We start from the raw sequence: 97,666 nt of genomic DNA on the forward strand, positions 1-97,666 counted from the left end.
AGGCAAAAAGCTCATGGAACGCATCATCCACACCCTGCGAAAGGGGTTACCGAAAGGCTTAGAAGAGCTCGCCCAACTGGGACGCACCCTGTGGCGAAGACGCAAAGATGTGCTCGCCTACTTCGATATCGGTGCCTCCAACGGCCCCGTCGAGGCAATCAACGGCAGACTCGAACACCTACGCGGCATCGCCCTAGGTTTCAAAAACCTCAACCACTACATCTTGCGGTGCCTGATCCACTCCGGACAACTACAGGACAAAATCAACGCACTCTAAAACCGGAAGGGCCCCTAAAACTCTTCAATGCACGGGTCTGATCGACCTTGGGCGGCTCGGAACAGCAGATCGCTATGCCGATTTGGCACTCATGATTGCTAACGCCGAAGAGAACTGGGCAGCGCCAGATGAAGCAGAGCGCGCCTTCGCTGTCCTATTCAATGTATTGGGGATCGAAGCCCCCGACCGCGAACGCCTTGCCTTCTATCTGCGATTGGACCCTCTGACTTGGGGTTGATGTTCATGCCGCCTGTTTTTCCTGCTCATTGGCACGTTTCGCAACCTGTTCTCATTGCGGACACCTTTTCCAGCCTCGTTTGGAAAGTTTCATTGCCAGACGGGACTCCTGCAATCGTCAAGGGATTGAAACCTATAGAAGACATTGCTGATGAACTGCGCGGGGCCGACTATCTGGTATGGCGCAATGGGAGGGGAGCAGTCCGGTTGCTCGGTCGTGAGAACAATCTGATGTTGCTCGAATATGCCGGGGAGCGAATGCTCTCTCACATCGTTGCCGAGCACGGCGACTACCAGGCGACCGAAATTGCAGCGGAACTAATGGCGAAGCTGTATGCCGCATCTGAGGAACCCCTGCCTTCTGCCCTTCTCCCGATCCGGGATCGCTTTGCAGCTTTGTTTCAGCGGGCGCGCGATGATCAAAACGCAGGTTGTCAAACTGACTACGTCCACGCGGCGATTATAGCCGATCAAATGATGAGCAATGCCTCGGAACTGCGTGGGCTACATGGCGATCTGCATCATGAAAACATCATGTTCTCCAGTCGCGGCTGGCTGGTGATAGATCCCGTCGGTCTGGTCGGTGAAGTGGGCTTTGGCGCCGCCAATATGTTCTACGATCCGGCTGACAGAGACGACCTTTGTCTCGATCCTAGACGCATTGCACAGATGGCGGACGCATTCTCTCGTGCGCTGGACGTCGATCCGCGTCGCCTGCTCGACCAGGCGTACGCTTATGGGTGCCTTTCCGCAGCTTGGAACGCGGATGGAGAAGAGGAGCAACGCGATCTAGCTATCGCGGCCGCGATCAAGCAGGTGCGACAGACGTCATACTAGATATCAAGCGACTTCTCCTATCCCCTGGGAACACATCAATCTTACCGGAGAATATCGTTGGCCAAAGCCTTAGCGTAGGATTTCGCCCTCTCCCGCAAACGACCCCATCTTTGCGGCGATCGTGGCCGGATAGCCGTCTTCGACAATCAGCCGAGCTAACCGGAGACGGGCACGAGGAGTGAGAAGAGCGTTCGGATGGGTCATCAATTGGACTCCGCCGCGGTCTTCGTAAGCGCGCGTCTGGTGAGAAGCATGATGACGAGAGCGATCGCTGTCAGCACCGAAGCGACCCAAACCGGCGCGAGCAGCCCCAGCCCGGTCGCGAGCCCGAGCGCACCAAGCACGGGCCCCGCTGCAGCTCCGATATTCAATGCTGCGGTTGCGTACGAACCGCCCATCGTTGGCGCACCCGATGCTGCATACAGCACACGCGTGATCAGAGTACTGCCGACGCCGAACGACAGGAATCCCTGAACGAGGACGAGGACGATAAGCGCAACGGGATGAGATGCGACCACTGCCAACACGATCCAGCCTGTCAGCAATAGCGGTCCGCCGACTGCGAGCACGAGGCCAGGTCGTTGATCTGATAGTCGTCCTGCGATCGTGACGCCAAGGAACGATCCGATGCCGAACATCACCAGCGCGACGGACACCCACGCTTCGGCCAAGCCCGCGGTCTCGGTCACGATGGGTGCCAGGAAGGTGAATGCCGCAAAGGTCCCTCCGTTGATCAGCGCTCCGAGTGCCATGGCCAGGATGAGCCGCGGCGTCGCCAACTGGCTGAGCTCGACACGGAGCCTTGGTGAGGTCGCGCTAGTCTCGCTCCGACCAACATTGTTCGTGACGCCACGAATGACTCCAACGGCCGCGGGAATACAGAGGATGGCGATCGCCCAGAACGTCGTTCGCCAGCCCAGCGCTGTGCCGAGCAGTGCCCCGGCGGGGACGCCCACGACGGTTGCGATCGTCGTGCCGGAGAGCAGGATCGACAGTGCACGCCCCTTCTGGTTCGCTGGCACGAGGGTAGTGGCCGTGCTCAGTGCTACGGCGAGGAATCCTGCGTTTGCGAGAGCGCTGAGCACCCGGGTGATGAGCAGGAGAGAGAACACTGGTGTCATCGCTCCGATGACGTGGCTTCCCGCGAACACGAGAAGGCAAACGATCAATGTGAGCCGCGGTGGCCAACGGCGAGCGAATGCCGCCATCACTGGCGCGCCGACGACCATACCGACTGCGAATGCGGAGGTCAGCAGGCCCGCAGTGCCGACCGAGACGTCAAGTTCGGTCGCGATCGCGGGGAGCAATCCCGCGAGCATGAATTCTGAAGTGCCCATGACGAAGACCGCCAGGGCAAGCATGTAGAGGGCAAAAGGCATCGAGTGCTCCGAGGTGTGAGATCAAGAAATGGTTCTTCTTGTCACCACGGCCAGCGCCCCGGGTACGCCAGACATACGCCCACACAGATCGTGGGCGTCGTAACTAGTGGTTCAAGGGGCTGGCGGTGTGACCGACAACCCCTGACCTGTCTGATTCGGGACTCGACATGCCCCAAACTCTAACATGCCTTCAATGGCAAGCGGTCTGGACAGATACTTCTTGAATCGGCACGGTGTCATTACGGGCGGGGGCCAGAACAACGTCCCTGGACATCACACCTAGGGCTTTGTACAACGTGAGGGCCAAGGCTGTGCGGTCTCTCGCATCGAGTTTCCGCAGGAGGGCCGAAACAAGGTTCTTGACGGTTCCTTTGTTGTTCGTCGGCATCAACCCGAGCCTGTGGACCGCCGCTACCGGCGCGCACTTCGCCCGCCCGGGTAACCGCTTCTATCCGGCCCTTTTCCGAGCTGGGTTGACTGCCCACCAGTTCGATGCCTCGGGCGGCTACGCGGACGCCGACTTTGACGAGCTGCAAGAACGTGGCATCGGCGTGTCCAACCTCGTTCCGCGCGCCACCGCCCGCGCCGATGAGCTAACCACCGACGAGCTGCGCCAGGCCCCGGCACGCCTGGACGATATCGTTAGCAAACACCACCCGAAGGTCGTGGCCGTGCTGGGAATTACCGCTTACCGCAAGGCCTTTAGCCTGCCCAAGGCGGCCATCGGGGAGCAGGACTCGCCGTGGGAGGGCACCCGCCTGTTTGTGCTCGACAACCCCAGCGGACTCAACGCCCACGCCAGCGTCGCGGACCATGCGGCCGGGTACCGGAAGGTGGCCAAGGCCGCGGGCATCGCGATTTAATCCCGCGCAGAGCCGGAGACTGTGACCTGGCGATCATTGATGCGCAAGGTGCTGTCAGCGGCAGCAATAACTGCGGCATCGTGCGTGGCGGCCAGAACGAGTGCGCCCCCGTCCGCAGCTCGCCGCAGGAGCGCGATAACTTGGTCGCGGTTAGTGGGGTCGAGGGAGGCGGTCGGCTCGTCAGCGAACACATAAGCCGCGCCGCGGAGCAGGGCTCGGGCGATCGCCAGCCGCTGCTGCTCGCCTCCGCTGAGAATAGCTGCCGGCCCGTCGAAGGGGACATCAAGACCGACTTCGCCGAGGGAGTGCAGCAATTCTTCTTTGGAGTATTGCTTCCTGGATAGCCCGAGGGTGAGGTTATCTTCGCAGCTTAGTTCGGGAATGATTCCGTGGTCTTGGTGGATTATCGCTGCGCGTTCTCGCCAGAACCTCCGCCTCCGCTTCATCCTCCACGCGGAGGCATTCTCACCGTCTATCCGGAGGAGGCCGTCCGCCGGCTGCAGGAGCCCGGCCAAGGTGTTGAGCAGCAAAGTCTTTCCGGAACCGCTGGCCCCACAGATGGCGACAAAGCCTGGCCCGGGTAGGGAAAACGTTGCATTTTCCACGAGGGACTTCTTCACCGTCCGCGTGCTGCGTCCCGCAGAATAGGTCGATTCCGCGGCGAGACAGAGATGAGAGGTGGAAATCTCCGGCGGCAGAGTGGGGGACTGATTGGGGCTAGCCAATGACATTGTGACTCCTAGGGGAGGCGGACATGTGCTGAGAAATACTGAGGCGGACAAAACCGAGGTAGACGATTAAGACAAGGCAGCTTAGCGCGGTGAAGGTGTAGAGGAACGGGTTGGGAAGCAGTAGCGGAGCCAGGACGGACAATATGACGACAACTGTCAGGCTGACCAGTTGGCTTTTGAATAGTCGCCACATCGTTTTGTCCGGTGATTGCCCAGCGCTGTGGAGGAGTACCAGGAGGCGACGGTGAACTCGGAGCTGGATGCGCGCCTGGACTATCAAGGCCGCAAGCGTGGCGAGCAAAGCTCCGAGGACGCTCAGGATACTCAGCCAGAACAGCGCCGTGCTGGCTACTAGTTCGGCCAGACCGCGATCGGCGGCGCGTACCGGGTACACGTAGCCTTCGAGGCCGGCAGCGGTAAGTTCTGGACCCAGTTCCGAGAAATCCGCGAAGAGCAAATTTTTACTCGAAGCTGTGGAGCTTAGGAAGTCTGCGTCGAAGCCGGATAGATCGTCCGTTTCAAGCACGTAAAAACAATCGCCGGGAACCAGTTCCCCCGACATTGTTCCACTAATGAATCCGACCGCATGATCGGCACTGACCGGACCAATTTGCGCAGATTTAAGGAGCAGGTCGCCGGATTCCTGAGCCCACAGATCCACGGAAGCTGCGAAATGCTCTTGGGCTGCGGAATAGTCGACCGAGTGGTTGTCGTCTCCGGGACGGAACTGATAATCCTGCAGATCGTGCCATTGGCGGTTGGCAAGTGCCACGGGGCAGGAGTCCGGCACACCGGTAGCTTCTTTCGGCAAAGTATGGCTGAGGACAGCCCCGTGCTCCCGTTCCCAGCTGAGCGCGAAGTCGCGGAAGTTCTGCTGCACACTGGGCGGCAAGAGCTCGCCTTCTTCCACGCGGCCAGCAGGGCCGTCGAAGTTGGCTGAAAAATGCAAGGCTCCAAACTCCGCGAGAGATTTCCAGGTCTGTTGGGCCTCGGATTCCTGCTGGTAGGAGCGGAGCGCAGCCGCTGAGCTAAGACCCGCTGCTACAAAGGTCACGCAGGTAAAGACCGAAATTACTTTCAGCGCTTTTCCCGCCGCCTTCTCTGCGGGGGCACGCTGCCCCAGCAGCGCTACTGCGCGGCGCAACAATGGGGCGGTGACGGCTACGGCCAAACCGGTGGTAGCCAGGGCCAAGCCTATCCCGGCGGCGTAGAACCTGAGGAACAGGAGGGCAAAAGAATAGCTCCCTTGGCGGGCGAGGAATGTACTCGCAAGACCAATGAGAACTAGGTGCGGGAGGATGACAAAGGTCCATTGCCGCCAATTGCCTTTTTGACTGCGGTGCCCGCCATTTATTGTGCGCAGCGCTGCCAATCTAAGACCGGAAACCCGAAGAACAAATACCAGGGCAAAAAGGGAAGCGACAAATAGAAACAGGATCGCCACCAACGCGGGCAGGCGGAATACGACCGATTGGATGAGGTGAAGGAACTGCGTCTTTTCGCTTAGCCTGAGCCCGTCATTCCTGGCCGATTCGTAGAAGTGGTTCGCATTGCCACCCGTTGCTTTGGGAACCAAGACGTAGTCACCGTGGTAATCCAGCGACCCAAGCTCACTGGCCGCTTGGCTCAAGGCATCCGGCCGGTTGAGCCGGGGAATGCGTTCCGGTGCTGGATAATTTTGCTCCAGCGGGATGAAAACCTCGTGGGAAGTCCCGCTTGCGTCATCGGTGCCAGTCAGCCGGTAGATGGAGTAGCCGTTCTGCTCGGCCAATGAAACCAGTGAGTTACGGATTACCGTCGGTGCGTAGTCTGACTCAAGTTCCTCCGCGAGTGAAGTCTTAGGCTCGACATAGTCAAGACTAAAGGTTGATTCGACCCCTAAGGACAAGGGCTTGGTGGAGTCAACCAGGGCTGTCAGCAGCCACCCAGTAGTCGCGATGACTGCAGCAAGAAGTAGGCTCAAAAGCCCAAGTACTAGGGGTCGAATGCGCATGAGTTCTAGCAGAAGTTGTAGTAGTAGCTGTCCTTAGTGCCCGGCAAATTCGTTGCCCAAAGCTCGGCGATCGACTTCTGGCCGCCGCGGGTGTTGATGCTTCGTTGCGTTCTGCCGTCGACGGTCACAGTCGAAGTATGGCACCGATTCACGGTGAAATAAGAACGCGCCTTAGCGTCCCAGAATCCGTACTCCCAGGTACCGCCACCTGCAGGGTAGCGAACTTTCCGGCCGACAGATGCCCAGTAGGTTGTGAAGGCTGGTGCTGCCTCGCCGAGTAGCTCGGCCATCACACCGGAAGCAAAGCCTCCCTTGGCGCCGTGGTCTTGGAATTCTTCTGCGGAAGCAACGGCTGAGTTAGATACGGAAACGCTCAGAGGAGAGGCAATCAGCAGCGCTGCAAACTGCCGAGTGCGCTTTTTGGGGGGCATAACAGTCTCCCTTGAGAGAGGAAATGAGGCGGGATTGCCTCAAAAGGGAGACTACCCTAAGTGAATATAAACGGGAATAGAACCAGTTTTCTAAATTTATTGGTACTTTTCACGGGCCTTAGGCTCGGGAGGGCGGTGGTTGTCCTTGGTCCGCTATGTCTTGGATTCACCCCACTCGGTCAAGCGGATGTGCAACGTATTAAAGCTCAATCGCTCCTCGTTCTACAAATGGGTTAACACCCGCGAAAATCGCAGGTTAAAGATATGCTCTGATGCTCTTATTGGTACAAGAATCAAGACCATCTTCGATGATGAGCACGGGCTTTATGGTGCTAAACGCATCGCTGCAAGCCTCAACGACGATATGGACTTCGGCCCGATAAATCACAAGAAGGTTGCACGCATCATGAAATCCATGGGGCTAAAAGGCTTTACCAAACGGCGTCGATGCATCACCACTAGGCGCAAGCCTGGTCACCGAGTCATGCCAGATCTAGTAGGCCGCAAATTCACCGCTGACAGGCCGAACCACGTCTATGTAGGCGACATCACCTACCTGCCCTGCAAGGGCGGCAAGAACATGTACCTTGCCACAGTCATCGATGTCTACTCGCGCAAGCTCGTTGGTCATGCGCTAGCCGATCACATGCGGGTATCTCTGGTTATCGAAGCTTTGTCTCATGCCAGCAAAGTCCGCGGAAACCTTACTGGGGCAATTTTCCATTCTGATCATGGCAGTGTGTACACCTCACAGGCATTTAGGGACCACTGCGCCCAACTTGGTGTGCGCCAATCCATGGGAGCGGTGGGAACGAGTGCCGATAATGCCCTGGCAGAATCGTTTAACGCCACCTTAAAACGTGAAGTCTTGCGTGATCGGAAAGTCTTTGACAATCCAATCAGCTGTCGCCAAGAAGTCTTCCGGTGGTGCATGCGCTACAACACGCGCAGACGGCACTCCTGGTGCAACCTTCTAGCCCCCGATACCTTTGAAGCACTCACATCAGCTACACTGACCCAAGCAGCATAGCTAACCCCCGACGTATCTACTTTCCGGGGGTCAGGCCCTTGTCCCTTAAGCCTAAGTCTCAAAGCAAAACGCCAACCCTCGGAGCAAAGGAATTCTCAGGCCGAAGCCCTACTCCCATCCGGGAACCCAGCTTTATCCTTGTCGGGTTGACGCAGTGCCCGCAAGAATAGTTGGGCGCGAGGCCTTCTACAACACAAATCTTCCCGGTGTGCTCAAAATGGCTTCAAAATACCAGGTAAACACGCGCAAGAATTTTGGGAAAATCCCCCGGTAATCTTGCGTCACTAGCCAGCGTCTGCGGACATATACAGGTTTCGCACTCGCTGCTTATTGCTGCTTGCGCCGGTAATACACCTGCCGGCGCACATGGGCGACGACATCGCCTTCCTCATCAAGGATGTCCACGTCGAACCAATGCAGGTATTTCTCGCCGTGGGCCGTCTTTTCTTCGATGAGCGCGTAGGTCTCCTCGGGAATGCGCATATCGGCGGTGACCGTGCCGCGGCCGGGCTTGAGGTACTTAATCTCACCAGCGGCATCCCAGATGCGGTACTCCTTGCCCAAGCGGTGCATGGAAGCGAGCATAAAGAACGGATCCGTCATGGCGGAGAGCGTGCCGCCGAAGGCCACGCCCATGGCATTCTTGGTCAGCATGTTTGGCGTATGGCTGACGACGACGCGGGTGCCATCATCAGCGAATTCCTTGATCTTTATGCCGGCGCCCAAGAAGGGTGGCCAGAATCCCATGAAGCGCTTGAGCTGGCGGGCAGAAAAGTGGGCCAAGAGGAAGTCTCCAGTTGATTGGTGGGGAAGGTGGGCTAAATGGCGTCTACTCTACTGGGGCGGAATGAGGCGTGTGCGCTCGTTGATTCTTATCCAGCGGCGCTGGTCGGGCGGTGAGATGTCGCGCGCTGTCTACAGGAAAAAGTAGTGCTAGCGCTAGTGCCTTTTACTCGCGCGAAGAACACAATGTTGTGCATGAAAAAGCTGGTAATTGGTGCCGTGTCTGTGGCGGCCGTGATGGTGGTGGCGTTTGTCGGGTTTGTGGGATTCATGCAGTGGGTAGACGCAGACAGCGTGACCGGTGATGACGGCGTGGCTGCCGGATACAGCGCTGAGACAGGTGGCCCGCTGGAAGCATCGTTTGCGGGCGAGGGTCCACACGAGGTCGACGTGCGGCGTGACGGCGACGTGACCGTTGCGGCGCCGACTGGTACGGGACCGTTTCCGGCGGTGGTCATGGCCAATGGCACGAATACGCCGTTGAGCAGCTACCTGCCCGTGGCGGAGCACTTGGCTAGTTGGGGCTTTGTGGTCGTCGGTGATGAGACTCCCCATACCGGAACAGGGGAGAATGTCGTTCACTTAATTGAGCGATTGCCAGAGCTGGATCCCCGAGTGGATCGATCACGGGTCGGCATTTTCGGGCACTCCCAGGGCGGTGCGGGCGCCATCAACGCTGCGGCCCACGTGGAGGTAGCAGCTGTGTATGCGGCGAGCCCGGCGTCCCACAAGGTGGCGCGGTCCAATGGATGGGACTACAACACCGCCGACGTAGAATCACCGCTTTTCCTGATGACGAGTGATGGCCGTTCGGACCGCTTGTTTGTTAGCCCGTGGAAAGACCTGCAGGAGAACTATGAATCAGCTGGTGGTCCGGCAGTCATTGCTCGTCGCCTGGGTGCGGACCACAAGGACGTTTTAGAGTTCGGGGACGGTTATGCCACCGCGTGGTTCCGCTTCATCCTCGCTGATGATCCTGACGCCCGAGACGTGTTCCGCGGCGCGGGGACGGCGGACGCTGGTGAGTTAGAGAGCAACGCGCGCTGGGACCGCGTGGGCTACAGCGGCTGGTAGCACTTAATACGCCACGCAGTTACAGCCAGCCGCGCTCGGTGGCGATGGTATAGGCCTCGAAGCGATTTTCCGCTCCAGTCTTTGTCATGGCGGAGGATATGTAATTGCGGGTTGTACCGGGGGCAAGATGCGCAGCTTCCGCGATGGCCTCGATGGAGCGGCCACGCCCGGCCAAGGCTAGGACCTCTGCTTCGCGCTCGGTGAGTGGTGAGTCCCCGGCAGCGATGGTTGCGGCCGCCAGGTCGTGGTCTACGTGGCGCTTTCCGGCGTGCGCTGCGCGGATGGCGGCGGCGAAGTCTTCTGCAGAGGCGGTCTTTGGCAGAATTCCCAGGACCCCGGCTGCGAGGGCGCGTTTGACCACAGCGGGGCGTGCGTGGCTGGTGACGACAACGACGCGGGCGGCGATGTGCTCTGCCACAGCAATACCGTCGAGTCCATCATCGTTGTTGCGTGTGTGGCCGAGCTGGAGGTCGGTTACGACGACGTCGGGAAGCGCGGCGGCATTATTCCACCACGCCAGAAAGTCCGCTGCGGAGTAGGCGACGTGGACGACATCAATGTCCTCTTCGAGGCCAATCAATGTGGCAAGGGAATTGGCAACGAGAGCTTCATCATCCAGCAAAGCAACCGTGATCATGCATCCACCTTAAGTGAGACCGTGAAGGTCTTTGAGGTCTGTTCCACAACGAGGTATCCGCCGTGTGCGGCTGCGCGGCGTCGCAGGCCTTCCAAGCCCGTGCCCGGCTGGGAGGAGGATTGTGGTTGGTTGTTGGACACAGTAACTCCCGTGGGGCCCAATGCGATGCTGACCCGTGTGGCCTGGGAGTGACGCAGAATGTTTGTGGCGGCCTCGCGGAGGAACCACGCGGCGGTATCACGCAGCCCAGGCGGGACGTCCTCGCTGGAGCCCTGGACGGTGACTTCCGCGCCTGCGGCAGTAAGGACAGTCTGTGCGCTGGTCAGCTCGGCACCCAGGTCCGGCGTGCGGTAGGTGTTGACCACCTGGCGCATATCGGAGGTAGCGGTCTGGGTGAGCTGGTACAGCTGCGCGAGTTCCTCATGCACGCGGGGATCGTCACGCGCGGCGAGTGCTTGGGCGAGCTGCGTCTTGATGGTTAGTGCTGCGAGATGCTGGCCCATGGTGTCGTGCAGGTCCTGGGAGAGCCGAAGCCTTTCCTCGGCGGCTGACAACTGTGATTCCAGGCGACGCGAACGCTCGGTTTCAATCATGGCGCGCGAAAACCACATGGTGAAGAATACCGCTCCGAAAAACAACACCCCGTACGTGAGCACGTACCCAGCGGTGCCTAAGGAGAGAAGGGCTGCGGTTGCCCCGGCGGTGACAACGAGGGAGACCACCGTGAGCAAGAAGCCGTGAGGGAGGAAAGGCAAGTAGGCGGTGAGCAGGGTGCAATAGAGTATTCCGGCAGCCAGCAGTGTGACTGTTTCCCAGGACCGCGGTCCGATGCTGAGTGCGAGGGCACATGCAGCCAGCGCGCAACCGTGGCCGATAAGCCCCCATCGCATCCACCACGAACCGCGGGGATGCGGCGTGAGGCGAAGCTGTCGGTTTGTGTGCAGGGCAGCGGAACCGGCGGCACAGGAGACCACAGTGACAGCTGCTGCCATCCACAGCTCGTCGACTCCAAGCCCTGCCCGAGTAAGAAACAGTGAGATGAGTGCGAGTGCTGCGAGCCAGGGCAGGCCGATGAGTGACCATCTGTTGACCGCCAGGAACTTGGAGGAAGGCTCCATTCTCCGCCAGCCAAGGCCAGTAGTTCGGTGGTGAGTGGGTTTCGCAGGTGCCATCGTGGTGTTCCAGTGTAATGAGCGCTCTTAGCGGTGAGTGTTCCAGCGCATGTACTTGTGCGCTGCCCACACTAAGGCCACCGTCCACGCGGCGAGTTTAATCAGATCAGTGGATGAGTCTGCGAAGACGGAGGCGAAGGAGCCGTCCCCAATCCAGCCAGCGCGCACAATGTCGACCGCTAGGGCAAAAGGTGTGGCGTCGAGGACCTGGCTAAGTGCGTCGGGCAGTGCGCTACGTAGAGAGGCCTGCGAAAACATAAGCAGCATCAGCACCGGCATCGAGGTGATCTGAGCATTCTCGGCATTGGCCGTAAAGCTGCTGGTTAGTATCGCTACCGCATGGGAACAGACTATTCCAAGCACCATCGCCAGCGCCATGAGCAGCGCGTTGACAGGCCACACGTGCGCAACGGGTGGGTCTAAAGGCAGGAACATGGACAAGGTGGACAGCCCTGCCACCATGAGAACGGACAGCAGTAGCATGGTCGCGGCAAGTGGAAGAGCAATGGAGGTGAGAATCTCCCAGTCGCGGGCTTCACCGGTGCGCAGACGTTTGAGCACCTCCTCGTCGCGTCGGGTCACCGTCATAGACAGCGCCGGATAGAAGATGCCGAAGCCCAGTGCCAGAAGAACGAAAATCTCCGATGCTGAATCAGTGGAGCCTACGGATTGATCACCGACGATCCACACGAAGAGAGGCAGGGCCACCGGGAAGAGCAACGCTGTGATGACGAGCAGTGGGTTCCGGGTGAACTGCCGCATTTCGGCGCGGCTTAAGGCGCGCAGTCGGCGTAGCGAGGCCGCTCTAGGAGCCGTAGTATTCGAGTGCGCTGTGGGGTGTGCAGCCTGTGAGGATGTCGCAGATGTCATTGAGTTCTTCCTTTTCGGTGGGAGTTAACTATTGGCAATGGAGTGGAATACCTGCTCGAGGCGGGCAGGCCGCGCGGTGAAGCCATTCAGCGTTACTCCGTGGTCGTTCGCCCACGTCAGCACTTCCTGCGTGTCCTTCTGCAGGTTCGAGGTGGTGATAGTGACCGTGTCATCAGCGCGGTGAATGGTGGTGCCGGAAAGCTGGGGAAGCGGTGCCGATGGAGGAGACGGTGAGAACGTAATCTCGGAGGCAGCAATCGACGCTAGCTCTGACATGGTGCCTTCCACGTTGATACGGCCCTGGTGCATAATCGCGATGCGATCGCAGAGTTCTTCCGCCTCTTCCAAGTAGTGCGTGGTCAGAACGATGGTCACGCCCGCAGCTTTGAGGCGGCGCAGCAGGTCCCATACGTGGCGTCGCGACTCCGGATCCAGGCCAGTAGTGGGCTCGTCAAGGAAGAGGATCTGCGGGTTGCCCACCAGTGCGCAGGCAAGATCCAGCCGCCTCTTTTCGCCACCGGATAAGGCCCCGACGGTGACGTCGCGGCGGTGGTCTAGGTGGACGTCGCCAAGCACAGCGTTACTCGGTGCAGGCGCTGAGCACGTCCCCGCCCACATCGTGAGCGTTTCCTGCACGGTGAGTGCCTGCGGCAGGCCGCCCGACTGCAGCATGATGCCGGTGTGGGGGCGCACCGTGGCGCGCTCGGTCACGGGGTTGTGTCCCAGCACGCGCACGGTACCGGCCGAAGGTGCGGCAAGACCCTCCATCACTTCCAGAGTGGAGGTCTTGCCCGCCCCATTCGTGCCCAACAGCCCGAAGGTTTCTCCGCGTGCAACGCCCAGGCTTATCCCGTTCACCGCGGTGAAGTCACCGTACTGCCGGTAGAGGTCATGTATGTCGATGGCTGATTCTGCTGTGTTCATAGCTTCAACCTTTCCGTTGGGCAACGCCCGCCGGTAGAGGCGTATGTCAGCGATTCACATGACAAAAGTCATCGCTGTTCACACGCGTCTCAGAAGGTCTCACAGTTCACAAGCGAGCCGCATCCTGATAGATTGCAACATAGTTATCAACCGAGCGGGTGACGTGTCTGCCCAGACGCAAAGAAGTGGATGAACTATGCAGCCAGAGGGAAGAGGGATTCAAGGTCACGTCGAGGGCCTCTACATCGATGGGAACTTCGAGCTGCGCGCCGGGCGCATCGCGTTCAGGGAGCGCATTGAGGAGGCCACGCTGGAGGACGTCGCCTCGGCTCACCAATTGTGGCGCGCCGGCGACCCAGAGGTGTTGCTGTGGGTACCCGGCTTCGTGGACCTGCACAACCACGGCGGCAACGGCGGGGGATTCCCCAACGGGGACTACGAGCAGTGCCTGGCCGCAGCGCGTTTCCACCGCGCGCACGGCACGACGACGCTGCTGGCCAGTTTGGTCTCCGGCACGCAAGCCGAGCTGTGCGCCCGGGCGGAGCTTTTGGCCCAGCTGGCCGATGAAGGCGAGATCGCGGGCATTCACATGGAGGGCCCGTTTATCGCTGCGGCCAAGTGCGGCGCGCAGGACCCTTCGCGCATCGTGCCTGGGGACCCGGACTTCTTCCGCGCGGTGATCGAGGCTGCCGGTGGCTACCTGCGCTCCATCACCTTTGCCCCGGAGACAGCGAACGCCGAGGAACTACTCGCGGTGTGCGCGGAGCACAACATCATCGCCAGCTTGGGGCATACCGAGGCCGACTATGACACCACGCTCGCGGTTGTTGCGAAAGCCAAGGAGCTGGGCGTGACCGTGACCGGCACGCACCTGTTTAACGCCATGCCGGCCATCCACCACCGCGCGCCGGGCGCGGTGGCGGCCCTGCTCACCGCGGCGAAGGCTGGCGACGCGTCCGTCGAGCTCATCGCTGATGGTGTGCACCTCGTCGACGGCACCGTCGACATGGCCCATAACCCCCGCGCCTTCGCCGTGACCGATGCCATGGCCGCGGCCGGCATGGCCGATGGCGTTTATGAACTAGGCTCCCTGCCGGTGACGGTGAGTGGGGGAGTCGCACGCGTCGACAGTGGTGCCATTGCTGGTGGCACCTCTACCTTGGCTGAGCAGTTCGCGCGTTTCGCCGCCCGCCACAGCCTGGGCGAGGCTGTGCGGTTTACCTCCACCACGGCCGCTGATGTGTTGGGGGACAAGGACCTGGGCCGACTAAGGGTGGGCGCGCGCGCCAACCTGGTGGGTCTTAACGCCGAGTTGGAACCTGTGCGCGTCATCGTTGGCGGCACTGATTTCGACGTTTAAGAAGGGACACTCATGGATCTACTCATTCGCTCCACACCAGCGGAGGTGGCCGCGGAAGCCGCCGATATTGTCCAGCACTATGCCAATGCCGGGGCAACCCTGGGACTGGCTACGGGCTCGACCCCGGTTGCTCTGTATCAGGAGCTCATCGCCCGCTATAAGCGCGGCGAGGTCAGCTTCGCCGGCAGCCGCGCCTTTCTTCTCGACGAATACCTAGGCCTTAACCCCGAGCACGAGCAGTCCTACTACGCCACCATCCGCCGCGAATTCACTAGCCATGTCGATTTTCGGGACGAGTTGGTAAAGAGCCCAACGGGTACTGCTGCTGACCCGGCTACCGCAGCAGCTACCTATGACAAGGCCATCCGCGATGCCGGCGGTGTGGATATGCAGCTGCTCGGCATCGGTGCCAACGGCCATATTGGCTTTAACGAGCCTTCAAGCTCCCTGCAGTCGCGTACCCGGGTCATTACGTTGCACCCGCAGACCGTGCACGATAACGCACGCTTCTTCGACACAAAGGAAGAGGTTCCGCGTTTCGCGCTGACCCAAGGTTTGGGCACGATTAGTGAGGCCCGCCATCTCCTCCTGCTCGCCACCGGCAGCAATAAAGCCAGCGCCGTCCAGGCTATGGCGGAGGGACCCCTCTCTGCGCATTGCCCGGCGTCGATTCTGCAGCTGCACCCGCACGCGACCGTCATCGTTGATGAAGCCGCCGCTGCCCGCTTGGAGGACCGCGAGTACTACCTCTATGCGGATCAGAACCGTCTGTAGCGAAACTTCATTTTCTAATTCCATAACTTCCTTGCTCGAAAGGACTCTCCTTTTATGAAATTCACTGTGATGGGGCCGTTGCAGCGGCTCGGAAAAGCCCTCATGGGTGCTGTGGCGGTATTGCCCGTTGCGGCGATTCTCAGTGGCGTTGGCTACTGGATTTCCAGCGCCGCTGGCGCCGACAACCTCGCTGCCCAGCTGCTGATCAGCTCCGGTGATGCGGTGCTGGCTAACCTGGGCTGGATCTTCGCTATCGCCATTTCCTTCGGCCTGGCAAAGGATTCCAACGGTGCCGCAGCGTTGTCGGGCTTTTTGGCTTTTGCCACCTTCATGAAACTGCTGGGCCCCGACGCCGTGGCCGGTTACCGCGGCATCGACGACCCCACCGCGCTGACCGGTGATGAGGCACTGGACTGGGCTGCACAGGGCTGGAACGCCGTGGGCGGCGGCAACGTCCTCTTCGGCATCCTCGCCGGCATCATGGCGGCGTGGGTCTATAACCGCTTCCACGCCACCAAGCTGCCGGACTTCCTAGCCTTCTTCTCCGGACGGCGCCTCGTGCCGATTCTCACCGCCATCTTCGCCATCGTGGTCTCCGGCATCCTCTACTTCGTGTGGCCGTTCATCTACCACGCACTGTTCAACTTTGGTGCCTCCATCCAAGGCCTGGGTGCTGCGGGCGCTGGTATCTACGGCGTGGCCAACCGCCTGCTCATCCCAACCGGCCTGCACCATGCTCTGAACTCCGTCTTCTGGTTCGACGTTATTGGAATCAATGACATTGGCAATTTCCAAAGTGGCCAGAAAACCATCGAAGCAGCAGCTGCTGCTACCTCCGCCGCTGACTGCCCGGGCATCTGGGCCAACGGTCAGTGCACAGTTGAGGGTGTTGTTGGGCGCTACCAGGCCGGCTTCTTCCCCATCATGATGTTCGGTCTTCCGGGCGCGGCTCTTGCCATGTACCTGCGCGCGGATAAGAGCAAGCGCAAGGTCGTCGGCTCGCTCATGGCCGCTGGTGCTCTGGCCTCCTTCTTCACTGGTGTGACCGAGCCGCTGGAGTTCTCCTTCATGTTCGTTGCCCCGCTGCTCTACGTGGTGCACGCGCTGCTCATGGGTCTCTCCGTCTTCATCGCCGCAGCTATGGAATGGACCGCCGGCTTCGGCTTCTCCGCGGGGTTCGTCGACATGCTGCTCTCCTCCCAGAACCCGCTGGCCAACAAGTGGTACATGCTGCTGGTGATGGGCGTAGGTTTCTTCTTCCTCTACTTCGTCATCTTCTACTTCCTCATCGGCTGGCTTAATCTCAAGACCCCGGGCCGCGGTGAGGACGATGCTGCCGCAGAGTCCGCCGAGGATTCCGCTAGCGGCGATGACAAGACCGCGCGCGATGCTGGCTACATCATCGAGGGGCTGGGTGGTAAGGACAACATTGACTCCCTGGACTACTGCACCACGCGCCTGCGTGTCGGTGTGAAGGAGCGCGCGCTTGTCGACGACTCCCTGATCAAACGCGCCGCCGTCTCCGGCGTTATTCACCCCTCGGAGAAGAATGTCCAGGTCATCGTGGGCCCAGCGGTGCAGTTCATGTATGACGAGGTCAGCCACCAGCTGCGCCACGGCTCCCCGGCCCTGGCTAGTGCAGGTGCCGTGGGTACTGGAGCCAGCGTGCCTGCCAGCGCCGAGGGCGCCAGCAACAGCAGCGTTTCTTCTAGCAATTCCCACGTCGAGGCCGAAGGTATTGACGTGCGTGCCCCGTTCGCCGGAGACGTCGTCGAGCTCTCCCAGGTGCCGGATGCTTCCTTTGCACAGGGCATGGTGGGCGAAGGTTTTGCGGTGATGCCTGATGCCGTCGATGCCTTCGACGTCTGCGCCCCGGTAGACGGAAACATCACCATGGTCTTCAAGACGCGCCATGCCTTCGGCATGCAGACCAAGGACGGCGTCGACCTGCTTATTCACATCGGCATCGACACCGTGGAGCTCAAGGGCGAAGGATTCACGGCCCTGGCCAAGAAGGGCGATACCGTAAGCGCCGGCACGCCGATCATCGCGGTGGATGCCAAGGTGCTGCGCGAGCGCGGCGTCAATCTCATCACCCCGGTGGTGTGCCCGACGGCCAAGCAGGTCGCCAGCATCGACATCGCCCGTGAGGGCCATGCCCTGCCAGGCGAGGTCGCAGCAACCATCATGCGCAGCAGCTAACCTGATTCGGCTCAGCCCAGACATAAAAGCCCAGACATAAAACTGCCCTAGTTGCCAAAACCAGCGGTGCTCCATGCGCTGAGGAGCGAAGGTTTTGGCAACTAGGGCAGTTATGTCCCCCGGTGGGTCCCATGTCATGAGAAAAATGAGTGTGGGCTAGTCGGTGTCGCGCAGCAGGCGCGGCACCACCTTGCCGGTGGCGTTGCGCGGCAGCTTGTCCAGGAAGTGAACATCACGCGGCACCGAGTGGTCGGCGAGGTTATCGCGGACCCAGGTGCGGATGGCGTCGGCAGTCACGGCCTTACCCACAGCATCGCGCGTGGTTACCGCCCACACGGCGATGCGCTGGAAGGTGGTTTCGTCCTTGACACCACCGGCATGGACCTCGGCGATGCCCGGCATGGTTTCGAGCACCTCGGTGACGGACTGTGGGTGCACGTTTTCACCGCCGACGATGATCATGTCATCGGCGCGGCCCACGACATGCAGGTAACCGTCGGCGTCGATATAGCCCAAGTCACCGATGGAAATGAGGCCATCGACCTTGTTGAGCGGAATCTTCGGGTTGGTATAGCCAATGAGCGCGGTGGAGTTAGTCAGGTAAATCTCGCCGACCTCGCCGTGGGGGACTTCATTGCCTTCCTCATCGAGGATGCGCAGCTTGGTACCGGAGGCGATCTTGCCGCCGATGGTGGGGTCCTTGGCCACCTCTTCCATGGTGGCGGTTGAGGCTAGGGCTAGCTCCGTGGAGCCATAGACATTGCAGAGAATCGGGCCGAAGCGCTCGTGAGTTTCCTTGACGATTTCCGGGGTCAGCGCATGGCCCGCGGAGGCGATGAACTTCAGGCTTGAGGTGTCATATGTCGAGTCTGGGTCGGCAGCCACCATCTGACGGAAGAAGACGGGGGAGGAGAGAAGGCCCTCGAGGCTGTAGCGCTGGATGTCATCGAGCGCTGCGGATGGGTCGAAGACGCGGCGGGTAACAATGGTGTTGCGCAGGCCCAGGGCAATGTTGAGGCAGGCCCAACCCCAAGTGTGGAACATCGATGCGGTCATCTGAACCTTCTGGTCCGCACGCCACGGTATGGAGTCCACGATGGATGCCAGCACCACCGGCAGCGTGGGCTCGGGGCGCATAATTCCCTTGGGGATTCCGGTGGTCCCGGAGGACATGAGCACGATATGCCCATGGTTGGGCCAGGTGGGGAGCATGTGCTTCTCGACGCCCCTCCGGTCCGCCACAATCTCGCGCAGCGAGGGCACAATGGCAACCGCGGCGGGACGCTCTGCACCAGACTCGTGTCCGATGACGACAGTGAGGTTGTCAGGTAGCTCGCCGTCGGCGGGGGCGAGGCGGTCGGCGAATTCATCATCGATGACGAGGACGTTGATGCGGTTCTCTTCGATGCAGCCAGCGAGCTGCTCAGGCGAAGAACCAATATTCAACAGGAAGATGTGCGCGCCGGCGTAGCCCTTGGCGGCTAGCGGGGTAATGATGCCGCGGCCGTTGCGGGCCATGACGCCAAGGCGAATGTCATCGAGGCCAAGCGAGAGCAGCCAGCGGGCAAAGGTCTGGGATTGCTCGCGGAGTTGGCGGTAGGTGAGGGCCCCGTCATCGTCGATAAGCGCAAGGCGTTCCGGGCAGGTCAGGTAGGCCTGCTCAACCTCGCGGGCGGTGGTGAAGCGGTAGCGTGCCAGAACTGGCACGGTTGCGGCCAATGCGCGTGGGCCGCCAGCCGAGCTAAGGAGCCCGGCTTTAAAGAGGGCGGGAACAAAACGTGCGAGAGCGGCGGCGTGGAAGGCGATATCAGAAGGGTTCATAGGTTTCTTATCGGCGCGAGGGGGATGGGGAGTTACAGGCTATAAAAAGAGCGAAATGTTAAAGCTGTTGCTATTGTTACATAAGCTTCGACCGTCAGTTTAGTCTATTATGGTTTTGGCCTAGAACATACCCTTTCCCGAAAGGACATCGTCACATGAAGTCTACCCAGCGCCTCGCGGCCGTCTGTGCATCCCTCCTCGTGGCGGTTGGCCTGTCCCAAGCGCCCCAAGCTGCAGCGGCGGAGCGCAACCTTGTCTCCTTTGGTGATTCCGTCTTGGCTGATCCACAGCTGGATGCTTATATGTCCTCGCGCCTGGGCTCCTCGGGTCGCAACCCCAGCTTGGATTGCCCGTCCGGCAACAACTTTGCCAAGCGCACCGCCGCCAAGCTGGGCATGCCAGTGGCGGATTTCTCTTGTTCCGGTGCGGTATCGATGTCTCAAGGTCCGCAGGTGAATGCGCAGGTGGATGATGCTATCCGCCGCGGCAAGCTCACCGCCGATACGCAGCGCGTGATCTATGCCAGTGGATTCAATGACACCTATAACAATGCCGGCCTGTCGGACCGTGACTTGCGCGCGCGGTGGGTCGGTGCCAATGCGCCGATTATTCACAAGATCCGTGCGGCCGCCCCGAATGCTCGCATCCAGATTGTGGGATACCCGACCATCGGCTCTGGCGACCGCTATTGCCTGCTGCACTTTGGTCCGCAACCTGCGGATGCCACCGCTCTGCCGATGGTTCAGCGCTATGAGAATGTTGCTCAGTGGATGCAGGTGGATCTCGCGCACGCGACCGGCGCGGAGTTTGTGGATCTTAAACCGGCGACGTGGGACCGCGGCATGTGTGCAAATTCCGACAAGCGTCTGTGGGCAGGACTCGTCGACTTTTCCGCTGGCCCAGGCAACCTTCCGTTGCATGTGAATTCCCGCGGCCACGAGTATGTAGCGAATATTCTTGCGCGCTCCTAAAGTGTGATCCTCGTTGGGGGTAGGTGCGGGCACTGTGGTGTTCGCGTAGCCTCGGGCGCATGACCGTTAATGAAAACGTAAATGAAAACAACTCTCAGCAAGGTGCGGAGACCGTCCGTGGTGTGATTGCCCGCTCCAAGGGCGCTCCCGTGGAAACCGTCAACATCGTCGTGCCGGCGCCCGGTGAGCACGATGTCGTGGTGAAGGTGCAGGCCTGCGGCGTGTGCCACACGGATCTGGCCTACCGCGATGGTGACATCGAGGACGCCTTCCCGTTCCTGCTGGGCCACGAGGCCGCCGGTGTGGTCGAGCGCGTCGGCTCCGCCGTGACCCACGTGGAAGAGGGTGACTTCGTCATCCTCAACTGGCGCGCCGTCTGCGGCGAGTGCCGTGCGTGCCGCAAGGGCGAGCCGAAGTACTGCTTCAACACCCACAACGCGTCCAAGAAGATGACCCTTGAGGATGGCACCGAGCTCACCCCGGCTTTGGGTATCGGTTCCTTCGCAGACAAGACGCTGGTCCACGAAGGTCAGTGCACCAAGGTAGAGGACACTGACCCGGCTGCTGCTGGCCTGCTCGGCTGCGGCATTATGGCGGGCCTCGGTGCAGCCGTGAACACCGGCGATATCCAGCTGGGCGAGTCCGTGGCTGTCTTCGGCTGCGGCGGCGTGGGCACCGCAGCCATTGCCGGCGCGCAGCTGGCCGGTGCCGCAAAGATCATCGCTGTGGACCTCAACGAGAAGAAGCTCGAGACCGCCCGCGAGTTCGGCGCCACCGACACCGTCTGCGCCAAGGACCTGTCGGAAGACCAGGTCATCGACGCCGTCCGCGAGCTCACCGATGGCTTCGGCACCGACGTCACCATCGACGCCGTTGGCATTCAGCCCACCTGGCGCCAGGCCTTCTACTCCCGTGACCACGCTGGCCGCATGGTCATGGTGGGCGTTCCGAACCTCACCGACCACGTCGACATCCCGGCTATTGACCTCTATGGCCGCGGCGGCTCCATCAAGCCGGCCTGGTACGGCGACTGCCTACCGGAGCGTGACTTCCCGGCCTACGTATCCCTGTCCAAGAACGGCCAGTTCCCGCTAGACAAGTTTGTTTCCGAGCGCATTGCGTTGGATGACGTCGAGGAGGCCTTCGAGACCATGAAGTCCGGCAAGGTTCTGCGCTCGGTCGTCGAGCTTTAAAGCAAAGCCTTTAAAGGAGAAAGGAGTCTGGAATGAAGATCGAACAATTTGAAACTTCCGGCAAGTTCCGTCTTGACGGCGGCGAGTGGGACGTGGACAACAACGTCTACATTGTGTCCGGCGGCCAGGAACTCTACATCGTGGACCCAGCGCACGATGCGGAGCGCATCTACAGCGAGGTGGGGGAGCGCTCTGTAACCGGCGTGCTCCTTACCCACGCCCACAATGACCACTGCGAGCTCGCACCGGAGATTGCTGAGCACTATGGCGTGCCGCTCTACCTCCACCCGGACGATGAACAGCTGTGGCGCGAAACCCATGCCGAGGCTGACTACACGGCCTTGGAAGATAACCAGGTCATCAAGGTCGGCGGCGAGGATCTCGTGGTCTTCCACACCCCGGGCCATTCCCCGGGCTGCGTTGTGCTGTACGACGCCACCGATAACACGCTGCTCTCCGGTGACACCCTCTTTAACGGTGGCCCGGGCGCAACGGGCCGCAAGTACTCGGACTTTGATGTCATCATCGAGTCCCTGCGCAACCGCGTGCTCAACCTCCCGCCGGAGACTCGCGTTCTTCCGGGGCACGGCGATGAGACCACCGTGGGTGCGGAGGCCGCGCGTATCGATGAATACGTCGCCCGCGGCTACTAAGCGCTCATAAGAGCGCTTGAGTTATTAGCCCGCATGCTCCTCGAGGGGCGTGCGGGCTGCTTTTATGCCCACTGCCACCGTGGCGGCTAGTGATAGGCCGAACCATACCCAGGCATCCGCAATGCCTGCGCTGAATTGACGTGCCCTCTCTTGAATGGCGAACTGCGCGTCAGTGCTCAGCGCGGCGGGCAAGGTGGCGCTGCCATAGCTGAGGATGAACAGCGCACCAATCAGGATGAAGAACACTCCTGAGACGATGGAGAGCGTGTTCGTGCGCACCGGGCCGAGCGTTATCTCCCGCCCGCGCAGCCAACGCCACGAGCCGACATCGAAGCGCTCCCAGAGCGCCGCCAGCACGAACAGGGGCGCGGCCATTCCGAGCGCATAGGCCACCATGATGAGCCCGCCATACAGTGCGGATCCGGATGCCGCCGCCGTGGTCAACACAGCTCCCAACAACGGTCCCGCGCAGAAACCGGCAAACCCATAAACCGCGCCCAGCAGGAACACTCGTCCGCGGGCTTTACCGGACAAGGCAGCCATGCCGGGAATTCGGAACCCGCCGCCCAGCGCCGTGTACAGTCCCAGGGCAATGATGATCCACCCCGCTACAGCGATGACGTGATTGCGGTACTGCGCCAAGAATGCTGCCAAGCCCATGCCGATGGGAACCAGCGTGGTGCACAGCCCCAGGAAGAACACCACCGTCTTGGCCAGCAGTTCACGCTGCGAGGTGAAAGCGTAGGCAAAAAAGGCGGGGACCAGCAGTGCTGAACAGGGGCTAATGAGTGTCAGAACACCGGCGATGACCGCGCCGACAAGTCCGATGCTCATAGGCTCACCCCCACGGCGTACCCGCCCAGCAGGGCGGTCAGAATAACGAGGGCGATGAAAAGCCAGACGATAGGTGGTGTCTTAGGCATTGGCCGCTTTACCTAGCTGTTCTTGGATGACTTGGTCAAAGGCCTCAGCCGGTTGGGCGCCACCGATGAACTGATCTCCCACCACGAAGGCTGGGGTGCCCGAGATACCAATCTGGGAGGCGTAGCTCGTGGCCGTTTCGATGACCTCTGAGTAGGTGTCATCCGTGGCCTCTTGGCGGAACTTCTTCAGGTCTTTCACGCCGGCCTTCTGCGCAAACTTCATGAAGTCCTCGATTCCAAACTCAGGGTGGCCGCTGATGTCCTTGCTGGCGGAGTAGAGCTCGTGCTTAAACTCCGCGAATTTGCCCTGTGCTGCAGCGGCGCGTCCGGCCTTGGCGGCCTCGACAGCGGCGGGGCCATTGACAGGGTAGTCGTTCCACTCGATGCGCACGAGCCCCTTGTCCACGTAGTGCTGCAGTGTCGGCTCTGTAACGTTGGCGTGACGAGAACAGAACGGGCACTCAAAATCGGAAAACTCCGAGATGACCACAGGAGCGTCCACCGCGCCCACTGCAAAGGGATCATTGTCCTTGCGGCGATGCACCACCGTGATATCCCCGGACATGGTGTCTCCGCCGGGACCGAACATCATGGGATCCCCGGTACCGTCGGAAAATTTCGTGCCGGGCGTGGCCTTGTCAGCATCTTTCGCAAGGTCCTGGCTGGCGGTGGGGGACTGGACTGCAGTGCTGGATGCCTCCCCAGCAGCTGCGTTCCCTTCAGTGTTGGAGGACGCGCGATCTGCCAGCAGGAAGCCAATGGTGACGGCCAGAATTACAACGAGCACCAACAATCCCCACGCTACGGGGCTGATGGTGGAGAGCACTGACTTCTTCGGCCCACTGGTGGGCCGGGAGGATTGATTAGGCATGCGATTACCTTAACGCGACGTGGTTAAGACTGTGAGGCTGAGTCCGGTGTTTTTTAAAAGTGCAACCCTAAAAACCGAACCACGCAGTTGGGCTTCATCGCGCGCTAACGCAGCGCTTGACGACGACCTGCATGAGTCGCCTTTCACCTCTGGACAGATAAAAGCACTGCTACACAGGCCGTGCCCCATCAGCTCTGTTGATACAGCACTGGTGGTGCGATAACCTCACACCTCGCCGCGTCAGACGGAGGAGCAGGTCCCACTACAGGGTTTTTAGCCCTCTTGGGCAGCGGCGAGAAGGTAGCTCCCGTAGCCGGATTTGAGCAGCGGCTGTGCTAGCTCAATAAGCGCGGGGGCATCGATGAAACCCTGTGTGAAAGCAGCCACTTCAGGGGAGCCGATGACTGCCCCGGTGCGTTTTTGCAGTACCTCCACGTAGGCTGAGGCCTCGCTCATGGAATCCACCGTGCCGGTATCCAACCACACATCACCGCGCTGCATGCGCTTGACACCCAGCTGTCCGCGGCGCAGGTATTCCGCGTTGACCGCGGTGATTTCCAGCTCGCCGCGCGCGCTCGGGGTAATGGACTTGGCAATCTCCACCACGGAATTGTCGTAGAAGTACAGGCCTACCACCGCATAGTTCGATTTCGGATTGTCTGGCTTTTCCTCGATGGAGAGCGCCTGGCCGCTTTCGTCGAATTCGACGACGCCATAGCGCTGCGGGTCAGACACTTCGTAGGCAAATATAATGCCGCCCTCCGGATTGCTGCATTCATTGAGCGCGGTGGAGAAGCCGTGGCCCTCAAAGATGTTGTCGCCCAAGACGAGCGCTACGTCATCCTCGCCGATGAAATCCTCTGCGATGAGGAAGGCCTGCGCCAATCCTTCTGGCCGCGGTTGCACCGCGTAGTGCAGCATGATGCCGAGCTGGGAGCCATCACCCAGCAGGCGCTGGAAGGCGTCTGAATCTTCCGGGGTGGTGATGATGAGAATTTCGCGGATGCCCGCTTGGATGAGCGTGCTTAGCGGGTAGTACACCATCGGCTTGTCATAAATGGGCATGAGCTGCTTCGAGATGCCCTTGGTAATGGGGTAGAGGCGCGTGCCGGAACCGCCAGCAAGAATAATGCCCTTCATGGTGTTTAAGCTTAACGGAGGTCACCGCACTGGCGTGCGGTGCCGGGATTGGAGAACATAACACTTAACTTCCCACTTAACATAACACGTGGGAAGTTAGGTGTTATGTTGAGTGTTATGCAGGGTAAAGGCCCAGGTAGAGGGCTAAAGCGGCCCTCCAATTCATAGGTTTAAAGCCGGTGGCTTCAATCTTGGACAGGTCGAAGGTGGACTCCTTCGGGCGCGGAGCCTCCGGGCCGGCAATCTCGCGGTACTGCTCGGTGCTCACTGGCGTGACGTCGGCAGGGTCCTTACCTACTCCGGTAAAGACAGCCATGGCTATTTCATCGCGGCCCACCACGTCACCGGAGTTGGAGATGTTGTACACGCCGTACTCGGCTTTGGTCTTGAGCAGATGGATAATGCCTTTAGCTAGGTCCTCGGCAAAGGTGGGGCGCCCGCGCTGATCGTGAATGACCGCGGGTTTGACGCCCTTATTCGCCAGGGAGCGCATCGTGGCCATGAAGTTGGCGCCGTCGCCAAAGACCCACGAGGTGCGGACCACATAGTGTCGCGGTGCAGTCTGCGCAGCAGTATCTCCCGCCGCCTTGGAAGCGCCATAAGCAGAGAGAGGGGAGGGCAGCTCCTCTTCGGCGTGAATTTCGTGGGAGCCATCGAAGATGTAGTCGCTGGAGACGTGCACCAGGGTGAGGTTATTCTCTGCCGCAATGAGCGCTAGCTTCGCCGGTGCTGAAGCGTTGACCGCCCATGCACCAGCGCGGTCCTCCTCGGCGCCATTGACGTCGTTATATGCCGCACAGTTGATGATGGCGGAATACTGCCGCCACGGACGCTCGGGTGGAGCGGTGATATCGAAGTCCTCGTGCCCACAGAACTCCACCGGGCCGAGGCCAGCCTGAGGGAGAAACTTCTGCAGTGCGCGGCCCAACTGTCCGTTGGCACCGGTGACGAGGATGCGGCGAGGGGGCATCGGGGAGACGTCGCCAAGCGCGGGGTGTTCCTTATCCTTGTCGGAGATTTCCGTCGGCTCCAACGGCCAGTCCACCATACCGAGGTTTACGCAGGTGTACTCCGCATCCGGGGACCAGTGGTCATTGACCAGATAGGAATAAGCACAGGCCTCCAAGGCCTGGAAGCCGTTAGCCACGCCGCGTGGTACGAAAACCGCGACGTCCGGGCGCAGCTCCTGGGTAACCAGCTCGCCATAGGTGTCCGAGCCCTCGCGCAGATCGCACCACGCGCCGAAGGCCCGGCCCGAGGCCACAGAAACAAACTTGTCCCACGGTTCTGCATGCAGGCCGCGGGTGACGCCCTTGTCCGCGTTGAAGGAAACGTTGTTCTGCACTGGGCAAAAATCTGGAAGTCCGGCTGCGCGCATCTTCTCGCGCTGCCAGTTTTCCTTGAACCAGCCGCGGTTGTCGCCATGGACATCGAGCTCCACGATGAGCAGGCCCTCAATGGCCGTTGTCTGAACCTTCATTTACTGTCCTTGCTTGGCATAGTTGGCTTCCACGGCGTCCTTGTCTGGGCGCCACCAGTCTTCGTGTGTGCGGTACCACTCGATGGTCGCGGCAAGACCCTCGCGCAGATCCGTGTAGCGCGGGGCCCACCCCAGCTCACGCCGCAGCTTGCTGGCATCCATGGCGTAGCGCTGGTCATGGCCGGGACGGTCCGCCACGTGCTCATAGCGCGGCTCGCCGTTGTCGGTGGCGCCCATCAGCTCACAAATCATCTCGATGACCTGGCGGTTATTGATGTCCTCTTGATCGGCGCCGATGTTATAGGTCTCACCGACCTGCCCACGGTCCAGGATGGCCAGCACAGCCTCGTTGTGGTCATCCACATGAATCCAGTCGCGCACCTGCTCGCCCGTGCCGTAGAGCTTGGCGGGGTGGCCGCTGAGAAGATTGGTGATTTGGCGCGGGATGAACTTCTCAATGTGCTGGTAGGGACCGTAATTATTGGAACAGTTTGAAATTGTTGCGCGCAGTCCAAAACTGCGCACCCATGCGCGCACCAAGTGATCCGAGCCGGCCTTCGTGGCGGAGTACGGCGAGGACGGATTGTACGGCGTGGTTTCGGTGAAGTAAGTGTCTGCGCCAATGTCCAAGTCACCGAAGACCTCATCGGTCGAGACATGGTGGAGGCGTACATCGTAGCGCCGACATGCTTCCAGCAGCACGAATGTGCCCATCACGTTCGTGTGAAGGAACGGCGACGGATCCCGCAGCGAGTTGTCATTGTGGGACTCTGCGGCAAAGTGCACCACGGTATCCGCTTGGGCCACGAGCTTATCGACGACCCCCTCATCCGCCACATCCCCCACCACCACAGTGGCCTCAACCCCATCCAGGTTCGCGCGGTTACCCGCGTAGGTGAGCTTGTCTAGGACAGTAATGTCCACCTCGGGCCGCTGCTGGGCCACCAGACGAACGAAATTTGCCCCAATAAAGCCGGCACCGCCGGTCACAAGCAATCTGCGCATGGTGCTCAAGTGTAGGGCATGGGGGCACATTATTAAGCGGGGAACTTGGGCAGCTTTGCGTGATTGAGCCACTCATCAAGAAGATCATCCACCGCGGAGGGATCCACAGCCACAGCACGGAGCCGGCTGATGAGGTCCTCCGGCACCACCGTGGAATGCTGCGCGGAGGCAAGGTACTCACGGATCGTGAGGAAGAAGAGCTCGTCCCCCAACAGACGGCGCAGCGCGTGGACGGTGAGCGCGCCGCGCTTGTATACGCGGTCATCAAACATGTCGCGCGTGCCTGGGTCGCTGAGGACCACGTCCTGACGCTTGCGAGCAAGCACCTGATAATGCGACCGTGCCGAGGCATGCGCCGGGTGGCCATGTGCATGTTCACGCCACAGCCATTCGCAGTAGCACGCAAAACCTTCGTTGAGCCAGATATCCTTCCACTCACGCAGGCCGACTGAGTTGCCGAACCACTGGTGGGAGAGCTCATGGGCAATGAGGCGCTCGAAGAGGTGATCGCCCTTGACGTGGTTGGAACCGAAAATGGACAGGCCTTGGGCCTCCAAGGGGATTTCCAGCTCATCATCGGTGATGACCACTTGGTAATTGGGGAAAGGATACTCCCCAAACAGTCCGGCGTAGAAGTCCAGCATCTCCTGCTGCTGGGCAAACTCATCGAGAACCAACTGCTTAAGGTGAGCTGGGGCCCATGCTCGAACGTTGCGGCCCAGAGTGATGTCGATGAACTCGCCCACCTGCACCGTGGCGAGGTAGGTCGCCATAGGGTTCTCAACGCGGTAGTGCCAGCGCGTCATCGAGCCGCCGGAGCGGCGCCGAGAGATGAGTGCGCCGTTAGAAATCACAATGAAGGGGTCGTCCGCGGTGATGCGGATATCGTAGGTTGCCTTTTCACCAGGTGCGTCATCACACGGGAACCAGCTCGGTGCACCGTTGGGCTGGCTGGCAACCAAAGAGCCAGACTCGGTTTCCTCCCAGCCGATTTCTCCCCACGGCGTGCGCAGCGGACGCGGTGAGCCACCATAACGGATGTGCAGCTCAAACTCCTGGCCTTCTGCGATGGTTTCAGCAAAGGTCAGCCGCAGCTTTCCGCCGGAGAGGCGGTGGCGTGCCACGCGTGGAGCATTCTTTGAGGTAACGCGGCGAGCCACCATGGCGCCGCCCAAATCGAGAGTGAGCTTGTCCAGCTCTTCGAGTGCGCGGATGCGAAGTACTGCAACGCCGTGGAGCATGTTCGGCTCCACACGATAAGTCAGGTCCAAGTCATAATGAGTGACTTCAAAGCCGACGTTGAAATCCACCCCCGTATAACTATCACGGGTCTGTGCGGGAGAACCCGTAGCGGCGGCGATATGCGAAAGGGCGGTGGAGAGCAGCTTCATAATGCCGCTATCCTACCGCCCTTATCCTGCAAGGCCGAAAAGCTAGGCGCTCTCCGTGAAGGCCGCCTCAAACGTGGGCCAGGACTTCTCCAGATCCTCGCTCCAGCCCGGCCAGGAGTGGGTTCCCACGTTGCGGAAGTTGTAGGTCGCCGGAATATTCTGCTTATCCAGCTTTGCCTTGAGCATGTGGGTGCAATGGTTGACGCCTGCCTCAATGACGCCGCCCTCAACCTGCAGCTGAGCGGAGCCAAGGAATGCTGCCGCCGGGTTGTAGCCCTTGTTGATGTAGTAGGACGGGGTGTCCTTCTCACCGGCCAGGCCGCTGGCAGAAGAGATATACAGGTCAGTTCCGCGCAGCTTCTCCGAGTTCATGAGGGCATCGTTGTAGCGGTTGTACGGCGATCCCATCGGGCCCCACATTTGCTCCGGCTGTGCACCGCCACGGTTGACGGTGACGCGCAGGAACTCATACTCCAGCGGGTAGGCAGTCGCGGCACAACCTGCAAAGGATCCCGCAGCGTCATAGAACCCCGGGTTGTGCTGTGCCAGCAGCAGGGAAGACGTGGCGGACATGGACATGCCAGCGATGGCGCGCTTGTTGTTCGCGTTGAGACGGGCCTCTAGTGGTCCCGGAAGCTCCTTGGTTAGGAAGGTCTCCCACTTCTGTGGGCCCTTGAGGTGCTTACCGTTCGGTTCCTCCTGCCAGTCGGTGTAGTAGGAGAACGCACCTGACTGCGGAATAACGACATTGACGTCCTTGTCCGCATAAAAGTCCACGACGTCAGAGTTGTAGAGCCAGTCTGTATCTTGCTCGGCGGAGCCAGCGCCGTTGAGCAGGTAGATGGTGGGGCGGTCCGGGTTTTTCGCCGGAATAACGGCCAGCGGAACGACACGGCCGTTCATAGACGGCGAGGTGGCTTGCAGTTTGAGCAGCCGTGGATCGTCCTTGTAGTAGCCATACCACTTTTGGCTCTCGACCTCGGGGGTGGGCTCCAAGTCTGACACGGTGGACAGTGCGGTGTTGCCCGCAACCTCCTGCGGTGTAAGAGTGGCGGCACCCGCTACGGGACTTACCAGCGCGGCTGCGGTGAGCGCGCCGGTGGCGAGAAGAGAGCTAAGACGCTTCATGGGGATCCTTATTCGACAAATGTTATGGCGAGTTGAGCTTACTGCTCAGTGATTTCGGGGTCGACCTTCGGGGCTGCTTCAGAGTCGACCGGCAAGGAGTCAGCGGGGGCAGCAGGGTCTGCCTCGGCTTTAGCCTTGTCCATGTCCTGCTTATCGGCATCGTCAGCCTTGGCGTTAGCGTCCGGCTCAACGCCAGTATCCTCGACGGACTCAACGTCAGCATTTTTGGCAGCATCTGCCTCGCTATCAGCGTTCTTGATGGCGTCCTTGTCCGCTGGCGCAGATGCCGCATTGTCTGACGTGCTGCCGCTTACCGGCTCCACCGGAAGGTCGAAGGCACGGGCAAAGGTTGGCCACGAGGAATTGATGTCATCGAGCCAAGCCGGCCACGAGTGGGTACCGGTCTGGCGGAAGTTGAAGTCCGCGTTGATGCCCTCGCGGTTGAACTTCGCCTCAAGGTCGTGCGTGCAGGCGTTCATCGCTGCCTCAATGACGCCGCCCTCAATGACGAGGGTGGAAGAAGACTTGAAGGCCCGAGCAGAACCTAAACGATCAATCTTGGACGACCCAAAGTCCGTTGCGCCAGCCAGCCCGGAGTTGGCCGACACATAGATTTCAGAGTTTCCCATGTTGTTCTTGGTGGCGTTAATCAGACCATCGTTGTAGCGGTTGTACTCGCCGCCCTGTGGTCCCCACATCTGCGTGGTGTTACCGCCACCGCGGTTTACCGTCAACTGCGCATAGAAATTTGGCAGCGGGGTTGAGGTGGCCGCACAGCCAGAGTAGGAACCAATGGCATCGTAGAAGTTCGGGTTGTGCTGCGCCAGCACGAGGGACGACGTAGCGGACATGGACATACCGGCGATGCCGCGCTTGCCGTTACCGTTGATGTGCTCTTCCAGCGGTCCGGGGAGCTCCTTGGTGAGGAAGGTTTCCCACTTCTGGGGGCCCTTAAGGTAGCTGCGCTCCGGGGAGGTAACCCAGTCGGTGTAGTAGGAGAATGCGCCTGCCTGCGGGATGACGACGTTGACGTTGCGGTCGCCGTAGTAATCGTCGAGGTCTTGGATTCCCTCCTTGTCTGGGTCAAGATCCTGGCCAGCGGTGGACACGATCCAGTCCATGCCCTGCTCTGCACCGCCGGCACCGTTCAGCAGGTAGACGGTAGGACGCGAGGAATCAAAGGTTCCATCCGGCGTGATTACAGCGAGTGGCACCTGACGGTCCATGGCCGGGGCGGACGCGTAGAGAGTCTTGATGGACTGACGGTAGTCCGGGTACTTCAGAATGTAGCCCAACCACTGCTTTTCGTCGGGGATTTTGGTTATATCGACGTCTTTGAAAGCAACATTCTTCCCAATCGAGTCTTCGAACTCTGCGCGGGAAGGAACGTGCTGGCCGGCATCATCCGTTGGGAGATACTGCTCGATCTCGCCGTACACATCGAGCTCAGAAATCGTCGAGGGCGTTGCCTCACCACGGATCTGCTCTGGGGTGATGGTGGAGGCGCTGGCGATAGGGGTGGCCACGGCGCCAAGGGCAAGGGCCGAAGCCGCTGCCAGCGTCGTGAGAGAGCGCGCAATCTTCATGGAATCTCGCTTTCTAGGTGATGAGCGGAATGTAGGGCAAGTTTAAAAGACGCTATGGACATCCCCCCGCGCACTACGTAACGGTGCAGGTGGGAAGGGGTATCTACACCCTCAAGGCAAGGGCAATGAGTCTAAACATACCAAGTTATTAGAGTTAATGGTGGTATTGAAGTGAAAACCGTGTCATAATCTTCAAGCGCATTGTCGCGCATGTAACGCAGCGGGCCTCTCGTTCGCTAGAGGACCTAGATACCGTGACTGTTATCGCGGCGTCGCCAAGCTGCGGAATCTCGCCGCGCCAGACGTTCCTACACGCCAACAGAAAGCAGAATAATGAACTTCTTTGACACCATCCTCGTTGCTATCAACCAGGTCCTAGGCCAGTTCGTCCACTCCGGTTCCTCCACGTCCTCGAAGGCCGGCCTTGAATGGGGTCTGTACTAAACCCCAAAGGCCTCGCTAGTTTTTAGCCCCCACTCACATCTCGCGCGGGTGGGGGCTGTGGCGATCTGAATACGGTCCGATCTGGGGTGAGAGAGCGTGCGCTTTCCGACGCCTCCCCACATACCATGGGGGTGGTGAGACATCAGGCACAAACTTCCGTATTCTGTAGGGCGTGACTAATGAACATTTTGACGTTGTAGTACTCGGCGCGGGCCCCGGCGGCTACGTGTCCGCCATCCGCGCTGCCCAACTGGGCAAGAAGGTTGCTGTTATTGAGAAGCAGTACTGGGGCGGTGTTTGCCTCAACGTGGGCTGCATCCCCTCCAAGGCTCTGCTCAAGAACGCAGAGGTTGCGCACACCTTTAACCACGAGGCTAAGGCCTTCGGTATCTCTGGCGATGTCTCCTTCGACTTCGGCGTAGCGCACAAGCGCTCCCGCAAGGTGTCTGAGGGCATCGTCAAGGGCGTGCACTACCTGATGAAGAAGAACAAGATTACGGAGATTAACGGCCTCGGTTCCTTCAAGGATGCCAAGACCATCGAAATCACCGAAGGTGATGATCAGGGTAAGACCGTTACCTTCGATAACTGCATCATCGCCACCGGCTCCGTCGTTCGCTCCCTGCCGGGGGTGGAGATCGGCGGTAATATCGTGTCGTACGAAGAGCAGATCCTCAAGGATGAGGCCCCGAACTCCATGGTTATCGTTGGCGCCGGTGCCATCGGTATGGAGTTCGCCTACGTTCTGGCTAACTACGGCGTGGACGTCACCATCGTGGAGTTCATGGATCGCGTCCTGCCGAACGAGGACAAGGATGTTTCCAAGGCCATCGCCAAGGAATACAAGAAGCTCGGCGTCAAGCTGCTGACCGGTTACAAGACCACCGCTATCAAGGACAACGGCTCTGACGTCACCGTTGAGGTCGAGTCCAAGGATGGCTCTAAGACTGACACCCTCACTGTGGATCGTTGCATGGTCTCCATCGGCTTTGCTCCGCGTACCGAGGGCTTTGGCCTAGAGAACACCGGCGTTGAGCTGACCGAGCGTGGCGCTATCGCTATCGATGACTACATGCGCACCAACGTGGACGGCATCTACGCTATCGGTGACGTTACCGCGAAGCTGCAGCTCGCTCACGTTGCTGAGGCACAAGGTGTTGTCGCTGCCGAGGTTATCGCCGGCGCTGAAACCCAGCTACTTGGTGACTACATGAACATGCCGCGCGCCACCTTCTGCAACCCGCAGGTTGCCTCCTTCGGCTATACCGAGGAGCAGGCCCGTGAGAAGTTTGCTGACCGCGACATCAAGGTCGCTACCTTCCCGTTCTCCGCGAACGGTAAGGCTGCCGGTCTCAACGAGACCGCTGGCTTTGTCAAGCTCATCGCTGACGGTGAGTTCGGTGAGCTCATTGGCGGCCACATGGTTGGTTCCAACGTTTCTGAACTGCTTCCGGAGCTGACCCTGGCTCAGCGCTTCGACCTCACTACGGAGGAAATCGGACGCAACGTCCACACGCACCCGACGCTGTCTGAGGCTATGAAGGAAGCTGCCGAGGGTATCGGTGGCCACATGATCAACCTCTAAACGGTGCTCAACTGTCCTCCCCTCTGGGGAGGCATGGTTGAGGAATGGAAGAAGCCCCCTCGTGCCCCGAGATAATTCGGCGGCACGAGGGGGCTTGTTCTGTCAGGTTTCAGCGCTTCTTCAAAGAGAGGCGTTGAAGTATCTCTGTCTTAGCCCAAGAGCTTGGAGGACAGTGCGAAGGGAAGGCTGACAATGGTGATTGCCAGGCCCCAAAGCTGTCCAAGGGTGTTCTCTGCGAAGCTGCTCATATTAATCGTCCTTTCTCGATGTGTTTATCGGTTCGTCCTTCATTGTAGAAGGTTTAGCGCCAAGGTGTTGTGGAAATTTGAACATGAAAATTGCTTCAATGAACTTTTCGAACGTGTTTGAGGATGTAAAATCTCGTCATTCGTGCTGGTTACAAAGCTATAGTGGGCGTAAAACCTGCGTGTTTGAGAGGGACATTGAGAATCGCGTCAGTGGAGACCTCTCCCCACGTTATTAAATTCATCCACGTTTATGGTGTAAAGATCTATTATTTAGATTGCGTATATACGGCCGGAAGGCTAACGGAGCGTGGTGATCAGTGCAGTGTTTCCGGCTAGTAGGGAGCAACGGCCGAACGGTGGGCGTCGATAACCAGCTCCTCATTGATTGCGGGGAACGCACGCTGGGCGCAATTCTGCCGCGGGCAGGTGCGGCAGCCGGCACCGATGGGCGTTGCCGCCGATAAATCCTCAAGGTTGAGCCCCTCTGCGTACACGGTGCGGTCAGCGTGACGAGCCTCGCAGCCTAGGCCGATGGCAAAAAGCTTGTTGGTATCTCCAAAACGACCTTGCGGGTAGCTCACCGTACGGGAGATCCATAGGTAGTTGCGGCCGTCCGGCATCTGTGCGAGCTGGCGCGAAATGGTGTTGGGGCGGGAGAAGGACTCATACACATTCCACAGTGGGCACGTGCCGCCAGAATTGGAAAAGTGTACGCCCGTGGCGGACTGCCGCTTGGACATATTGCCGGCGCGGTCCACCCGTAAAAAAGTAAATGGGATGCCACGCTCGTTGGGGCGCTGAAGCGTGGAGAGCCGCGACGCAACCGTTTCATAGCCGACGCCGAACACATTGCAGAGGTATTCCACGTCATAGCCAGACTTCTCGGATTCGCCATGGATAAGGCCATAGGGCAGAAGCGTTGCAGCGGCAAAATAGTTAGCGATGCCGCGTTTAGCCAAGTTGATGGACGCGTCTGATGTGAAAGGCTCTTCATCCACGAGTTCATCGATGAGCTTGCTCGCTTCCAGGAAACCCAATTCGGCGGCCATGCGGAAGGCGCGCTGTCCCACGCTCAGGCGGCTAGCAAGGCGGAATGTACCGTTGCTGTTGTCGAAACGGTGAAGGGTGCCGTCCATGCGGTCGGTGGTGATGAGCTCGACGCCGTGCTGGGAGACGAGCCTTTCTCCCAGTGCCTTTTCGATGTCGCGGATATGGAAGGGAGCTACGCCTAGTTCTGTGGCGAGGCCCTCTGCATGTTTGTCCAGCTCGTCGAGGTAATTCTGGCGAGCATAGAAAAAGTCTCGAACCTCATCGTGAGGCATGGAGAGGGCTTGGCTGCCGTCGGAGCGGCGGGAATCGGTGGCTAGGGAGAGCTTGTCGCGAATGTTGCGGTAGCGCCGATGAATGTCCACGAGAGTACGTGCCACAGTGGGGTGGTTGTAGACCAACTCAGAGAGTTCCTGAAGTTCAACGGGGGAGGGGCAGATCTCTTGATCCTGAACAACATCCTGGATTTCTGCGAGCAGACGTGAGTCATCGTCGCGGGAGAAGAATGTAGCGTCAACGCCAAAGACTTCAGTGATGCGAAGAAGGACCGGCACGGTAAGTGGGCGCACGTCGTGCTCGATCTGATTTACATAGCTAGCGGAAAGTCCCAGTGTGGCGGCAAGGGAGGCCTGGCTGAGATCGCGTTCGCGGCGCAGCTGGCGAAGGCGCGAACCTACGTATGTCTTGCTCATGTGAGCTAGGTTACCTATCACCTTTCGGTTGCAACAATAGTTTTGCAAATAATGTGTGAAGCATTTTAACTCCGCTGCGAAGTGGGGGTGACGCTGGGGTGTCGGGCGTCTATCTGTGGCACCCCTCTCATGCGAAAGTTTGACACCTAAAGGGGTGGAGTCGTCACTCGCGCCACATGCTGTGACTAAAGTCTCACCCTGCAAATGTTTACGCAAGGACAATATTGCGTAAAGGGAAGTGGTCAAGGTAGAGCGGTGTAACCACATCCGTAACTTAGGAGATCCTAACCTTATGGAGTTTCTACGGGTGTAGCCAGCGCGGGTAGGTGCGGGCATGAAGAGTGGATTTAAGTAGTGGCCAGCGCGAAGGCCTGCGTAAGGTAAGGACGACTATGGAGGTGTCATGTCTGTAAAAAATCCTGACCGTGGAGCCCTCGCTCACGGCCGTCTTACTAATGAATCGATTCGTCCTAAGCCAGGAATTCCGTCCTGGGCTTTGAAACTGACGATGGCAATCACTGGCCTGTTCTTCGCACTGTTTGTGGTGGGGCACATGGCCGGCAACCTGAAGCTGTACCTGCCGGATGAGAACGGTACGGTGCACCTTGACGAATACGGTGCGTTCCTGCGTGATCTCGGCGCTCCGCTGATTCCGCACGGTCACATGCTGTGGATTATCCGCATCGTGCTGCTTGCCTGCGTCATTGCTCACATTTACGGTGCTTTTGCGCTGACCGCTCGCTCCCAGGCAGCTCGCGGTAAGTTCAAGCGCACCAACCTGATGGGCGGACTGGATTCCTTTGCCACCAAGACCATGCTGGTCACCGGCATTGTGCTGCTTCTGTTCATCGTGTTCCACATCCTGGACCTGACCATGGGTGTGCAGCCGGTTGCCCCGGAGGCCTTCGTCCACGGTGCGGTCAAGGCCAACATGATCGCTACCTTCTCGCGCTGGCCGGTGACCATCATTTACGTCATCGCCATGCTCTGCCTCTTCCTGCACCTTACCCACGGCATTCGTCTCGCTGCGTCTGACCTGGGCATCACCGGTGCCAAGTGGCGTGAGGTCTTTGTCGTCCTGGCGTACATCGTCCCGGCCGTTGTGTGCCTGGCGAACATCGTTATGCCGTTGTCCGTCGCCCTGGGCTGGGTCAGCTAAAGGAGTTTTGAACCCATGACTAACGCGAATCCCGTGTCTGCCGCGAACGCTAACCAAAATGCGAACGCGAACACCGATCTGAAGCGCGAGCACCCTGACTTCTCGCACCCGCAGTCCATCGTCCCGGGCGTGAAGCCGGGCCGAATCCTGGAGTCCCACGAGCCGCATGGCGTCCCGATGAAGGACATGTGGACCTACCAGAAGGACCACATGGAGCTCGTCTCCCCACTGAACCGCCGTAAGTTCGAGATCATCGTCGTCGGTACCGGCCTTGCCGCTGGCGCCGCTGCCGCTGCACTCGGCGAGCTGGGCTACAAGGTGAAGGTATTCACCTACCACGATTCTCCGCGCCGTGCGCACTCCATTGCTGCGCAGGGTGGTGTGAACTCCTCCCGCCACAAGAAAGTGGATAACGACGGTGCATACCGCCACACCAAGGACACTGTGAAGGGCGGCGACTACCGCTGCCGCGAGTCCGATTGCTGGCGTCTGGCTACTGAGTCCATCCGCGTCATCGACCACATGAACGCTATTGGCGCTCCGTTCGCTCGTGAGTACGGCGGCACCCTGGCAACCCGTTCCTTCGGTGGTGTCCAGGTCTCCCGTACCTACTACACCCGTGGCCAAACGGGTCAGCAGCTGCAGCTGTCCACCACCTCGGCGCTCTACCGTCAGATTGGCCTGGGCAACGTTGAGCTCTTCGCTCACCACGACCTGCAGGACATCATCACCTTTAACGACGGTGGCAAGAAGCGTGCTGGCGGTATCGTGACCCGCAACCTCATCACCGGCGAGCTCAAGGCCTTCACCGGCCACGCAGTCATCCTCGGTACCGGTGGTTACGGCAACGTGTACCACATGTCCACGCTGGCTAAGAACTCTAACGCTGGCGCCATGATGCGCGCCTACGAGAACGGTGCTTACCTGGCCTCCCCGGCATTCATCCAGTTCCACCCGACGGGCCTGCCGGTCAACTCCGAGTGGCAGTCCAAGACCATCCTCATGTCCGAGTCGCTGCGTAACGACGGCCGCATCTGGTCTCCGATCAAGGAGAAGGATGACCGTCCTGCCAATGAGATTCCGGAAGAGGAGCGTGACTACTTCCTGGAGCGTCGCTACCCGGCCTTCGGTAACCTCGTCCCGCGTGACGTGGCATCCCGCGCCATCTCCCAGCAGATCAACAAGGGGCTGGGCGTTGGACCGCTGCATAACTCGGTGTACCTTGACTTCCGCGACGCTATCGAGCGTCTGGGCAAGGACAAGATCCGTGAGCGTTACTCCAACCTCATCGAAATGTACGAAGAGGCCATTGGTGAGTCCGCCTACGAGACCCCGATGCGTATTGCGCCGACCTGCCACTTCACTATGGGCGGCCTGTGGACAGACTTCAACGAGATGACCGCCATCGATGGCCTCTTCGCCGCCGGTGAGTGCTCCTGGACCTACCACGGCGCAAACCGCCTGGGTGCTAACTCGCTGCTGTCCGCTTCCGTCGACGGCTGGTTCACCCTCCCGTTCACCATCCCGAACTACCTGGCTGGTCACCTTGGTGAGGAGAAGCTGGCTGAGGATTCTGCTGAGGCAGCTGAGACCATCGCTCGTGCACAGGCACGCATCGACCGCCTCATGTCTGTTCGCGGCGAGAACCCCCACGGTCCGGCCCACTACCACCGCCAGCTCGGTGACATCCTCTACTGGGGCTGCGGTGTGGCTCGTAACGTTGAGGACCTCAAGGTTGCCATCGATAAGATCCGCTCTCTGCGCAAGGACTTCTGGGCTAACGTCCGCATCACTGGTGATGCTAACGATATGAACCAGGTTCTCGAGTACGGCCTGCGCGTTGCCGACTACATCGACCTGGGTGAGCTCATGTGTATCGACGCTCTCGACCGCGACGAGTCCTGTGGTGCTCACTTCCGTGAGGACCACCTCACTGAAGACGGCGAGGCCGAGCGTGACGACGACAACTGGTGCTTCGTGTCCGCATGGGAGCCAGGCGCAGCTGAGGGCGAATTCATTCGCCACGCTGAGCCGCTGTACTTTGATTCGATCCCGCTGATGACAAGGAACTACAAGTAATGAAACTGACACTTGAGATCTGGCGTCAAGCCGGACCGACGCAAGAAGGCAAGTTCGAGACCGTCGAGGTCTCCGATGCCGCAGAGCAGATGTCCATCCTGGAGCTGCTGGACCACGTCAATGAAGGCCTCGTCGAGGCCGGCGCTGAGCCGTTTGCATTCGCATCCGACTGCCGTGAGGGTATCTGCGGTACCTGTGGCCTCCTGGTTAACGGCCGCCCGCACGGCCCGGGTCAGAACACCCCGGCCTGCCAGCAGCGTCTCTTCCAGTTCAAGGACGGCGACAAGATCAAGCTGGAACCGTTCCGCTCCGCTGCCTACCCGGTGATCAAGGACATGATCGTCGACCGCGCCAAGCTGGATGACGTCATGGAGCAGGGTGGCTACGTCTCTATGGATGCCGGTACCGCTCCGGATGCCGATACCCTGCACGTCAACCATGAGACCTCCGAGTACGCACTGGATCACGCCGCCTGCATCGGCTGCGGTGCCTGCGTGGCATCCTGCCCGAACGGCGCTGCCCACCTGTTCACGGGTGCCAAGCTGGTTCACCTTTCCCTCATGCCGCTGGGCAAGGAAGAGCGTGGCCGCCGCGCCCGCAACATGGTGGACAATCTGGAGCAGAACTTCGGCCACTGCTCGCTCTACGGCGAGTGTGCCGACGTCTGCCCGGCTGGCGTCCCTCTGACCGCTGTGTCTGCAGTTACCCGCGAACGTGCACGGGCTGCTTTCCGCGGCAAGGACGACTAAGCTATAGTCATTCACAGGATTAACAGGAACGAGAGAAAGTTTCAGCCATGAGCGACCTTAACCCGGCAGTTGCTGACCACCACAGCGAGACCTACCCGGAGTTCTCCGGCAAGATTCAGGACTCCTACATCGAGGGTTACGACCCCGTGTCCTACAGTGCACCGCACTCCTCCCTGCTGCGCGCCTCCACCTGGATCGGCATGGGCCTGATTCTTTCCCTTCTTCCGGCCGCCGGCATCCTTATCTGGGGCCTCGGCACCTGGCAGTTCCCGCAGGGCGTCGCCGGTGCTGACTACCAGCCGAACATCATCGTGGGTGCTATCTCCCTCGTTGTTATCGCTGTCCTGGCTTTCGGCACCATCCACTTCGGCCGCCGCTACTACCGCCAGTACCGCAAGGAAACCGGCCGCATCAACTAGGCACCTCCTAGGACGTTGAACGCCTAAGTTTCTGTACTGCCGCAACAACCCCCACCTCCAAACACATGGGAGACCATGTGAGGAGGTGGGGGTTGTTGGTGTTTGGGGTGGGCGCGGGAGGGGATTTACAAAGAAGAAGGCAGGGAGCTGGGCGCTTGGCGACGTCAAAAGCTGCAATAAGCTTCGATCGATCACACTGTGCTGTTAACTGTACGCACTAACGAGAAGTATCTTCGTGCTGCTTCCTCTTATCATTTTTGGATCCTACTAATGCAACCATGAAAAGAATGGCAGATGCCGCCACCTGGGTTCCCGTTACCCATAGAAAATTCGTTAGGTTGATAACACCGAACGCGAGGAACGCTGCTGCAACCACTACGATTCCGAGGGGAATCAGGGATCGAGACATTGGGACATACATTTTATTTGCTCCTAAACTGCCCCCGGTAACCCGTGTTATTGATCGTGAACAATTCATAAAATGAGCGTTTTGAGGGGCCTTGAATTAAAGCTATTTGTCCTTTCCGCGCACGTCAAGGGATAAGGAGAAATGTGCAAAAGTCAGCTTCGCTTATTTCTAGAATGATTTCGCAAGTGTGTGCTAAGCAAGGCCATCGCGTACTTCGCGGCTTATTGTATGGAAGGCTATGTGGCTTAACCTCCCTAATTCAGGGCGCCCTTTGTACCAACTAGTGTTGTTCAGTGGGATTGAAGATGACATGTGCCCATTCTTTTTAGCTTCTAAGACCCCAAGGAGAACCACCCATGACGCACCGCGCAGACGCAGGGCTTGAGCCGACTCAGGAGACGTCGTTTGTGCCGCAGCCAGGAAACCAGGAGGCCCGTCGGGCGGACCTGCGTCGCTGGAAGGCGATTGCGCTGTCCTTCCTGATTGTGGCGGCGGTGATCTTTTTGGGGTGCTCGTGGTGGCAGGCGTCGGCAAGCGGGGCTCCCGTGTGGGTGGGGTACGTGCGCGCGGCCGCGGAGGCCGGCATGGTCGGTGGACTGGCGGACTGGTTTGCGGTGACCGCGCTGTTCCGTCGTCCCATGGGCCTGCCCATCCCGCACACCGCGCTGATTCCTAACAACAAGGACCGCGTGGGTGATGCGCTTAAGGACTTCGTGGAGGAGAACTTCCTCACCGCGGATGCGCTCAGCGCCAAGGTGCGCGAGGCCGAGATTCCGCTGTGGCTGGCGCGCCAGGGCGTGGAACCCGGCAAGGCAGAGGAGGTCTCCGCGTGGATTGGTGAGCGTGCCGCCAGCGTGGTGTCGGATTTGGACGCGGCGGAGGCGGAGCACTTTATCAAGACCCAAGTCATGGACCGTCTCGCTGAACCGGAGTGGGGACCGCCGCTGGGCAGGTTGCTGGAGGGCTACATTGCGGACGGCAAGGCCCGGCCGCTGGAGGATGACCTCATTGAGTGGGCACACGGAAAAATCCTGGGCATGGAGGCCACCGTGGTCACGGCTATCGATGAGCGCATGCCTGGCTGGGCGCCGCGCTTTGCCCGCGAGATGGTGGGGGAGAAGGTCTACACGGAGCTTGTCGAGTTCGCTAACGACGTCCGCCGCAACGGTAACCACGAGGCCCGCCTGGCCATCCGCCGTAACCTGTCCAAGCTGGCCGCGGACCTGCAGTGGGATGAGGACATGCGCGGGCGCATCGAAGGCATCAAGCAGGAGATGCTGGCCTCCGACCAAGCGCAGCAGGCGCCGGCGGCCATGTGGCGCACAGTCTCAACCACGCTCATTGACCAGCTCAATGACCCAGAGTCCTTCCTGCGCCAGAAGATTACATCCAAGGTCAAGGAACTGGCGCACCGCCTGCTGGAGGATTCCGAGTTCCTGGCCCAAGCCAACGAGCTCGTGGACAAGGCAGCGCGCTATGCCGTGGAGAAGTTCGCGCCAGAAATCATCGCAATTATCCCGGAGACCATCAAGCGCTGGGATGCGGAGGAGGCCTCCCAGAATATTGAGCTCATGGTGGGCAAGGACCTGCAGTTCATTCGTCTCAACGGCACCGTGGTGGGTGCACTGGCTGGCTTGGTTATCTACACTGTTAATCACCTACTTTTTGGCATCTAACAAGGAGTGACGACCATGTCCGTATTTGACTCAATCAAGAATGCCGGTACTTCTGCTTTTGATGTGGCCAAAGACTTCGGTGGCCGCTTCAAGGAGGAGCGCCAGAACCAAGCTCAGAGCGCTCAGGCAGACCGCATCGCCCGTGCCGCTGATGCGGCCGGCATGGGGGATGGCACCGCAAAGGAAGAGTCTTTCTTCGACCGCGTGACCTCCACCGCGAAGAACCTGGGTGAGTCCGTCTCCTCCGCGGCGCGTGAAACCCGTAACTCCGCGTCTTTCGAGAAGGCTCGGGAGGATTTCACCACCGCTTTCAACGAGACCCGCGATGGTGTTGAGGAAGCCATCAACAACGCCAAGGACAAGCGCGCTGAGAGTCAGACGCCGCAGAGCCCGCGTAATCCCTATTCACCGAAGCCGAAGGACAACGTCATTGACGGCGAAGTCATCGACGAGAATTAATTAATGCACACGTTTCTAGATATTATTGCTGCGATACCGCGCTACACCTTTATGGCGGTGTCTCTCTTCGCACTGTTGGGCGCTATCCTCGCCGCCACGACGCGCGAGGACGCCTTCCGCGCGGGAGACCGCCAGAACAAATGGGTCTGGGTGGGCCTTCTGGTGGGTTCCGCACTGTTTATGAACACACCACTCCCGTTTGTCAGCTGGATTGGTGCCATCATCACCGGCGTGTACTGGTTTGATGTACGCCCGCAGCTCAAGGCCATCATCAACGGCGATTACTCCTACTGATGCAGGTTCTTCTTCAGGCCTCCCTTGAGGAGGTACGTGCGCAGTCACCGGGCCAGCGAGTGGTTGTTTCACCGCACCACGTTCTTGCGGCTGACAGGGCCGAGTACATCATCGCCGTGGCCGGCTATCCCACTGGGCGCCACCACTCCCTGGTGAAAGCCGCGGAGGCACGTCTGGCTGTGCAGTGCGGTGCGGCGGAGGTGTGGGTTGCGGTGGACGCCGCGCTTGGCGACGTCACCTCGCTCCTCTCCGAGCTTGTCACCCTCCGCGAGGCTTGCCCCCTTCCCGTGCGCCTCGGCCTCATCCTCCCCGCAGACGCTTCCCTGTCCGTCGCCGAGCTTGCCCATACTGCTGAGCAGGCGGGCTATCAGTGCCTCGTCGTTTCAGACGACGGCGAGCTTCCTACTCTGGACTCCCAGCTACCCATGGAACGTTTCTGACACTGAACGCTTCTGAACCAGGCTAGTTGGCGGGGGCGGTTGCTGGCGCAGGAGCCGTAGCAGCATCAAGTTCGCTCATCGGTACATTCTGGCCGACCATGGTGAGGGTGACCTCGCCAGCACCGACATCGACAGATTCGAAGGTGAGTTGCTGACCCGCCAGCTGCTCCGCCATACCCTCCGCTAGGGCATCAGAGATCGCCGTGGTGGCCTGCTCTGGAAGGTCGAAGCCGAACAGGGAGGCCCTCTCGGCGTTGATGGCGAGCTTGCCATCGCGGGCTTCGGGCTTGAGCGCGAGCTCGGCCAGTCCGCCGGCGAACTCCACGGCGAGATTATCTTCGGCATCGTGGGCGGTAATCCCCGTGACGACGAGGTTGCCTAGGGCGTCATAGCCGGACTGGTCCGCAATGGCCTTCTGGAAGCTGGCGAGCAGGAACTGATCCGGAACCGTGGTTGAGGCGCGCAGGGAGCCCGCCACCGGTTCCTTGGACAACGTCATGTCCTCCACGTGGACGTCTGCCGCTGGCTGGCCGGTGATGTTGGTGCCCTCAATCTTCAGAGTGGACGGGGTTTTCATATCCATCTGCGGGATCTTGCCGTTGAGCATGCCAAAGATCATCGGGCTGGCGCCAAAACTCACCTCCGGTTCTTCCGACGCCTCCACGCCCTGGTCCTTGGCGGACTGGACAAACTGGTCCTTCATCTGGGTGCCCAGGAACCAGCGCAGTCCCAGTTCAGCTAGCAAAATGATGAGCAGGAGCGCTACCAGCACGCCGATGAAGATTTTCCAGGCCGTTGCGGCACGAGATGTAGAAGAAGCCATGACTACCAGTGTGGCGCATGGTCTTAAAGTCCGCCAACTACACCGTCCCAATCAACTGTGAGCACGTTATCTCGCAGGCGGCGATGCACTGGGTGGACCATGCTCAGGCTTTGCCGGGCCATGCGCCACCGCACTCGCGGGCCATAGGGCGCCCAACCGGCTGCGCGATCCCAGGCGTCGTCAGCCGCCTGCAAGAGCTCGTGGATGGGCTCGCCGGGAACATTCTTATGGATCAGGATTTTAGGAAGTCGCTCCGCTAGATCGCTCGGCCGCTCCACATCGAAGGGATCCCAGGCGAGGGTGAGCGTGCGGGGCCCGGAGGCGTCGAGAAGCACCCAGGCGGCCCTGCGACCCAACTCGTCGCAGGTTCCTTCCACGAAGAATCCGCCGGGCGCTAGGCGGGAGGTTACCGTGTCCCAGGCCTTCTCGACCTGGTCCACGTCGTACTGGCGCAGCACGTTAAACGCGCGCACGAGCTGCGGACGGTAGCCTGCCAGCTCGAAACCGCCGAGTTCAAAGGTGACGCCATCACGCGGTGGCAGGACGCGCTCGGGGGAAATCTCCAAACCCGTCACCCGGGTGCGCGGATTGATGCGGCGCAGCCAGCCTGCCCACTCCACCGTCGTGGTGTGGGAGGCGCCGTAGCCGACGTCGAGAGCCAGCGGCTCCTCTGTAGAGCGCAGCAGCGAGGAGATCTCCGGGTGCGCCACCATCCAGCGGTCACAGCGGCGCAGACGATTGGGGTTGGTGGTACCCCGGGTAACCACGCCAAAAGGCCGACCAGCGCTTTCCTGTGCTCGCAGGTTATGCGCGTGATCGGCCATGACAGTAACGGAGGGTGTTACACGGTTAGAGGTTGTTGGAGATCCACTCTTCGGTGAGCTTGCCCTCGTTGGTGTAGAGCTCCTGCAGTGCCTCGGCCACCTTCGGCTCAATGGCTGCGCCCATCATCGGGATGTTGACGGATACCTCGGTGACGTAATCCAGAGCAGTGGTCTCGCCCTGACCCTTGTAGGTGATGTCACCCTTGAAGTCGACCGGGGTGCCCTTGACGTCAGCGACGAAGGAGACGGACATCTGATCATCGACAACCTCGCCGATGGTCACGGTGCGCTTCTCCTTAAGGTCCTGGGAGACTATGGCGCGAACAGCCTCCGGCAGGAGGGACGTCGGCAGGATTTCAAAGAGCACGGCGGTGTTGCCGGTGAACTCGTGCACGGTGCCCGGTTCCGGGGACAGCTTAGCCACAATGAAGTCCCAGTATTCCTGGGTGGTCAGTGCCTTGTGCACCTTATCGATTGGCTGGTTGATGATAACGGTGTTTTCGCTACGGGTTGACATGAGTTACAGACTACCTTGGTAGACGTGCTAGATAAATTCATGACCCTCGCTGAACTGGACGGTGTCACTCTCGATTCCGAGACCACCTTTGCTGATCTCACCACCTTGCGCATTGGTGGCGCCCCGCTGGTGACGGTGCGTTGTGCCAGTGCGGAAGCGGCAATTGCAGCGTTGGCCGCGCTTGACGACGCCTCCCAGGACTACCTCGTCGTCGGTGGCGGATCCAACCTCGTCGTGGCCGAAGGCCAGCTCGACGTCGTCGTGGTCATCCTCGATTTCGATGCCATCGACGCCTCCGTGGCGGATGGACTCCTCCGTGCCGATGCCGGCGCGGTGTGGGATGACGTCGTGGCCTTGTCCGTGGAGTGTGGTTTGGGTGGCATTGAGTGCCTCTCCGGTATCCCGGGCAATGCCGGTGCGGTGCCGGTGCAGAACGTGGGCGCATACGGCGCCGAGACATCCGACGTCCTCACGCAGGTCTACCTCTATGAGCGCGCTACCCGCACTGCATCGTGGATGCCGGCTGAGGACTTGGAGCTGGCGTATCGCTATTCCAACCTGAAGTTCACCGGACGTGGAGTGGTGCTGGCCATCGAGCTGCAGCTCACCACCGACGGCTTGTCGAAGCCCCTGCGCTTTGGCCAACTCACCCAGAACCCCGGTGAGCGCCGCCCCGTCGCCGAAGTCCGCGAAGAGGTACTAAAGCTGCGCCGCGGCAAGGGCATGGTGCTCGACCCAGAGGACCATGACACCTGGTCAGCCGGTTCCTTCTTTACCAACCCCATTGTGGAACCGAAGCTCGCCGATTCCATCCAAGAAGCCGTCCGCGCCGCCCGCGGCGACGAAGATGCGGACCGCATGCCCCGACACGTGGTGGGTGGGACCACCGCGTCGGGAGGGGACGCCGCGTCAGGAGAAGGAAAGGAAAAACTCTCCGCCGCCTGGCTTATCGAGCGCGCCGGTTTTGCCAAGGGCTACCCGGGCGAAGAGTCCGGTGCACGCGCAACGCTGTCCACCAAACACACCCTGGCCCTGACCAACCGCGGTGCGGCCACTGCAGACGATATTGTCGCGCTGGCCCGCGAGATTCGCGCCGGGGTTCAGAAGGCCTTCGGAGTAACGCTGGAGCCAGAACCCATCTGGCTAGGGGTAGAAATATAAGTACGAAATATTTAAAATAGCGTTGAATTGCTAACTCGCCGCCGCAAACACTAGGTGCCCAGAAAGGATAAAACATGTACATCCCCAAAGACGTTCTCTTCGCCATCCTTCTCTTTGTCTCGGCCCTTCTCTGTGCGGTGGCGATCCTGTTAGTCCCAGGCCTGTTTGCGGATTTCAGTGCAGCGCGCTGCACTTTGATGGCGAGTGTCTTGGGGCTCGGCGTCGCAGGGCTGTTCTTCGCCCGTACCCAGATCCGACGCCTTGAGCACTAGCGCTTAGGCCATGACGTTGAGCCACTCATCCTTCGCCGCGAGGAAATCGCGCGCAGCCTCCTGCGCGCCCTCGAGGGAGTGGTGGGCGCCCCACCCGCACTGCACCTCGTTGGCGGCGGGAACCTCGGTTGCGTTGAGGATGTCGTTGAGCGCGCCCTCGACCGCGCGGAGCAGCTCATCCTGCTCCATGCCGTTGGTGATGGCGTAGAAGCCGGTGCGGCAACCCATCGGGGCAAAGCCAATGAGCTTATCGGTGTAGTTGCGCATGTAGTTGGCCATCATGTGCTCAACCGAGTGCAGCGCCTCCGTGCCGAGGTGCGCCTTGTTTGGCTGGCAGAAGCGCAGGTCATACTTGATAATCTCGACCCCGCCGCCCAGGTCGGTGCGGTCGGCAACGCGGATATAGGGGGCGTCGACAAGCCGGTGGTCGAGCTCGAAAGACTTCACGTTGATCTTATTCTCGGCGTTGTTCTCAGTCATGCCTCCCCAGTGTAACTGCTATCCAGGTCTTGGCCAGAGTGTCCTGACCCTGAACGGATGCTGTACCGCATACGCTGGACAGATATGAGCGACGAGGAAATCGGGGGCAATGCTGTCCCGGTCGAGAGACCAGAGACCATTGTGCCGTGGAAGAGCTCGAACATTCTTGAGGTCGAGGGGCACAGCGATGCCCGCGATCCTTTCGCCAAAGGTAACCGTCTGCGCCGCGAGAGCTGGAGCCTAGTCCTTCGCCGCACGTGGAATGACTTCTTCCATGATGCCTTCACAGACCGTGCGGCCGGGATGACGTATTTCACGCTCATGGCGTTTGCGCCCACGGTACTAGCAGCCTATTCCATCGCCACTCTTATCTTCTCCTCCCGCAAGGACGAAGTAGAGCAGCTGACCTCGGAATTTATTGAACAGTACATTCCTAGCTCCTTCTCGGAGGAAGCGAATGTCGTCGTCAGCGCGATTATCGGTTCAAGTGCTCAAGGTACCTTGGCCCTGATCGTGTCGTTGGCTATCTCCCTGTTTTCTGCTTCGGCATATGTGCGGGCCTTCGCGCGCACAGCCAATACCGTGTACGGGCGGGTAGAAGGTCGCGGCATCATCCGCACGTGGTCGCTGATGTGGGGGTTGACCGCCATCATTGTCATTGGTGCGGTCATCGTGCTCTTTGCCAATTTGCTGCGTGACACCGTCATTAGCGAGGCCATCTACCCCTTAGCCGGACAGGTCGGCCTTGAAGATGCCGCCACCTACCTGGTGCAGGCCTTCCTCCCCGTGTGGAATTGGCTGCGCTTCCCCGTCACGGTGGTCGTGGTCCTTACATTGATTGCGGTGCTCTACCACTTCAGCCCCAATGTGCGGCCGAGCCGCTTTCGCTGGATTACCTACGGTTCCGTGGTAGCGCTCGCGGGTACTGTTGGGGTCTGGGGTTTGTTCGGCCTCTACATCACCTATCTTGCTGGAGCCAGTGCTTATGGCGCGCTGAGCACCATCCTGGCTCTCTTCATGGCCATTTGGTTGATGAACACTGCCCTCATTGTCGGCATCAAGATTGATGCCGAGGTGCTGCGTGCAAAGGAGCTGCAGCTAGGGATGCACTCGGAACGCTTCATCCAAGCCCCGCCACGCTCAGATGCATCCTCCCGCGCCCAGGCCCGCGCGCAGAAGCGCCTTGAGTACAAGGCGCGGGAGATTTCCGATAGCGCGCGGCAGGAACAGCCCGAGTAGTCGAGTGCTACTTCAGTGAGTAGTAGATAGAGCTTTTCGTGGTGGGATCAGAGACCACGATGTTGCCGCTCTCGGCATTCTTGGAGGGGGCACTAAAAATGAGTGTCTTACTTCGGGTCTTTGCCTGCGATAGGGGGTTATACAGCTCGTTATCGGAGTTGACTGATGCCCCGTCCAATTTTCGGTTCTTCAAAGCCCAATGGTCGCTATAGCTAAGCAGTGGCACATTGAGGTAGTCGGGATTATCGCTTAGGTACGTGATGGTGACGTCGACCGAGATATACTCTCGCCCTTTTCTGGGCCGGGGAAGTAGGGGATGGGCGGCAACGAGAGAGTCGGAGTTATTGACCACAAGATTGCTGACTGTCAGCTGCCATTCTGGGCTAGATAACATGGTGTTCAACGGCAACGGGTCGCTTCTCGAGCCTTCGTCGCCATCGAGAATGTAGTGCTCGCCGTCAGTATTCGGAGTCAGTTGAAAGGTGCTCGTAGGGCTCGGTGCAGCGCGCACTTCCTGGGCAGTAACCGGAGTGGCGTCCATGGACTCTGGAAGCACGACAAGGGCGGCAGCAGCCACGACGCTTCCAATGACGCTGACGGCGATGGCGACAACACCAACCGGGGTGGATTGCCGGGCAGATAAGGTCGCGGCAAGCCCCGTGGCCCCAGCCGCAGCGAGCATGACCCAGCCAGCGATGTACACAACGGGAAGGCACGCCAGCAGCGTGCCCACCAGAGCGAGCACCACAGCAATTAGACCGAGGCGGTCCTTCTTGGGCTGTGATTCCTTTGCAGAGGCATCGGTCATGTGAGGAACTCTTTCAGATGTGGAGAAGGTTCGTGCGGGAAGAAAGGTGCCTAACTGACTATGTGTGCTCGACCTGTTCCGTCGAGTAGCTCGTCAACGTGTCTTCCCACGAGGCCCCCTCCTCAAACAGCACAAACAGGCCGACGGTTAGTGCGATCTGAATGATGAAGCCGAGGACTGCCCCGACTAGTGCGGTACATAGCGCAACGATGGGCCAGAGATTCCTCTGGTCTTTCATGAGCAAACCAGTAAATCCCACAATGACGGCAGTGCCGAGAAAAACCGTGTCAAACAGGAACATGAAGGGCAGGCAGGCAAGAACAAATCCGATCAGCGCCGCGATGAAGGCGATGATTCCCATAACGTTGGATTGCGGCTGCGGCGGTTGTGGCGGCTGCGCGGCACCGTAGAAGTTCTGTTGGCCATACGGCCCATTCTGGGGAGGCGGTGCAGATGAAGGCTGGAAACCGGAGGGGCCATAAGGAGGTTGCGTCATAGTGTCCTATTTCAAAGCGAGGTGGAAGGGAATCTCAGTGCCAGGTGCGACAACAACGAAGGTACCGTCTTCAGCGCCGTTCTCAGGCACACTGACAGCAAGTCTGCCGGTGCGCTTCTCGTGCGGCTGGAAAGGCGTGTCCGTGTCAAAAAAGCCGTCAACGTCCCGCAAGAGGGGATGTTTATCTCCATCGTCGCCTGGGTCGCGGTAGAGGAACGCCATCTCAGAGCTAGCGTCGGTCTTGTTACCGGTGTACGTCAGCGTCAAGTCAAAAACCAAGTACTTTCGACCTGCTTCTGGCTTCTTATAGGACGGATCTGCGGCCATGACCTCGTCAGTACCGTCGAAGTTGAGGTTGCTGACGTCCACCGCCCATTCAGGTCCATGCAACGTTGTCTTGAGAGGCAGCGGGGTGGAACGCGATCCAGGGGTTCCTTCCTCAAGGATCTGGTTGCCGTTTTCGTCGGGAACGCTGTTGAAATACTCCGTCGCGGTGGGGGTAGGGGAGCCTGTGCTTTCTGGCGTCTCCTCTTCGCCCCATGGCTGCACCGTCGTACCCACGACGGAGCTCGCCGACCCCGGGGTTTGTGTCGTGTCTGGAAGAGAATCGATGAACTTTGCTGCCATGAAGAAGAAAAAAACTAGTGACGTGATAAGGCTACCCACCACGGAGATGATCAGCGCCGCTACTCCCCACATCGTGGATTGGTTGTTGAGGAAAAGCGCAACGATGCCGGTAACAAACGCCACGACAAGCATGATCCAGCCCACGACGTAGATGACGGGTATGCAGCCGATAATGGTGCCCACAATGGCGAGCACTGTGGCGATGATTCCGACGATGGAGCTTTTCTTAGGCGGTTCGGGCTGGGGTGGCGGTGCCCCGTATCCGCCACCCGGGTTGCCATAGGGAGAACTCAGTGGCGGGAAGGACTGGTTAGCGTAGGGATTGTGCTGCGGGGCGCCGTGCTGAGGGGCTCCTTGCGGCCTAGGGCCCGGCGGCGGGTTGTGCGGCGGATACGGCGGCTGAGTCATCACGAGGCTCTTTCAGGGGGAGTGGGAGAGGTGAGTGAGTCCTCATAATAACTGCCGCAAAGCCGCCGCGTGTGGGAAAAGAGGGTAGGTGGGGAGTGCTCCTAGCTTTCTGAATAGGTGCCGTCTGTGCCGAGGCGCGCGGTGTCATCGAGGAGCATCGCGATTTCCGCAGCCTTGGCGTTGTCAGCCGGTAGGCGGCGGCCTTCGATGACTTCAAAGAGCGGGGCACGGCCCAGCATGCCAGCTTCAAAGTGCGCACGGCCGGCGCGCAGGCGCTGCTCGGCGCGCTTCCGCCACTGGGATGCAGCATCCGCCCCGCGCTGCTGAGCCACTGCCTGCTCGAATACGCCTGGGTGGGCATAGACGATGAGCGCGCTGACGTGGCCGAAGCCCAGCGAGGTCAGTGCCGCGGCCTTCACGCTGTGGCCTGCAGAGCCGAGATCCAGCGGGGATCGCAGCCACACCAGGTTGCGCGCCTTCGGGGCGATGAGCGGGTCGACGCAATCCAGGGACACGTTCGCCGGGATGCGGTGCGTGCGGAAGACATCGATGATGCCGCCGGTCTGGAAGAGCGCAGCACCCGCCTTGGAGTGGCCGGTGAGCGTCTTCTGGGAGATGACGAACATCGGCTGGTCCTCATCGCGGCCAATCGCCGGCCACAGCAGGGAGTGCAGCTCCGACTCGTTGGGGTCGTTGGCGCGGGAGATGAAGCGCTCGTCGATGCCGCCGGCGACCACGACGTCGGCCTTGCCCAGTGCACTCTTGCTGCATAACCAAGATAAAGATCCAGCCCACTCTCGACTAGGGCGAGGCGGGCTGAACGATTAAACGAAGCTTGTCACGGCGCACGACACCCCGCCAGACGGACGAACAAATGAGCAGGCAGTGAATGCGGTTGAATGGACGGTGTCAAGTTTTCGTGGCTGGGTGAATTTCCTTGCATCATTAATTGCTTGTAGAAATCGCGTACATCGTGTAGGTTCACACGCAGCACTAACAGCCCGAAAGAAGAACGAGAAAGCTAAAGGAGGCGAACCGCGATGATGACCCATAACAATCAGCCGCTAGGACGCTTCTTTAAGCAACTCTTCTAATAGGCTGACTTGACCATTTCCCGGGAAAGCGGCCCTGCTTATCCCGGACGTTGGTGCCAGCCGCGCGACCCGCGCGCACAACTCACAAGTCAGCCGCCCAAGCAGGCCCTTTCTCACGAACTGCGTTACGTAAACGCAGAGAAAGGCTCTCTTATGCGCCTGCACAACTTCGCCTCCATTGTTGAAGACAAGACGGTGGCGCAGGCACAACTCGTCGCTGACCTGCCCTTCGTCTACCCACACGTGGCGCTCATGCCTGATGCCCACTTTGGCAAGGGCTCCTCGGTCGGCACCGTCTTCGGCACGCTACGTGCCGTCATCCCGGCGGCCGTCGGCGTGGACATCGGCTGCGGCATGATTGCCGTGCGGACCCACCTCACGCACGCGGATATCCAGGACTTCGCGCTCGAGGACCTGCGCACCGCAGTCGAAGACTCCATTCCGCTCTCGCCCGGCAATTACAACGGTTGGATCATGGACCCGCGCACCGAGGCTCGTACGCGTGAGCTCGCGCAGCTGGCCCAGGACACCGGCGTGGATCTCGGCCACTCCAAAAACTGGCGTCAGCAGCTGGGCAGCTTGGGCGGTGGCAACCACTTCATCGAGCTGTGTCTCGACGAAGAGGACCGCGTCTGGCTGTTCCTGCATTCTGGCTCGCGCGGCGTGGGCAACAAGATTGCCCAGAAACACATCAAGGCCGCGCAGCGCCACTGCGAGAAGCATTGGATCCAGCTCGCGGACAAGGACCTGGCCTACCTCGTCGAGGGCACGGAAGAGTTCGACTCCTACATTGCGGATCTCCACTGGGCACAGCACTTTGCGCTGCTCAACCGCGATGAGATGATGGACCGCTTCCTCGACTGCGTCGCCACCTGGTCCGGCGCGGATCGCGAGACCCTCGAGCTCGAGCGCATCAATTGCCACCACAACTACACCCAGCGCGAGAACCACTACGGTAAGAACGTGTGGCTCACGCGTAAGGGCGCCATCAAGGCGGACGAAGGCGACCTCGGCCTCATCCCCGGCTCGATGGGCACCACTAGCTACGTCGTGGAAGGCAAGGGCTACCCGCCGGGCCTCAAGTCTGCGCCGCACGGCGCGGGTCGCGTCATGTCGCGCACCCAGGCCAAGGCCCGCTTCACCGAGGCGGACCTTGCCGCACGCATGGAAGGCATCGTCTACCGTCCCGGCGCCGAGTTCGTCGATGAGATTCCGGACGCCTACAAGGACATCGACTGCGTGATGGCCGATGCCGCCCAGCTCGTCGAGGTCAAGCACACCCTGCGCCAGATCCTCAACGTCAAGGGCACCTAACCTGCGCCATGATGGGACCGTCACTTTTAGTGACGGTCTCTTTTGAGCTTTCCGACGCCCCCTCCTCCTGCAGCGTCGCATCAGCACGACGCTTTGCCTTATGCAAGGAAACGAAGTGCGTGACCACTATTGATTACTGCTTATTTATCGCGAAGGGCTGGAACTGCTCGGCCGGTCGGAGGTGAAAGCTGAGTATTAAACTGCGTCGAGGCGAGTTGGCGTTCAGCATCGTCGACCAGCATGAAAACATCGTCAGCGAAGTAACCGAGAAGCCCGCCCGCACCGATGACTTTCTTACGTAGAATGCCAGCGTCGGTGAGTGAATCGAGAGAATCTCGGGCCGTGCTTGTCGATGAAATCCCCAGCTCGGACTTCACGATGGACACCGTGACCAAAGGCATAGCAGGAAGCTTCTTGAGCAGTTGGAACTCCGTCGAATTTGATTTCAATGCGCGCTTGCTTCCTTGCGCAGTGCGGTGGTGATTTACCTTGTCCATCCATTCTGCTTCTAGGGCGGCGACGCTATCCGCAAGTTCAGCTGCTTTGGTGGTGGCGACTTGTGCAGCCTCGACGAAGAAAGAGATCCATGCCAGCACGTCACCCTCGCGGAATTTCGTGAGTCCGTTGACGTAACGGTCACCGAGCGTTGCCAGAACCATACTGACGGGGAGAACCGCAGCATCGGTGAGCCCTCTGCGCTGTAAAAGCGCGTGAATCATGGCTCGCCCCACGCGTCCATTCCCATCCGGGAATGGGTGGATGGTCTCGAACTGTGCATGAACGAGCGCTGCTTGAACGAGCGCGGCGTGGTCTGCCCCGTTGAAGTATTCAATGAGATCATCGAGGAGTTCCGGGACTTGCACGGGAGGCGGGGGAACAAAAGCTGCATCGATGGGGTGATAGTCAGATCCGCCAATCCAGTTTTGAGTAGTACGTACTCCTTGTAAAGGCTTTTCTGCAACGAGCGCTGTCTGTATTGCAACAAGGTCATCCAGGACCAGCTCGTCTTTGTAAGCCAAGTCTGCATTGATGGTGTCGAGGATGGCGACATTGCGGGCGACAGCTGTTGCGGATTCTTTGAAACCCCGAATGTCGGAATCTGATTCACGCGCGAGGATCGCCATGGCCACTTTGTCGGAGTTCGGAGCAATTCCCTCGATCCGGGAGGAAGCGACGGCCTCAGAACGGAGCAGGAGTCGCGCAACTCCTTCAAGGGAGTGGGTATTGTCTCTCATCCCAAGATTGTGAATCTCCCGCTCGATGCGAACGATACGTCGCGAGAGCTCGGACGGAAGCTTTAACGACATGCCTGCAAGTGGATCGGGAACGAAAGCGTGATACTTACCTCCTTGTTTGGCGCGTCGAGAAAGACCGCTGCCATCAGCGGGGATCCATTCCAATTCGACTGTCTTTGCCACAGTTGACTCCTCTCATGCGCTTGGGGCATTGGGGATAAGGTTTATCTTGGTAGATTGATATCCTAGTTTACCGGGATAGCCGTTATCCCGGTGGACTGCGAGCGCAATGCGCCAGATAACTCTTATCGTGAGTCACCGCTTTGTTAAAGACGTTTGATACGGTCTGAAGCGTCCTGGGTTTAGTTCCTACCTCAGCTAAGGAAGGATTGAACTATGCCTAGAAAGTATTCCGTCGAGTTCAAGGAGAAGGCGGTCCATCAGATCATCGAAATGGTCCGCCTGGAGTCTTGCTCACTGCAACGCGCCTACACGGAGGTCGGTGAGCTTTTTGGAGTATCTCACCACACGTTGCGGGCCTGGTACCGTGACAGCGCTTCAGTACGTGTTGACTCTGACGCTTCAGGCGGCGAAACAATGGAAGAAGAGCTCAAGCGTCTGCGCCGCGAAAACCGTGAGCTGAAGCGAGCAAACGGGATTCTTAAGACTGCTTCGGCTTTTTTCGCAGCGGAACCAGGCCGACCCACGACCAAATGATCTCTTACATCGACGCGTATAAAGATCAGTTTGGGGTCGAGGCCATCTGCCGAGTCCTTAAACAAGTAGATCGTGGATTCATTACTGCCCGCGGCTACCGCAAAGCCACTACACGTGTTCCCAGCGCAAGGGCCTTAAGCGATAGCCTGCTTATCCCAGAGATACAGCGTGTGCATGCGGAGAATTTCTCGGTTTACGGTATCCGCAAAATGTGGCACGCGATGAACCGTGAAGGCTTTCATATCGGCCGCGATAAGACTGCACGACTGATGAAGCTAGCAGGTGTTTCCGGCCGCAGACGCGGACGAACCCCAGTGACAACGATTAGCCCGAAGACACCGGATCATCGCCCGGACCTTGTGCGCCGAAACTTTCGTGCGCAGGCACCAGGCAGGTTGTGGGTTGCCGACATTACCTACGTTCGCACCCTGTCAGGATTCGCCTACACCGCGTTTGTCGTGGATGTCTTCAGCCGAAAAATTGTTGGTGTTGCTACACGCTCGACAATGCGCACCGATGCGCTGCCCATAAAGGCTTTGGAGCATGCGTTAACGACTGCAGGGCGAATCCATGGAAACCAGTTAATTCACCATAGCGATCGGGGCAGCCAGTACGTGTCACTGAAGTATTCCACTGCGCTAGCGGAATCCGGAATCCGTCCGAGTGTGGGAACAGTCGGAGATTCTTATGACAATGCTCTAGCCGAAACAGTCAATGGTCTCTACAAAGCTGAACTCATTCACGCCCAAGGCCCGTGGACGTCAGTCGGAGAAGTCGAACTGGCCACCTTGCGGTGGGTGCATTGGTGGAACACCAAGCGACTTCACGAAGCATTGGACTACGCCACCCCACAGGAAGTAGAAACCGAGTATTATCTCACCCAGCCCATCAACACAGGGCCGTAAAAGAAGCGGAACTAAACCCAGGACGCTTCAAAGTGACTTCAGTGATGTCGGTAATCGGGGGGTTCGCATTCTCGATGAATTGTTAGCGGACATGAAAAGCTGACCGGAGGCGGACATAAAAAAGTCCACCTATGGCCATGAGAAACTGACCAGTGGCGGACACCACGGGGGCAGGGCGTGTTCGAATGATTGACTCGTCCTGTTGGAGTATGGTAAGCGAACTTATCCCCTCTGGTTCAGAGCCCTGTTGTGACGTCGATCTAGCGCTGGGATGCTCCTCGAGTTCGAACGACGATGACGTGGTGCATCAGCCGACCGATGGGAGCCGTGTTGTTCGGTGTCGGGCGCACCTGTGGCATGAGGTCCGTGAAGCTTGGCACATGTGATTTCACGGAACGTGCCGACGGCGCGGCCGCGTGCTGTGGTTGCCTTCGATAGGCACGAGGAACCCGGTGTTGGAGTCACCATCGGCGACGGCGGGGCCACAGACCTGACACCTCAACTTCACCCCTACTTCTTCTAGAAGACAATTGCTGCTGATTAGAGACGGAGTCAGGTCCGTCCATGCTTTTCGCTAGATGAGTCCGGTTAGACTCTTCTATCGAACATCGGATGAAGACCCCTTATTTTCCTACCCCCAATAAAAACTCCCCAAACCCCTAAATCCCGTGTCCGCCACTGGTCAGTTTTTCATGTCCGCCAACATGAATTGAACCGCGTAGCCTTTGACGAAACTCGTCACTTACGGAATGGTGATGATGCGGATAAATTTAATGAGGGAAACTCAAAAAATCGGCTGGCACGAGTTGTTGAAGTAGAACTTCCAGGACCAGCGAATAGTGAACTGCGTAGTTTTGTTCGTAAGGCAGTTTCGTTAGCTCATTCGATAAAACACGCACCGAACTCATCGCGCCGTGAAGCTGGCATAATCGCTGATTCCGTAATCATGCTTGTCAATATTTTTCGGCGGATGTTTGAAAGCGTGTGATGGAACATTTAATTGAAAAGCGTTGGTGAGCAAATATCGTCGCGACATAGAGCGAAACGAGGTTAGTCCGAAAGGAAAGGGCCAGTTCGTACTTGAACTGGCCCTAATTGCTAGAGGCTACGCACTCGGGAATTCACCGGTTGCGCCCAGGCGCGCATCGGCGTCGAGAAGCATGGAGATTTCCGCGGCCTTGTCGGCGTCGACGAGGCCGTAGCCGTCAATCATCACCTTGGTGTCGGCGTGCGGCATGCGGCGGCCGTCGATGACCTCGAAGAGCGGCGCGCGGCCCAGCATGCCTGCCTCGAAGCGGGCGTGACCCGCGGCGAGGCGCTGCTCGGCACGCTCGCGCCAAGCAGCTGCAGCGTCAGTGCCGCGTTGCTGCTTGATGGCCTCCTCAAACACGCCCGGGTGCGCGTACACAATGAGCGCGCCGACGTGTCCGAAGCCGAGTGAGGTCAGCGCCGCTGCCTTCACACTGCGGCCCGCGGCTGCCAGATCCAGCGGCGAACGCAGCCACACCAGGTTTTTCGCCTTCGGTGCGATGAGCGGATCAACGCAGTCCAGCGACACGTTGGCCGGGATGCGCCCGGTGCGGAAGACGTCGATGATACCGCCGGTCTGGAAGAGCGCGGCGCCGGCTTTGGAGTGGCCGGTGAGCGTCTTTTGGGAGATGACAAACATCGGTTGATCCGCGTCGCGCCCGATGGCCGGCCACAGGATGGAGTGCAGCTCCGACTCGTTGGGATCGTTGGCGTTGGTGGAGGTGTCGTGCTTGGACAGGACGCTGACGTCGTTGGGTGTCAGGCTCAGTCCGCGCAGCGAGCGTGCGAGACGAGAGTTCTCGCGACCACGACCGGCGCCCAGGGCGCCGAGGCCCGGAGCCGGGATGGAGGTGTGGGCGCCGTCGCCGTAGGAAGCGGCGTGGGCGACCACGGCGAGCACAGGAAGGCCCAGCTCTTGCGCGAGGCTACCTCGCACAAGCAGGACGGTGCCTCCGCCCTCGCCCTCGAGGAATCCGCCGCGGCGGCGGTCGTTGGCGCGGGAGATGAAGCGCTTGTCGATGCCCTTCGCAGTCATCGCTGCGGTCTCTGCGGTGGCGTTCATATCGCCAAAGCCCTGCAGCGACTCGACCTGAACGTCGTCGATACCACCAGCGACCACGACGTCGGCTTTACCCAGCGCAATCTTGTCGACGCCCTCTTCAATCGAGACCGCCGCCGTCGCGCACGCGCCGATGGGGTGAATCATCGAGCCGTAGCCGCCGACCAGCGATTGCATGGTGTGCGCCGCGATGACGTTGGGTAGGGCTTCCTGCAGGATGTCGGAGGGGCGGTCCTCGCCCAAGAAGCGGGAAACGAAGACCTTGTGCAGGGACTCCATGCCGCCGATGCCGGTGCCCTGCGTGGTGGAAACCTGGCCTGGGTGGATGGACTGCAGCAGTTCAGCAGGGGAGAAGCCAGCCTGGATGAAGGCGTCGACGGCCGTGACCAGGTTCCAGACCGCCATGCGGTCGAGCGAGTCAAGCATGTGGTCCGGGATGCCCCAGCGGGCCGCGTCGAAGTTGTCCGGCATCTGCGCGGCCACGGTGCGGGTGAGCGTGGCCTTGCGCGGCACCTTTGCGGTGGCGCCCTTGCGGCGGGTGACCTCCCACTCGCCGTCAGCCTCGCGGATGCTGGTGAACTCTGGGTCGGCCTCGGCGATATCGCGGGCGGTGGCCTCGGAATCGACGGTGAAGGTGATGTCGCGGTCCAAGAACACCGTGGTCAGGTCGATGGAGCCACGGTCAACCAGGTGGTACTTATCGGTGAGCTCGCGGACGCCGGCGCGGGCCACGACCTCGTCGCGGAAGCGCTCGTAGATGTCCTCTTCCGCAATCTGTTCGTCAGTCTCGCCGACGAACCAGCCCGGCGCGGGCTCCTCGCGCCATGCAATGAGGCCGGTCATCCACGCGAGCTCGATGACACCGGCGGCGGTCAGCTCGGCGGAGCCGTCGCGCTGCAGGCCATACTCGGCCTCGAAGCGGGTGCGGCCGGAACCCCAGGAGCTCACCTCGCCGATACCGGCGATGACGACCATGTCGTCGAGGTCGGTGGTGATGTCGCCAAGTTCCTCAGCCAGCTGCGGCTGCACCGGGCGCGCCGGGGAAGGCAGTGCCTTGATGCGGGCGGTGGTGTCCTTGGCGGCACCCTCTGCAGCGGACTGCGCAGCAGGCTTCTCGACCTCTAGAGAAGTCAGCGAGAAGCCTTCGAGACCGCCGGTGAGGTCTGCCTCGATCGGGCGTTCGGTGGCGCGGGCGCGGGACTCGGCGGAAGCTAGGTCTAGCAGCTCAGAGGAAATTTCCTCCGGCGACCAGACGTGGATGCCGGCCTTCTGCGCGGCTGGAACGAGGACGTCGTTGCCGCCCATGAGGTGAGTGCCTGCGACCCAGCCGATCTTGGCTTGCGCAAGGGTGACGCCGGCAGGCCAACCAGCCTCGACGTTCCACTTGGCCAGGATGGCGTCGAGCGCGGCCTTGACTTCGCCATAAGCGCCGTCGCCGCCGAAGGTGCCGCGGTTGGGCGAGCCCGGCAGGACCACGTGGCACCGGGTGGGGCTCGGGGCCTTGACCGCGAGGTCAGAGAGGCCGCCGATGAGGCGCTCGACCGACCACAGCAGCAGGCGAGCCTGGGATTCCGTGGAGGAACCGGCGTCTGCGAGCGAGCCGGAAACAGATGGTGCCGCGAATGGGAATGCCAAGGTTGGGGTGAGCGCTGGCTTGAGAATCTTCACCTCGTTGCCCACGGATTCGCGCTGCTCGGAGCCGATCCACTCAACCAGGGAGTCCACGTCGCGGAAGCTGGTGAGGTTGGCTGGAACCAACCACAGGGCAGATCCCTGGCGGCCGTGCTCGGCGTAGAGGCGGCGGGCGAATTCCTTACGGGATTGGGTCACTCGCGATGCCGTCATGATGACGGTTGCGCCGCCTGCGAGGAGGCGCTCGACAAGCGCGGCGGCGATGGAGCCAGGAGCGGCACCGGTGACGAGGGCGACGTCGCCGGCGTAAGCGCCGTGTTCGGTGGACTCGGCGGCTGCTGCTATCTGCTCGAAGTAGGCAGAGTCGACGGCGGTGTTGCCCGAGCGTGCCCACCAACGGGCCTGTTCAGCCACGGTGGCGCCGGCGCCCTGGAAGGCGGCTGGCTGCGCGCGCTCGTCGTCGGCATCGATCTCACCGAGTGCTACGCGGGCGAGGCGCTCGCGGGCGATGGCCCAGGCGTCGTCGAAAAGCACGGCGTGTGCCGCGTCGAAAGAAGGGGTGACGGACTTGAGCCAGCCGGAACCGAGCTCGGCCTCGACGGCCTCGATGACCTCGGTGTCTGGGGCGGTGGCCTCGGCAGGCTCGGCGACGTGGCCGAGCTGGGTGAGGACCTGGCGGGCCACGGTGGCGAGTACGCCGTTCTCACCGGTCACGGTCTCGGCGTAGGCCTCGAGGGCGGCGGAATCCACGACCCCGCCGGAGGCTCCACCTGCGGCAGTGTCCTTGGAGACACTGGCGCCGTGCGCATTGGCGACGCCCTGGACGGCGGCGTCGATAAGCTCGTGCGCCGCGGACTTGCTGGTGGCGCTGGACGGAACCGTGTTCAGGCTGCCGCCGCGGACGGAATCCTCGTCGCGGGAGCCGAGCAAGATTTCCGCTTCGACGTGGGCGACCCAGGATTCGGGCAGGCCCCACGTTCCGGTGACGTACTCGGCCACGGCGGTGGGCTTGAGGCCCGCCGCACCGAAGAGCTGGCGCAGGCGCGCGCCAACAGCCTCACTCAGCACTGAGCCGAAAGCGGAGTAACCGGGCGCCGCGGTAGCGACCTTCTCACGCAACGCGGCTACGTCGGCGTCAGCAGCACCATCAATGGCGGGCACGCCGAGTTCCGCCGACATGTCCATGAGTAGCTGGTTGCGGCGCGAGGACACACCGTTGGTGAGCTCTTCCACGGTGTCAGAGTCCGTGATCTGGTCCACGCGGATCTTGTTCTGGAAGGCAAAGAGCACCATGATGGCCTCCGCTGCACCGAAGGAAAGCTCAGGAGCATCGTTCGGCACTGCGGCTGCGGGAGCTGGCGTGGGAGCTGCGGCAGGTTCGGTGGTGGTCTCCACGGCAGGTTCGGCTGGCTCCGCGTCAACAGTTTCTGCGGCGGGGGTTTCGGCAGTGGGGGCTTCGGAGACATCGGCAAGCATGACCTGCTCTTGGTCGCGCTCCACGTTGAGCACGCGGATTGTGCCCTCCGGGATGCCGGCGACTGCCAGCGAGCGCTCAGCCAAGTTGGTCAGCGTTGGGGAAGAAGCCAGGCCGACCTCGATGATCTGTTCCACCTTGCCAAAGAGCAGCTCCTGGGTTTCAATCCAGCGCACCGGGGAAGCGAACTGCCAGGACAAAAGCTCGATGAGCAGCAGGCGGGCGAGCGCGTGCTCGGAGAGATCCTCCACGCGCAGCCCATCCAGTTTTCCGGAGGGGGCAAGTGGTGCCACGGCATCGACGAAGTCCTGGGTGAGCTCGAAGGGGCGGGCTACCAGGTTCGGGATGTAGCGGCCCACCAGGGCATCAAGATCCAGTTCCTGGGGGAGGAGCTCATCAAGCTTCTCAGCGAAGGCCGGAACGCCCTCGCGCAGCACGCGGGAGTGGAAAGGAACATCGATGCCTGGGACCATGACCGCCGCACGCGGGGCGATAGCATTAGCCTTGTCCACCAGGGCTTTTAGTCCTTTCTTGGTGCCGGCAACGGAGTACTGCTGGCCGCGGATGTTGTAGTTCACGATCTCTAGGAACTCGCCGGTAGTCTCAGTGACCTCAGCGACCCAGGCATCGACGTTGTCCGCATCAATGCCCGCCATGTTCGGGCGCAGTGCCGCCATGGCGTATTCGGAGTTACCTTTTTCGTCGCGCGGCACCAGGCTGCCCATGGCGGAGCCGCGGGAGTAAACGATGTCAATAACGCCCTCGAGGTCAAAGATATTCGCCAGCGAGGCCAGCGCGGTGTATTCGCCCAGGGAGTGGCCGGCGAAGTAGGAGGTCGGCGCCAGGGTGTTCTCGGCGCGCAGGCGCTCGGTCTGGGCATAGGCCACCACGGCCAGGGCCACCTGCGTGAACTGGGTCAGGTGCAGCACGCCCTTCGGGTGACGGAAGGTAGTACCCCGAACGGTGAGTTCCGTGGGGTTCTCATCGATGATCTTCTGGATGCTAAAGCCCAGGTTCTCGCGGGTATGCGCATCGGCACGGCGCCAGGCCTCGCGGGCTGCCGGGGAAGCTTGGCGGTCGCCCGTGCCCATACCTTCGGTCTGGATGCCCTGGCCGGGGTAGACGTAGGCCGTGGTTGGCGCGGCGAGCAGGGCTTGGCCGCGGGAGACTACCTCGCCGTCGATGCGGCAGGTGACCTCGAGTGCTTGGTGGATGCCCTTGCGGCCGACGCGCTCGACGGTGATCTCAATGTCATCACCCAGCTGCACCATTCCATACATGGAGTAGGTCCACCCCACTACGCGGCCGTGACGCCCGGCCACCTGCTGGGCGGCGGCCGAGAGCCACATGCCGTGCACCAGAGGTGCGTCCAAGTTGACCAACTGGGCCGCGTTATAGGAGGTGTGGATGGGGTTGTAGTCGCCCGAGACCAGCGCAAATGGCGTCATATCCTGCGGGGCAGTCACGGTAGCGCGGTCGACAAAGGAGCGTGGGGTAGCCACCACCTTGGTGGCGGACTTACCCCCGCCCCATTCCGGCGCGGGCTTTGGTGCTGCGGTGCCGGTGGCGCGCCCACGGATGGCAAAGCGGTGCATCTGCGTGGCCACGATGTCACCAGAGGCGTGATCCGTGAGTTCCAGCTCCACGGTGACGATGCGCCCGGAGGCGGATTCCTCCACGGCGGTGCAGGAGGAGGTGACGTCTATCTGGCGGCCGTCGGCAAGCTGCTCTAGTGGCACGCGCACGTCGATGACGTGGTCCAAATGCACCGCGTTGAGCAGGCCTTCGATGACCGGGTAGCCGTCCATCAAACGCCCGGAGCCGAGTGCCGCATAGATGGCCGGCCAGCAGGGGCCGACAAGTACATCTGGGGTACCAGCCTTGTCCGCCGCAGAATTTCCACAGGTTACCGCGCTGTGTGCTGACAGCAGTGACGCAGGGAAGTGGAAGGAGTAGCCCGATTCCACAGACGGCATGTCCGTGATCTCGTCGCCCTGCTCGGCTGTGGAACCCACACCGGCCAGGCCTTCGAGGAGGGCAAAGACGGAGTCTGGCAGACGTTCTTCTGAAACCACCGGGGAGCCACCCGTGGCCACGTCCTCGGGAAGGTCCACCGGAACGGTGACTTCACGGACGTAGAAGGGACGCTGCTCCTCAGGGAGGTCATCCCAATACGAGTCCGCCGTGATGACGATGTCCCAGTTGCCGTCGGCATCCTGGCGCAGGTCGAAGGCATTCTCATCCATCTCATAAGCCGGGTTGGCCATGAGGTGGCCGTGCCACAGCAGTGAGGGGGCGCTGCGCAGGAACGCCGCCGCATCGGCAGCGGAGTTGAGGCGGGAAAACGCCTTCTGCGGTGTTGAGCCCTGCTTCAGCAGCGCATCCGTGGTGGCTTGCTCGAAGCGGGTAAGCAGGTCAGCGACCGGCTCGTTCTTCTTGGTTATTCCGGCCACGGCGACGGGGCCAGGGATGATGCGCACCTGGTCAGCGGTATAGCGCTCATCCTGGGCTTGCCACAAGGTGTCTTTGCCAAACCAGCTCTTGAGGTCGCCATCGATGGCGGGTACCCATGGCATGGGTTTGACGTGCTTGTAGTGCAGCGAAATCCACCAGGCAGCATCGCGTGCAGAGACCTTGGTGGCGCGCGCGGCGGGGTAAGCCTCCAGCAGCTTTGCCACGGCCGCAGGGCCATCGTGGACGTCTTCACCGCTGGTGAAGAGGGTCTCAATCTGGCCGTGATCCGCTGGGTTCAGGCGGGCCTCGACGCGGTGCAAGAGATCGAGGAAACGGTCGTCCCAGCTCGGGTCCACAAACGGATGTGCCAGCTCCACGAAACGCTCGAGCCATTCGGCATACGTCATGGACTCTACGTCACCAAAGTAGGGCTTACAGGTCTTGTCCAGTGCGGCGATGATCTCCTCGCGGTGCGTCGCATACTCGTCAATGCTGAGTGCCGTGATGAGGCGCGAGGCGGCAGCGAAGGAATTATCCAGGTCGTGGATATCTGCCAAGAGGTGGGACTGCGAGGATGCCACGCCGTTCGCGCCGGTGCCGCGGCCGACCCATCCGCCGTTCTTGGAAGGCGAAATGCCTTCCGTGTTGACCAGCAGGTCCTTGACGGAATCCGTGGCCTTGGCCTCCTTGGTGGCCATGGCGACGGTGCCGAGGAAGACGGCGTCGACAGGCATGGCCGGCATAGCGTGCTTTTTAGCCCACTCACCGGTGAGATAGGAGGTGGCGCGGTCCGGGGAGGCAATACCGCCGCCCACAGCCAGATAGACAGTGGGGTGCTGGCGGATCTCACCGTAGGTCTCTAGCAGCATGTCATCGAGGTTCACCCAGGAGTGGTGGCCGCCGGCGTGCCCGTCTTCGACCTGCATGATGATGCGGTCCTCCGGGTAGGCCGTGGCGATCGCCAGAACATCCCGAATCTGCTTCGCGGTGCCGGGCTTGAAAGAGATGAAGGGGAAACCATCGGCGTGGAGGCGGTCCAGCAATTCGCCAGCTTCCTCCACTTCCGGAATGCCGGCGGAGATACACACGCCGTTGAATGGCGCACCAGCCGCACGGGACCTGGGCACGATGCGCGCCTGGCCAAAGTGCAGGTTCCAGAGGAAGCGATCGAAGAACATGGTGTTGAACTGCGCCGTGCGGCCAGGGCGCAGGTGCTGTTCCATCGTGGCCAGGTGGGCGCGGAAGACCTCCTCGGAGTACATGCCGCCGCCGGCCATCTCCGTCCAGTGTCCGGCGTTGGCTGCCGCGGCGACGATCTCACCGTCAGCGGAGGTTGGAGTCATGCCGCCCAGCATGATGGGGGAAAGCCCCGTGAGATCAGAGAAGCGGGTCTGGGTGTAGGTGCGGCCATTCGGAAGCTCGATGGTGCGCGGAGCGAAGTCGGCGTAGTTCAGGGCCTCGGGCAGTTCAGTGCCCGGCGTTGCCAGTGCATTGAGCTCCCGCGGGGTAGCAGCCGAGATCACCGTGACACCCGTGCCCTCCACCACACGGCGGGTGAGGTTGGTCAGCGCGCGGTCAAGAACGATGAGGTGCTCGGAGCTGAGTGCGTCCAGCGTGGCTGGCCAATCATGTTCCGCGACGAGGATGGCCTCTGCCTGCGCGCGGGCCTCATCCACGTCGAGGCCGCACTTCTGAGCCAAGGCTACGGTGCGCTCAGCCGCTGGGGCGAGCACCGGGTTATGGAAGGGAAGAGCTACGGGCAGCTCATCAAAGCGAGGGCTAAGCTCATCGCCGCCGATGGTGCGCTTGTCCAGCTCATCATTGAAGCTTTTTACTGCTTCTTCGATGGCGGTGCGGGTGGCAGCCAGGTCTTCGGGGCTGCCGGAAAGCGCAAAGTGGCGCCGGCCGTTGACCACGGCGATGGCAGCGGTGCCGTGCAGGTGTTCAGTGACAAAGCTGCGCTCCAGCCCCCGCACGGACAGCATCTGCGAGCGGGGATCGGTACCGTTTACCGCCGTCGAGGCTGTGCCCATCAGGATCGCCAGGGCAAGGGCCTCCACAGGCTTGTCGACGGCCAACGCGCCCAAGCTGCCCTGCGAATGTCCAGCGCGCTCATCGATGTCGATGCCGAGGTCGCGCAGCTGTTCGATGGCAGCAATCTGGCCGAGCACGATGCCCGGGATGGAGACGGCTGGCAGCACATCGCCGAGCTCGCGGTCAGCCTTCCCGCCGATCAGCTCCTTCAGGCGTTCCGCCGCACCAGGGCTGGAGGAGGACACCGTGCGGGCCACTGGGGCAATGAGCGTGCGAGCCTGGGAGAGAACCTCCTGCAGGCGTTGCGCAGTAGCTGGGGTTTGCGTGGCGGAGGCGATGATGCTTTGCCATTCAGAGCCCTGACCCGCGAAAAGGACAGCTGGGTGGGACATAGAATGCAGCGGAGTTATAGGCATTTTTCCTCTTTGTGCTGGTCGGGGATAGGTGTCTGACTAGATCTTGGGCATTAGTTTCCCAAACATAACTAATCATGATGACGCCACCGTAGTCGAAGGGTGTTGAAAACAGGGTCTCCCGCGCGCAAAATGTGAGGTTTTTCTCACGTTTGATGCGGGGGTGGGGGCACTCTCGTGATTCTCGCCGAGCGAAGGTGCCTAACCTTTTGTATTCTTGGCGGCACTGCAGCAGCTCGGGGGGATGCGCACGGGGTACTCATCACCAGCTCGCTCAGTATGCACGTACTACACAAGATTCTAGGGGGGGACAATGTCTCAAACCGCACCTCAAAAACCGGCTAAAACTCCAGCTGTGCTCAGCGCTAGGCGCGTGAGGAAGGTCATGGAAAGGCTGGCTGGCACGCTAGAGAAAAACGAAATGGGCTTGCCCACAGTCCGGATTCCGGGTGGCTACATGAGTATTGACGTCAACGAAGAAATGGGCGGCCTTGCCATTCTTGGGTTTTGGGGCGGCTCGGTGCGCTTCGACCCAGACCGACAGCCCTTGCGTATGGACGTCAACGACTTCAATGGTGGAGGGATCTCTGGCAACGTCGTCGCTGAGGCCTGTGGGAGCTCCGCACAGCATTCGCATCTGCGCGTTTATGCCGCGCCGTATTTGCCGTCGACGGCCACGAATTCTCAGCTTAAGAGCATTATTTCTGGATACGCTAAGTCACTCTCGGCAGTCTTTGCGCGATTCGATGAGCACTTTCCGGACGAACCCTCCAGGCCCATGCGTGGTGCGGGGCTTAAGCCGGTTCCCGCGCATTATTTCAGTGAAGTCTACGAGGTTTCAGCAGTCGGGCTGTGGCGCGTGCACCAACGCGCTACGCGCTTGGCCATGATCGGGCACCCAGTCCACATTGTGAACCATGGCGACGGCACGGTGAGCATCATTATTGATGACCACACCATCACCGTGCAGGCAGCGCAGGACGGCTCAGACGATATTGAACTGCGGCTAGTGACGCCCTCTGGGCGTTGTATGTGTGATTTCGATGCGCTCGTGCGCTGGGCCGAGTTCAAAAATGACGTCCAGTATGCGTACTCCGCGCGTATTGAGGCTGTGCATCATGATGCAGAAGAGGATCTGGTCTTCGTTGCCGCTGCTCGCATTCCCACCGCGTGGGGCTATACGGATGCGCAGCTGGACCACCAGTTGAGCACCTTGGTGAGCCAGTTGATCTGGGCTGGGGAGGAGTTCTACACAACCTTCAACCCAGATCGCTTCAAGCGTTACGTTGATCGCGCTGCTTAAGCCTTGGCGTGTTCTTCAATGAGCGCCATGAGATCCTTCTGCACCTCGCGGCGGCGGACTTTGCCCAGCTGGTCCGACGCCAAGTGCTCGAAGTGGTAGAACCTGCGCGGAACCTTATAGCGGGTAAGGCGCTCGCGGCAGTAGTCCTTGAGGCCTTCGGGGTCGAGCACGGCGCCGTCGTTAAGCACAATGCAGCCCACCACGTCCTCAGAACCGTCTGCGCGGGGCAGACCCACGACAGCCACGGCGTTCACGTCCGGGTGCTGACGGATGACGTCCTCGACCTCAGCCGGGTAGATATTGAAGCCGCCGGTAATAATCATCTCCTTGATGCGGGAGACAATCTTGATGAAGCCATCGGACTCCATAATCGCCATATCGCCGGTGCGGTACCAGCCATTGTGGAAGGCATTCTCGGTGGCTTCCGGCATATTGAAATAGCCCTTGAACACCTGCGGGCCGCGCACGAGCAGCTCGCCGGCGGTGCCGTCCGGCTGGGTTTCATCGAGGTTCTCTGGGTTTCCGATGCGCACCTCGGTATCCGGGAATGGGATGCCGATGTAGCCCGGGCGGCGGTTCGTGTTGAGGGGGTTCACTGTCACGATCGGTGAGGTCTCCGTCAGGCCGTAGCCCTCCACGAGAAGGCCGCCGGTGAGTGCCTCCCATTCTTCGACGATTTCAGGAGGCAGGGCAGCAGCACCAGAGAGGCTGTTCTCGATGCCATGTAGGTCGATTCCTTCCTTCTTGGCGGCTTCCATGACCTTGGCATAGATGGTGGGCACGCCCGGCATCCAGGTGGGGCGGCGCTTCTTCATGATCTCCAGCAGCAGAGGAATCTTCGGTGCCGGCGTGAGCACGAGCTCGCCACCAATCTGCACGCCCAGCGCGGCGATCAGGGTGAGGCCGTAGACGTGGAAGAGGGGCAGAGCCGCCAGCATGCGTTCAGGCTTGTCACCCAGGGACGGAACCCACGACTCTGCCATCTTCATGTTGCAGTAGAGGTTGGAATGGGTCAGCTCCGCGCCCTTCGGTGTGCCGGTGGTGCCTGACGTGTACAGGATGAGCGCGGTGTCGTTGAGATCGACGTCCGCGTTGACCAGCTTGTGGCCGTGTCCGCCGATGGCGCGGCCGGTGAGGGCGCTCCATGGCACGGTATTGGGTGCTGGGACGGAGAGCTCCTCCCGCTTGTCCTTGATAAAAGGAATAGGCAAGCGCAAGAGCGCCTGCTTTCGACGTGGCATGGCGTCAATCATGTTGACCGTCACGATAGTCTCCAACGGGGTGGAATCGCGCAGCTTCTCGAAGGTCGGGCTCGACTTGTCCCAGACCACAGCCACGCGGGCAGCGTGGTCCTTGAAGAGCGGCTCCAACTCCGGCGCGGTGTACAGCGGGTTGTGCTCCACCACGGTGGCACCCAGCTTCAAGATGGCGTAAAAAACGGCCACGTGCTGCGGACAGTTGGGCAGTGCCACCGCCACGCGGTCACCCGGGCGAATGCCGAAAGCCTTGAGTCCTGCCGCTGCGGCGCGCACGTGGGTATCGAGCTCGCGGTAAGTCATCTGGTGGCCGAAGAACCACGTGGCTGGTCGGTCGCCATAAGTCTCAACGGTCTCTTGATAGGAGTCGAGGAGAGTCTTGTCGCCGTAGTCCAAGTGGGGCTTGGTCCATTCCGGGTAATACTGCAGCCAGGCCTTGGTCTCGTAGGCGGATGGTGCGTGGGCAGAGGATTCGGTCATGCGCGCGAACTCCTTAGGTGGTCAAATATGTTACGTGTGGAACAGTATAACTAATTTGTGACAGGAGTCTCGCAAAAATTTGCAAAGTTGCTTCTAATAACTAAAAGTATGTGCTCAGGACCCTGGTTGGCAGGGATGGGGAGGGGAAACCTGGAAAACGTACGCGTCTGGCCAGAACCGTGGCTGTCGACAGGGCTTTCGCCCGTGAGCCAGGTCCTGGCCAGACGTGAGGGAGGGGAGGTGGGTTTTACTTCTCTGCCTTGAGGCGCTCAAGCAGATCCGCTTGGACCTCGCGGCGGCGGATCTTGCCCAGCTGGTCGGTGGCGAGGTGCTCGAAGTGGTAGAAAGTGCGCGGAACCTTGTAGCGGGTAAGGCGCTCGCGGCAGTAGTCCTTGAGGCCTTCGGGATCCATAGCGGCACCGTCTGACAAGATGATGCAGGCTACAACATCCTCGGAGCCATCCGAGCGCGGGCGGCCCACGACGGCTGCCTCTGTGACGTCGGGGTGAGAGAGCAGGACTTCCTCTACCTCGCCTGGGTAGACGTTGAAGCCACCGGTAATGATGATTTCCTTGATGCGGCTTACCAGTCGGATGAAGCCGTCTTCTTCCATGACGCCCATGTCTCCGGTGCGGAACCAGTCACCGTGGAAGGCATTCTTGGTGGCTTCCTCATCGCCGAAGTAGCCCTTGAACACCTGCGGCCCGCGGGCCAAAACTTCGCCCTCCTGGCCATCCGGCATGGTTTCGTCAAGGTTATCCGGATTAGCGATGCGGACTTCGGTATCCGGGAACGGGATGCCCACATAGCCGGGACGGCGGTCGGAGCTCATGGGGTTGCCCACGATGATCGGAGAACACTCGGTGAGACCATAGCCCTCTACCAGCATGCCGCCGGTGTACTTTTCCCATTTCTCCACTGTGCTGACCGGCAGGGTGGATGCACCGGAGAAGGCTGCGCGGACGCCATCGAGGGACACGCCGTCTTCTTCTGCCTTGGCCACGATGCGCTCGTAGAGGGTCGGCACACCCGGAATCCAGGTTGGGGTGTGTTTCTTCATGAGCTGCATGATGAGCGGCATCTGTGGGCTCGGCAGGAGAACGAGCTCGCTGGCGATGAGCGGCGCCAAGGTGGCATTCATGGTGAGGCCGTAGGCGTGGAAGAACGGCAGGGCCGCAAGCATGCGCTCGGGGGAATCACCCAAGCCCGGAACCCAATGCTTGCCCATGAGCAGGTTGGAGAACAAGTTACCGTGAGTCAGCTCCGCACCTTTGGGCGTACCCGTGGTGCCCGAGGTGTACAGGATAATCGCGGTGGTGTCCTTGGTGACTTCTTCCGGGGAGAGGACATCGGAGCCATCGCCGCCGATAGCGTTGCCCACAAGGGACTCCCACGGCACGGTGTTTGGGGCCGGCGCGGTGAGCTGCTCGCGCTTGGCCTTCAGCGGCGGAATAGGCAGACGCAGGGCCAGGCGCTGTGGGGTGGGCATGGCGTTAATCATGTTGATGGAGACGACGGTCTCCAGACTCGTCGTCGCGCGCAGCTTTTCCAAGGTCGACGCTGTCTTGTCCCAGGAAATGGCGATGCGCGCGCCGTGGTTCTGGAACAGGCCCTCGAGCTCGTGCGCGGTGTAGAGCGGGTTGTGGAGTACGGCGATGGCACCCAGCTTGAGCACGGCCCAGAAGGACGCGATGAACTGCGGGCAGTTCGGGGCGACGATAGCCACGCGGTCACCTGGGCGTACGCCGAAGGCGCGAAGACCGGCGGCGGCACGGCGCACCTGCTTATCCAGCTCCGCATAGGTCTGTGTGCGGCCGAAGAAGTAGGTGGCGGGTTTGTCGGGGTTGAGTGCGAGGTTGTTGTCGTAGACGTCGAGAAGCGTGGTGTCCCCATATTCCAGGGTGTGCGGGGTCCACTCTGGGTAGTACTGCAGCCACGCTTTGGACTCTGATGCCGACATTCCTTCACCTTTCGGTCACGAAACTCAAGTTGGGGGGCCAGTATAACTCTCTCTGATTCGGGATACACTGGATGACTATGCGCATCGCGATGATTTCTATGCACACCTCACCCCTTGAGCAGCCCGGATCAGGGGATGCCGGTGGCATGAATGTGTACGTCCTCAATACAGCCCGTCAGCTTGCGCGCCTTGGCGTCACCGTGGATGTTTTCACGCGCGCCACACGCCCGAGTCAGGGTGAGGTGGTGGACGTCGAGGAGCGCCTGCGCGTTATCAACATTGTGGCTGGCCCGTATGAGGGACTGAGCAAGGAGGAGCTGCCCACCCAGCTCGCCGCTTTTACGGGGGGAATCTTTAATTTTGCTCGCTGCTTCGACGTGGATTACGACGTCATACACTCCCACTATTGGCTCTCCGGTCAGGTGGGCTGGCTGTTGCGGGACCTGTGGGATGTGCCCCTCGTGCACACCGCGCACACTTTGGCCGCTGTGAAGAATGTGCATCGCACTCTTGATGACACTCCAGAGACCGAAGCCCGCCGCATTTGCGAGCAGCAGCTCGTGGACAACGCCGACATCCTCGTGGTTAACACAGCGCAAGAGACCCGCGATCTGGTGGAGCACTACGATGCGTCGCCGGAGAATATCGTTGTCGTTTCCCCTGGTGCAGACACGGAGCTGTACACACCGGGCACCGATCGCATGACGGAGCGTGCCCGCCGCCAGTTGGGCATTCCACTCCACACCAAGGTCGTGGCCTTTGTGGGGCGCCTGCAAAAGTTCAAGGGGCCGGAAGTCCTTATCCGCGCCACGGCTGAGCTCATGGAACGCGATCCGGATCGCAGCCTCCGCGTCATCATTTGCGGCGGAGCTTCTGGGGCGAATTCCTCGCCGGAGACCTACCATAATTTGGCCCGCGATCTGGGTGTCGAGCGGGTTGTCCGCTTCCTTCACCCACGCCCGCCGCAGGAGCTCGTTGCCATCTATCAAGCAGCGGACATTGTGGCGGTGCCCAGCTACAACGAGTCTTTTGGCCTCGTGGCCATGGAAGCGCAGGCCTCGGGAACGCCCGTGGTTGCGGCGGCGGTCGGTGGCCTGCCCATCGCTGTTGCAGACGGCGACACCGGTCTCCTTGTCCATTCCCATTCGGCGCCGGACTGGGCTGACGCTCTGGAGCAGTTGCTTGATGACGATCCACGTCGCATCGCCATGGGTGAAGCCGCCGTCGACCATGCCCAGCAATTCAGCTGGGCTGCCGCCGCGACCCAACTAGAAAACATTTATGCCGACGCGATGAGTATTGAGATTCCGGATTGCCATACGCGCCGAGCAATTGGCTACTAAACCCACACAAGTGGGCATGAACCCACGCCCAGGGGTAGTGTGCCTGGGTTCACAGGCGCAAGGCCCGCAAACGTGGCATGCTGGTGTTTATGAGTAACGGAAAGCTGATTCTACTTCGACACGGACAGTCCGAATGGAACGAGTCCAACCAGTTCACCGGTTGGGTTGACGTCAACCTCACCGCCAAGGGTGAGAGCGAGGCTAAGCGCGGCGGCGAGCTGCTCAAGGAGCAGGGCATCCTGCCGGAGGTTGTCTACACCTCCCTTTTGCGCCGCGCCATCTGCACTGCCAACATCGCGCTCAACGCTGCCGATCGCCACTGGATTCCGGTTGTGCGTGACTGGCGCCTCAACGAGCGCCACTACGGTGCCCTGCAGGGCCTCAACAAGGCAGAGACCAAAGATAAGTACGGCGAGGAGCAGTTCATGGCATGGCGCCGTTCCTACGGCACTCCGCCGCCGGAGCTTGAGGATGGCTCCGAATACTCCCAGGCTGGTGACCCGCGCTACGCTAACCTTGATGAGGTTCCGCGCACTGAGTGCCTTAAGGACGTCGTCGAGCGCTTCGTTCCTTACTTCGAGGAGGAAATTCTCCCCCGCGCCAAGAAGGGCGAGACCGTCCTCATTGCTGCACACGGCAACTCCCTGCGTGCCCTGGTCAAGCACCTTGACAATATCTCTGAGGAAGACATCGCTGGCCTCAACATTCCGACGGGTATCCCGCTGGTCTACGAGATTGCTGAGGACGGCTCTGTGGTGAACCCAGGCGGCAACTACCTCGATCCGGAGGCAGCCGCTGCTGGCGCCGCCGCGGTTGCTGCTCAGGGCGCGAAGAAGTAGTCCTGCTTTCGCGCACTGCGCATAATCCCCAGGGAGCCTATACTCCTTGGGGATTTCTTTCGAGGTGTGAATCGTCGTGGAACTTATACTCGCTTTCCTAGCCGGTGTGGTGGCGTGTGGCCTAGCCATACCGGTGATAACCCGTATCCGCGAGCGGCTGGAGCGCCGCCGCGCCCGCGACGCTGATTCCAACCAGGTCACCAGTGTGAGCCAAGTTCTTCACCTTGCCGTGGGTGGTTCACCAGCGGGTATCACCGTGTTGTCCCGCAGCAAAGAAATCATTTTTTCCAACCCCTCCGCACACGAGATGTCGATGGTCCATGATCGTGCTGTGAACCCGGATATTTGGTCCGTTGCTCAGGAGGTCTTCGACGATAAGGAGACCCGCACGCTGGACTTGGCGATTCCTAAGCGCCGTACCGGAAACCGCGTGACTCAGGTGCGTGCCGTGGTCAAACCGCTGACGCTGAACGACGACCGATTCGTCATCGTGTACGGCACCGATGAATCCGAATCGGTGCGTATGGAATCCGCTCGCCGTGACTTTGTGGCCAATGTCTCCCACGAGCTTAAGACACCCGTCGGTGGTATCGCTCTGCTGGCGGAAGCACTCCTCCAAGACACCGGCGACCCCGACCATGTCGAGTATTTCGGCAGCAAGGTTCAGAAGGAAGCTGCGCGCATGGCGGACATGGTGAGTGAGCTCATCTCGCTGTCCAAGCTGCAAGGTGCAGAGGCCCTTCCGGAAATGAAGCCGGTCGATCTTGATGACATCATCGATGAAGCGATGACGCGCAACCAGCTTGCCGCGGACGCCCATAACAATCAGCTCACGCGCGGTGAATCCGTCGGAGTGCAGGTTATGGCAGATAAATCCCTGCTGGTCACAGCCGTTTCCAACCTCATCTCTAATGCCATTCACTACTCTCCTGATGAGATGCCGGTGTCAGTCACCCAGAAGGTCGTGAGTGGAAACGTTGTCCTCATTCGCGTTACCGACCGCGGTATCGGCATTGCCCCGGAGGACCAGGAGCGCGTGTTTGAGCGCTTCTTCCGCGTGGATAAGGCGCGCTCTCGCCAGACCGGCGGAACCGGACTGGGACTGGCCATTGTCAAGCACGTCGTGGCGAATCATGGCGGCAACATTAAGCTCTGGTCCCGGCCGGGAACAGGCTCGACGTTCACAATCGAGCTCCCTATATACACCGAAGAAAAGCCAGCGGATAGTGTAGAAAATCAGGATAATAAAGAAGACGGAGCCGTCAGCTCCGCCGCTCCTGGTCTGCAGCGCGCTGTTGCGCGTGTCGCCGCCCGTCGAAAGGATAAAGCTCAATGACCACCATCCTCATCGTCGAAGATGAAGAGTCGCTGGCCGATCCCCTCGCCTTTCTGCTCCGTAAGGAGGGCTTCGACGTTCTCCTAGCCCCAGATGGCCCCAGCGCGTTGGAGCAGTTCGCCGCAAACACCGTGGACATTGTGTTGCTCGATCTCATGCTTCCAGGCATGTCGGGCACGGACGTCTGCAAGCAGCTGCGCGCCACCTCCTCGGTGCCGGTCATCATGGTCACCGCGCGTGACTCTGAGATCGACAAGGTTGTGGGTCTCGAACTGGGTGCGGATGACTATGTGACCAAGCCCTATTCCTCCCGTGAGCTTATCGCTCGCATCCGTGCGGTGCTGCGCCGTGGTGGCGAGGTCAGCTCGGAGGGCAGCGAGGAAGAGCCGGATAACCAGGTACTGGAGGGCGGTCGCGTGCGCATGGATGTGGAGCGCCACACCGTGCTTGTCGACGGTCACCCGGTCTCCATGCCCCTCAAGGAGTTCGACCTCCTTGAATATCTCCTACGCAACGCCGGTCGCGTACTCACCCGCGGCCAGCTCATTGACCGCATTTGGGGCGCGGACTATGTCGGTGACACCAAGACTCTCGACGTCCACGTCAAGCGCCTGCGCTCCAAGATTGAGTCCGAGCCTTCCCACCCCAAGCACCTTGTGACCGTGCGCGGCTTGGGCTACAAGTTCGAGGCCTAAACCGCTCCTGAGTTCCCGCCGGATTCATCCGCAGGGTGCCGCGGGAATGTCACTCCGGAGCGTGCCCGTGCCTCACAGTGACGGGCCAGGATGTCATAGGATTCCTCGCCCAGCAGGGCAATGAGCTCCGTCTTCTGTGACTTCCACAGCGGCTCGTCTGCCGTGTGGCAGGACGGGTCGGCCGAGCAATACCAATCGAAGTCCTCTCCGCCATTGCCCCATCCGCGGCGATCGTATTCACCGATGGTGGTGCGCAGAATCTCTTCACCATCGGGGCGCTCTTCGTAGTCTTCGTGGCGGCGAATCGGCACCTGCCAACACACCTCAGGTTTGACCACGGTGAGCTCCTCTCCAGCATCGAGAGCCCACTGGTGGATGGCGCAGCCGGTGCCGGTGGGCCAGCCGGCGCGATTGGCGAAGATACAGGCGCCGTCGACAAGCGGCGTCTTGAGCGCTGGTTCTGGCTCGCCATCGTCTCCGTCGAGCTCGTCCCATTCCAACCACGGCTCCAGTTCTTCTGGTTGGCCGTTCTTCAGATACTCGTCGACATCCGCGGGGCGGTGCTGCCAGTAGCGTGCGGGCATGCGGGAGACGGCGTCGGCAAGCTGCTCCCGATCCGTCTCGTCGGCCATGTACGCGCCATGTACACAGCAGCCGACGTCGGGCTGCTGCTTATCGATGCCGTGGCACGCCGCCGTTCCAAATTGGCAGGCGTAGTGTGACTCGAGCCAGGTCAGATCGATGGAATAAACGTGCAACGGATCTTCGGGATCGGTGAACTCAAACCATTCACGCGGGAAGTCAGGGGCCTTTTCGCGGCCCGCAAGGATGGACGTGGCGGCGGGGGAGGAGGCGGGAAAACCCAGGTAAACCTCATTTGATTTTGGGCGATTCACACCTACCCACGGTAGACCTACTACTCTAGGGGTGTGCGATTAGGTGTGTTAGACGTCGGAAGTAATACCGTCCACCTCGTTGCGGTCGATGCCGCAACCGGTGGCCGCCCCACCCCGATGAGTGACTGGAAGACTCCACTGCGTCTGGTGGAACAGCTCGACAAGAAGGGCAACATCCACGAGAAGGGCTTGAAAAAGCTCATCTCCGCCGTGGGTGAAGCCAATGAGCTGGGCCAGAAGCTCGGTTGTGATGAGTTCATGGCTTTTGCGACCTCTGCGGTGCGCTCAGCCCCCAACTCGGCCGAGGTCCTCGATGAGGTGGAGAAGCAGACCGGCGTCCGCTTGGAAATCCTCTCCGGCGAAGAAGAGGCACGCCTGACGTTCCTGGCGGTGCGTCGTTGGTATGGCTGGTCCGCTGGTCGCATCACCAATCTCGACATCGGTGGCGGCTCCCTAGAGCTGTCCACTGGCACGGACGAGCATCCGGAGCTCGCTTTCTCCCTCGATTTGGGAGCTGGCCGCCTGACCCATAACTGGTTCGACACTGATCCGCCGGAGAAGGCGAAGGTAAACCTGCTTCGTGATTACATCGATGCGGAGCTGGTCAGCGTTGCCGATCAGATGCGCGCTCTCGGCCCCTCGGGCCTGGGCGTGGGAACCTCCAAAACCTTCCGTACGCTGGCCCGACTTACCGGTTCCGCGCCTTCTTCTGCAGGGCCGTACGTCAAGCGCACCCTCACCGCACCGGGTCTGCGGCAGCTCATTTCCTTCATCTCTCGTATGACTGCAGCTGACAGGGCAGACCTTGAGGGTGTAAGTTCTACCCGATCGCACCAAATCGTCGCGGGCGCTCTTGTGGCCGAGGCGAGCATGCGTGCCCTGGGCATCGAGAAGCTGGAGATTTGCCCATGGGCTCTCCGTGAAGGTGTTATTCTGCGCCGTACCGATAAGGGACTGGAATAGGAAAGAAACGTGGCTGACGAGAAACAGTTGACAGTTGCGGAGCTGCTGGCCCGTAACGCGAAGAACCACTCCGATGGAGAGAAGAGCTCGCGCCGCCGTCGCCGCAGCCTTGATGAAGGCGGCATCTCCGTTGCGGAATTAACCGGCAACCTCGAGAAGGTCAAGGCGGCCCCGGCGGAGTCGAAGCACTCCAACGTCTCCATCGACGAGACTGCTCCCGTCATTCCCGCTCCGACCAAGGACACCGACAAGCCGCAGGCCGCCGCTGTCCGCGTCGAGAGACCGGACACTTCGGTTAAGGAGGAAGCGGCCGAGAAGCCTGACAAGTCCGAGAAGGCCGATAAGCCGTCCGACGAGGACACCCGCGTTATCCAGCGCGTGAAGGACGAGCCCGCGAAGAAGGGTGAGGACACGACGGTCGACAAGGCCGTTGCCGCGCCCGTAGTCGCACCGGAGGATGAGACCACCGCGACGGGTGAGCTTGAAGCCATCGACCACGATCATGACGATTACGACGATGAGCATGACGAGGACTACGAGGAGGAGAAGCTCAACCCCTTCGCCGTCGTCCTGCTCGCCCTCGTGGGCATTGTGTTGGGGGCAGTCGTGTTCAAGGGCTTCGAAATCCTCTGGGATCGCTTCGACCGCCTTGTAGTCGTGGTGCTGGGCGTCGTCGTTACCGGCGTAATCGTTGGCATTGTGCATGCACTGCGCACCAGCCGTGACGGTCTGTCCATGTTCCTCGCGGCCGTGGCCGGGCTCGTGCTGACCTTCGGCCCGCTACTCGTGGTGATGTAAGCACCTGTTCCACAGGGCATCCTTTTGTCTGTGCGGCATCTGCTGGGATGTTGTGCGCTTACTTGGTGGCCGCGCCCTCGCCTTTCTGGCACCCTGGGAAGCATGACAAAAATTGCAGTACTTGGTGGAGGACAAATCGGCGAGGCCCTGGTGTCGGGGTTGGTGAACGCGGGCTATGATGCCGCAGACATCGTGGTGACCAACCGCCGTCCGGAGCGTGGCGAGGAGCTGCAGAGCGCCTATGGTGTGGCCGTCACCAGTGACAACGCCAAGGCCGTTGACAGCGCGGACTACATTTTTGCCTGCGTCAAGCCCTACGCCATTGTCGAGCTCCTTGAGGGCCTCGACATCTCAACGGACGCCGTTCTCGTGTCCATGGCGGCCGGCCTCACCCTGGACACTCTGGAGAAGGCCGCCGGCAACGGCGTGCCAGTCGTTCGCGTCATGCCGAACACTCCGATGTTGGTGGGCAAGGGCATGTGCACGTGTGCGGAGGGACAGCACGTGAGCGAGGGGCAGCTGGGGGGCGTCGTCAAGCTGCTTGAGGCCGTCGGTGAGGTTGCTGTCATCGAGGAGAAGCACATCGACGCCGCAACCGCCCTGGCTGGCTCCGCGCCGGCTTACTACTTCCTTGTCACCGAAGCGCTTATCGACGCCGGCGTACAGCTCGGCCTCACCCGTGACGTCGCCGAGCAGCTCGCAACCCGCACCGCCCAGGGCGCGGGCACGATGATGGCGGAATCTGGCAAGGATCCCGTCGCCCTGCGTGCAGGGGTTACCTCCCCGGGGGGAACCACAGCGGCTGCCCTCCGTGAGCTTGAAGAGTCCGGTCTTCGAGGCGCCTTCTTCCGTGCCGCTGAAGCATGTGCCCAGCGTGCGCAGGAACTTGCCTGAGTTTGCCGCCTCACCTGAAAATAATGTGACACCTGTTGTCCGGCGAGTTTCTGGGGAACAGCGTTGCGAATGTGGAAAAAATTGGCACTTGGGTCGCATTAGTCACAGGTTTCACGCTAAGCTGGCATGAGCGCGTGCGTGATAGTCCTGTGGGAGGGGAAGCCTACAGCGCGTCACGTGCTGAAGGGTTAAATAAACTATGACGAATGAAGATAAGGGAACTTTCCTGACCATCGCCGAAGTTGCAGAGATCATGCGTGTCTCCAAGATGACGGTCTACAGGTTGGTTCACGCAGGTGACATGCCGGCAGTGCGCGTGGGACGATCGTTCCGCGTTCATGAATCTGCCGTCAAGGAGTACCTTGAGGCATCCGTATACGGAGCCTAACTTTTTCATCTCTCTTCGGCAGCGCCCACCACTGCGGACTCCTACGGTCCACGGCGGTGGGCGCTGCCCTTAGTTTTGGTGATGGGCATGGCGCTGGGTAAGATGGTGGGCATTCGTGTCGGCAGAGGTACGTCTGCGTCTCCCTGTTTTGCGGGGCCGCATCGAGTGCACCGTGCGGTTTTATTCCAGGCGTCGCCGGCCGGTTTACGTACGTACTGATACCGAAAGTGAGGAAACCAGTTATGGGTTCTGTCATCAAGAAGCGCCGCAAGCGCATGTCCAAGAAGAAGCACCGCAAGATGCTGCGCCGTACCCGCGTTCAGCGTCGCAAGCTCGGCAAGTAAAGCTTCGAATCGAACTCCCCGCATGATCCTCCGCGATCGTAGCGGGGAGTTCGTCGTATCACACGACGGAGACGACATCTAGTGGAGATCCTTTCTGTGGTGAGGGGAGGGACTCGTCGTTTGAAACGACGACGCCGGTAGGCATCTAGAACGGAATGTCTTCCGGAGGGGTGTTCGGAACCTCCGGCTCAACCATTGCAGCAGCTGCGTCCAGCTCCTTTGTGAGAGCCTGGGCCTGTTCGTGGGCGCGCTCGCGGGTGGCGGTAATCTTCTGTGCCACGGTCTGTGCCCAACGCTTTGTCTTGTTTGCCAGCGGGCCAGTCGGTTCCGTCATGGCCCAGGTACCGTCTTCGAACAGCCAGACGATGTCCCCTGTGATGGGATCCATGATGTAGTGCGCGCGGCCATCGGTCTTCATGTTGTGATGATGTTGGCACAGCGATGCGAGGTTGCTCGGATGCGTTGGCCCGCCATCGGCAAAGTTGATGCGGTGATCCATCTGGCAGAGGTATGCCGGGCGGTTGCAGCCAAGTGCGCGGCAGGTGCCGTCGCGTCCCTCGACGAACTTGCGGATGAGCTCTGCGACAACGTAGTTATCCGATGCTGCCGGCTCTGCAGAAAAGTCGCGCGTCCGAGTGGCCGGCATGTCCTGCGAGGTCCAGCCATAGCCTTGAACAAAAGTGGGGGCGTTCTCAATGTCCGTGGCTTGGTAAGTGTGGAGGATAATCGTTGAGGCTGGGGTGATGCTGCCGGCGATAAGTTTCTTCAGGGCATCGGCTGAGGAGATGCCGTTCTTTTTTGCGGCCTCCCTGATATAGGAGTCCAGAATCATGCCGGTGGCGCTGTCGGTGTTGAGCTCCAGAATGGCGCGTTTTCCGGTGTCAGTCATCGTGTAGGTGTCCTTCTTGCGCGTATCGCGGAAGGACACCGTTTTGTCGATGCTTTTGCATATATCGCGGACCTTGCGTCCTATCTGGGCGGGGGTGGGAAAGGCCTGGTTGGGTGAGGTTGGGGTGAGGTAAGTGGCCAGGGAATCGTCGACAAGCGCGAGCATTTCCTTGGGTACGTTTCCCAGCTTGGTCAGTGCGCAATCGATGGCGATGAGGGCCTTCATGTCGAGAAGATAGGACGTGTCCTGCAGGTTCTTGACCTGTGGGAGCTCGGTGAGGCGGTGAACGGCGAGGCAGCATTCGGTGATGGTGTAGACACCGACGCCGAGCTTGGCGACGAGCCTCTGGCACGCCACATCAAAATCTTCATCGAGCGGTGGCATGGCGGCTGTCCACGAACGGTAATCAGCGCGCCGGGCGGCGCTGCGCTCGACGGCGAGCGCGCACTCGGGGTTCATGTGGGAGAAAAAGGCGGTAGGAGTGGTGGTGTTCAACGTGAATCCCCCCGGATTCTTGAGAGATTTGGGCAGTGTATGGAGAGGTGAACAGAAGTTCTAATAGAAACCTACAATATGCCTTGGACATGTGTCGCTACCTGCATCTATGTCGAATTGAAAAGTATGAAAAGTGGCACGCTTTCGACCTTGTTAGCGCAGTGGGGAGTACTATCCGTGTGAGCCCATCCACGGCGGGGTATGCGTATGATGGCGAAGTATGTTGCCTAAGCTCTTAACCCTCGAGACCCTGGTGATTTCGCAGACCAAGTCTTTTCTGCAGGATCAGTTCCTCATCGCGGATGAGCAGGGAGTGCCCGTCGGAACCATCCTGCAGTCCGGCGGAATGAAGGACATGCTCTTTAACTCCTCCCGCAGCTTGGAGGTGGCCTTCACGGATGATCAAGGAACACCGCAGCAGTCACTCATGCTCATCAAGGACCCGCCAAACTTCCTCAGGGATACGTATGAGGTGTATTTGCCGGGCGTCGAGAAGCCTATGGCGGTGGTGACCAAGCGATTTTCCATGCTCAAGACGCGCCTGACCATGGAGATGGAGAGTTTCCCGGAAATCGAGATTGAAGGTGATATCTGGGATTGGAATATCACCATTAGTAGTCAAGGCCAACCGCTCGCGGAGGTGCGTAATGAGTGGGCGGGCGTGGGGAAGTTCCTTTCGGGGAAGAACACCTACCGCCTGAGCATCGCGCCGGGGCTCGACCCGCAGCAGCATGCGGGGCTTATCGGCGCGGTGATGTGCATGGATATGCTGCGCACGAAGGCACAGCAGAGCGGTTAGCGGCGATGTGCCATGCGCCAGCCGCCGTAGGAAAAGAGGGCGGTGGCTAGCGCGGGCAGGCCATAGGTACGGATGGCCTTGCGGACGGAGCGGTAATCACGAATGAGCCAGCCTTTCTCCTCGGCGATGTCACGCAGCTTCGAATCCGGGTTGATGGCCACGGGAGTGCCCACCATAGACAGCATGGGGACGTCGTTGGCGCTGTCGGAGTAAGCCGTGCAGCGTTCAAGGTCGAGGTTTTCGAGCGTGGCCAGGGCGGCGACGGCATGCATTTTGCCAGGACCATGGAGAATATCGCCCACGAGACGGCCGGTGAAGCGCCCGTCGTCGACCTCCGCCACTGTGCCGAGGGCACCGGTGAATCCGAAGCGCTGGGCTAGGATCTGGGCTAATTGCACCGGGGTGGCAGTCACCAGCCACACTTGCTGGCCTGCGTCGAGGTGCATCTGAGCCAGCTGCTTCGTGCCCGGATAGGCCTTATCCGCCATGGATTGGTCCACAATTTCTTCGCACAGTGCGACCATGTCCGCTACCGAACGACCCTTCACGAACTCGAGGGCCTGGACGCGTCCGGACGCAACGTCCTCAGTGTTTTCGGACCCAGAGATGCGGAATTTCAGTTGCTTCCATGCAATGGGCAGGATTTCTGAGAGGCTGAAGTATCGACGCCGTGCCAGGCCAAACGCGAAGGCGACGAGCGATGAGCCCTGAACCAGCGTGTTGTCCACATCAAAAAAGGCCGCGGCGCCGACGTCTTGGGGAACATCTGGGTCCGGCTGCGTGATGGAACGTGCGCCGGCAGATTCGAAAGAGCCCTGGACGGATTCCATACCCGAGGAGAAGGAATCCAGGTCGATGCCGAAGAGCTGTTCCACCGCCGCGGCTGCCGACGCCTCACCTGCCGCACGCTGACTCTCCTCATCCAGTGGGGCAAAGGCCTGTTGTTCCAAGAAATTGCGGAGGTTTCCCCTACTCGCGGTCCAGTTGGCAAGGAACTCGCGGGGGGAGTCGGGCATACCGGGTGGCAAGGGGAGGGGCACGCGTTCAGCTTTCAACGGGTAGGCAGGCTAACGTGTCCATAGTAAACCGCACAAAGTTCAGAGTCTCACTAAGGAGCCCTTTTATATGTCCCACACAGTCGAGCTCATGGTGCGCACGACGTGCGGCTCGTGCGCGCGGGTGCGTGAGCAGATAACGCCAGTAGTGAAAAACGCTGGGGCGGAGCTCATCGTGCGCGTCGTTGACCAGGACAACGAGCTGGCCATGGAATACGGCGACCGGGTGCCTGTTGTGGTGATTGATGGTGATGAGTTTTCGTGCTGGGAAGTCGATAATGAGGAGCTGGCACAGGCGTTGGCAGGATAAGGCCCCACGGTGCGCGTGAGTTTCAGAATCGGGCTTGAGACTAGTAGTCTTTTGGTTGATTTGAGTCATCCAAAGGGATGATGAAGGACTGGAGGGTAGTGCATGAGTGTGCTCGTCGTGGGCATGTCGCATCAGTCGGCGCCAGTAGCGCTGCTGGAAAAGCTGAGCATGAACGAGACCGTGCAGACCAGCGCCTGCCAGACCCTGGTCCAGGCGGACTCGCTCTCTGAGGCGATGATCATTTCCACGTGTAACCGCATGGAGGTCTACACCGTCACCAACTCCTTCCACACAGGAGTGCAAGATGTCGTTCGCACCCTTGCCCGCGTGTCCGGTGTTGATGAAGGCGAGCTGCGCTCTTACCTTTATGTGCGTTATGCCGACGCAGCTGCTGAGCACCTCATGACGGTGACCTCCGGTCTGGATTCGATGGTGGTGGGCGAGCAACAGATTATCGGCCAGGTCCGCACGGCTTATCAGTCCGCTACCGATCAGGGAACGGCCGGCCCGCGCATCCACGCGTTGGCGCAGTCCGCGCTGCGCGCCGGCAAGCGTGTCCATTCGGAAACGGAGATCGATGAGGCTGGGGCCTCCATGGTGTCCTTCGCCTTTGATCAGGCGTTGAGTCGAATGGGTCGGGAGCGGCTGGACGGCGCGCGCGTACTGATCCTTGGCGCTGGCGCCATGGCGTCGCTGGCGGCCACTCATGCCGGACGTTTGGGAGCCCATCTCATCATTGCGAACCGCACCACCACACGCGCGCAGCGCGTGGCCGAGCATGCTCACGAGGCGGGCGTCTATGCGGACGTCATCGAGTTCGCTGACCGTGCCCAGGCGCTGCGTGATGTGGACATGGCCATATCTGCGACTGGCGCACAGGATTTCACCATCACGGCTGCCGACGTCGAGCGCTATCACGGTGCCGGCCGTGAGCTCATGCTCGTGGACCTGTCTCTGCCACGCGACATCGATGATGTCACCGCCTCTGTCGAAGGTGTGGACTTGGTCAATATCGAGCGTCTCAGCAAATCCTTGGAGGCTGCCGATACGGACATCGCTGCAGGTACCAGTCCGCATGCCCAGGCACGCCGCATCGTTACTGAGGAGCTCAATGCCTATGCCTCCGCCCAGCGCGTGCGCGATGTCGTCCCCGCCGTGTCTGCCCTGCGTAAGCGTGCTGCCGACCTCGTGCAGTGCGAAATCGCGCGCCTTGAGCAGAAACATCCCGAGCTGGATGAGCGTCAAATGGGGGACGTGAACCGCGCTCTCAAACGCGTGGCAGACAAGATTCTTCACGAGCCCACCGTCCGTGCGAAGCAGCTAGCAGCTAATTCCGGTACGGTCAGCCATGAAACCGCGCTCCAAGAACTCTTTGGCCTGCAGCTTGAGGGCAGCGGCGTGGCAGTGGACATGACCGAGCTGCCGGACGCCACACAGATGAAGGCTGCGGAGAATAAGAAGACAGAGGAAGAGGACGCATAAATGTTGAAGATCGGTACACGAGGTTCCTTGCTCGCCACGACACAGTCCGGCCATGTGCAGGGCTGGCTTCGGGACGCAGGCTACGAGGCCGAGCTGCACATTGTCACCACGCAGGGAGACGTCAACATGGCGCCCGTTGAGCGGATTGGCGTGGGAGTGTTTACTCAGGCTCTGCGTGAGGCTGTGCATCGCGGCGAGTGTGAGATTGCCGTGCATTCTTTCAAGGATTTGCCAACGGCCGTCGATGAGCGCTTCGACCTTGTCGTGCCCCAGCGTCAAGATGTGCGTGAAGCACTCATTGCCCGCGATGGCCTGACCCTCAAGGAGCTGCCGGAAGGCGCGCGCGTAGGTACGTCCGCTCCGCGTCGCATCAGCCAGCTCAAGGCACTGCGCCCCGACCTGGACATCCGCCCACTGCGCGGCAATATCGATACCCGGATGGGCAAGGTGACCAGCGGCGAACTCGATGCTGTTCTTTTGGCGTATGCCGGGCTCGTGCGCGCTCACTACGCCGACCGCGCCACCGAGGTCTTCGACCCCGCGGTTTTCATGCCGGCACCCGCCCAGGGCGCGCTTGCGATTGAGGCTGTGAAGGGCACGGAGGCAGCCCAGGCTATCGCCCTGCTTGGCGACGCCCTCGCAACCGCCGCCACCCGCGCCGAACGCACCGTGCTGTCCCAGCTCGAGGCCGGCTGCACCGCCCCGGTGGCCGCCACATCTCGCTGGGAAGGCGAGGAGCTCATCGTCCGCGGTGGCGTCTTTGCCCTCGACGGCTCCCGCCAGCTCACCGCCCAAGCGCGGGGCGCGGCCGAGGAGGCGGAGGCCCTGGGCCGCGCGGTCTCTGAGGAGCTCTTTGCCCAGGGAGCTGCAGAGCTGCTGGCTAACTAATTTTTGGTTTCGGGGCTTTTCCTTTAGTGTGTATCTAGCACACAATCATTGGCGTCAATGATTCAGCCCCCCTTAAACCGCAATTGAGGGGTGGGCTTTACTCTCCCGCCGCGGTGAGCGGCGCAGGAATCCCCCGGAATCCACAAACTAGAAAAGAACCTTATGAGCAATGCCGTGCCGGATACTCAGTCTGAACTGGGCTTGTCTGATCTGGGCTCGTCTGACCTGGGCAAAGTCGTCTTCGTCGGCGCCGGCCCGGGGAATCCCGATCTCTTGACCGTCCGTGCTCGCGAGGTTCTGGAAACCTCCGCCATTGCCATCACTGATGCTGAGGTGTCCTCCGGCGTGCGCGAGATGGTGGCCCAGCAAGTGCCGGTGCCGCAGGAGCTTCTCGACGCCGCCGAAGCCGAGTACGAGCGCATCTGCGCCGCAGCCAAGGAGGCTGGCGCTCGCCGCAAGCCCCCACGTCCGGCACCGCCGACGGCGGCGGTGTTCGAGGAGGTCGAGGGGGACGTCGTCAAGCAACTGCGTGAGGCGCTGACCCGCGCCGAGGGCCGCGATGTGATTCGTCTGGTGACGGGCAACCCGCTCAATCGCGAATCCATCAAGGCGGAGATTTCTGCGGTGGCGAACGCCGGTATGGAGTTTCAGGTCGTGCCCGGCATGTCTTTGCCGTCGACGGTGCCGTCCTTTGCCGGTATCGCGCTGGGTGCGACGTACACCGAGGCGGATATTACGGAAGGTGCGGACTGGGATGGTCTGGCCTCCGCAACGCAGCCTTTGGTGCTTCAGGCCACGGCTGATGACCTGCCCGTGATCTCCCGCGAGTTGGTGGAGCGCGGCATGCCCGCCGACACCGAGGCTTATGTCACTGTCCATGGCACGACACGCCTGCAGCGCACGCACGAGACCACCCTGGGAACCCTGGGCAAGCTTGATGCCGAGCTTCCCGGTGTCCTCGTTGTGACACTGGGCCGTAGCTTCGATGACCGCTCGAAGTACTCCTGGTGGGAAAACCGCTCCCTCTACGGCTGGCGCGTGCTCGTGCCACGCACCAAGGAGCAAGCGGCAGCCATGAGCGCACGGCTTGCTGGACACGGCGCTATCCCACAGTCGGTGCCGACCATTTCGGTGGAGCCGCCGCGTAACCCGGCGCAGATGGATCGCGCCATCAAGGGCATCGTGGAAGGCCGCTACAAGTGGATTGTGTTCACCTCCGTTAACGCGGTGAGCGCGGTGTGGCAGAAGATTGCGGAGCTTGGACTCGACGCACGCGACTTCGCTGGCGTGCACCTGGCCGCGGTGGGGCAGAAGACTGCTGATGCTATCCGCGCCAAGGGCATGGTTCCGGAGGTCATGCCGAAGCCGACTAAGCAGAATGCTGAGGGCCTCGTGGAGGTCTTCCCCAACTATGTTGAGGACATCGATGCGGTGGGCCGCGTGCTGTTGCCGCGCGCCGATATCGCCGGCGAGGTGTTGGTCAATGGTCTGCTGGACCTGGGCTGGGAGGTCGATGATGTCGTGGCCTACCGCACCGTGCGTGCGGCCCCGCCTGCAGCGGAGATACGTGACATGATCAAGTCGGGCGGTTTTGATGCTGTAGCCTTCACATCGCCGTCTACCGTGCGCAACCTCGTGGGCATTGCGGGTAAGCCGCATGCGCGCACCATCATCGCCTGCATCGGTCCCTCCACCAAGGCAGCGGCCGAGGAAGTGGGGCTGCGCGTGGACGTGGTTCCAGAGGTTGCGGATGTGCCGATGCTTGTCGACGCCCTCGCAGACCACGTCGCTGCCCTCCGCGCCGCCGGTAATTTGCCTGCGCCGCGCAAGAAGCGCCGCTCGCGCAAGAAGACTTCCTCGACCGCGTCAGGGCGAGCAGAGTAAGGGCGACTAGAGTCGAGAAGGTAGTTTATTTTCTCGTCGCTCAAAGGAGAGTTTCTACTCATGAGCATTGCTCGCCGCCCCCGCCGTTTGCGCCAGAATCAGGCCTTCCGCAATCTCGTCGCGGAAACCACGCTGCGCCCGTCCGACCTCATCCTCCCGATGTTTGTTGTTGATGGGCTCGATGAGCCCCGCGATATTCCTTCCATGCCGGGCGTGCAGCAGCACACTCTTGATTCCCTCAAGCGTGCCGCCCACGAAGCGCTCGACGCCGGAGTGACCTGCGTTGATCTTTTCGGCGTGCCGCGCGAGGAGGACAAGGACGCGACCGGTTCCGTGGCCTGGGATCCGCAGGGCATCCTCAACGTGGGTATTGCGGAGCTGCGCAAGGAATTCGGCGATGATCTCATTGTCATGGCGGATACCTGCCTCGATGAATTCACCTCTCACGGGCATTGCGGTGTGGTCGATGACCAAGGCCGCGTGCTCAATGACGAAACCGTCGAGCTCTACCAGGACATGGCGCGCTCCCAGGCCCGTGCCGGTGCGCATATGGTCAGCCCGTCCGGCATGATGGACGGCCAAATCGCCGCCATCCGCGAGGCCCTCGATGACGCTGGTCATGAGGATGTTGCCATCATGGCCTACTCGGCGAAGTACGCCTCCGCCTTCTTCGGCCCCTTCCGTGATGCCGTGGGTTCCTCCCTGGAAGGTGACCGCCGCACCTACCAGCAGGATCCGCGTAATTACCGCGAGTCGATGCTGGAGGTAGACCTCGACATTGAGGAAGGTGCGGACATCGTCATGGTGAAGCCGGGCCTGCCGTATCTCGATGTGCTGGCCGGTACGGCGGAACGCTCCTCCGTTCCCGTGGCCGTCTACCAAGTCTCTGGTGAGTACGCGATAATTCAGGCTGCCTCCCAGAACGGGTGGATTGACGGCGAGGCCGTTATGCTGGAGTCCTTGACCGCGTTCAAGCGCGCTGGTGCAGACCAGATCCTGACGTACTTCGCCACGGACGCTGCCCGCCTGCTCGCATAACCTGCCCACCTTTAAGGAGAGTCGTGACGCTTAGCCCGAACACCACGCCGGCCGCACAGCCACGGGGCGAGGATTCCACGAAGTCCAAGCGCACCGAAGCTGTCTCCCTCATGCTTAAGGTGTGGACCGTTGCTTTAGGTCTTGAGGTCGTGCACCTCGTCCTGAGCATTGTGCTCACACTGCTCAACCGCGATGAACTCTTCGCGCAAGCACGAACCGCCGCGGAATCTGCAGCGGAGCGCTCTGGTCAAGACATGACGGAGGCGTTCGTCCAGATTATGGCCTATGGTTCGGTAGCGCTGAGCTCGCTCATCTCTCTGGCCATTGTGGTGCTGCTGGGCATCATGCTGTGGATGATGAACAGCAAGTCCAAGGCCGCCGGCACCGGCCGGCGCCTGTGGTTCGCGTTCTCCCTCTATTTTGGTCTTCGCGTGCTCATCGTCTTCCTCAGCAGCCCGGCCGGAGCGAACGTTCCGGATTGGCTCTTCGTGCTGGACGGCGGCGTGCAGATTCTCGTTGGCGTGGCTGCCGTCATGGGCTTGCTCTTCGCCGGTAAGGAGGAAGTCCTTGAGTACACCGGGGAGATGGAGCAGGTGCGTCAGATGCGCAAGGAGATGGAAGAGCAGCGCCGCCTAGACAACCAAGCGCAACGCGATAAGGACCGTGACAGCAAGAGCAAAGACAGGAAGAACAAGAAAGACGACCGCTCATGAACGATCGCCCAGGTCCCGCAGACTATAACCGCGGCCCCCGTCGAAAGAAGAGGCAGGGCGATCAGGATTATTCCTCATGGCCCTCGCAGCTGCGGATCGCCTACTGGATCTTCGTCGTAGGGGCAGTCGTCATGCTCACCGCCGGCATGGTCGGACTTTTCGGGTCCTATTCCCAGGTGACTAACACGGAATTGAGCGTGGAGCAGGTGGACTATATCCGCTTCAATACGCGCTTTGCGGCTATTTCTAACATCGTGAGCGCTGTGGTGATTGCTGCCTGTTCCGCACAGTTGGCAAGCGGCTCGGTGTGGGCCCGCCGCATCATCACTGCAGTGTCGGCTTATGCCATGTTCGTCAACGTGGCAGCGCTCATCGCAGGAGTGGGTGGGTTGCTGTTGCTGCTCATACCGATGGTGCTCATGGTGGGCATTTTCTTCCTCTTCCACCCAGATTCCACGGCCTTCATTAAGGCGCGGCGCGCGGAGCGGGCGTAATTGGCGCCGACTCCAACTTTTGATTCATAATGGACCGTATGTCTCGACTGTCTGCCGCGCCGCTCATTGAGGCCGCTTCCGGCCGTACCCCGTCCCGCCCGCCCGTCTGGTTCATGCGCCAGGCGGGTCGTTCCTTGCCGGAGTACCGCAAGGTCCGCGAAGGAATCAGCATGCTGGATTCCTGCTTCATGCCGGAGCTCCTCGCGGAGATTACCCTGCAGCCGGTGCGCCGTCACGATGTCGATGGTGCCATCCTGTTCAGCGATATTGTGGTTCCGCTCAAGGCGGCGGGCGTGGGCGTGGAAATCGTCCCCGGCCGCGGTCCGGTGATGGATGCCCCGGTGCGCACCAAGGAGGATGTGGCCAACCTGCCGGTTCTTGATGTCGACGTGCCCGAGGTCCGACAGGGCATCGAGATTATTCTGAACGAGCTCACCGACAAGCAGGCGCTCATCGGCTTCGTCGGCGCGCCTTTTACCTTGGCCAGCTACCTCATTGAGGGCGGCCCCTCGAAGAACCATGAGCGCACCAAGGCGCTCATGCACTCAGAGCCGCAGACGTGGCACAAGCTCATGGAGCGTCTCACACCCACGATCATTGCGTTCTTGGATCTGCAGCTCGACGCCGGCATTGATGCCATGCAGCTCTTCGATTCCTGGGCGGGCTACCTTAACGAGCGCGATTATCGGGAGTTTGTTCTTCCGTACTCAACGCAGATCCTAAAGGCGGCTGAGGGCCGCGTGCCGCGCATTCACTTCGGTGTGGGCACCGGCGAGCTGCTCGGCGCGATGTCGGAGGCCGGTTCTGAGGTCATGGGTGTGGATTACCGCGTGACCATGGATTCTGCCGCCGCCCGTGTGCGTGCGAACATCCTGCAGGGCAACCTCGACCCGGCTCTGCTGTTTGCTGGCGAGGACGCGGTGCGCCAAGCTGTGCGTACCATCAAATCTGAGGTCACCCGCGCTACTGAGCGCGGTGACATGAACGGGCATATCTGGAACCTTGGCCATGGGGTTCTGCCTACTACCGACGCCGACGCAGTCACCCGCGCCGTCGCCATCATCCACGAGGAGGGCTAAATGAAGATCGCGATTATCGGCGCTGGACTAGCTGGTCTGACAGCGGCGTGGGAGCTGCGCTCCCACGAGGTCTACGTGTTTGAGGCCGCCGGCCGCATCGGCGGCAAGCTGCACACGGTTGCCTTCAATGGCGGGCCGACGGACATGGGCGCGGAGGCTTTCATCCGTCGCCGCAAGGATGCCGTGGACTTCTTCGAAGAATTGGGCCTTGCGGATTCTATCGTGGAACCCAACGGCGAGCTGCGCCCCCGCGTATACACCGGCGGCGAGCTACACTTCCTGCCGCAGGGCGGCGTGATGGGCATTCCGTCTGAGCCGCAGGACTTCTTTACTGCTGCGACCAATGAGCGCATCACCAACGAGCAGCCTTTCGAGTGGGAAATTGGTGGGGATGTGTCCGTCGGTAAGCTCGTGCGTCAACAGTACGGTGATGACGTCGTTGACCACGTGGTTTCTGCGCTGTTGGGTGGAGTGTACTCCTGCGCCGCCGATGACCTGGGCCTGCGTGCCACGGTTCCGCACGTGGCGGCTGCGTTGGACACGATGGCTCAGGATGGGCCTGTTACGTTGTCCGCTGCCATCAAGCAGATCGAATCCGGCCGCAGCCCAGCCGAGGGCTCTGTCTTCGGCACCTTCAAGGGCGGCTACGCCGAGCTCTACGAGGCCCTGGCGGAGAAGTCCGGCGCGCAGATTCACCTCGACACTTTCGTTTCCGGTGTCACACGCAAGGGCGATGCCTTTGAGGTCACAGGCGCCCCGGGTGACCTGGGGCCCTTCGACCGCGTCCTGTTCGCCACCCCGGCGCCGACCACCGCGCGCCTCATCAAGGCCGTGGCTCCAGAGGCCGCCGAGCAGCTTGCTACGGTTCAGCTGGCCTCCTCTGTGGTTGTGGGCTTCAACTTTGCTTCCGCCACGGACCCGGAGGGCAACGCGCTTCCCGACGCCACCGGCATCCTCATCGCCGCCGACGAACCCGACCTACGCGCCAAGGCCTTCACGCTGTCCTCCAATAAGTGGCCGCACCTAGGTGAGCGCGAGGGCTTCCTCGTGCGTGCGTCCTTCGGACGCTTCGGCGATGATGCCCTGGTGCGCGCGGAGGAGGACGATCTGGTGGACTATGCCCTCGATGATTTGCACGCGATTACCGGCTTCGACGGCCGCGCCGCCGGCGTGGAGGAGATCTATACGCAGCGCTGGTTCGGTGGCATCCCGCGTTACGACGAGAAGCACCTGGCTACCGTGGCCGCTGTGAAGAACTCTCTCGACGGGGTTGCGGGCATTGCTGCCACCGGTGCCTGGGCCGACGGCGTTGGCGTGCCGGCCGTCATCGCCGGTGCTCGCGCTGCTGCGCAGGGGCTCGTCAGTTAGCTAGTAGTAGTATCTGCACCCAGCAATCTCGATGGTTCCACCCTTAATGCGATAGACCAGTCGGTGTTCTTCAGTAATTCGCCGAGACCAAAATCCGGCCAACTCGAATTTGAGAGGTTCGGGCTTGCCTATCCCTTCGTTGCCGTTTCGTGGAATGTCCTTAATGAGGTTATTGATTCTCTTGAGGTTCTTCTTGTCGTGAGACTGCCACCAGAGGTAGTCCTCCCATGCTTCCTCTGTCCACGAAAGAATCATTGGCGTTTAGTTTCCTCGATGAGTTCGTGTTGCGCTGCTTCTCCAGCGTCAAGTTTCTCAATGGAATCGAGCAAGCGCTGCGCATTGCGAGGGGAGCGCAAAAGGTAAGCAGTTTCGCGAAGAGAGTTGTAGTCATCTAAGGAAACGATGACTGCAGACTCATGGCCATTGCGAGTGATGATGACTTCCTCGCGGTCATCAACAACCGACTGCAATACTTCGGCGTACCGTGCTCTTGATTCCGAGTAAGACATGGTCTTCATAAGCGAGCTCCCTTCTCGTACAAGAAACTGTACAACGAAATGAGGCTGAGTGCTAGAGAGGTTTCAGTTCAGGAGGTCCAGATGAACGGTGCGCGTCAGATTGAGCCGCCCGCACACGTGCTCGTCGTGGCTGACCAGGATGAAGGCGCCGCGGTAGCTTGTGAGAACCTCGACCAGCCAGTCGGTGGTGGGGATGTCGAGGTTGTTCGTCGGTTCGTCGAGAAGCAGGAAGCGCGGGGCCGGATCGCTGAGCAGGACGCGGGCGACTTCGACGCGGAAGCGCTCGCCACCGGAAAGCTGGCCTACGGGCTGGTGGATCTTGTCATTGATAAAGAGCATCTGCGCCAGCTGGTCGCGCAGGAATTGCGGGTCGGCGTTGGGGTTGGCCTCTCGGACGATGTCGAGTACTGATTTCTCCGCGGGCAAGACGATGCGCTGGCGGATGTATCCGCTAGATAGTGCGTACTTGACGCCGCCGCGGGCAACGCGATCAAGGAAGGTGGTCTTGCCGCTACCGTTAGCTCCGGCGAGGCGAACCCGTTCGGGTCCGGTGATACTCAACAGATCGCTGACGAGGACCCGGGTGCCAGCGGGAAGCTCGGTGCCGGGCAGGTCGATGTGGACATGGGTATCGTCGCGCAGCGCGCGCTGTGCCTTGTCGTGAGCGGATTGGGCGGCGGCCACTGCGTCGTTGGCCTGTTGCGAGCGACCAGCAGCGGAGCGCTCGGAACGGTTCTTGTCCAAGCCCATGGCCATGCCGGGTTTGCGTTTGGAGGCGGCGAAGTTCTTGCCACGACGGGCATCGCGGGCGATGCGGGTCTGCATGGCGGCGCGCTCGCGAAGCTGCTTGCGGTGCTCAGCCTTGGTCTCCCGAACTTTAGCCTGTGCGGAATCCTGCTCGGCATCAATCGCTGCGCGGTAGGCGGAGTAGTTTCCCTCGAACTCACGGAGTGACCCGTGGTAGAGCTCAGCGATGCAATCTGCGTGCTCGAGGAGCTCACGGTCGTGTGAGACGACGAGAACCGGCACGGGTGAGGACTGAATGAGATTAAGTAGGCGCTTCCGCGACTCAGAATCCAGATTGTTAGTGGGCTCGTCGAGGATGAGGAAGTCGGGCTTGCGGAAGAAGGCGGCGGTTAGCGCCACGGTGACGGCCTCACCGCCGGATAGGGTGCCGATGGTGCGCTCCAGGGAGAAGGGGATGCCTGCCGCGTCGAGGGCTGCTGCGATGCGCTCTGCTAGGTCCCACTGCTCACCAACGGTGGCGGCGAGGTGGTCGGAGTAGTCGCCAGCCTCAATGCGGGCAATAGCGTTGAGGGCGTCGGTCGCGCCAAAGACATCGGCGATCGTGTCAGACGTATGCAGACCTAAATCTTGGTCGACATAGAGGACTGAGTCCGCGGATACAGTGCCCGACGTCGGTTCAATGAGGCCGGCAAGAACTTTGGCCAGCGTTGATTTTCCGGAGCCGTTTCCTCCGACCAGACCGGTGAATGGTGCTGAAAACGTGCCGGTGAGCTCCGTGAAACAAGGGGAGCCGTCCGGCCACGTGACGCAGAGATGAGAAAAAGAAATAGGCATGAAGAATTCCACCTTCGAGAAAGCCGTGCAAACAGAGACATCGAATTAGGAAAAAATCTTCATGCCTGAAAGATTAACGCTGGCTAACGTCCCAGCGCAAGGGCCGTCACGCCAAGGCCGAGAGCGCCGCGGGCAATGTAGTGCAATACCTCGGGAGAGAAGGAGACACCGAAGCCGCCGCTATCCAGCATGGACATGCGGTCTACCCGTGCCGGGCGGGAACGCTTAAACGACGCCCAGCCAAGACCAGCGATGATGAGCGCCACTGCGATGGCGGAGAGCTTCCACACCAAGAGGAGGACACCGGCACCAAGGAGTGCTGTGCCCACTGAAGCGATAAGGGGAAGGCCCCAGTCGGGCCATGCATCGTCGCTGATGCGACCGAAGGAGGCGGCGCGCCCAACCGCCGCGCCGACGATGCTCCACGCGGACATGAATCCGACGATAGCCAGCGCCCCGAGCTGTGGGGCGAATCCCAACGTCAGTCCGAGGATGGCGAGCGCACCAACGCCGATGTACCATCGTCGTCCCAGACGACGGAAAAAGAGGTCTACCAACGTCGATGGTGCATGGCTTCGACGAGGAATCCACGCGGACTGGCTCGCAATGGCGTCGGAGGTGACCTCCGAATCGAGCAGTCCAAGGCCAGATCCGCCGACCAGGCGAGTGCGTCCAGCGCCGAGAAGTGACGCCAGCGTAAACGAGTGCCATCCCACGACAAAACGCAGGGCTGGCGCTACAAGCGCGAACCATGGGGACAGTCCACTGGACACGCAAACCCCGAGGCCCAAGACTCCGAACCCGAGAAGCTGTGCCCACGTGATCGAGTCGGTACCACGCAGTCGGCCGCGTGGGCGATCACAATACACCCAGCGCTCCCGGGACAACGCTCGTAGCGGATAGAGCGCTTCAGTGAACACGATGAGCGCAAACAGACCCACAACGCCGGCAATCGGGGCGACGCTAGTTAGCGCGACGCGGGCCGGGATGGTAGGCAAGACTGCGCCGACTTGTTGCCATCCTGTGTAGCCGAAGCCGATGACGATGCCGGCGAGGACGAGGTACCAGAGACCGTCGCCCAGTCGAGACAGAGCGCGCATCACAGCTGCACCACCTCGTCGCATGCCTGGGTGACGGTGTCGGAATGCGAGGCCACGACGATGCAGCGATTCTCCTCGTCGGCTAGGTAGCGCAATTCGCTGGCGAGGAACTCGGTCCAGGCGGAGTCGAGGTGGCGCTCGGGTTCGTCGATAAGCACTGCACGCGCTGGCTGGTATAGCTGCGCGGCCAAGAATACGCGCTGGCGCTGGCCCGAGGACAGGCGCGAGGCTGGGTGCGGAAGGAGAGGATCGAGCGCCCAGAGTTCGCAGAGCTTGGCGACGTCCACCCCTGCCGCCTTTCCCATCAGGTCCAGGTGCTCACCCACGGTGAGGTCGGGGAGAAAAACCGGCTCCGTCACTGTAATTACTGTGCTGGGGTGTTTCTTCGTGCCAACGGAATGGCCGTCACACTCAACTGTGCCCTCGAGTGGTGTGAGTTCGCCTCCGAGTGTTGCGAGAAGTGTAGACTTTCCCGAACCATTGGGGCCAGCGAGGCCATAGATGCGGCCCGAGGCGAAGTTTTTCTCAAGGTGTCCTAGCGGTGCGGTGTGTCCGTAGTCGGCGTTGATTGAAAGCATTGCTGGGTGGCGAACTCCTCGCGTTGAATGAGCAAAAGATTATTAACAATTATTGATGAAGTTTAGCGAAATATGGGTTACCGCGTTTTCTGTAGGTAGAAAACACTCTTGGAACAGATGCTTTGAGCCGCTAAAATGGGAAAAGTAGTTGATAGCTCGGGAGGGTAACTATGTCTAAGCCGATTCATGTCGAAAGTAAAAATAGCGACCGCGATCCGCTAGCGCTGAGTGACGCTGCACTGCGGTTGGCAGGCCACGATGTGACGGATGAGCACGTGCGCCAGCTGGGCCGCGAAGTGGCCGCAGGGAGATTATCCGCAGACGAAGCAATCGCTCGTGTTCGGCGTGCTTCGCTCAAATAGAGACCGGGGGAGAGACATGAGCGGGGGCTGGGACAACTATTTCATTCCAGGGACCAAGGTTCTGAAAAATCGTTTGGGATTGGATGATGCAGAAGAACTCCGGATTGTGGAAGAGAAATTGGTATTTCTTCGAATCGTGGAGTTGGAAGCGGCGCCTGTGGAAGGTGCGTTTGATTATGCACACTTCAAGGCGATACATCGGCATCTTTTTCAGGATGTGTACGAGTGGGCGGGCGAAGAACGGACTGCGCCTGTAGGCCAGTTCATGATTAAGGCAGGGCATGCCTACTACCCGGCAGGGCCGGAAATGACGAAGGCGGCGGAGAAGTTGTTTGCCGGGCTGGCGCAGGACAACTTTCTACGTGGTTTAGGGTTTGATGAGTTCGTGGCCAAGCTGGCTGAGCTGTGGGGTGAGCTCAATGTGGTCCACAGTTTTAGGGAGGGAAATACCCGAACACAGACAGTGTTTTTCGATGCTCTAGTCAAGGCGGCGGGGTACCGCCTTGACGTGGAGCGTCTGGCCAATGATGCGGACGTGCGCGCGGAGTTTATCGCCGCGCGCTTTCACAGCCAGGACACCGGAGATAACGCGCAGCTGGAGGAGGTGCTGCGCGGGCTCGTCGCACAGCAGCGCGGCTAGACGCCGGGATTCCTCAAAACATGAGGACACTCTCTGCGGATGCGCTACCAGAAGACATCTTCCTCGCCGCAGTCGAAGAAGCCTACACACAACGCCAACAACGCAACATTGCCAAGGCTATAACCCAGGCACAATTCCGATACCCGGATGCAAGCTTGGCTGAAATCACCCGGGCAGAACAGCGCGGTATCAACATGCGCCAGCTGAAACGAATCGCGGCAACTAACTGGCGGGAAAACCCGACCAATATTCACATCCTCGCCCCGACGGGAACAGGCAAGACATACATTGCCTGCGCCATCGGCATCGCCGCGTGCAAGGCTGGATATTCCGTGGCGTACTACCGGCTGGATCAACTTGTAGACATGCTGGCGGTCTTCTCACCGACTGACCAAAACTACCTCGATAAGATGCGGAAACTGATCAACGTCGATGTCCTTATCATC

General features: G+C 60.5%; 86 protein-coding genes and 4 pseudogenes. 49 read left to right on the top strand and 41 right to left on the bottom strand.

Annotated features, from left to right (window positions below):
• The 3 genes and pseudogenes from M5J09_RS10730 to M5J09_RS10740 all read left to right on the top strand — a co-directional run.
• Nucleotides 1-277, top strand: a 277-nt coding sequence (locus M5J09_RS10730; protein ID WP_257157843.1) for a transposase, incomplete at its 5' end; no start/stop codon positions are given.
• A gap of 13 nt (nt 278-290) precedes the next feature.
• Nucleotides 291-515, top strand: a pseudogene (locus tag M5J09_RS10735) (APH(3'') family aminoglycoside O-phosphotransferase); the annotation flags it as partial.
• A complete protein-coding gene (locus M5J09_RS10740) occupies nt 515-1,351 on the top strand; it encodes an aminoglycoside O-phosphotransferase APH(6)-Id (RefSeq protein ID WP_000480968.1) in 837 nt (278 codons plus the stop codon). The pseudogene M5J09_RS10735 and the gene M5J09_RS10740, both read left to right, overlap by 1 nt.
• Nucleotides 1,352-1,456: 105 nt before the next feature.
• Here M5J09_RS10740 and M5J09_RS10745 read toward each other — a convergent pair.
• The 3 genes and pseudogenes from M5J09_RS10745 to M5J09_RS13330 form a co-directional block, all read right to left on the bottom strand.
• A pseudogene (locus M5J09_RS10745) lies at nt 1,457-1,555 on the bottom strand (IS481 family transposase); the annotation flags it as partial.
• Entirely contained in the window at nt 1,555-2,730 is a 1,176-nt protein-coding gene (gene cmx, locus M5J09_RS10750; RefSeq protein WP_257157844.1) for a chloramphenicol efflux MFS transporter Cmx, read from the bottom strand. The pseudogene M5J09_RS10745 and the gene cmx, both read right to left, overlap by 1 nt.
• A 21-nt stretch (nt 2,731-2,751) precedes the next feature.
• Nucleotides 2,752-2,805, bottom strand: a complete 54-nt coding sequence (locus M5J09_RS13330; protein ID WP_011113070.1) for a chloramphenicol resistance leader peptide — start codon at nt 2,803-2,805, stop codon at nt 2,752-2,754.
• A 284-nt stretch (nt 2,806-3,089) separates the two neighbouring features.
• Here M5J09_RS13330 and M5J09_RS10755 point away from each other — a divergent pair, with 284 nt between their 5' ends.
• Complete coding sequence (locus tag M5J09_RS10755) at nt 3,090-3,593, top strand: mismatch-specific DNA-glycosylase (protein WP_257157845.1); 504 nt, start codon at nt 3,090-3,092, stop codon at nt 3,591-3,593.
• Here M5J09_RS10755 and M5J09_RS10760 read toward each other — a convergent pair.
• The 3 genes from M5J09_RS10760 to M5J09_RS10770 all read right to left on the bottom strand — a co-directional run bounded on the left by M5J09_RS10760 (nt 3,590) and on the right by M5J09_RS10770 (nt 6,748).
• Nucleotides 3,590-4,324 (bottom strand): ATP-binding cassette domain-containing protein, encoded by a 735-nt coding sequence (locus M5J09_RS10760; protein ID WP_257157846.1) that lies wholly within the window; start codon nt 4,322-4,324, stop codon nt 3,590-3,592. The genes M5J09_RS10755 and M5J09_RS10760 overlap by 4 nt on opposite strands.
• A complete protein-coding gene (locus tag M5J09_RS10765) occupies nt 4,311-6,095 on the bottom strand; it encodes a hypothetical protein (protein ID WP_257157847.1) in 1,785 nt (594 codons plus the stop codon). The genes M5J09_RS10760 and M5J09_RS10765 overlap by 14 nt, the downstream gene beginning before the upstream one ends.
• A 227-nt stretch (nt 6,096-6,322) precedes the next feature.
• Complete coding sequence (locus tag M5J09_RS10770; protein WP_257157848.1) at nt 6,323-6,748, bottom strand: lactococcin 972 family bacteriocin; 426 nt, start codon at nt 6,746-6,748, stop codon at nt 6,323-6,325.
• Nucleotides 6,749-6,899: 151 nt separating this feature from the next.
• On the opposite strand from M5J09_RS10770, the pseudogene M5J09_RS10775 reads away from it, so the two are divergent.
• Nucleotides 6,900-7,778, top strand: a pseudogene (locus tag M5J09_RS10775) (IS3 family transposase); the annotation flags it as partial.
• Nucleotides 7,779-8,105: 327 nt separating this feature from the next.
• Here M5J09_RS10775 and M5J09_RS10780 read toward each other — a convergent pair.
• On the bottom strand, nt 8,106-8,561 hold the full coding sequence (locus M5J09_RS10780; protein ID WP_257157849.1) for a DUF4442 domain-containing protein: 456 nt from the start codon (nt 8,559-8,561) through the stop codon (nt 8,106-8,108).
• A gap of 195 nt (nt 8,562-8,756) precedes the next feature.
• Here M5J09_RS10780 and M5J09_RS10785 point away from each other — a divergent pair, with 195 nt between their 5' ends.
• The gene (locus M5J09_RS10785; protein ID WP_257157850.1) at nt 8,757-9,635 is read left to right on the top strand and encodes a hypothetical protein; all 879 of its coding nucleotides are present in this window, start codon (nt 8,757-8,759) and stop codon (nt 9,633-9,635) included.
• Between the two features lie 19 nt (nt 9,636-9,654).
• Here the strand turns inward: M5J09_RS10785 and M5J09_RS10790 are convergent, their stop codons facing one another.
• From M5J09_RS10790 to M5J09_RS10805, 4 genes are all read right to left on the bottom strand, one after another.
• Nucleotides 9,655-10,272 carry a response regulator gene (locus tag M5J09_RS10790; RefSeq protein WP_257157851.1) on the bottom strand — a complete coding sequence of 206 codons (618 nt, stop codon included), beginning with the start codon at nt 10,270-10,272 and terminating at the stop codon, nt 9,655-9,657.
• Nucleotides 10,269-11,390, bottom strand: coding sequence for a sensor histidine kinase (locus tag M5J09_RS10795; RefSeq protein WP_257157852.1), 1,122 nt, complete (start codon nt 11,388-11,390; stop codon nt 10,269-10,271). Before M5J09_RS10795 ends, M5J09_RS10790 begins: the two co-directional genes overlap by 4 nt.
• Before the next feature lie 81 nt (nt 11,391-11,471).
• On the bottom strand, nt 11,472-12,314 hold the full coding sequence (locus M5J09_RS10800) for an ABC transporter permease (RefSeq protein WP_257157853.1): 843 nt from the start codon (nt 12,312-12,314) through the stop codon (nt 11,472-11,474).
• 24 nt (nt 12,315-12,338) lie between these two features.
• Complete coding sequence (locus M5J09_RS10805) at nt 12,339-13,238, bottom strand: ABC transporter ATP-binding protein (RefSeq protein ID WP_257157854.1); 900 nt, start codon at nt 13,236-13,238, stop codon at nt 12,339-12,341.
• 196 nt (nt 13,239-13,434) lie between these two features.
• Between M5J09_RS10805 and M5J09_RS10810 the strand changes: the two genes are divergently transcribed.
• From M5J09_RS10810 to nagE, 3 genes are read left to right on the top strand one after another with little or no spacing between them, the layout of a single operon-like run.
• Nucleotides 13,435-14,598, top strand: coding sequence for an N-acetylglucosamine-6-phosphate deacetylase (locus M5J09_RS10810; protein ID WP_257157855.1), 1,164 nt, complete (start codon nt 13,435-13,437; stop codon nt 14,596-14,598).
• Between the two features lie 12 nt (nt 14,599-14,610).
• Complete coding sequence (gene nagB / locus M5J09_RS10815; protein ID WP_257157856.1) at nt 14,611-15,372, top strand: glucosamine-6-phosphate deaminase; 762 nt, start codon at nt 14,611-14,613, stop codon at nt 15,370-15,372.
• Nucleotides 15,373-15,426: 54 nt separating this feature from the next.
• On the top strand, nt 15,427-17,574 hold the full coding sequence (gene nagE, locus M5J09_RS10820; protein ID WP_257157857.1) for an N-acetylglucosamine-specific PTS transporter subunit IIBC: 2,148 nt from the start codon (nt 15,427-15,429) through the stop codon (nt 17,572-17,574).
• Nucleotides 17,575-17,730: 156 nt separating this feature from the next.
• Here nagE and M5J09_RS10825 read toward each other — a convergent pair whose 3' ends face one another.
• Nucleotides 17,731-19,395: an acyl-CoA synthetase gene (locus M5J09_RS10825; RefSeq protein WP_257157858.1), complete on the bottom strand. Its 1,665-nt coding sequence runs from the start codon at nt 19,393-19,395 to the stop codon at nt 17,731-17,733.
• Between the two features lie 155 nt (nt 19,396-19,550).
• On the opposite strand from M5J09_RS10825, the gene M5J09_RS10830 reads away from it, so the two are divergent.
• Genes M5J09_RS10830 through M5J09_RS10840 form a run of 3 tightly spaced genes read left to right on the top strand, consistent with a single transcriptional unit; the run spans nt 19,551 to nt 22,212 of the window.
• Nucleotides 19,551-20,366, top strand: coding sequence for a GDSL-type esterase/lipase family protein (locus tag M5J09_RS10830; RefSeq protein ID WP_042529039.1), 816 nt, complete (start codon nt 19,551-19,553; stop codon nt 20,364-20,366).
• Between the two features lie 59 nt (nt 20,367-20,425).
• Entirely contained in the window at nt 20,426-21,559 is a 1,134-nt protein-coding gene (locus M5J09_RS10835; protein WP_257157859.1) for an S-(hydroxymethyl)mycothiol dehydrogenase, read from the top strand.
• A 32-nt stretch (nt 21,560-21,591) separates the two neighbouring features.
• Nucleotides 21,592-22,212 (top strand): MBL fold metallo-hydrolase, encoded by a 621-nt coding sequence (locus M5J09_RS10840; RefSeq protein ID WP_070536999.1) that lies wholly within the window; start codon nt 21,592-21,594, stop codon nt 22,210-22,212.
• A 24-nt stretch (nt 22,213-22,236) separates the two neighbouring features.
• Here the strand turns inward: M5J09_RS10840 and M5J09_RS10845 are convergent, their stop codons facing one another.
• The 8 genes from M5J09_RS10845 to M5J09_RS10880 form a co-directional block, all read right to left on the bottom strand.
• Nucleotides 22,237-23,046: a cytochrome c biogenesis CcdA family protein gene (locus M5J09_RS10845; RefSeq protein ID WP_257157860.1), complete on the bottom strand. Its 810-nt coding sequence runs from the start codon at nt 23,044-23,046 to the stop codon at nt 22,237-22,239.
• An 81-nt stretch (nt 23,047-23,127) separates the two neighbouring features.
• The gene (locus tag M5J09_RS10850; RefSeq protein ID WP_257157861.1) at nt 23,128-24,006 is read right to left on the bottom strand and encodes a thioredoxin domain-containing protein; all 879 of its coding nucleotides are present in this window, start codon (nt 24,004-24,006) and stop codon (nt 23,128-23,130) included.
• 273 nt (nt 24,007-24,279) lie between these two features.
• Entirely contained in the window at nt 24,280-25,146 is an 867-nt protein-coding gene (gene rfbA / locus M5J09_RS10855; protein WP_257157862.1) for a glucose-1-phosphate thymidylyltransferase RfbA, read from the bottom strand.
• A 115-nt stretch (nt 25,147-25,261) separates the two neighbouring features.
• The gene (locus M5J09_RS10860) at nt 25,262-26,626 is read right to left on the bottom strand and encodes a bifunctional dTDP-4-dehydrorhamnose 3,5-epimerase family protein/NAD(P)-dependent oxidoreductase (RefSeq protein WP_257157863.1); all 1,365 of its coding nucleotides are present in this window, start codon (nt 26,624-26,626) and stop codon (nt 25,262-25,264) included.
• Nucleotides 26,627-27,631: a dTDP-glucose 4,6-dehydratase gene (gene rfbB, locus M5J09_RS10865; RefSeq protein WP_257157864.1), complete on the bottom strand. Its 1,005-nt coding sequence runs from the start codon at nt 27,629-27,631 to the stop codon at nt 26,627-26,629. It abuts the gene before it with no gap.
• Between the two features lie 32 nt (nt 27,632-27,663).
• Entirely contained in the window at nt 27,664-29,022 is a 1,359-nt protein-coding gene (locus tag M5J09_RS10870) for a M1 family metallopeptidase (protein WP_257157865.1), read from the bottom strand.
• A 42-nt stretch (nt 29,023-29,064) separates the two neighbouring features.
• Nucleotides 29,065-30,150: an alpha/beta hydrolase family protein gene (locus tag M5J09_RS10875; protein WP_257157866.1), complete on the bottom strand. Its 1,086-nt coding sequence runs from the start codon at nt 30,148-30,150 to the stop codon at nt 29,065-29,067.
• Nucleotides 30,151-30,188: 38 nt separating this feature from the next.
• Entirely contained in the window at nt 30,189-31,736 is a 1,548-nt protein-coding gene (locus M5J09_RS10880) for an alpha/beta hydrolase family protein (RefSeq protein WP_257157867.1), read from the bottom strand.
• 616 nt (nt 31,737-32,352) lie between these two features.
• On the opposite strand from M5J09_RS10880, the gene lpdA reads away from it, so the two are divergent.
• Entirely contained in the window at nt 32,353-33,765 is a 1,413-nt protein-coding gene (gene lpdA / locus M5J09_RS10885) for a dihydrolipoyl dehydrogenase (RefSeq protein WP_042529057.1), read from the top strand.
• A gap of 580 nt (nt 33,766-34,345) precedes the next feature.
• Here the strand turns inward: lpdA and ramB are convergent.
• On the bottom strand, nt 34,346-35,752 hold the full coding sequence (gene ramB / locus M5J09_RS10890; RefSeq protein ID WP_257157868.1) for an acetate metabolism transcriptional regulator RamB: 1,407 nt from the start codon (nt 35,750-35,752) through the stop codon (nt 34,346-34,348).
• Nucleotides 35,753-36,155: 403 nt separating this feature from the next.
• Here ramB and M5J09_RS10895 point away from each other — a divergent pair, with 403 nt between their 5' ends.
• From M5J09_RS10895 to M5J09_RS10930, 8 genes are all read left to right on the top strand, one after another.
• Nucleotides 36,156-36,911, top strand: coding sequence for a succinate dehydrogenase cytochrome b subunit (locus tag M5J09_RS10895; protein ID WP_257157869.1), 756 nt, complete (start codon nt 36,156-36,158; stop codon nt 36,909-36,911).
• A 15-nt stretch (nt 36,912-36,926) separates the two neighbouring features.
• Nucleotides 36,927-38,990, top strand: coding sequence for a fumarate reductase/succinate dehydrogenase flavoprotein subunit (locus M5J09_RS10900; RefSeq protein ID WP_042529063.1), 2,064 nt, complete (start codon nt 36,927-36,929; stop codon nt 38,988-38,990).
• Nucleotides 38,990-39,739, top strand: a complete 750-nt coding sequence (locus M5J09_RS10905; protein WP_042529065.1) for a succinate dehydrogenase/fumarate reductase iron-sulfur subunit — start codon at nt 38,990-38,992, stop codon at nt 39,737-39,739. Before M5J09_RS10900 ends, M5J09_RS10905 begins: the two co-directional genes overlap by 1 nt.
• A gap of 47 nt (nt 39,740-39,786) precedes the next feature.
• On the top strand, nt 39,787-40,158 hold the full coding sequence (locus M5J09_RS10910) for a hypothetical protein (RefSeq protein WP_042529067.1): 372 nt from the start codon (nt 39,787-39,789) through the stop codon (nt 40,156-40,158).
• Between the two features lie 765 nt (nt 40,159-40,923).
• Nucleotides 40,924-42,243: a DUF445 domain-containing protein gene (locus tag M5J09_RS10915; protein WP_257157870.1), complete on the top strand. Its 1,320-nt coding sequence runs from the start codon at nt 40,924-40,926 to the stop codon at nt 42,241-42,243.
• A gap of 15 nt (nt 42,244-42,258) precedes the next feature.
• Complete coding sequence (locus M5J09_RS10920; RefSeq protein WP_144791874.1) at nt 42,259-42,702, top strand: CGLAU_01105 family protein; 444 nt, start codon at nt 42,259-42,261, stop codon at nt 42,700-42,702.
• Nucleotides 42,703-42,705: 3 nt separating this feature from the next.
• Entirely contained in the window at nt 42,706-42,996 is a 291-nt protein-coding gene (locus tag M5J09_RS10925) for a DUF2516 family protein (protein ID WP_257157871.1), read from the top strand.
• Nucleotides 42,996-43,436, top strand: coding sequence for a deoxyribose-phosphate aldolase (locus M5J09_RS10930; RefSeq protein WP_257157872.1), 441 nt, complete (start codon nt 42,996-42,998; stop codon nt 43,434-43,436). The genes M5J09_RS10925 and M5J09_RS10930 overlap by 1 nt, the downstream gene beginning before the upstream one ends.
• Before the next feature lie 22 nt (nt 43,437-43,458).
• Here M5J09_RS10930 and M5J09_RS10935 read toward each other — a convergent pair whose 3' ends face one another.
• The 3 genes from M5J09_RS10935 to M5J09_RS10945 are packed head-to-tail and all read right to left on the bottom strand — an operon-like array spanning nt 43,459 to nt 45,600.
• Entirely contained in the window at nt 43,459-44,259 is an 801-nt protein-coding gene (locus M5J09_RS10935; protein WP_257157873.1) for a DUF2993 domain-containing protein, read from the bottom strand.
• A 23-nt stretch (nt 44,260-44,282) separates the two neighbouring features.
• Nucleotides 44,283-45,083, bottom strand: coding sequence for a class I SAM-dependent methyltransferase (locus tag M5J09_RS10940; protein ID WP_257157874.1), 801 nt, complete (start codon nt 45,081-45,083; stop codon nt 44,283-44,285).
• A gap of 25 nt (nt 45,084-45,108) precedes the next feature.
• Nucleotides 45,109-45,600: a DUF2505 domain-containing protein gene (locus M5J09_RS10945; RefSeq protein ID WP_257157875.1), complete on the bottom strand. Its 492-nt coding sequence runs from the start codon at nt 45,598-45,600 to the stop codon at nt 45,109-45,111.
• A 24-nt stretch (nt 45,601-45,624) separates the two neighbouring features.
• Between M5J09_RS10945 and M5J09_RS10950 the strand changes: the two genes are divergently transcribed.
• On the top strand, nt 45,625-46,761 hold the full coding sequence (locus M5J09_RS10950; protein ID WP_374982124.1) for a UDP-N-acetylmuramate dehydrogenase: 1,137 nt from the start codon (nt 45,625-45,627) through the stop codon (nt 46,759-46,761).
• Nucleotides 46,762-46,835: 74 nt separating this feature from the next.
• Nucleotides 46,836-47,033 carry a hypothetical protein gene (locus tag M5J09_RS10955; RefSeq protein WP_257157876.1) on the top strand — a complete coding sequence of 66 codons (198 nt, stop codon included), beginning with the start codon at nt 46,836-46,838 and terminating at the stop codon, nt 47,031-47,033.
• A 3-nt stretch (nt 47,034-47,036) separates the two neighbouring features.
• On the opposite strand, the gene M5J09_RS10960 is transcribed toward M5J09_RS10955, so the two are convergent.
• The gene (locus M5J09_RS10960; RefSeq protein ID WP_042529087.1) at nt 47,037-47,513 is read right to left on the bottom strand and encodes an S-ribosylhomocysteine lyase; all 477 of its coding nucleotides are present in this window, start codon (nt 47,511-47,513) and stop codon (nt 47,037-47,039) included.
• 84 nt (nt 47,514-47,597) lie between these two features.
• On the opposite strand from M5J09_RS10960, the gene M5J09_RS10965 reads away from it, so the two are divergent.
• Entirely contained in the window at nt 47,598-48,752 is a 1,155-nt protein-coding gene (locus M5J09_RS10965; RefSeq protein ID WP_257157877.1) for a YihY/virulence factor BrkB family protein, read from the top strand.
• A 7-nt stretch (nt 48,753-48,759) separates the two neighbouring features.
• Here the strand turns inward: M5J09_RS10965 and M5J09_RS10970 are convergent, their stop codons facing one another.
• The 4 genes and pseudogenes from M5J09_RS10970 to M5J09_RS10985 form a co-directional block, all read right to left on the bottom strand.
• Nucleotides 48,760-49,560, bottom strand: coding sequence for a hypothetical protein (locus M5J09_RS10970; RefSeq protein WP_257157878.1), 801 nt, complete (start codon nt 49,558-49,560; stop codon nt 48,760-48,762).
• Between the two features lie 58 nt (nt 49,561-49,618).
• Nucleotides 49,619-50,056 carry a hypothetical protein gene (locus tag M5J09_RS10975; protein WP_042529092.1) on the bottom strand — a complete coding sequence of 146 codons (438 nt, stop codon included), beginning with the start codon at nt 50,054-50,056 and terminating at the stop codon, nt 49,619-49,621.
• A gap of 6 nt (nt 50,057-50,062) precedes the next feature.
• Nucleotides 50,063-51,091 (bottom strand): hypothetical protein, encoded by a 1,029-nt coding sequence (locus tag M5J09_RS10980; protein ID WP_144791896.1) that lies wholly within the window; start codon nt 51,089-51,091, stop codon nt 50,063-50,065.
• 101 nt (nt 51,092-51,192) lie between these two features.
• Nucleotides 51,193-51,795, bottom strand: a pseudogene (locus M5J09_RS10985) (hypothetical protein); the annotation flags it as partial.
• Nucleotides 51,796-52,338: 543 nt separating this feature from the next.
• On the opposite strand from M5J09_RS10985, the gene M5J09_RS10990 reads away from it, so the two are divergent.
• Nucleotides 52,339-53,499, top strand: a complete 1,161-nt coding sequence (locus tag M5J09_RS10990; protein WP_042529098.1) for an RtcB family protein — start codon at nt 52,339-52,341, stop codon at nt 53,497-53,499.
• 140 nt (nt 53,500-53,639) lie between these two features.
• On the opposite strand, the gene M5J09_RS10995 is transcribed toward M5J09_RS10990, so the two are convergent.
• Complete coding sequence (locus M5J09_RS10995; RefSeq protein WP_042529100.1) at nt 53,640-54,917, bottom strand: Fic family protein; 1,278 nt, start codon at nt 54,915-54,917, stop codon at nt 53,640-53,642.
• A gap of 213 nt (nt 54,918-55,130) precedes the next feature.
• Here M5J09_RS10995 and M5J09_RS11000 point away from each other — a divergent pair.
• Nucleotides 55,131-56,356 (top strand): IS3 family transposase gene (locus M5J09_RS11000; RefSeq protein WP_239180332.1). Its coding sequence is split into 2 segments (ribosomal slippage): nt 55,131-55,410 and nt 55,410-56,356, totalling 1,227 coding nucleotides; the frame shifts between segments, so codons are not numbered across the junction.
• 1,105 nt (nt 56,357-57,461) lie between these two features.
• On the opposite strand, the gene M5J09_RS11005 is transcribed toward M5J09_RS11000, so the two are convergent.
• The gene (locus M5J09_RS11005) at nt 57,462-66,455 is read right to left on the bottom strand and encodes a type I polyketide synthase (RefSeq protein ID WP_257157880.1); all 8,994 of its coding nucleotides are present in this window, start codon (nt 66,453-66,455) and stop codon (nt 57,462-57,464) included.
• Nucleotides 66,456-66,837: 382 nt separating this feature from the next.
• Here M5J09_RS11005 and M5J09_RS11010 point away from each other — a divergent pair, with 382 nt between their 5' ends.
• Entirely contained in the window at nt 66,838-67,755 is a 918-nt protein-coding gene (locus M5J09_RS11010; RefSeq protein ID WP_257157881.1) for a hypothetical protein, read from the top strand.
• Here M5J09_RS11010 and M5J09_RS11015 read toward each other — a convergent pair.
• Nucleotides 67,752-69,491 carry a long-chain-fatty-acid--CoA ligase gene (locus M5J09_RS11015; RefSeq protein ID WP_257157882.1) on the bottom strand — a complete coding sequence of 580 codons (1,740 nt, stop codon included), beginning with the start codon at nt 69,489-69,491 and terminating at the stop codon, nt 67,752-67,754. The genes M5J09_RS11010 and M5J09_RS11015 overlap by 4 nt on opposite strands.
• 247 nt (nt 69,492-69,738) lie before the next feature.
• A complete protein-coding gene (locus M5J09_RS11020) occupies nt 69,739-71,451 on the bottom strand; it encodes a long-chain-fatty-acid--CoA ligase (protein ID WP_257157883.1) in 1,713 nt (570 codons plus the stop codon).
• A gap of 77 nt (nt 71,452-71,528) precedes the next feature.
• Between M5J09_RS11020 and mshA the strand changes: the two genes are divergently transcribed.
• The 4 genes from mshA (at nt 71,529) to M5J09_RS11040 (ending at nt 75,664) form a co-directional block, all read left to right on the top strand.
• On the top strand, nt 71,529-72,794 hold the full coding sequence (gene mshA / locus M5J09_RS11025; RefSeq protein ID WP_257157905.1) for a D-inositol-3-phosphate glycosyltransferase: 1,266 nt from the start codon (nt 71,529-71,531) through the stop codon (nt 72,792-72,794).
• Nucleotides 72,795-72,883: 89 nt separating this feature from the next.
• Entirely contained in the window at nt 72,884-73,633 is a 750-nt protein-coding gene (locus tag M5J09_RS11030; RefSeq protein ID WP_257157884.1) for a phosphoglyceromutase, read from the top strand.
• A gap of 76 nt (nt 73,634-73,709) precedes the next feature.
• Nucleotides 73,710-74,969: a cell wall metabolism sensor histidine kinase WalK gene (locus M5J09_RS11035; protein ID WP_210385391.1), complete on the top strand. Its 1,260-nt coding sequence runs from the start codon at nt 73,710-73,712 to the stop codon at nt 74,967-74,969.
• Nucleotides 74,966-75,664 carry a response regulator transcription factor gene (locus M5J09_RS11040; protein WP_042529114.1) on the top strand — a complete coding sequence of 233 codons (699 nt, stop codon included), beginning with the start codon at nt 74,966-74,968 and terminating at the stop codon, nt 75,662-75,664. Before M5J09_RS11035 ends, M5J09_RS11040 begins: the two co-directional genes overlap by 4 nt.
• Here M5J09_RS11040 and M5J09_RS11045 read toward each other — a convergent pair.
• Nucleotides 75,661-76,560, bottom strand: a complete 900-nt coding sequence (locus tag M5J09_RS11045) for a hypothetical protein (protein ID WP_042529117.1) — start codon at nt 76,558-76,560, stop codon at nt 75,661-75,663. The genes M5J09_RS11040 and M5J09_RS11045 overlap by 4 nt on opposite strands.
• Before the next feature lie 33 nt (nt 76,561-76,593).
• Here M5J09_RS11045 and M5J09_RS11050 point away from each other — a divergent pair, with 33 nt between their 5' ends.
• The 5 genes from M5J09_RS11050 to M5J09_RS11070 all read left to right on the top strand — a co-directional run bounded on the left by M5J09_RS11050 (nt 76,594) and on the right by M5J09_RS11070 (nt 79,947).
• The gene (locus M5J09_RS11050) at nt 76,594-77,523 is read left to right on the top strand and encodes a Ppx/GppA phosphatase family protein (RefSeq protein WP_083280738.1); all 930 of its coding nucleotides are present in this window, start codon (nt 76,594-76,596) and stop codon (nt 77,521-77,523) included.
• Nucleotides 77,524-77,532: 9 nt separating this feature from the next.
• Nucleotides 77,533-78,321 (top strand): hypothetical protein, encoded by a 789-nt coding sequence (locus tag M5J09_RS11055; RefSeq protein ID WP_042529119.1) that lies wholly within the window; start codon nt 77,533-77,535, stop codon nt 78,319-78,321.
• A gap of 102 nt (nt 78,322-78,423) precedes the next feature.
• Complete coding sequence (gene proC, locus M5J09_RS11060; protein ID WP_257157885.1) at nt 78,424-79,215, top strand: pyrroline-5-carboxylate reductase; 792 nt, start codon at nt 78,424-78,426, stop codon at nt 79,213-79,215.
• A gap of 199 nt (nt 79,216-79,414) precedes the next feature.
• Nucleotides 79,415-79,603, top strand: a complete 189-nt coding sequence (locus M5J09_RS11065; protein WP_010189818.1) for a helix-turn-helix domain-containing protein — start codon at nt 79,415-79,417, stop codon at nt 79,601-79,603.
• A 242-nt stretch (nt 79,604-79,845) separates the two neighbouring features.
• Entirely contained in the window at nt 79,846-79,947 is a 102-nt protein-coding gene (locus M5J09_RS11070) for a 30S ribosomal protein bS22 (protein WP_003855542.1), read from the top strand.
• Nucleotides 79,948-80,092: 145 nt separating this feature from the next.
• On the opposite strand, the gene M5J09_RS11075 is transcribed toward M5J09_RS11070, so the two are convergent.
• Nucleotides 80,093-81,331, bottom strand: coding sequence for an HNH endonuclease signature motif containing protein (locus M5J09_RS11075; RefSeq protein ID WP_257157888.1), 1,239 nt, complete (start codon nt 81,329-81,331; stop codon nt 80,093-80,095).
• Between the two features lie 220 nt (nt 81,332-81,551).
• Here M5J09_RS11075 and M5J09_RS11080 point away from each other — a divergent pair, with 220 nt between their 5' ends.
• Nucleotides 81,552-82,130: an LURP-one-related/scramblase family protein gene (locus M5J09_RS11080; protein ID WP_070536135.1), complete on the top strand. Its 579-nt coding sequence runs from the start codon at nt 81,552-81,554 to the stop codon at nt 82,128-82,130.
• Here the strand turns inward: M5J09_RS11080 and M5J09_RS11085 are convergent.
• Nucleotides 82,127-83,146 carry an HAD-IB family hydrolase gene (locus M5J09_RS11085; protein ID WP_257157889.1) on the bottom strand — a complete coding sequence of 340 codons (1,020 nt, stop codon included), beginning with the start codon at nt 83,144-83,146 and terminating at the stop codon, nt 82,127-82,129. The genes M5J09_RS11080 and M5J09_RS11085 overlap by 4 nt on opposite strands.
• Before the next feature lie 109 nt (nt 83,147-83,255).
• Here M5J09_RS11085 and M5J09_RS11090 point away from each other — a divergent pair, with 109 nt between their 5' ends.
• From M5J09_RS11090 to M5J09_RS11130, 9 genes are all read left to right on the top strand, one after another.
• A complete protein-coding gene (locus M5J09_RS11090) occupies nt 83,256-83,495 on the top strand; it encodes a glutaredoxin family protein (protein WP_042529128.1) in 240 nt (79 codons plus the stop codon).
• A gap of 102 nt (nt 83,496-83,597) precedes the next feature.
• Nucleotides 83,598-84,977 (top strand): glutamyl-tRNA reductase, encoded by a 1,380-nt coding sequence (locus tag M5J09_RS11095; RefSeq protein ID WP_257157891.1) that lies wholly within the window; start codon nt 83,598-83,600, stop codon nt 84,975-84,977.
• Complete coding sequence (gene hemC / locus M5J09_RS11100; RefSeq protein WP_042529132.1) at nt 84,978-85,865, top strand: hydroxymethylbilane synthase; 888 nt, start codon at nt 84,978-84,980, stop codon at nt 85,863-85,865.
• Nucleotides 85,866-86,027: 162 nt separating this feature from the next.
• Nucleotides 86,028-87,749: a uroporphyrinogen-III synthase gene (locus tag M5J09_RS11105; RefSeq protein WP_257157892.1), complete on the top strand. Its 1,722-nt coding sequence runs from the start codon at nt 86,028-86,030 to the stop codon at nt 87,747-87,749.
• Between the two features lie 60 nt (nt 87,750-87,809).
• Complete coding sequence (hemB, locus tag M5J09_RS11110; RefSeq protein WP_257157893.1) at nt 87,810-88,787, top strand: porphobilinogen synthase; 978 nt, start codon at nt 87,810-87,812, stop codon at nt 88,785-88,787.
• Between the two features lie 23 nt (nt 88,788-88,810).
• A complete protein-coding gene (locus tag M5J09_RS11115; protein ID WP_042529139.1) occupies nt 88,811-89,500 on the top strand; it encodes a hypothetical protein in 690 nt (229 codons plus the stop codon).
• On the top strand, nt 89,497-89,994 hold the full coding sequence (locus tag M5J09_RS11120) for a hypothetical protein (RefSeq protein ID WP_042529141.1): 498 nt from the start codon (nt 89,497-89,499) through the stop codon (nt 89,992-89,994). The genes M5J09_RS11115 and M5J09_RS11120 overlap by 4 nt, the downstream gene beginning before the upstream one ends.
• A gap of 38 nt (nt 89,995-90,032) precedes the next feature.
• Complete coding sequence (gene hemE, locus M5J09_RS11125) at nt 90,033-91,073, top strand: uroporphyrinogen decarboxylase (RefSeq protein WP_257157894.1); 1,041 nt, start codon at nt 90,033-90,035, stop codon at nt 91,071-91,073.
• Nucleotides 91,074-92,441, top strand: coding sequence for a protoporphyrinogen oxidase (locus M5J09_RS11130; RefSeq protein WP_257157895.1), 1,368 nt, complete (start codon nt 91,074-91,076; stop codon nt 92,439-92,441).
• On the opposite strand, the gene M5J09_RS11135 is transcribed toward M5J09_RS11130, so the two are convergent.
• The 5 genes from M5J09_RS11135 to M5J09_RS11155 form a co-directional block, all read right to left on the bottom strand.
• Nucleotides 92,442-92,696 (bottom strand): Txe/YoeB family addiction module toxin, encoded by a 255-nt coding sequence (locus tag M5J09_RS11135; RefSeq protein WP_257157896.1) that lies wholly within the window; start codon nt 92,694-92,696, stop codon nt 92,442-92,444.
• Entirely contained in the window at nt 92,693-92,959 is a 267-nt protein-coding gene (locus tag M5J09_RS11140; RefSeq protein WP_042529149.1) for a type II toxin-antitoxin system Phd/YefM family antitoxin, read from the bottom strand. Before M5J09_RS11140 ends, M5J09_RS11135 begins: the two co-directional genes overlap by 4 nt.
• Nucleotides 92,960-93,022: 63 nt before the next feature.
• Nucleotides 93,023-94,540, bottom strand: a complete 1,518-nt coding sequence (locus tag M5J09_RS11145; protein WP_257157897.1) for an ABC-F family ATP-binding cassette domain-containing protein — start codon at nt 94,538-94,540, stop codon at nt 93,023-93,025.
• Nucleotides 94,541-94,623: 83 nt separating this feature from the next.
• Nucleotides 94,624-95,640 carry an ABC transporter permease gene (locus M5J09_RS11150; RefSeq protein ID WP_257157898.1) on the bottom strand — a complete coding sequence of 339 codons (1,017 nt, stop codon included), beginning with the start codon at nt 95,638-95,640 and terminating at the stop codon, nt 94,624-94,626.
• On the bottom strand, nt 95,640-96,218 hold the full coding sequence (locus M5J09_RS11155; protein WP_257157899.1) for an ATP-binding cassette domain-containing protein: 579 nt from the start codon (nt 96,216-96,218) through the stop codon (nt 95,640-95,642). Before M5J09_RS11155 ends, M5J09_RS11150 begins: the two co-directional genes overlap by 1 nt.
• A gap of 170 nt (nt 96,219-96,388) precedes the next feature.
• Here M5J09_RS11155 and M5J09_RS11160 point away from each other — a divergent pair, with 170 nt between their 5' ends.
• The 3 genes from M5J09_RS11160 to M5J09_RS11170 form a co-directional block, all read left to right on the top strand.
• The gene (locus tag M5J09_RS11160) at nt 96,389-96,580 is read left to right on the top strand and encodes a hypothetical protein (RefSeq protein WP_257157900.1); all 192 of its coding nucleotides are present in this window, start codon (nt 96,389-96,391) and stop codon (nt 96,578-96,580) included.
• A 16-nt stretch (nt 96,581-96,596) separates the two neighbouring features.
• The gene (locus M5J09_RS11165) at nt 96,597-97,220 is read left to right on the top strand and encodes a Fic family protein (protein ID WP_257157901.1); all 624 of its coding nucleotides are present in this window, start codon (nt 96,597-96,599) and stop codon (nt 97,218-97,220) included.
• 20 nt (nt 97,221-97,240) lie between these two features.
• A partial coding sequence (locus tag M5J09_RS11170) for an ATP-binding protein (RefSeq protein WP_257157903.1) occupies nt 97,241-97,666 on the top strand: 426 nt, incomplete at its 3' end.

The sequence above is a fragment of the Corynebacterium sp. BF-R-2 genome, from assembly GCF_024586525.1.
GTDB classification, from domain to species: Bacteria; Actinomycetota; Actinomycetes; order Mycobacteriales; family Mycobacteriaceae; genus Corynebacterium; species Corynebacterium singulare.

Bases quoted from the DNA above. Each gene is read 5' to 3' on its own strand.
- M5J09_RS10740 (WP_000480968.1), top strand. From the start codon at position 515: ATGTTCATGCCGCCTGTTTTTCCTGCTCATTGGCACGTTTCGCAACCT.
- cmx (WP_257157844.1), bottom strand. From the start codon at position 2,730: ATGCCTTTTGCCCTCTACATGCTTGCCCTGGCGGTCTTCGTCATGGGC.
- M5J09_RS10760 (WP_257157846.1), bottom strand. From the start codon at position 4,324: ATGTCATTGGCTAGCCCCAATCAGTCCCCCACTCTGCCGCCGGAGATT.
- M5J09_RS10770 (WP_257157848.1), bottom strand. From the start codon at position 6,748: ATGCCCCCCAAAAAGCGCACTCGGCAGTTTGCAGCGCTGCTGATTGCC.
- M5J09_RS10785 (WP_257157850.1), top strand. From the start codon at position 8,757: ATGAAAAAGCTGGTAATTGGTGCCGTGTCTGTGGCGGCCGTGATGGTG.
- M5J09_RS10790 (WP_257157851.1), bottom strand. From the start codon at position 10,272: ATGATCACGGTTGCTTTGCTGGATGATGAAGCTCTCGTTGCCAATTCC.
- M5J09_RS10795 (WP_257157852.1), bottom strand. From the start codon at position 11,390: ATGGAGCCTTCCTCCAAGTTCCTGGCGGTCAACAGATGGTCACTCATC.
- M5J09_RS10800 (WP_257157853.1), bottom strand. From the start codon at position 12,314: ATGACATCTGCGACATCCTCACAGGCTGCACACCCCACAGCGCACTCG.
- M5J09_RS10805 (WP_257157854.1), bottom strand. From the start codon at position 13,238: ATGAACACAGCAGAATCAGCCATCGACATACATGACCTCTACCGGCAG.
- M5J09_RS10810 (WP_257157855.1), top strand. From the start codon at position 13,435: ATGCAGCCAGAGGGAAGAGGGATTCAAGGTCACGTCGAGGGCCTCTAC.
- nagB (WP_257157856.1), top strand. From the start codon at position 14,611: ATGGATCTACTCATTCGCTCCACACCAGCGGAGGTGGCCGCGGAAGCC.
- nagE (WP_257157857.1), top strand. From the start codon at position 15,427: ATGAAATTCACTGTGATGGGGCCGTTGCAGCGGCTCGGAAAAGCCCTC.
- M5J09_RS10825 (WP_257157858.1), bottom strand. From the start codon at position 19,395: ATGAACCCTTCTGATATCGCCTTCCACGCCGCCGCTCTCGCACGTTTT.
- M5J09_RS10830 (WP_042529039.1), top strand. From the start codon at position 19,551: ATGAAGTCTACCCAGCGCCTCGCGGCCGTCTGTGCATCCCTCCTCGTG.
- M5J09_RS10835 (WP_257157859.1), top strand. From the start codon at position 20,426: ATGACCGTTAATGAAAACGTAAATGAAAACAACTCTCAGCAAGGTGCG.
- M5J09_RS10840 (WP_070536999.1), top strand. From the start codon at position 21,592: ATGAAGATCGAACAATTTGAAACTTCCGGCAAGTTCCGTCTTGACGGC.
- M5J09_RS10845 (WP_257157860.1), bottom strand. From the start codon at position 23,046: ATGAGCATCGGACTTGTCGGCGCGGTCATCGCCGGTGTTCTGACACTC.
- M5J09_RS10850 (WP_257157861.1), bottom strand. From the start codon at position 24,006: ATGCCTAATCAATCCTCCCGGCCCACCAGTGGGCCGAAGAAGTCAGTG.
- rfbA (WP_257157862.1), bottom strand. From the start codon at position 25,146: ATGAAGGGCATTATTCTTGCTGGCGGTTCCGGCACGCGCCTCTACCCC.
- M5J09_RS10860 (WP_257157863.1), bottom strand. From the start codon at position 26,626: ATGAAGGTTCAGACAACGGCCATTGAGGGCCTGCTCATCGTGGAGCTC.
- rfbB (WP_257157864.1), bottom strand. From the start codon at position 27,631: ATGCGCAGATTGCTTGTGACCGGCGGTGCCGGCTTTATTGGGGCAAAT.
- M5J09_RS10870 (WP_257157865.1), bottom strand. From the start codon at position 29,022: ATGAAGCTGCTCTCCACCGCCCTTTCGCATATCGCCGCCGCTACGGGT.
- M5J09_RS10875 (WP_257157866.1), bottom strand. From the start codon at position 30,150: ATGAAGCGTCTTAGCTCTCTTCTCGCCACCGGCGCGCTCACCGCAGCC.
- M5J09_RS10880 (WP_257157867.1), bottom strand. From the start codon at position 31,736: ATGAAGATTGCGCGCTCTCTCACGACGCTGGCAGCGGCTTCGGCCCTT.
- ramB (WP_257157868.1), bottom strand. From the start codon at position 35,752: ATGAGCAAGACATACGTAGGTTCGCGCCTTCGCCAGCTGCGCCGCGAA.
- M5J09_RS10895 (WP_257157869.1), top strand. From the start codon at position 36,156: ATGTCTGTAAAAAATCCTGACCGTGGAGCCCTCGCTCACGGCCGTCTT.
- M5J09_RS10900 (WP_042529063.1), top strand. From the start codon at position 36,927: ATGACTAACGCGAATCCCGTGTCTGCCGCGAACGCTAACCAAAATGCG.
- M5J09_RS10905 (WP_042529065.1), top strand. From the start codon at position 38,990: ATGAAACTGACACTTGAGATCTGGCGTCAAGCCGGACCGACGCAAGAA.
- M5J09_RS10910 (WP_042529067.1), top strand. From the start codon at position 39,787: ATGAGCGACCTTAACCCGGCAGTTGCTGACCACCACAGCGAGACCTAC.
- M5J09_RS10915 (WP_257157870.1), top strand. From the start codon at position 40,924: ATGACGCACCGCGCAGACGCAGGGCTTGAGCCGACTCAGGAGACGTCG.
- M5J09_RS10920 (WP_144791874.1), top strand. From the start codon at position 42,259: ATGTCCGTATTTGACTCAATCAAGAATGCCGGTACTTCTGCTTTTGAT.
- M5J09_RS10925 (WP_257157871.1), top strand. From the start codon at position 42,706: ATGCACACGTTTCTAGATATTATTGCTGCGATACCGCGCTACACCTTT.
- M5J09_RS10930 (WP_257157872.1), top strand. From the start codon at position 42,996: ATGCAGGTTCTTCTTCAGGCCTCCCTTGAGGAGGTACGTGCGCAGTCA.
- M5J09_RS10935 (WP_257157873.1), bottom strand. From the start codon at position 44,259: ATGGCTTCTTCTACATCTCGTGCCGCAACGGCCTGGAAAATCTTCATC.
- M5J09_RS10940 (WP_257157874.1), bottom strand. From the start codon at position 45,083: ATGGCCGATCACGCGCATAACCTGCGAGCACAGGAAAGCGCTGGTCGG.
- M5J09_RS10945 (WP_257157875.1), bottom strand. From the start codon at position 45,600: ATGTCAACCCGTAGCGAAAACACCGTTATCATCAACCAGCCAATCGAT.
- M5J09_RS10955 (WP_257157876.1), top strand. From the start codon at position 46,836: ATGTACATCCCCAAAGACGTTCTCTTCGCCATCCTTCTCTTTGTCTCG.
- M5J09_RS10960 (WP_042529087.1), bottom strand. From the start codon at position 47,513: ATGACTGAGAACAACGCCGAGAATAAGATCAACGTGAAGTCTTTCGAG.
- M5J09_RS10965 (WP_257157877.1), top strand. From the start codon at position 47,598: ATGAGCGACGAGGAAATCGGGGGCAATGCTGTCCCGGTCGAGAGACCA.
- M5J09_RS10970 (WP_257157878.1), bottom strand. From the start codon at position 49,560: ATGACCGATGCCTCTGCAAAGGAATCACAGCCCAAGAAGGACCGCCTC.
- M5J09_RS10975 (WP_042529092.1), bottom strand. From the start codon at position 50,056: ATGACGCAACCTCCTTATGGCCCCTCCGGTTTCCAGCCTTCATCTGCA.
- M5J09_RS10980 (WP_144791896.1), bottom strand. From the start codon at position 51,091: ATGACTCAGCCGCCGTATCCGCCGCACAACCCGCCGCCGGGCCCTAGG.
- M5J09_RS10990 (WP_042529098.1), top strand. From the start codon at position 52,339: ATGCGCCTGCACAACTTCGCCTCCATTGTTGAAGACAAGACGGTGGCG.
- M5J09_RS11005 (WP_257157880.1), bottom strand. From the start codon at position 66,455: ATGCCTATAACTCCGCTGCATTCTATGTCCCACCCAGCTGTCCTTTTC.
- M5J09_RS11010 (WP_257157881.1), top strand. From the start codon at position 66,838: ATGGAAAGGCTGGCTGGCACGCTAGAGAAAAACGAAATGGGCTTGCCC.
- M5J09_RS11015 (WP_257157882.1), bottom strand. From the start codon at position 69,491: ATGACCGAATCCTCTGCCCACGCACCATCCGCCTACGAGACCAAGGCC.
- M5J09_RS11020 (WP_257157883.1), bottom strand. From the start codon at position 71,451: ATGTCGGCATCAGAGTCCAAAGCGTGGCTGCAGTACTACCCAGAGTGG.
- mshA (WP_257157905.1), top strand. From the start codon at position 71,529: ATGCGCATCGCGATGATTTCTATGCACACCTCACCCCTTGAGCAGCCC.
- M5J09_RS11030 (WP_257157884.1), top strand. From the start codon at position 72,884: ATGAGTAACGGAAAGCTGATTCTACTTCGACACGGACAGTCCGAATGG.
- M5J09_RS11040 (WP_042529114.1), top strand. From the start codon at position 74,966: ATGACCACCATCCTCATCGTCGAAGATGAAGAGTCGCTGGCCGATCCC.
- proC (WP_257157885.1), top strand. From the start codon at position 78,424: ATGACAAAAATTGCAGTACTTGGTGGAGGACAAATCGGCGAGGCCCTG.
- M5J09_RS11065 (WP_010189818.1), top strand. From the start codon at position 79,415: ATGACGAATGAAGATAAGGGAACTTTCCTGACCATCGCCGAAGTTGCA.
- M5J09_RS11070 (WP_003855542.1), top strand. From the start codon at position 79,846: ATGGGTTCTGTCATCAAGAAGCGCCGCAAGCGCATGTCCAAGAAGAAG.
- M5J09_RS11080 (WP_070536135.1), top strand. From the start codon at position 81,552: ATGTTGCCTAAGCTCTTAACCCTCGAGACCCTGGTGATTTCGCAGACC.
- M5J09_RS11085 (WP_257157889.1), bottom strand. From the start codon at position 83,146: ATGCCCGACTCCCCCCGCGAGTTCCTTGCCAACTGGACCGCGAGTAGG.
- M5J09_RS11090 (WP_042529128.1), top strand. From the start codon at position 83,256: ATGTCCCACACAGTCGAGCTCATGGTGCGCACGACGTGCGGCTCGTGC.
- M5J09_RS11095 (WP_257157891.1), top strand. From the start codon at position 83,598: ATGAGTGTGCTCGTCGTGGGCATGTCGCATCAGTCGGCGCCAGTAGCG.
- hemC (WP_042529132.1), top strand. From the start codon at position 84,978: ATGTTGAAGATCGGTACACGAGGTTCCTTGCTCGCCACGACACAGTCC.
- M5J09_RS11105 (WP_257157892.1), top strand. From the start codon at position 86,028: ATGAGCAATGCCGTGCCGGATACTCAGTCTGAACTGGGCTTGTCTGAT.
- hemB (WP_257157893.1), top strand. From the start codon at position 87,810: ATGAGCATTGCTCGCCGCCCCCGCCGTTTGCGCCAGAATCAGGCCTTC.
- M5J09_RS11120 (WP_042529141.1), top strand. From the start codon at position 89,497: ATGAACGATCGCCCAGGTCCCGCAGACTATAACCGCGGCCCCCGTCGA.
- hemE (WP_257157894.1), top strand. From the start codon at position 90,033: ATGTCTCGACTGTCTGCCGCGCCGCTCATTGAGGCCGCTTCCGGCCGT.
- M5J09_RS11130 (WP_257157895.1), top strand. From the start codon at position 91,074: ATGAAGATCGCGATTATCGGCGCTGGACTAGCTGGTCTGACAGCGGCG.
- M5J09_RS11135 (WP_257157896.1), bottom strand. From the start codon at position 92,696: ATGATTCTTTCGTGGACAGAGGAAGCATGGGAGGACTACCTCTGGTGG.
- M5J09_RS11140 (WP_042529149.1), bottom strand. From the start codon at position 92,959: ATGAAGACCATGTCTTACTCGGAATCAAGAGCACGGTACGCCGAAGTA.
- M5J09_RS11145 (WP_257157897.1), bottom strand. From the start codon at position 94,540: ATGCCTATTTCTTTTTCTCATCTCTGCGTCACGTGGCCGGACGGCTCC.
- M5J09_RS11150 (WP_257157898.1), bottom strand. From the start codon at position 95,640: ATGCGCGCTCTGTCTCGACTGGGCGACGGTCTCTGGTACCTCGTCCTC.
- M5J09_RS11155 (WP_257157899.1), bottom strand. From the start codon at position 96,218: ATGCTTTCAATCAACGCCGACTACGGACACACCGCACCGCTAGGACAC.
- M5J09_RS11160 (WP_257157900.1), top strand. From the start codon at position 96,389: ATGTCTAAGCCGATTCATGTCGAAAGTAAAAATAGCGACCGCGATCCG.
- M5J09_RS11165 (WP_257157901.1), top strand. From the start codon at position 96,597: ATGAGCGGGGGCTGGGACAACTATTTCATTCCAGGGACCAAGGTTCTG.